This is a genomic window from Actinomadura keratinilytica, assembly GCF_039539665.1.
Taxonomy (GTDB): domain Bacteria; phylum Actinomycetota; class Actinomycetes; order Streptosporangiales; family Streptosporangiaceae; genus Spirillospora; species Spirillospora keratinilytica.
Genome location: NZ_BAABDO010000012.1, coordinates 1 through 102,457, shown reverse-complemented (window position 1 = coordinate 102,457; position 102,457 = coordinate 1). Strand labels below are relative to the sequence as shown.

Sequence of the window (102,457 nt, the reverse complement as noted above, 5' to 3'; positions counted from 1 at the left end):
GCCCCGTGCCGCCGTCGGCGCGAGACACAGCGCGAGGCACACCGGCGGCGCCGGCCACGCCGTCGCCTTGAGCGTCGCGGCCGCGCCCACGGCCAGGCCCGCCGTGCCGGGGCGGCCCCGTGCCGCCAGCGCCAGGCCCATGCACACCAGACCGATCACCGGGAGGTCGTCGCCGCCGACGGCCATCGGCAGCGCCACCAGCGGCGAGGCGGCCAGCACCAGCAGCGGCCGCGCCCGCACGTCCCCCAGCGGTCGGGCGGACGCGGTCAGCAGCACGGCGAACACGCCCGCGAACAGCAGCCGCGCGTCCACCCCCGCGAGCACGTGCGGGACGCCGAACAGCGCCATCCCCGGCAGGTACGGGTTTCAGACCTCGTAGCCGCCTGCGACCGGCTCGGGCGACGGGTACGGCGTGCCGTGCTCCAGCAGGTGCGCACCCGACCGGTGCACGACGCCCACCTCCGGCTGGGCGTGACCGGTGGCCACCAGGACGGCCAGCGGCACCAGCACCGCGCCGCACGCCACCACCGCCGGGACCGCAGGGCCGCCGCCGCGCCTGGCGGCGAGCACCGCGCCGAGCGCGTAGGCGGCGGCCGCGACCGTTCCCCAGCCCCGGTGCGGCCGAGCTGGGTCACCGCCGCCGTCACCGCCGCGAACACGGCGGACGCCCCGTACACCAGGGCCTCCGCCGGCGGCCGGAGACCGGCCGCGCGCATCACTTTCACCGCATCCCTCCACAGGCCGCCTGAGCTGCGCTTTCGTCGCAGACCAGGCAACCGGGAAGGAGAGCGGAGAGCACTACGTCTGGTTGCCCTTCCGAGGTAGACCTAGCCATACCCCGGTTGTCCACCGCACCGGAGGTGGGGCTGTCCCCACCGGAATTCTGCGGGGCGCGCCAGTGCGCCGGAGCCCGTCCGGCCGGTTGGCTTGGCGGCATGACATCCACCACCGCCGAGGCGGCGGCCGAGCATGTCCGCGACGACCGGGTCGCGATCGCCACGAACTTGGTCAAGACCTACGGGAAGGGCGACGGCGCGGTGGCCGCGCTGCGCGGCGTGTCCGCGGCGTTCACCAGGGGCCAGTTCACCGCGATCATGGGGCCGTCCGGGTCCGGCAAGTCGACGTTCCTGCACTGCCTGGCCGGGCTGGACACCGTCGACTCCGGCACGGTCGTGATCGGCGGCGTCGACATCACCGGGCTGTCGCGCACGCAGCTGACCCGGCTGCGCCGCGACCGGCTGGGGTTCGTCTTCCAGGCGTTCAACCTGCTGCCGATGCTGACCGCCGAGGAGAACATCCGGCTCACCGGGCGGCTGGCGGGCGCCCGGGCCGACCAGCGGTGGTTCGACACGCTCGTGGACGCGCTCGGCCTGCGCGGCCGCCTGCACCACCGGCCCGCCGAGATGTCCGGGGGGCAGCAGCAGCGGGTGGCCGTGGCGCGGGCGCTGCTGACCCGGCCGGAGGTGCTGTTCGCCGACGAGCCGACCGGCAACCTGGACTCCCGGTCCGGCGCCGAGGTGCTGGGGTTCCTGCGCTCGGCCGTCGACTCCTACCGGCAGACGGTGATCATGGTGACGCACGACCCGAAGGCCGCCGCGTACGCCGACCGGGTGCTGTTCCTGGCCGACGGGAACATCGTCGACGAACTGGCCGCCCCGACCATCGACGCCGTGCACGCCCGCATGCGCAGGCTGGAGGGCTGACGGCGTGGGCGACCCCATCTGGCTGATCGCGCGCCGCTCGTTCGCCGAGGGCTGGATGCGGCTGACCGCCACGCTGCTGGCCGCGCTCGGCTCCATCGCGCTGATCGCGGGCTCCCTGCAGTTCACGCTGCGCGCGCAGGAGGCGGTGGCGGGCAGCAACGCCAGCGAGTACGCCCGCACCGACGTGCTGGTGCAGGGCGGCACGGTCGACGCCGACGACATCTACGCGCTGCCGGACGGCCGGGTGCGGCTGGACCGGGTCGCGTCCCATCCCGGGGTCGCCGCCGCCGCCGGGGACGCCGTGGTGCCGGTGACGGCCGCCCGGCCCGGCGGGAAGGCGATCACCGCCGCGGTGGAGGGCGCCACGCTGCTGCGTCCGTGGATCGCCGACCGGCGGCTGAACCCCTATCACCTGGAGGCCGGGCGCGCCCCGGCCGCCGACGGGGAGGTGGCCGTCTCCCAGCACATCGCGCGGGCCGGGAAGGTGGGCGTCGGCGACACCCTGACGCTGCTGCTGCCCCGCGAGACCCGGCGGGTGCGGATCGCGGGGATCGTCACCGTCCAGGGCCGCGGCTCGGTCGCCGTCGGCGACCTGGTGCTGGCACCGCCGGACACCGTCGCGCGCGCCGCCGGGCTGCCCGCCGGGACGTGGCACAGCGTCTGGGTGAAGACCGCCCCGGGCGTGTCCGCGAAGCGGCTGCGCGGCGAACTCGCCCGCGCCCTGGGCGGCGAGGTGACCGTGCGGACGGGCGCAGCCGTGCGCGCCGCGATGCGCGCCGGCACGGAGGGGGCCGGGACGTCCATCGGCGGTGCGATCGGCATGCTCGCCTCCGTCGCGATCTTCGTGGGCCTGTTCGTGGTGGCCAACACGTTCGGCACGCTGGTGCGCCAGCGCACCCGGCGGCTGGCGCTGCTCGGCGCGATCGGCGCCACGCCGCGGCAGCTCAAACGGCTGATCCGGTTCGAGGCGCTCGCGGTCGGCGCGATCGCCTCGGCGGGCGGGGTGGCCGCGGGCTATCCGGTGTCGGCGCTGCTCACCCGGCTGTTCGCCAAGGACGGCTTCGACATCTCCGCCGCCGACGCCCAGTTCGGCTGGGCGGCGCTGCTGCTGCCCGCCGCGGCCGGCATCCTGGTCACCCAGCTCGCCGCGTGGCGGGCCGCGCGCCGCGCCGCCGGGATCTCGCCCATGCAGGCGCTGCGCACCACCGCCGCCGAGACGCCGGGCCGCCGCTGGCCCCGGCTGGCGGGCGCGGCCGCGGTGTTCGCCCTGGCGGCCGGCTGGTACGGGCTGTCGTTCGTGCTGAACATGGAGGAACCGCCCGGCCCCGAACGCACGGTCGGCAGCGCGTTGATGATCATGTTCGCGACGATGACGGGCGTGGCCGGGCTGGCGGTGCTGGCCCCGTTCTTCGTCGGCCCGCTGGGCGGCCTGGTCGGCCGGATCGGGATGCTGGTCAGCGGCGAGGCCGGGCGGCTGGCCCGCGCCACCATCACCCGCAGCCCGCGCCGGGTGTCGGCGGCCGCCTCGTCGCTGATGCTGGGCGTGGCGCTGGCCGCCTCCACGGCGCTGATCATGCTGTCGGTGCACGCGCGGTTCGACGAGGCCGGCCGGCAGGTGCTGGCCGCCGACCACGCGATCACCGCCACCGGGCTGGCGTCCGACGGCGCCGCCGCTCCCCTGCCGCGCGACGTGGCGGCCCGGGCGGCGGCCGTCCCCGGCGTGACCCGGGCGACGGCGCTCACCCAGACCGAGGTCAAGCTCGTCTCGCCGCCGCCGCGCCGCCCGTCCCCGGAGGAGCCGCCCGAGCCGTTCCACATCCTGGTCAGCGGCGCCGACCAGCGCGGCCTGCGCGACGTGCTGCGGCTCGGCGGCCGGCTGCCCGAGCTGCGTCCCGGCGAGATCGGCCTGACCTCGGCCGTCATGGAGGCCCAGGGCCTGCGCCGCGGCCAGCGCATCACCGTGCGGGGCGCGACGGGACGGGTCACGCTGACGGTGGCGGCCGCCTACCACGACCCGTCGCACCTGTTCGCCGACCAGGCCCTGGTGGCGCCCGCGACGATGGACAAGCTCGACCCGAACGCCGTCACGCAGGCGGTGCTGGTGCGCGGCGGCTCGGCCGACGCCCTGGCGCGGGCCGTGGCGGACGTGCCCGGCGCCGAGGTGCTCGACCGCGACGCCTACGTCGACATCGCCGCCGACAACCTCACCCGGGGCCTGAACGTGCTGTACGGGTTCCTCGGCATGGCGCTGGTGCTGGCCCTGTTCGGCATGGCCACCACCGTGTCGATGAGCGTCGCCGAACGCACCCGCGAGTTCGGGCTGCTCGGCGCGGTCGGCACGACGATGGCGCAGATCCGCTCGATCGTCCGCTGGGAGGCGGCCACCGTGGTCGTCCTCGGCACCCTGCTCGGCCTGGGCACCGCGCTCGGCACGGTCGTCCTCCTGTATGTGACGACCGGCAGCTCGTTCTTCCGGCCGCAGGCACCGTGGTGGCTGTTCCCGCTGGTGGCGGCCGGGGCCGCCGCGGCCGCCCTGGCGACCTCGGCGCTGCCCGCCCGCCGCGCGGCCGCCGTCCCCATCCTGGAGGCCACCAGGGCGGAGTGACCGGCTAGCGGTAGGCGCCGCGGCGGTGGCAGCCGGTGAGATGGTCGTCGACCAGCCCGCACGCCTGCATGAGGGCGTACACGGTGGTCGGGCCGACGAACCGGAACCCGTGCTTCTTCAGCTCCTTGGCCAGGGCCTTGGAGGCGGGGGTGGACGCGGGGACGTCGGCGGTGGACTCCGGGGCGGGCGCCTCGGGGTCGGCGTACCGCCAGACCGTCGCGGCCAGGCCGCCGGGCAGGTCCAGCGCGGCCCGGGCGTTGGCGATCGCCGCCTCGATCTTCGCCCGGTTGCGGACGATCGCCGGGTCGCCCATCAGGCGTTCGACGTCGGAGGCGTCGAACGCCGCGACCTTCTCGGGGTCGAACCCGGCGAACGCGGCCCGGAAGCCCTCGCGTTTGCGCAGGATCGTCAGCCAGGACAGGCCCGACTGGAACGCCTCCAGGCACAGCCGCTCGTACAGCCCCCGGTCGTCGCGGACCGGGCGCCCCCATTCGTCGTCGTGGTAGGCGACGTAGTCGGGCGTCGACACACCCCAGGGGCAGCGCGCCAGACCGTCCTCGCCGAGGATCGCCGTGCTCATCGCCCCGTTCTACCGCACGCCCCCGACAATCCCGACCTTCCGCCGCCCCCGGCCGACGCAGCGGGTTCGGTCAGGGCCGACAGGAGGCGGGCGCGGTGGGGCGGTTTACGGGCGGTCGTCCTCGTCATGCCGTTTGGCCAGGTCGACGGGGTTCCCGACGGTGGGGTCGGCGGGCTCGCCGCCGGGCCGGTCGGCCTGCTCGGAGTCGTCCCACGGGGCCCGCTCGCCCGAACCGTAAAGTTTCGGTTCGATCTCGCGGTCATACGGGGCGTACGGGTCGTCCGGGACATCCAACCCCGCGTCGCCGAGGCGGCGCCGCAGCGTGTCGACCTGCCGTTCCAGTTCGGCCACCCGCACGTCCCGCTCCGACAGCGCGTACGCCAGCCGGTTCAGCGTCTCGTCGGCGACCTCCACCTGGTAGCCCCACAGGCCGCGCGGCAGCCGCAGCATCGCCACGTCCGGTGCGGTGAGGGCGTGCCCCGCCGGCAGCCGGAACGGCGGATGGTCGGGACGGGCCGGAGCCAGCTCGCCCCCGCGCCCCATGGCGAGGACCACGACGGCGCCCAGCACGGCCAGGCCGGCCAGGACGAGCACCACAACCACGATCTCGCTCCGATCTGTCGACGCCTCCGCATGACGATCGTGCCACGATCCGGCCGCGAACATGCGTGAGCAGCGTGTCGCCCCGCGGCGGCCCCGCCCGAAGACGCGGCCCGGGGAAGACTGCGCTCTCAGGCGCGCAGGCGGTGCCAGGGACCGGTGATGGCGAAGGTGACGCCGGGCTCCTGCCGGTTGGCGAACAGCGTCCGGCCGTCCGGGGAGAACGTCACGCCCGTCATCTCGCTGTCGTTGAAGGCGTTGCGGGCGAAGGCGAACGGCTTGCCCTTGCGGGTGGTGCCGACGAGGTACTGCTCGCCGTCGCCGTCCTCGGCCAGGATCACGCCGCCGCCGTACGGGGAGACGGTGATGTTGTCGGGGCCGTCGAACCGGCCGCCCGGCGTGAACACCAGCTCCAGCTCGATCGTCCGGCGGTGCGGGTCGTACTTCCACACCTGCCCGGCGTGGTCGGCGGCGGCGCCGTCACCGGTGCGCGAGTAGCTGGCGACGAAGTAGGCCTTGCCGTGGCCCCACCAGGCGCCCTCCAGCTTCTGGCTGCGGGTGATCTTGTCGAACTGCTTGCGGGTGGAGGTGGCGGCGGCCGACGGGTCGGGCACCTTCACCCACGTGACGCGGAACGTGGCGCCCGGCTCCCGCACGACCGACAGGTCCGGCAGCTCGGGCACGTACATCGCCTCCAGCAGACCGCCCGCCATGTAGCTGTGGTAGCCGCCCCGGTGCACCTTCGGGGTGAACCGGTAGAACAGGCCGAACGGGTCGGCGGCGTCCTCGGTGAGGTAGGCGACGTTGGTGCGCGGGTCGATCGCGACCGCCTCGTGCGCGAACCGGCCCATGCCCTTGATCGGCTCGGGCCTGGTGAGCCGGCCGGCCGGGTCGACCTCGAACACCCAGCCGTGGGACTTGGTCTGCCCGCCGAAGCCCTCGGTCTCCTCGCAGGTCAGCCAGGTGCCCCAGGGGGTGCGGCCGCCGGCGCAGTTGGTGGACGTCCCGGCGAGGCTGATGTACTGCGAGACCAGCCTGCCGTCGCGGTCGACGTCCAGGGTGGTGGTGCCGCCGTAGGCGGCCGGGTCGTACACCAGGCGGGAGGGGGCGACGGGCTTGACGCCGCTCGCGGTCTGCTCGTGGTTGCGCACCAGGCGGGTGACCCCCGGACGGGGGCCCTTGAACGTGGCGGCGCCGTCGTGCTTGCCCGGGACCAGCACGCCGTCGGTGATGGTGTCGCCCTGGGCGGAGATGGTCGTGTACGAGAAGCCCTTGGGCAGGTCGAGCTGCCCCTTGGGGTCGGGCACCAGCGGGCCGTAGCCGTACGCCTCTCCGGCATCGGCTCCCGCGGCGGTCTGGAAGATCGTGTCGAGGCTGCCGGCCAGGGCGATGGACAGCGCGCCGGCGGCGCCGCCCTTCACCACCCCGCGACGGGACACGGACATGGGCTCTCCTTCGGGTCGTGCTCTGGCCACGCGGGAGCCTGGTCGGCGCCGGTGAACCGGTGGTGAACCGGTGCGGACGGACCCGGAAAAACCGCAGGACGCCGTCCGCCCGGCAGGCCGCGGCGGGCCCGCCGGGCGGGATCGGCTCACGGTTGCGGGGGGCTTGCGGGGCGGCCCGCAGGACCGCTGGTCACGGCTCGGCCTCGGCGTAGTCCTCCGGGGTCGCCTGGATGCGCGGCCAGGACCGCTCCAACAGGTCGAACGCCTCGGCGACCGACCCTGCCCAGCCGATCGCGTCGAAGACCTTCGGTCGGGCGAACCCCTGGTCGGCCAGGCCGCGCATGAGGTCGCGCAGCGGCTCGTACACGCCGAAGGGGTCGAGCACCACCAGCGGCTTGTCGTGCATGCCGAGCACCCGGGAGGTCCAGATCTCGAACAGCTCCTCCAGCGTGCCGATGCCGCCGGGCAGCACCAGGAACGCGTCGCTGCGCCGGTCCATCTCGCCCTTGCGGCTGCGCATGTCCGGCGTGACGACCAGCTCGTCGCTGTCGTGGTCGGCCAACTCCAGGCCGGCCAGCCCCTCGGGGATCACCCCGACGGTGCGGGCACCGCCCGCCCGTGCGGCGCGGGCCACCGCGCCCATGCACGACACCTGGCCGCCGCCGCTGACCAGGCTGTAGCCGCGGCGGGCCAGTTCGGCGCCGACCTCGGCGGCCAGGTCGACGAACTTGCGGTCGATCCGGCTGCTGGAGGCGCAGAACACGCACACCGCCTTGCCGGAGGCCGCGGGCTGGGCCTGGCTCATCAGGTGCCGTCCGCCCCCGCCTGGGCGGCCGCGCGGGCCGCCGCCTCCTCCCGGGCCTGCCGCTCCTGCTCGCGGTGCGCCTCGACGATGACGCGCACGACCTCGTCGGGGTCGTCGGTGAGGTGCACCAGGTCGAGGTCCTCGGGGGAGATCTTGCCGGACGGCAGCATGGTCGTCCTGATCCACTCCAGCAGGCCGCCCCAGAACTCGGTGCCGACCAGCACGATCGGGAACCGGGTGATCTTGCCGGTCTGGACCAGGGTGATGGCCTCGAACAGCTCGTCCAGCGTGCCGAACCCGCCGGGCAGCACCACGAACGCCTGGGCGTACTTGACGAACATCGTCTTGCGGACGAAGAAGTAGCGGAACTCCAGGCCGATGTCGAGGTAGTCGTTGAGCTTCTGCTCGAACGGCAGCTCGATGCCCAGCCCCACCGACAGGCCGCCGGCGTCGTCGCAGCCCTTGTTGGCCGCCTCCATGATCCCCGGCCCGCCGCCGGTGATGACCGCGTAGCCCGCCTCGTGCAGCCGGGCGCCGATCTCGACGGCCAGCTCGTACTCCTCCGAGCCGGGCTTGGTGCGGGCGCTGCCGAACACGCTGACCGCCTGCGGCAGCTCGGCCAGCAGCCCGAAGCCCTCCACGAACTCCGCCTGTATCCGCATCACCCGCCACGGGTCGGCGTGGACCCAGTCGGCCGACCCGCGGCCGTCCAGAAGCCTTTGGTCGGTGGTCGTCTGCGGCACGGCCCTGCCCCGCAGCACCGCGGGCCCCTGCCGCCGCTCCGGGGTACTCACATCCGATGTCATGCCCTCACCGTAGCCAAGGGCCCTGGGCGGATCCCTCCGATTAAAAGCGAGGTGTCACGGACAGGGCAGGCGAGACGCCCCGGGCGGACCGGCCCGGGACGGACGCGCTCAGGACGTGAGCCAGGCGCGCATGCGGCGCTCGCACTCGCGGATCAGCGGGATCTCGACGTACTCGTCCTTGGTGTGGGCCAGGGTGGGCTCGCCGGGGCCGTAGTTGACGGCCGGGACGCCGAGCTCGGCGAACTGGGCGACGTCGGTCCAGCCCAGCTTGGCGCGCACCGGGGCGCCGGTGGCCGCGACGAAGGCGGCGGCCGCCGGGTGGGTGAGGCCGGGGCGGGCGGCGGGGGCCCCGTCCGTGACCGCCACGTCGAACCCGGCGAACAGGTCCCGCAGGTACGCCACGGCCTTGTCGAGCGACTTGTCGGGGGCGAAGCGGTAGTTGACGGTCACGACGCACTCGTCGGGGATCACGTTGCCGGCGACGCCGCCCCTGATGAACACCGCGTTGAGGCCCTCGTGGTACTCCAGGCCGTCCACGACCGGACGCGCCGGCTCGTAGGCGCGCAGCACGTCCAGGATCGTGCCGGCGGCGTGGATGGCGTTGGACCCCATCCAGGCGCGCGCGCTGTGCGCCCGCGCGCCCGTCGCGGTGACGTCGACGCGCACCGTGCCCTGGCAGCCGCCCTCGATCTGCCCGGCGGTGGGCTCCATCAGCACCGCGAAGTCGCCCTCCAGCAGCTCCGGGCGCACCGAGGCCAGGCGGCGCAGGCCGTTGCGGTCGGCCTCGACCTCCTCGCACTCGTAGAACACGTAGGTGACGTCGCGGCTCGGCTCCGGCACGGTGGCGGCCAGCCGCAGCGCCACGGCCAGCCCGGACTTCATGTCCGTGGTGCCGCACCCGTACAGCCGGTCGCCCTCCATCCGGGACGGCAGGTTGCCGTTCAGCGGGACGGTGTCCAGATGGCCCGCTATCACGACGCGCTCGGCGCGCCCCAGGCCGGTGCGGGCGACGACGGCGTCGCCGTCGCGCTCCACCGTCAGGTGCGGCAGGGGCCGCAGGGCCGCCTCGACCGCGTCGGCGAGGGCGCGCTCGGCGCCGCTCACCGACTCGATGTCGACGACCGCCGCGGTCAGCTCCGCCACGTCCGCGTGCAGATCGAGCCGCATGCCGCCGTCCTCAGGTGTTGATGCCGTGGTCGCGGAGGATGTCGTTCAGCTCGGCCTTGTCGTGCCGCTGCCCCTCCTCCAGCCGCTTGAGCACCAGCACCGCGGGCATGCCGAACGTGCCGCCCTTGAACTCCTTGATCCGGGTGCCGCCGACCGCCACGCACCAGTCGGGGATGCGGCCCCGGCTGATCTCCTCGCCCGTCTCCACGTCGATGACCGGCATGGACGCCGACAGGTTCGTCCCGGAGCCGACCACCGCGCCGCGGCCGACCCGGGCCCCCTCGACGATCATCGACCGGCTGCCGATCATGGCGTCGTCCTCGATGACCACCGGCACCGCGTTCGGCGGCTCCAGCACGCCGCCGATGCCCACCCCGCCCGACAGGTGGACGTTCTTGCCGATCTGCGCGCACGACCCCACGGTCGCCCAGGTGTCGACCATGGTGCCGGAGTCGACGTAGGCGCCGATGTTGGTGAACGACGGCATCAGCACCACGCCGGGCGCCAGGTAGGAGCCCCACCGGGCGATCGCGCCGGGCACCACGCGCACGCCGTCCAGGCGGCTCTTGAGCGGAATGCGGTCGTGGTACTGGAAGTCGCCCACCTGCGACCGCACCATGCCGAGCACCTTGAAGCTGAGCAGGATCGCCCGCTTGGCCCGCTCGTCGACGACGACCTCGTCGGTCTCGGGGTCCACCTGGGCGACCCGGGCCCGGCCGGTGTCGATCTGGTCGACGGCCGCCACGATGGCCGCGCGGGCCTCGGAGTCGTCCGGAGAAAGATCGGCTCGCCGCTCCCACAGCTCGTCGATGACGCCGGAGATCGGGCTGGTGAACGTTTGGGTCATGGCTCCTGAGCTTACTGGTGGCCATTCCCCGGTACGGTCGTCGCGTGACCGCATGGGCGAGGAGGCTGACGACCACCCGGTGGCGCTGGGCCGCCGTCACGCTGGTCGTGGTGGTGGGGCTGGCCGCGGGCGGGTACGCGCTGTACCTGCGGGCCCGCCCCTACCTGCACGGCTCCAACTGCGAGGTGCGCACGACGCTGGGCAAGATGCCGCTCGACCTGGAGCAGGCCGCCAACGCCGCCACCATCGCCGCGGTGGCGTACCGCAAGGAGCTGCCCGAGCGGGCGGCGGTGATCGCCTACGCCACCGCGATCCAGGAGTCGCGCATCCGCAACCTGCCGGACGGCGACCGCGACTCGGTGGGCATGTTCCAGCAGCGCCCGTCGCAGGGCTGGGGCACCCCCGACAAGCTGCGCGACCCGGTGCAGTCCACCAGCAAGTTCTTCGACGCGCTGGTCAAGGTGAAGGACTACCTGGACCGCGACCTGCACGACGCGGCGCAGCGGGTGCAGCGCAGCGCCGACGGCACCGCCTACGCCCAGCACGAACCGGACGGCAAGCTGCTGGCGCGGGCGTTCACCGGCCGCGAGGCGGCGGCGGTGCGGTGCTGGTTCTCCCCCGACAAGCGCACCTCGCCGCGGCGCCCGGAGGCGATCCGGGAGATGCGGCGCGCGTTCGGCAGCCACCTGCAGGTGGAGACGGCGGCGCAGCGCGCGGCGGGCGGCGGGACCGGCGACGCCGCGGCGGCCGGGCGCGACTTCGAGGCGATCCGCGTCTCCAACCAGCGCACCGGGTGGGCGGTGGCCTCGTGGGCCGTCACCCACGCCCAGGTGTACGGGCTGACGGAGGTGCGGTACGCGGGCCGGCACTGGACCGTCGAGGAGGGCCACGACGGCTGGACCAAGGACGCCGAGGCCCCCACCACGAAGGTGATCATCCGCTGACATCCGGCCGGAATCACTTTGTGCGAACCTTTGCGATCTCCGTGTGATCTCATGTCGTGGGTTCGGAGGTGGCAATGGTGGACGACTGGCGGATCGACGGCTTCGACGAGGTACGGGAGCTGGGGCGCGGCGCCCAGGGGCGGGTGGTCCTGGCCAGGCACTCGGGCAGCGGCACTCCCGTGGCCATCAAGTACCTGTCCCGCAGCGCGGACGTGGAGCGCCTGCGCGAGGAGGCCGTCCTGTTGGGGCGGGTGTCCGACCCGCATGTGGCGCGCCTGTACCGCCTGGTGGAGAGCGTGCACGGCGCGGCGCTCGTCATGGAGGCCGTCAACGGGGTCTCCCTGAAGAGGGTGCTGGCGGAGCACGGCGCCCTCGGGCCGGAGGCGTCCTTGACCGTCCTCAAGGGGTCGCTGCTGGGTCTGGCCGCCGCCCACGCCGTGGGCGTGGTGCACCGCGACTACAAGCCCGCCAACGTGGTCGTCCAGGCCGACGGCCTGAGCAAGCTGATCGACTTCGGCATCGCCACGCTGGCGGGCGGGGGCGACCGTTCGGGGACGCCCGCGTACATGCCGCCGGAACAGTGGCTCGGCGAACCCGCGACCCCCGCCGCGGACGTGTACGCCGCCACGTGCGTCTTCTTCGAGTGCGTGACGGGCCGCCGCCCTTTCGAGGCCGCCGACCAGGCCGCGTTGCAGGCGATGCACCTGAACGCGGACGTCCCCGCGGAGGCCGTGCCCGAGCCGTTGCGGAACCTGGTCGCCCGGGGCATGGCCAAGGACCCCACGCAGCGTCCGTGGGGCGCGGCCGCCTTCGTGGCCGAACTCGAAGAAGCGGCGGTCGCCGCGTACGGCCCCGCCTGGGAGACGCGGGGCATCCGCGTCCTGGCCGGTACCGCGGTGGCTCTGGCCGCCCTCTTCCCCTTGGTGGCCGCCGGGCTCACGCCCGCCGCGTCCGTCACAGCGGGGGCCGCAGCCTCCGGCGCAGGCGCGGCCGGGGCCGCCGGGGCGTCGGGCGCAGGTGCGGCAGGGGCTTCGGGCGTGGCCGGCGCGTCGGGCGCCGCGGGAGCCTCGGGCGCCGCCGGGGCCGCGGGCGTGTCGGGCGCTTCGGGGACAGGAGGCGCCGGCCTCCTGGCGAGCACGGGCGCGAAGGTGGCGGCGGCCGTAGCGGGCACCGCCATCGCGGCGAGCGCGGGCGGCGTCGCCGTCTACGCGGGCATGGGCGACGATCCCGCCCCGCGTCCCACCCCGACCCGTGCGGTCGCGGCGACCGTCGCCGTCCAGAACCAGACGTTCACCGAGTCCGCGGTCACGGTGCGCAACGCCCGGTACGTCCAGATCTCCGGGCACCGCGACCCGGCGCTCCAGCAGAAGATCAACCAGGAGCTCCGCAAGCCGCTCGACCTGCTCATCAGCTATCTGCGCGCCCACTTCAACCCGTCCATGTGCGGCTCGCGGAAGACGTCGCTGAGCACCACCGTGGAGACGGGCATGCGCGGCCCCGCGCTGGTCTCCGTCGTCTATACGCCCACGATCGAGTACTGCCAGCCGGCCGACGGAACCCTGCCCGCCGGAGCCGTGACGGTCGATCTCAGGACGGGGCGCGTCCTCACCGCAAGGGACGTCTTCCTGCCCAGCACGCTGACGTCGTCCGGCCTGAAGACCCTGTGGTCCCGGCTGACCAGCAGCAACCCCACCAACTGGAAGCCCGGGGGCTGCCGCGGCTACGAACCCCCCAAGCCCGAGGAGTTCTACGCCAGGAAGCTCCCCGGCGAGGCCCCGGGAACCCTGCTCGCCGAGTACATCCCCTTCACCGCCTTCCCCACCCCCCAGCGTTTCGAGCTCAACTACTCCATCGGCGGCAGCGAATGCCCCCGCGACCGCCTCACCGCCCCCTACGCCAAGGTCCGCGACCTGCTGCAGCCCGAATTCCTCGCCCTGGTGGAAGGCACGACCCCCACCCCGAGCCGGACCTGATCGGGCCGGATCGACCAAGTGGTTCGCGGCATGACGCCAGGTGCGGCCCGTCGGCGACGTCGGCGTGACCGTCCAGACCCATGCGAGGTCCGACTCCATCCGGAAAGACTCGATCACGCAGCCCTCCGACGTCGCCGCGGCCGTCGCCCGCGGCGACGAAGAGGTCCAGGCCAAGCGGGCCTGCTGAAGCAGACTCACGAACAGCAGCGGAATCCGAGCGCAACATGTCACAATCTGCAAGTAAATGAATGCGATCTGTGGTGAATCTCGGAGGTCGGGTGTGCATCCGAGCTATCCCACTCGTCCGTTTGCCATATCCCCGCAGATAGTTGGATATGTCTTCCATGCCCGGCACACGTAAGAGAGAAGCAGCTCGCTCGCGCCAATAACCGGACACCCGCGGGTGTGCGCAATGCCGCCCCCTGGGCTCCGATCACGCGAGCACAACTCTGTGCATGCCGATGTCCGGCCGAGATCAGCCGCACTGCGAATACTCTCGCGACGCGATGGCCGGCTCGCGCCCGGACGGCCCCCCTTCTCGGACGCAGGCCGCTCCTTGGACTCTCCGGGACTTGGTGCCGTGGCAGCCGGGCCTCTCCGCGACGCCCTGAGCTGCGAAATCCCCCGGCTGCCTCCTGCCCTCGCGATGCGACGCCTGCTCAGATACACCCGGTTCTCGCTCAAACACCGACCGCTCGCCCGCAGCACCGGCAGCAGCCTTTCTCTCGGCGCCGTGGCGGTCGGGCCTCGCCGCGACGCCCTGAGCTGCGAAATCCCCCGGCTGCCTGCTGGTCTCGCGGCGCGACGGCCGCCCAGGCGCACCGGATCTCACGCAAGCGCCAATACTTGCCCACAGCGCCCGGCTTCTCCCGACGCGACCGCTTGACCCAGCACGCCCGAACGGCGACTCCTCCCCCTTCTCAGCGGTAGGCCGCCTTTCGCTTCTCCCGACCTTGATGCCGTGGCGATCGGCGCCCATCTCAGCGGCCCGAATGGCAAAAGCCCGAGTTGACTCCACTCGCGCAAGCGCCGACCGGTCGCCCGCAGCCCCGACGTCTCGCCTCTCTTCACCGAAATGTCCTGCTCGCTTACAACCGCATCAGGCCGACCGTCCGCAGCAACGCCGGGGTGAGTCTTTCTCGCGCGACGCGATTGCCGGCCCGTGCCGGGACGGTCCCCCTTCTCGGACGCAGGCCGCTCCTTGGACTCTCCGGGACTTGGTGCCGTGGCGGCCGGGCCTGGTGCGGCAGGACCCCCGGCCGCCCCACTGGTCCGCGATGCGACGGCCGGCCCAGGAGGCTCGTGAAGGCATGGTCGGGGCGTCGGCGGCGGGCTTGTCAGTGGGGTGGGTTCTGGGGCGGTCCCGCCAAGGTGTGCTCGCGTCCTGAAAGGTTGCGCTGTTCTCAATAAAGGCCAGGCGCTCTCTCGGCGGGGCAGGCGCATACTCTGGCGCACGGTGTGACCGGTCGGCTACATAGACTTCACCCGAATGCAGGTACGCACGGAATTTGCATGTTCACCGAAGAGAGCAGGGCACGGATCGTTGACGTGAGATAGGTGGATGCCGTCTCTTCAGCAGCAAGAATCGCGATCTTGTGATATTCGTGTGTGAGGCGTGGCGCGGTCGCGCTTTTCGCAAGGCTCGGCGCTCGTCGCGTCCCCGCAGACGCGCCGGCCGGTCGGAGGTGATGGCGCAGGGCCTTGGCGGTCCTCGGGTGCCGCCGCGCGTCCGGCGAGGCGAAATCGCGCCGAAGTCGGGTGGCCGGATCCGGTCAGAAGTATACGTTTCCGCGGTGTTCCTAATCTGTCGGGCGTAGAAGCTATGTCGGATATGGCGAGAGAAGTAACATCGCGCTGTTGAGCACCGAACAGCGGGAGTTGGGAGCGTCATGACGGAACGCGCGCAGGGGTCCGAGCTGCTGGCCACGTCCAAGATCGACACGAGCGTGCCGCATTCGGCGCGGATCTGGAACTACTGGCTCGGCGGCAAGGACAACTATCCCGTGGACCGGGAGGCCGGCGACCGGTACCGCGAGAAGGCGCCCGGCATCGTCGACATGGCCCGCGCGTCCCGGGTGTTCCTGACCCGCGCCGTCCGGTACGTGGCCGCGGAGGAGGGGGTGCGCCAGTTCCTCGACATCGGCACCGGGCTGCCGACCATGGACAACACCCACGAGGTGGCCCAGCGCGTCGCCCCCGACGCCAAGATCGTCTACGTGGACAACGACCCCCTGGTGCTGGTGCACGCCGAGGCGCTGCTCACCAACACCACCCCCGAGGGCGTCACCACCTACGTCGAGGCCGACCTGCACGACCCGGACACGATCATCGCCAAGGCCGGCAAGACGCTCGACTTCACCGAGCCGGTCGCGCTCATGCTCATGGGCATCCTCGGGCACATCCAGGACTGGGACGAGGCGAAGGCGATCACGCGGCGGCTGCTGGACGCCCTTCCATCGGGCAGTTTCTTCCTCCACTACGACAGCACCTACGTGGTCCAGGGGGAGGCGCTCCAGGAGGCGCAGCAGGAGTACGACGACACCGGCGCGGTGCCGTACGTGCTGCGCCACCCCGCCCAGCTCGCCGAGCTCTACGAGGGGCTCGAGCTCGTCGAGCCGGGCCAGGTGTCGTGCCTGAGGTGGCGGCCGGAGTCCACCGCGCTGGGCGAGCCGGAGGACGTCGACGTCTACGGGGCCGTGGCGCGGAAGCCCTGATCACAGCAGGCTGCGGCCGATGATCTCCTTCATGATCTCCGTGGTCCCGCCGAAGATCGTCTGAATGCGGACGTCCTGGTAGGCCTTGGCGATCGGGTATTCGGTCATGTAGCCGTAGCCGCCGTGCAGCTGGACGCACCGGTCGACGACGCGCTTGAGCAGTTCGGTGTTCCAGTACTTGAGCATCGCGGCCTCTTCGGCGCTCAGCTCGCCGCGCGACTCCTTGGCGATGCACTCGTCGGTGAACGCGCGGGTCACGGTCAGCTCGGTCTTCATCTCGGCGAGCGTGAAGCGGTTGTGCTGGAACCTGCCGATGGGCCGGCCGAACGCCTCGCGGGTGCGGCAGTAGTCGAGGGTCTGCTCGAACGCGGTCTCCGCCCCGGCCTGGGCGCTGACGCCGATGGACAGCCGCTCGCGGGCGAGGTTCTGCATGAGGTAGATGAAGCCCATGCCCTCCTCGCCGAGCAGGTTCTCCTTGGGCACGCGCACGTCGTTGAAGAACAGCTCGGCGGTGTCCTGGGCGTGCATGCCGACCTTCTCCAGGTTGCGGCCGCGTTCGAAGCCCTCCATGCCGCGCTCGACGACGAGCAGGCTGACGCCCTTGTGCCCGGCCGCCGGGTCGGTCTTGGCGACGACGATCACCAGGTCGGCGAGGATGCCGTTGGAGATGAAGGTCTTGGAGCCGTTCAGGACGTAGTGGTCGCCGTCGCGGACCGCGGTGGTGCGGATGCCCTGCAGGTCCGACCCGGCGGCGGGCTCGGTCATCGCGATCGCGGTGATGATCTCGCCGGAGCAGTAGCCGGGCAGCCAGCGCCGCTTCTGCTCCTCGTCGGCCAGGCGCAGCAGGTAGGCGCCGTTGATGTCGTTGTGCACGGCGAACCCGGGCCCGGACGCGCCGGCGCGGGCCAGCTCCTCGTTCAGCACGACGTAGTAGCGGTAGTCGGCGATGCCGCCGCCCCCGTACTCCTCGGGGACCTCGATGCCGAGCAGACCCTGCCGGCCGGCGGCCAGCCAGACCTCGCGGGAGACGATGCCGTCCCGCTCCCACTGCTCGTGGTGCGGGGTGATCTCCTTGGCGATGAAGGACCGCACCATGTCGCGGAACGCCTCGTGCTCCTCGGTGAAGATGTCACGCGCCATCCGTGTCCCCGGCTCCCTCGATAAGTATTTGCTGATACGACGTCAATGTAACACTAGGACTGTCACATAGGGGGAGGGGGTCCGGGCGGTGCACAACGAGGAGCTGACCGTCGACGAGCTGGCCGCGCGGGCCGGGCTCACGGTGCGGACCGTGCGGTTCTACGCCGGACGCGGGATGCTGCCGCCGCCCCGGCTGCGCGGGCGCACCGGCCTGTACGGGCCCGACCACCTGGCCCGGCTGGAGCTGATCCGGGAGCTGCAGTCGCTGGGGCTGACGCTGGCGGCGATCGAACGGCACCTGGCCCGCCTGCCCGACGACGCCTCCCCCGAGGATTTGGCGCTGCACCGGGCCCTGCTGTCGCCGTGGGCCCCGGAGGCCCCCGAGGAGATCGACCGGCACGAGCTCGACCGCCGCACCGGGCAGCGCCTGGACGACGCGGCGCTCGAACGGCTGCAGGCCCTCGGCATCGTCGAGCCCGCGGAGGACGGCCGCGTGCGCGTCGTCAGCCCGGCGCTGCTGGGCGTGGGCGCGGAGCTGGCCGGCCTCGCCATGCCCCTGGAGACGCTGCGGGCCACCCACGAGGCCGTCGAACGGCACACCCGGGCGCTGGCCGCGGAGCTGCAGCAGGTCTTCCAGGACACGCTCGTGCGCCCCTACCGCGAACGCGGCCGCCCGCCCGAAGAACGCCGGCGCCTGATCGAGCTGTCGGGCAGGCTCAAGCCCCTGGTGATCCAGTCGCTGGTCACCGCCTTCCGCCGCGCCGTCGACGACGCCATCCGGGGGAAGGTGACCGCGGCGGAGTGAGGAGCACCCGACCGGCCGGCCGGGGCCGTCAGGCGTCGCGCCACTCCTGGTTCTCGTAGTCGACGAGGCGGGGGTGGGCGAGGGTGTTGACGTCGACGTCGCGGTGGCGCAGGTCCTTGCCGAAGACGGCGGCGGCACGCAGCACGTCGGAGTCCAGGAACCGCAGCGGCGGGGCGGCGGAGGCGAGGGCCAGCGGCGGGCGGGCCGCGCCGGGGGCGGCCAGGACGAAGCCCCAGTCGCCGAAGCTGGGCACGTCCACGTGGTAGGGGACGGTGGCCAGCCCGGCGGCGCGGATGGACTTCTCGATGCACCAGAACGAGCGGGGCGCGAAGTACGGCGAGCCGGCCTGCACCACCATCCGCCCGCCCGGCGCCAGCACCCGTTCGACCAGCCCGTAGAACTCCACCGAGTACAGCTTGGCCGTGGACACGTCGTCGGGGTCCGGCATGTCCACGATCACCGCGTCGTACCGGCGGGACGCGCCGCGCAGCCAGGAGAAGGCGTCGGCCTCGACGGTGCGCACCCGCGGGTCGGCGAAGGCGTGCCCGTTGAGGTCGGCCAGGTCGCGGTAGGTGCGGGCCAGGCGGAGCATCTCCGGGTCCAGCTCGACGAGCGTCACCTCGCGCACGTCCCGGTAGCGCAGCACCTCGCGCAGCGCCAGGCCGTCGCCGCCGCCGAGCACCAGCACGCTGCCCCGGGCGCCCGCCAGCGCCGGATGCACCAGCGACTCGTGGTAGCGGTACTCGTCGACGGACGAGAACTGCAGGTCGCCGTTCAGGAACAGCCGCACGTCGCGGCGGCCCGACACCGCCGCCTTCCGGGTGATCACGATCTCCTGGTAGGGGGTGCGCTCGGCCAGCGCGATCGGGTCGCGGTACAGGGCCTGCCGCGCGGTCACCTCGAAGCCGTCCGCCAGGGCGTAGGTGGCGCCGAGGACGGCCAGCACGCCCGCCATGCCCGCCCACAGCCCGGCGCGCACGCCGCGTCCCAGCTGCCGCCGGAACAGCCACAGCACCACGGCGATGCCCGCGACCGCGTTGACCACGCCGACGACCAGGGCGCCCTTGATGTGCCCGAACACCGGCAGCAGCAGGAACGGGAAGGCCAGCCCGCCGACCAGCGCGCCCACGTAGTCCGCGGCGAACAGGTCGGCGACCGCGCTGCCCGCGTCCTGCCGGCGGATCCGCTGCAGCAGCGTCATCAGCAGCGGGATCTCCGCGCCGATCAGCGCGCCCACGACGAAGGCGACCACCACCAGCGCCGGGACGTACAGGTCCAGCCAGGCGAACGCGGCGTACAGCGCCAGCACCGACAGTCCGCCCGTCATCGCAAGGGCGGCCTCCACCAGCGCGAACGCGGTGACCGGGTGGCGCTGCAGGGGCTTGGCGGCCAGCGAGCCGACGCCCATCGCGAACACCATGACCGACAGCACGATCGACGCCTGGGTGACCGAGTTGCCCACCAGGTAGCTGCCGAGGGCGACGAGCGCCAGCTCGTACACCAGCCCGCACGCGGCGCAGGTGAACACGGCCGCCAGCACCAGGGCGCGCGCGGCCCGGGCGGGCAGCCGCAGCCCCCCGCCCTCGCCGGCGCCGTCGGCCCGGTCCGGTCGGCCGGCGGTCAGGAGACCGCCCCGGCCACGATCGCCGCGACGGCGAGGTCGGCGGCGGCCACCACCCAGCCCGCCGGGTGCACCCCCGCGCCGTCCACCAGCGTCGCGCCGAGCTTGCCGGGGGTGAGCAGGTCCAGCAGGTAGAACGCGACGACCATCAGCACGATGCCGAGCAGGCCGTAGACGGCGGTGTCGAGCAGGCCCTGGCCGAGGTCGTCGTCGCTGGTGACGATGGCGGTGGTGACGATCATGCCGACGCCGAGGAGCTTGACCGACAGCAGCAGCGCGGCGCCGCGGTTGCCCTCGGTCCAGATCTGGTGGCCGAGCCGCCCGGGGGTGGTGATCTCGACCACCAGGTAGCCCAGCGCCATCAGCGCGATGCCCAGCGCCCCGTAGGCGAGCGTGGCGCCGCCCTCGTGCAGGATGTCGTTCAACGGTTGCTCCTCACTTGCCCGACCCGGGGCCGCCGCCGCGGAAGGACGCTCTGCCACTGCTGGTCCAGCCGTTGCTGCCGGGGACGGACCAGTGGCTGCTGACGTGCCTGTAGTACCGGCCGTAGCCGGGCGTCGGGGCGTCGACGGTGATCCGGCTGCCCGTCCCGTCCGGCAGGACGCCGACGACGAGCTTGGGGTAGCGCAGGAAGACCCCGCCGTTCCGCCCCAGCGTGTCAAGGTCGTCCACCCGGTCGATGGCCTTGTACTTGGCGTTGATCTCGTGGGCGACGGTCCGCGGGGGCTTCGGCGAACGGTAGGTGTCGGTGGCCACCCGGGTGTACCGGTCGGCGATGAAGCCGCGCGGCCCGCCGTCCCCCACCAGTACCGCGATCAGCACGATGAGGGCGATGGCGGCCGCCGCCACCCCGCCGATCACCCAGTGCCTGCGGCTCACGATGTCCTCACCAGCCGACTGCGCGTCATGACGATCTCCCGGGTCTGCGGGTAGGCGTGCCAGGTGCGCCAGCCGATTCCGGCTCCGGGCGCACCGGTGTCGTCGAGCGCCAGCGCGGTGACCGCGTGGTCGGATCCCGGATAGGTTCCGGTCAGCGCGTCGGGGCGGCCGGCGAGCCGGTCGCGCAGCGCGTCCACGGCGCGGGCGAACGCGGCGGCGTCGCCGTGGGCGGCGGTGCGCGCGGCGAAGTCGTAGGACCATCCGGGCAGGGCGTCGCGGATCCGCGCGGGCAGCGGGCGGGCGCCGTCCGGCAGGTCGCAGGCCACGGTCTCGCTGAGCGGGCCCGCGATCACCTGGTGGGACGCGCCGAGCAGCCGCAGCTGCACGCGCAGGCCGGCGCGTTCCAGGGGCAGGACGGCCAGGGCGTCGCGCGGCGGCAGGCCGACCGCGAACATCAGCGCGTCGGCGCGGGTGTCGGCGTAGGGGGTGTGGAGCGTCGCGAGCACGGTCTCAGCTTCCCGGGTAGATGGTCAGCGCGCCGTTCGGCACCCGCTCGCCGGTGCCCATCTCCCACTCGGCGCCGCCGAAGCGCTCGAACGACAGGTAGCGGCCGCCGGGGGCGGTGTAGTCGGCGTACTCCACCCGGCCCCGGTCGCCGAGGCCCGTGGTGCCCTCGCCGGCGTACTCGGCGGTGCCGTGCTCCTCGCGGTGGTACTCCACGCCGTCGACGGTGAGCGTCCGGCGGTCGGGGCGCAGGCCGCCGGGGTCGCGGGCGGTCCACCAGACGACCTCCAGGTCCGGGTCCTCCTCGACGGAGATCCAGACTTTGGCGCCCTCGGCGGTGTCGGCGTCCAGCAGGTGCTCGCTCCAGGTGAACCCGCCCTCGCGCAGGCGCAGCGAGCCCCGCACGAAGTACCGGACGCCCAGGTACTCGACCATGTCGCCGGCCTTGAGGGCGCGCGGGTCGCCGCCCACCGCGTCGGCGGCGGCGAACGGGTCGCGCGGCGCGGCGGGCGCGGCGCCCGGTGCGGCGGGCCCCTGGCCGCGGCGGCGCAGCAGCAGGACCAGCAGCACGGCGATGACGACCAGGGCGGCGAGGATCAGGACGAGCAGGACCGCGACCGCTGCTCCGCCCATGCGGACCTCCACGCATTCGACTACGGCACCGGGATTGACCCGCGGATCCTATCGATAACGGTCACGCAGGAACATCGGCAGCATAGACGTCACCGCGGCCACATCGGTTTCAAGCGGAACGCAACACCTGTGTCGCGGCATGCGGCACCGGGCCACCCGTGCGGCGCAGGCGGGAGGCCGGGGCGGGCCGGAGGTCAGAGGCGGGAGACGGCGGCGGCGACGCGTTCGTCGGTCGCGGTGAAGGCGATGCGGACGTGCCGCGCCCCGCCCCGGCCGTAGAAGTCGCCGGGGCCGACGAGGATGCCGAGGTCGGCCAGGTAGCCGACGGTGTCCCAGCAGGGCTCGTCGCGGGTCGCCCACAGGTACAGCGACGCCTCGGAGTGGTCGATGCGGAAGCCGTGCCGCTCGAACGCCTCGCGCAGGGCGGCGCGGCGGCGGGCGTAGCGCTCGCGCTGGGCGTCCACGTGCGCGTCGTCGTCGAACGCGGCGGCCATCGCGGCCTGCACCGGCGCGGGGACGATCATCCCGGCGTGCTTGCGGACCTCCAGCAGCCGCTTGACCAGCACCGGGTCGCCGGTGACGATCCCGGCCCGGTAGCCGGCCATGTTGGAGCGCTTGGACAGCGAGTTGACCGCCAGCAGCCCCTCGTGCGAGCCCTCGCACACGTCCGGGTGCAGGATCGAGATCGGCCGCCGGTCGGGGTCGTCGTCCCAGCCGAACTCCAGGTAGCACTCGTCGCTGACCACGATCGCGCCGCGGCCGCGCGCCCAGGCCACCACCTTGCGCAGGTGCTCGGTGGGCAGCACCCGCCCGGTCGGGTTGGACGGGGAGTTCACCCAGACGATCTTCGGGTTGACCGGGCCGAGGGACAGCAGCCCGTCGGCGGGCACCGGTTCGGCCCGGGCCAGGCGGGCGCCCACGTCGTAGGTCGGGTAGGCCAGCTCGGGGAAGACGATCCGGTCGCCGGGGCCCGCGCCGAGCAGGGTCGGCAGCCACGCCACCAGCTCCTTGGTGCCGATGACCGGCAGCACCGCGTCGGGGTCGGCGCCGGTCACGCCGAGCCGCCGCCGCAGCCAGCCCGCGACGGCCTCGCGCAGCCGGGGCGTGCCGTAGGTCTGCGGGTAACCGGGGGCGTCGGCGGCCTCGGCCAGCGCCGCGCGCACGGGTTCGGGCGTGGGGTCCACGGGGGTGCCGACCGACAGGTCGACGAGCCCGCCGGGGTGCGCGGCGGCGCGCTCCCGGTAGGGCCGCAGTCGATCCCACGGGAAGTCCGGCAGCGTGAACACCACAGATGGCTCCGTTTCTGCGACTGGCGTTTGGGTCGGCCGGGTGTCGTCCCGGCGCGCCCCGGCGTCCGGGACGGCGGCGGGCGGGCGAGCGGTGTGCCCCGTCGACACGAAGGCCGTGGCCCCGAGGTCGGGGCCACGGCCTTGAGCGTACGCGACCGGTGCCGGTCCTGCGCGCAAGAGTCCTGCGCCCCCGGCCCCTGTCATCAGGGTTTCCGGGGGTTCGTCCCTGTACGGGTGCTCCGGGCCCCGGCGGCGGCGGACGGACGGCCGCCGTGCAGGGCGCCGTGCCCCGGTCGGCCGCACGGCGTCGGCAGGGGTCGTTACTCCTCGCCCTGCGGAGGCAGGGCGGCCACGATCGGGTGGTCCCTGTCGATCTTGCCCACCTTGGAGGCGCCGCCGGGCGAGCCGAGCTCGTCGAAGAACTCCACGTTGGCCTTGTAGAAGTCCTTCCACTGCTCGGGGGTGTCGTCCTCGTAGTAGATGGCCTCCACCGGGCAGACCGGCTCGCACGCACCGCAGTCGACGCACTCGTCGGGGTGAATGTAGAGCATTCGCTTCCCCTCGTAGATGCAGTCGACAGGGCACTCCTCGATGCAGGCCTTGTCGAGCACGTCCACGCAGGGCTGCGCGATGACGTAGGTCACGTCATTGACTCCTCTCGGATCCTTCGGCCCCGCCGTACGCCACGGCTCACCGCAAGCTCGCTGTGAATAGTATTGCCACCACGGCGTAGTCGATTCGACATGGGGGGCCTCACATGTCAGACCGTCGCGCCGCTCGGCCGCTGGTGTCGATCACACCGGCCGACGCGGGGCAGCGGATCTCGCTGCGCCGCCGGTTGCCCACCGGAGAGTACAGCGACGTGGTCGGCGTCCTGGAATCGTGGTCCGGTCGCCTGCTGCGGGTCCGCCGGCGGCACGGCGAGGTGGTCGAGGTCCCCGAGGACATCGTGGTGGCCGCCAAGGTCGTCCCGCCCGCGCCCCCGCCGCGCCGTCCCCGCGGCTGATCGTTTCCCCGCCGCGCGGGCCGCGACACGCCGGGGCGGGCCCGGGCCCGGCAAAACCTCGGTGAAGCGCCTTTGGGCTCAGCGCCCGGCGTACCGGTGGCCGGGCACAAGGGGGCGGCCGCCGAACAGCTCCGAGACGGTGACGAACGTGAAGCCGCGTTCCCGGAGCCCCTCCAGGACGCTCGGCACGGCGGCGACCGTGGGCCGGTGGATGTCGTGGAACAGCACGATGCCGCCCCGGCGGGGCTCGCGGACCCCGGCGGTGATGTTGCGCCGCACATCGCGGTGCAGCCAGTCGAGGGTGTCGACGCTCCACAGGATCAGGGGCATGTCCACGGCGTTCGCCACCCGCTCGTCGACGGCCCCGTACGGCGGGCGGAACAGCGCGGGAGCGACCCCCGTGACGTCCTGGACGGCCTGCTGCGTGCGCCGCACCTGGGCCCGCACCTCCCAGGTCGGCAGCGTCGTCAGGTCGGGGTGGGACCAGCTGTGGTTGCCCACCTCGTGCCCCTCCTCCACCATCCGCCGCACCAGGTCGCGGTGCCCGGCCACGTTCTGCCCGAGCAGGAAGAACGTGGCGTGCACGCGGGCGGCGCGCAGCCGGTCCAGCAGCAGGCCGGTGTAGGCGCCGGGCCCGTCGTCGAAGGTCAGCGCGACGCACTTGCGCACGGAGCAGTCGACGCGGGCGGGCGGCGGTGCGGGGGGCTCCTCATCCGGAGACGGCCCGGGCTCGTCCCGCTGCGGCACGAGGTGGTTTTCGTGCGCGGCGGGCGTCGTGGCCGGGTCGGGATCGGGCTCGGGCTCGGCGGAGGCGGAGGGCGACGGGTCGCCGGTGCGCTTGCCTGCGTCCCTCGCCCTGGTCGGTTCGGCGCGCTGCACCGCGGACTGGGCGCATCCGGCGGCGAGCACGAGCCCGAGCAGCGCGACGACCACACCGGCCCTGCCTCGCACCACGCCTCCCGGATCATCCCGCCCTGCCGCTGGGCGCTGCATACCCCCCGAGGGGCTCGGCACACCCCGACTTTCAGGCCCGAACCGGCCAGTCCGGGACCTCGGGCGGCAGATCGGTCGTGACCTTCATGGGGAACGCGGCGGCGCGCTTCTCCAGGAACGCCGTGACGCCCTCGCGGGCGTCGGCGGCGCCGCCCAGCGCGGCCATCAGCCGGGAGTCGGCGGCGTGCGCGTCCCAGGGGGACGGGGCCGACAGGCCCGACCACATCAGGCGGCGGATCGCGGCCACCGAGACGGCGGAGGTGTTGTCGCGGATCTCGGCGGCCAGCTCGTAGGCGGCGGGCAGCAGGTCCTCGGGGGCGACGACCCGCGACACCAGGCCGCCGCGCAGGGCCTCGTCGGCGTCGAACACCCGGCCCGTCACCGCCCACTCCATGGCCTGGGAGATGCCGACCAGGCGCGGCAGGAACCAGCTCGACGCGGCCTCGGTGACGATGCCGCGCCGGGCGAACACGAAGCCGAAGCGGGCGTTGCCGGCGGCCAGCCGCACGTCCATGGGCAGCGTCATGGTGACGCCGACGCCGACGGCCGCGCCGTTGAACGCGGCGATGACCGGCTTGAGGCAGCGCGCGACGCGCAGCGCGACCGTGCCGCCGCCGTCGCGGGGCGTGCCGTCCTCCAGCACGTCGTCCTCGCCCGCGAACATCTCCTGCGTCTTGCCGCGGTCGAAGGTGTCGCCGCCCGCCCCCAGGTCGGCTCCGGCGCAGAAGGCCCGGCCCGCCCCGGTCACCACGACCGCCCGCACCTCGTCGTCGGCGTCGACGCGGTCGAAGGCGTCGAGCATCTCGGTGCGCATGGTGTAGGTGTAGGCGTTCAGGCGTTCCGGCCGGTTGAGCGTGAGCGTGGCGATCCCGTCCCGCACCCGGTAGTCGATCTCGCTGTACGGCACCTTGCGACCCCTCTCCGGAGACGTTTTCGAACAGGATTCTAGAAAGCCGCCGGTGCGGCGCGGGCGCCGGGCGTCAGGAGCGGGCCGGGTCAGGAGCGGCCGGGTCAGGAGCGGCCGGGTCAGGAGCGGCCGGGTCAGGAGCGGGCCGAGGGGAACAGCCGCACGACGACCTCGCGCCGCCACTGGTCCACCGCGCCGGTGAAGCCGGCGGGCGGACCGGGCACCAGGTGGTCGCCGTCGGCCGTCAGGCGGAACGCCACATCCGGCGCAAGTTGCACGTCACCGGGAGGCGGCCCGCCGGCCGCGGCGACGCGTGCGGCCAGCGCCGCCAGGATGCGCGCCCACCCCCGCCCGAGATAGGGCGGCAGGCCGGCGGCGCGCAACTCGGGCAGCCCGCGCAAGGCCAGGCCTCGGGTGCGAAGCTCCAGGCCGTCGGGCTGTTCGGCGCCCACGACGCGCACCTCGCCCGACGTCACCGCGCGTTCGTCCATGCCCACGACCGTACGCCGCCCGGCGGTCGGCACGCGCCGTGGCCGGTCGCGTCGCGGTCCGTGAAGCAGGTCACTGTACGCCGTCCACGTGGTGGAACGCCACCCCGCAACTGGCGGTTTGTCGGATAAATTACGACGGTGCAATGGGCCGTCACGACGTACGACTCCGTCTTCGGGTACGTCTCCGCGCACGGCGCGCCTCTGGTCGATCTGCTCGACCCGCAGCCCGGTGAGCGGATCATCGACCTGGGCTGCGGCACGGGCGCGTTCACCGCGGAGATCGCCGAACGCGGAGCGGAGGTGCTGGGCATCGACGGCAACCCCGAGATGGTCGCCCAGGCCGCGGCGCTGAACCCGGGGCTGTCCTTCGTGGTCGGCGACGCCCACACCTTCACCGTCACCGAGCAGTACGACGCCGTCGCGTCCAACGCCGCCCTGCACTGGATGAACCGCGATCCGGACGCGGTGATCGCGCGGGTGCACGCGGCGCTGCGGCCCGGCGGCCGGTTCGTCGGCGAGCTGGGCGGGGCGGGCAACTGCGCCGAGCTGATCGCCGCGATGCAGACCGCCTGGCGGGTGTTCGGGCTCGGCGAGCCCGAGCTGCCCTGGTACTTCCCCAGCCCGGCCGAGTACGCCACCCGCCTGGAGGCGGGCGGCTTCACGCTGCGGCTGCTGGAGCACGCCGACCGCCCCACCCGCATGACCGAGGGGCCGGACGGCGCCGCCGACTGGGTCCGCACCTACGCCGCGGCCGCCCTCGCCGACGTACCGCCCGACCTGGTCGAACCGCTGCTGGCGCGGATCAACGAACTGGCCGCGCCCGCGCTGCGCCGCGAGTCCGGCTGGGTCGCCGACTACGTGCGGCTGCGCTTCGCCGCCGTCCGCAAGGCCTGACCCGGCGGCCGCCGCGTCCGGCTTCTAGCCTGGGGGCATGCTGCGGCTCTACGACCATCGCACCGGACGGTCCGGGGACCTGGCGCGCGGCCCGCTGCGGATCCACGTCACGGCCGGGGCCGACCGGGCGCTGATCATCGCCGATCTGCTGCGGCGGGTCGCCGAGCGCACCGGGCGCCGCCCGGCCGTGGTGACCCGCGCCGAGGGCGTCGAGCCGTCCGCGCACGCCTTCGCCGACCTGCGCCTGCCGGACTTTCCCGTGGCCGGCGCCCCGGCCGCGGACGGGGCGGTGTTCGTCGGCCCCTCCCCCGGGCCGGGGCTCTCCCTGCTCGTCCCGGACGCCGCGCCCGCGGGCGGGGACGCCCTGAGCCTCCGGCTGGCGGTGCTGCGCGTCCACTACCGCGAGCCGGCCGATCTGGAGGCCCTGAGCGAGCGGGCGGAGGCGGACCTGTCGCGCTGGCGGGCGCTGGTGGCCGAATGGGCCCGCTCCCCGGGCCGTCCCATGGACCGCGCGTACGCGACGCGGGCGCAGGAGGCCCTCGCCGACGACCTCGACAGCCCGACCGCCCTGGCGACGCTCGACCGGCTGGCCGAGGACCCGGACGTGGCCCCCGGCGCCAAACTGGAGACCTTCATCCATCTGGACCTGCTGCTCGGCCTGGACCTGGTCGCCCGGATCGGCTGGGCCTGACGCCGGCTCAGCCGGGCGGCGGCGGGGCGTCCCGCACCTCCGCCAGGACGCCCTCCGCGACCAGTTCCCCCAGCGGCCGCCGGAACACGTACGCCTTCCCTCCGCCGGGCTGGTCGAACCAGGGGATGGCGACACCCGACAACACCCGCACCGGCCGCTCGACCCGGTACAGGCGGTACGGGCGGTTGGCCCAGTCCGGCGGCAGCGACCGCTGCCCGAACGGAATCCGCGCCGTGTAGGCGACGTTGCCGTCGGCCTCTCCGAACCGGTCCACGGTGTCGCCCACCTGCAGCTCGATCTCCAGCATGTCGCGGAACAGGCTCAGCGGCGGCTCCCCCTCCAACGGTTCGTACGGCTGCTCCACCATGGTGGGCGGCGCCTCGGCAGCCGTCGGCGGCACCGCCTGCGGGGCAGGCACATCGACCTGCGTGGCAGGAACGTCAACAGACGGGGCAGGGACACCCCCCTGCGGGGCGGACACGTCGGCAGGCGGATTCGGGACACCGGCCTGTGAGGCCGGGACATTGGCAGGCGGAGCCGAGACATCAGCCTGCGCGGCGGGCACGTCAGTAGGCGGGGTCAAGGCGTCGGCAGGCGGGGCGGGCACACCAGCCTGCGGGGCAGAAGCACCAGCAGGCGGGGCCGAGACATCGGCCTCCGGGGCAGGCGCATCGGCAGACGGGGCAGGGACACCAGCCCGAGGGCCCGCCACATCGGCAGGCGGAACCGGAACACCAGCCTGCGGGGCCGGGGCGCCGGTGGGCGGGCGCGGAATATCGGTCTGCGGGGCTGACACGTCGATGGGCGAGGCAGGGGCATCAGCCGGCGGAGCCGGGGAACCAGTGGGCGGGGCCGCAACACCGGCCTGCGGGTCAGGCACATCGACGGGTCGAGCTGGAACACCGGCCTGCGGGGCGGGCACATCGGCGTGCGGGGGCGGGTCGGCGACACCGGCCTGCGGGCCAGACACGTCAACGGGCGAGGCAGGGACGCCGGCAGGTGGTGCCAGGGCATCGGCCTGCGGGCCGGACACGTCGGCGGGCGGAGCCGGGACGCCGGCCTGCGGGAGAGAGTCCTCAGCCTGCGGGGCAGACGTGTCGGCGGGCGGGGCAGAGGCGTTGCTGGGCCGGGGCATGGGGACCGTCCGCGAGTCGGGGGTGTCCTGCTGCTGGGGCACGAGCAGCAGGGCGCCCAGCAGGTGCGCGGCGGCCTGTCGGCCGGAGTCGAAGACGGCCTCGTCGCGGCGCTCGCCGTCCTCGTACCGGAACACCGCCCAGCGCAGCCCGTCCCGCACCAGGCACCAGGCGCCCTCGGCCGTCGCCTCCAGCCGGTAGGAACCGGGGTCCACGCCGAGCTCCTCAAGCCGCCGCCGCACCCGGGCGACCCACACCTCACCAGGGGGGCGGAGCTCGAACGTCCGCCACCGGTAGCCTCCGTCGGTCTCCTCCCCAGCGGCTTCTTCCGCCGCCTGGGCGGGCACGGCTTCGGGAGCGGGGTCCGGGGCGCTTGTCGCCTCTGGTGCCGGGGCCGCTCCAGGGGAAGCGGGGTCCGCAGCAGCGGGCGGCGGCGCGGCGGGCTCCGGGGCGGAGGGCGCGGGGGCGGGCTTGCCGGACAGGGCGGCGGTGGCGGCCTGCAGGGTGGGTTCGTCCACCTCGGGGACGCGGAAGCCCCGGGCGCGGATGTGGGCGACGAGGTCGGGTTCGGGCGGGAGACCGTGCTCGCGCAGGTAGTAGCCGACGGCACCGGCCCAGATCCAGGTGCCGTCGGTGTGGAAGGTCAGCGGTACGCGGTCACCGCGTTCGGGGGCGAGCTGGTCGGGGGCGTAGGAGCGGGCGGCCCGCACCAGCGGCGCGTTGTGCAGGTACTCGGCGAGGCGTTCGGCCTCGTCGGGGGCCACGGGGGGACGGGACACCGAGGGCCGGGCGCCGTCCGATCCGGCGTGGTCGAAGACTCGGGCCTTGCGGAACGTGCGCGTCGCGGCGCCGCCCAGGCGGCGGCTCATCCAGTCGGGCGCCTGCTCCATGGGGAAGCGCTGCAGTTCCCGGCGGACGTCGTCGGCGCTGGGCTCGGTGTTCCAGGCGGGTTCCGCGTCGCGCTGGTAGGTCCCGTCGACGATCACCCTGCCGTTGTCCAAGCGCACCTGGAACTCGAAACGCGACCAGACGCCGCCCTCGAACGCGTACATGCCCGCGCGCAGCCGGTCCAGCAGCGCCCCGGCGGCGGCGGGCGGCGTCCATGGGCGCGTGGTCCCGTCGTCGGAGAACACCGTCACCGGCGGGAACTCGACGTGGTCCCCCACCGCCTGGTAGTAGCCGTGCAGCCGACGCCACAGCGCCGGGGCGTGGTCGGCCAGCAGCATGGCCAGGTCGTGCGTCATCAACTGCATCTGCTGGACGGGGTTGAGCGGCTCGGGGTCGGGGTCGGGGCGGTACTCGGGTCCGCGTCCCTCCAGGCGCGCCGCCAGCCAGGCGGGCGTGTGCTCGGGGGCGCGCGGCATGACGACCTGGTCGCGCTGGTAGCACTCCGCGGGGATCGGCGGGGCCCACAGGGGGTCGAAGTCCCAGTTGTAGAGCCGTTCCACGACGCCGGGCTCGATCAGGAACAGCGCGGAGAACCAGGTGCCGCGTCCGGGTTCGTAGTGCGCGCGGCGCAGCTCCATCAGCAGGTCGGTGAGCTGGGACGGCACGCCCTCGGACGGGACGGCCGTGCCGTCGGCGGCGAGGACGGTGGCGGTGACCTCGCTGACCGCCACGGTGGCCGCGCAGCGAAGGTCGATGCGGCGCCATCCGGGCGGCGCCGTCCGCTGGACGAGCTCGACGATCCGGCCTTCCAGCTCGGCCACTCGGTCACCCGACACGGACATATCCCCTCATCGTCTACCGTTGCACGACTTCGGGCAGGGTATCGGGCCGCACCCACAGCGACGTCCGGGTAAAGGCGTTGCCCGGGGACGGTCATCTGCCGGATGCTCGGGGCCATGCGGATCGAGCAGTTGATCGAACTGGAGCGACGCGGCGAGCTTCCGGAGTTCGTGTTGTTCTGGGGCGGCACGAAGCCCAAGGGGTGTCTCAGCCAGTGGTATCCGTCGCCCTTCACGCTCGACGGCGTCACCTACGCCACGGCCGAGCACTACATGATGGCCGAGAAGGCGCGCCTGTTCGGTGACGGCGAGGCGGTCGAACGGATCCTCGCCGACCCCGACCCCGGGCGGGCCAAGGCGCTGGGGCGCCGCGTCAGGAACTTCGACGAGGACACCTGGGCCAAGCACCGGTACGACATCGTCGTGACGGGCAACAAGGCCAAGTTCGGCACCCACGAGCGGCTTCGCGACTTCCTGCTGGGGACGACGGGCAAGGTGCTGGTGGAGGCCAGCCCGGAGGACGCCATCTGGGGCATCGGGCTGAGCGAGCAGCAGCCCGAGGCGCGGCGGCCGTCCCAGTGGCGGGGGACCAACCTGCTTGGTTTCGCTTTGATGGAGGTACGCGAATATCTGCGAGAGCACCCGGCCTAAGGCAATACGGTCGGGTGCCGTGTCGAGCGAAGCCGTCTCCGCCCCCGAGCCCACCGTCGCCCCTCCCCCGCCGCGTCGCCGGCGCAGGGGGCGCGTCCTGCTGATCGCGCTGCTGGCCGTCGTCGTCGTGCTGGGCCTGGGGACGGGCGGGGTCGGCTGGTACTTCTCCGGTGTCGCCACCGAGGTGTCGCACGAGTGGGAGTACCCGCTGACGGTGCTGGACGTGGGGGACGGCACCGTGACGCTCCCCCGCGACGAGGCCACGGTGCGGCCGGGCACATGGGCGCTGGCGTGGAAGGGCGGGCGTGCCCTTCTGGGCCCGGTGGTAAAGCAGGACGAGCGCAGCGTCGTGCGCAACGTGGCGGAGGTTCCCCAGGGCACGCTCACCAAGGGCCTGGCCGTCCACCTCGACCATTGGGTGTACGCGGGGGATCCCCGGCGCGCCCTGGGCCTGGAGTTCCGCGACGTCACCTATCCCACGCAGGTGGGGGCGATGCCCGCGTGGTTCCTGCCCGGTACGACGAACCGGACGACGTGGGTCATCGCGGTGCACGGACGCAACGCCGACAGGGCCGAGACGTTCCGGGCCATGCCCGCGGTGCACCGCCTGGGCCTGCCCATGCTGTCCATCGCCTACCGCAACGACGTGGGGGCGCCCCGCTCACCGGACCACCGCAACCACCTGGGCGACACCGAGTGGCGCGACGTGGCCTCCGCCGTGGCGTACGCCCGGTCGCAGGGCGCCACGGGTGTGGTCCTGTACGGGTGGTCGATGGGCGGGGCGATGGTGATGACCGCCCTGCGCCACTCCGACGACCCGGGGTTCGTCCGCGGCGTGGTGCTCGACTCCCCGGTGATGGACTGGAACGCCACCCTCGACAAGCAGGGCGCCGCCCGCAACCTGCCCGGGTTCGTCACGGCCGCGGCCAAGCGCATCCTGCAGTGGCGTACCGGCATCGATTTGGAGGACTACGACCAACGCCGGTACGCCCCCGACCTGAAGACCCCGACACTGCTGTTCACCACGGACGCCGACGCCACGGTGGACAACGCGCCGTCACTGGCCTTCGCCGAGCGCGCGCCCCGGGGAATGGTCACGCACGTCCGAGCCCAGGGTGACCACACCGAGGCGTGGAACGTGGACCCGGCCGCCTACGAGCGCGCGCTGCACGCCTTCGTTACCGGCCTCAAGCCGTGAGCAGACGCGCCGCCTCCCCCAGCAGTTCGATCTGACGCAGCGGGTCCCCTGCGAACGGCAGGCCGATGATGCGGTGCGCCCCCGCTTCCGCCAGCGCGGCCAGGCGCTCGGCGGCCTGTTCGGGGCTTCCCACGGCCAGCGCGTTGCGCGCGGCCTCTTCCGGCATGCCGTACTGCATCAGCCCCTGCACCTGGGCGTCGACCACGGACGCGGGCAGGCCTCCCAGGCCGATGCTGATACTGGCGGTCAGCTTCGGTGCCGGGCGGCCCTGTTCGGCGGCCAGTTCCGCCAGCCGCGCCCCCGCGTCCTTGAGGGCGCTCGGCGTGGGGAACCCCGCGTACCACTCGCCGCCGAACCGCAGGATTCGGCGTATCGTCGCCTTGCCGAACCCGCCGCCGATGAGCAGCGGCGGCATGGGCGCGCCCGGCTCCAGCGTGACCTGTTCTCCGTTGACGGTCGCGGGCTTGCCCTCGACCAGGTCCGGCAGGACCTCCAGTGCCGCGTCGGTGCGCTTGCCGCGTTCGGCGTAGGGGACGCCGACGGCCTTCCATGCCGCGTCACCGTGCACGGCCCCGCCGGTGCCGACGCCCAGCAGCACCCGCCCGCCCGACAGGTGCTGCAGGCTCGCGACCTGCTTGGCCGCCCATGCGACGGGACGCAGCGCCAGCACCATCACGCCGAAGCCGAGCTTGATGCGCTCGGTGGCGGCCGCGGCCGCGGCCAGCCGCAGCGTGCTGTCGAGGAACGGCTTGGCCGCGATCAGGTGGTCCCCCGACCACAGCGACTCCAGTCCGACCTCCTCGGCGCGCCGGGCCTGCGGGACGACCGCCGCGGCGTCCCGCGGGTTCGCCGACGACAGTCCGACGCCCACCTTGAGCTGTTCCATCACCGCACCTCCAGCAGAGTCTTGCCGACGGTCGCGCGCGCCTCGATGGCCGCGTGCGCGTCGGCGGCACGTTCGAGCGGGAACCGCTGGCCGATCAACGGACGCAGCCGCCCGGCGGCGGCCTCGGCGAGCGCGCTCTCGGTGCTCTCGCGCAGCAGCTCGGGCGTCACCTCCGGCTTGACCAGCGTCACACCGCGCTCGGCCGCCTCCTCCTCGGACACGCCGGCCCACTCGCCGCTGGCCAGGCCGTAGCTGACCATGCGTCCCCCCGGGCGCAGCAGCCGGAACGCGGCGCGCCCCACGGCGCCGCCGACGCCGTCGAAGACGACGTCCACCCCGTCGACGCCCCCGGTCCAATCCGGCTCCAGGTAGTCGACGGTCTCGTCGGCGCCCAGCTCCCGTGCCACCTCCAACTTGCGCGGACCGCCCGCCGCCGCGACGACCGTCGCCCCGGCCGCCTTGGCGAGCTGCACCAGCAGCGACCCGACGCCTCCCGCGGCCGCCTCCACCAGCACGCGCTCCCCCGCACGCGGCGCGGCGGCCCGCAGCTGCAACGTGGCGGTACGCCCGTCGGCCAGCAGCGCGACCGCCGCGTCCAACTCCAGCGCGTCGGGCACCAGGTACAGGCCCGCCGCGTCCACGGCGGCCCGCTCGGCGTAGCCGCCCGAACCACCGGTGGCGGTCACCACCCGCTTGCCCACCAGCCCCGGGTCCACACCGTCGCCCACCGCCGACACGACACCGCCGACACCGTTGCCGGGGATCATCGGCAGCTGCGCCTTGAACGGCCCGTTGCCGGTCGCGCGGAACTGCGTCTCCACAAAGGTGATGTTGGCGAACGCCACGTCGACGACCGCCTGCCCCGGCCCCGCCGCGGGATCCGGCGCGTCACCGGCGACGAGCACCTCGGGCCCGCCGAACTCCTTCAACCACACCGCTCGCACAGTCGGCCCCTTCACTTCGGGAACATCGTCCCGACGAGGGTGCAACCTCAAGTGCGCTGCAGGTCAACTCAGGAGATGTCGCGGCGGACCGTGGTGACCATCGCGATCACCGCGAACACCAGCCCGTAGGCGACCAGCACCAGCGTGCCGCCCCAGGCGGGCAGCGTGTCCAACTCGCCCATGCCGCCGAAGCCGCCGGTCGTCCGCGTGATCGCGCGCACCGCCCCGGCGGGGAGCCACTGCCCCACCTGCGGCAGCGCGACCGTCAGGATCGCCTCCACGAGCTGCACCCAGCCGACCGCCACCAGGATCGCCGCGATCTGGTTGCGGATCAGCGCGCCCAGCCCCAGCCCGACGAGCGCGTACAGGCCCATGGCCAGCACCGTCCCGCCGAGGATCGTCGGCACGTCGTTGTCGAGCAGCGAGGTCGAGCCGCCCCGGATCGCCAGCGCGGGCAGCGCCACCGCCACCGTCGCCAGCACCGTCGCCAGCCCGAAGGCCAGCCCGAACAGGAAGTAGGACACCAGCTTGGCCGCCAGCACCCGGCCCCGCCGCGGCGTGACCAGGAACGCCTGGGTGATCGTCCCGTGCCGGTACTCGCCGGTGATGCCGATGATGCCGAGGATCATCATGAACAGCACGCCGCCGCTGGCGTTGGCGTAGAAGGCGCGCACGGTGTCGGGGTCGGTGACCGGCGGCAGCGCCTCGCGCCCGTCGATCTCGACGCCCGCCAGCGCGATGTAGAACGCCAGCCCCATCAACGCGAACCCCACGCTGAGGCCGAGCATGCCCAGCCACATCCGGGTGGACCGGATCTTCAGCAGCTCCGCCTGGATCAGCCGGATCATCCCGCCTCCCCCATCTCCGCCCGGGTCAGCTCCAGGAAGACGTGCTCCAGCCCGGACCGCTCCTCCACCAGCTCCGTCAGCACCGCCCCGGCGTCCAGCGCCGCGCGCCCGACCTGTTCGGCGTCCACCCCGCTCACCCAGAGCCGGTCGTCCTCGAACCGGACGGCGGCGCCCGCCTCCTCCAGCGCCCGCCGCAGCTGCTCCGGCTGCCGCGTGCCCACCTTCAGCTCGCCGCCGCGGACCAGCTCGGCCAGCGGCGCGTCGCGCAGCACCCGGCCCCGCGCGACGATCACCACGTGGTCGGCGACCTGCTCCACCTCGGCCAGCACATGGCTCGACACCAGGACGGTGCAGCCGATGTCGGCCAGGTGCCTGAGGAAGTCGCGCAGCCAGCGGATCCCGGCGGGGTCGAGACCGTTGGCGGGCTCGTCCAGAATCAGCACGCGCGGCTCGCCCAGGGTCGCCTCCGCCAGCGCCAGCCGCTGCCGCATGCCGAGTGAGAACCCCAGCACCCTGCGGTCGGCCGCCTCCTTGAGCCCGGTCGCCTCCAGGGCTTCGTCCGCCCGCCGCGTCGGCAGTCCCGCCGCCGTGCACGCGATCCTCAGATGGTCGCGTGCGCTGCGCCCCGGGTTGAACCCGGTGGCCTCCAGCGCCGCCCCCACCTCCACCACGGGACGTTCCAGGTCGACGTACCTGCGCCCGTTGATGAGCGCCTGCCCGGACGTGGGCGTCACCAGCCCGAGCATCATCCGGAGCGTCGTCGTCTTCCCCGCCCCGTTCGGTCCGAGAAAACCCGTCACCTCCCCCGGCCGGGCCGAAAAGCTCACCCCGTCCACGGCCCGGACCGTTCCGAACGTCTTGGTCAGTTCCTCTACCACGATCACGGACACATCGTGCCAGTCGCGTCAATCCCCCCGCATTCGGCGAATCGGCGCCCCTGACTCTGACCACGAGGCTCTTTTCTCGCCACAGGCACCTCTGTAAGCTTGCGGCCGTACTCGATCCCGTTGTCGGCTGTTGATCAGGGATGGCGATGAGCGCCCGGTTGATTGGCCTGCGTCCCGGCTCCGGGCCCGCCCGCCGCGCACGCCTCGCCGTCGCCCTCACCGCGATCGCCGCGACGGCCTCCTGCGGCGGCTCGTCCTCCGGCGGCGCGTTCAAACCGAGCGGAACCTTCGGCGGCGCCGCCGCACCCGCCACCACGGCCGCCACGCCGCCGTCGGCCCTCCCCACCGCCCAGGTCGACCAGGACGTCCTGCAGCGCTACCGCGAGTACCAGCGCGTCTACAAGCAGGTCTACGCGACCAACGACCCCACCCCGCTCGCCGCCGTCGCCACCGACCCCCTCCTCACCTCCATCACCCGGGACGTCGAGCAGACCAGGTCGAAGGGCGAGATCTGGCGCTTCACCAACGCCCTCAACCCGAAGATCCAGGGCCGTACGAAGGACGGCTCCCAGGTGGCCGTGCTGGACTGCGTGCGGACGCTCGCCGCCTACCGGTACTCCGCCAAGACCGGCAAACGGCTCAGCGGCTACGAAGGCGGGACCTTCCTCTACCAGGTCATCATGAAGTTCGAAGGGGGGACCTGGAAGGCTTCCAAGGCGACCCAGGGAAAAGAATGCTGAACACACCGGTGAGACTGGCGAGCACGCCCCTCTCCCTCGCACTGCTGTCGGCGGGCACCCTCCTGCTGTTCCCCGCGACCGCCGAAGCGGCCCCCTGCGTCGGCGGCAAGAAGGTCAAATGCACCGCGAACGGCGAGCGCACCATCCCCGGCCGCGGCGGCTCAGGAGGCGGCGGCAGCACCGACGACGAGCTTGTCGAACAACCCGACATCGCCTGCCCCGAGGACAGCAACGACTTTTTCTGCACGGAGCCCGAGGAAGAGGCCGCCCCAATTCCTCACATTCCAACGCAGACTGTGGTCGAATCGGCAACGGACGACCTGACACTTCCCTCACCGACGATCCACACGGCCCCCAGCCCAAAGACCTATGTGCGGGCTTTCACGTCCCTGTGGATCGATTCGGGGAGCTTCACCCCTCGGACGGCCAAGGCCGCAGTCCCCGATCAGGTGGTTACGGCCACGGCCACTCCCCAGTCGGTGACCTGGAACACGGGGGAGCGCACCATCACCTGCGGATCGGCGGGATCGCCGAACGGGACCGAATGCGGCTACACCTATAACCGCTCGTCGGCGAACCAACCCGGCGGCCGCTACCAGATCACCGCCACGATCAACTGGACTGTGTCCTGGACATGTGAAGGGGCGTGTGACCCCGGCCAGCAGGCCGGCACGCTGCCGAACATGACCAGCTCTTCCACCACCCCGCTCGTCGTCGAGGAAATCCAGACCAGCACCCGTCCGCGGTAGCGAGGATGAGAGAGCAGGGACGACTTCGGAAAGGCGCCATCATCGTGTCGGCACACGCGCAGGCAAGTCTGCTCGTAATGTCCGCTCTGCTCGCTGGAGCGACCGCTGGTTGCGGTGGCGACGGACCCGAGGCTGCGCCCAAAACGCCAGCACCGCCGTCCACGGCGTCCCCATCCGCCCCGACCTACACCAAGGCGCAATTGAAGTCTTCCCTGCTACCCCCTCAGGACATCGACAAAAACCTGCGCAGCAGGAGTATCAACTTCCAGGGGCTCTCCAAGCAAAGCGTGCCTACCTGCTCGGACTCTTCCGTAAGAGTGGCCGAACCTCAATGGTCGAGCGTTCGGCAGTTCGCGGACACCAGCAGCCTCTACGCGACCCGGTACGCGCAGTTCGCTGCCGTCTACGACGATGCCGCATCCGCCCAGCGGGAATTCGACAAAATCCGGACGGCGGCACACAAATGCCCAACAAAAGGACACGTCGATTCCGAAAGGGTTTCCGAGAACCGTATCCGCCTGGGCTACGATTACACTTGGTCGATGCGCGAGGACTCCATTACAGGATGGCGGCTGCTGCGGTCCTCCCTCGAGAAAACGGCGAAGGCCGCCGGCAAATCCAACACACTCAGCTCCGCCATAGACTACGGCATCCGAGGAAACGCATTGATCGCGTCGATCTACTGGAAGCGGCTACCTCCTGGCAAGTCCGGCGACTCCATCAGCAAGGAAGCCACCGAAATCCTGACCAAGCAGCTACAAAAGATCGGCTGACAGGCACACACGCCAGCCCGGTTTCCACCGCAGCCGTGATGGTTTCCCAGATGTTGTGGATCGGGCGGAACTTGGGGCCAGCGCACAGGGTACGTCATGCCGGCGCAGAACCAGGCGGCTGGCGAACGTGCCGTCAATACGATTCCATTTGACCGGTTGCTTGCGGCTGCCCTACACTCGGATCTTTCGGTTGAGCTCATCCAACGTGTGGCAGATGCGATCCATTGAGCAGCAACCAGAAGGAGGTACGGAAGTGACCGGATCCGACGTGTCCCGCGCTAGGTAGCGGAAGAGCTCCTACAGCGGCTAGAACGGCAACTGCGTCGAAATAGCGGCCGTCTACCCCGCGGTGGCCATACGGGACTCGAAGGACCCGGGCGCTCGACCACTGCTGTTCACCTCGGACGAGTGGACTGCCTTCATCACGGCCGCCAAGCGCGGCCGCCACGACCTGAGGTAACACAGCCGCAGCCGTGGCGTCCTGTATGGAGGGCGGCAGGTCACCAGGTGAGACAACCGATCAAGTCTTAGCCACGAGGCGACGCGAGACGACCGGTACCGACCTGTCCCGTGCCACATGGCGGAAGAGCTGCCGCAGCGGAGGAATGGCGACTGCGTCGAAGTCGCCGCTGCCGCCCCTGTGGCCGCTGCCCGTGGCGAGTGGCGGGATAGCTCCCGCAGTGGAGGAAACGGCGACTGCGTCGAGGTTGCGGCCGTTCACCCTCTGGGGGCCGTACGGGACCCGAAGAACCCGGGTGGTCGGCTGCTGCTGTTCGGCTCGGATGAGTGTGCCGCATTCATTAGGCGGCCAAGCGCGGTCCATAACCTGAGGTAGGCGCAACCCCGGCCGCGCGCCGTGCATGGCGCGTGGTGGGGCACCAGGTCGGGCAGCATGCGCTCGCGTGCGAGGCGCCACCCCGTTCTCCGTCTCAGAGAGCGGGCAGCCACTGGTCGCCGACGGGTTGGTCGATACAGGACGCCTCCACGACGCCGGTGCGCACCACGTCGGCCGCGTCCGTGCGGCGGCTCCGCCCCCGAGCCGTCTGCATGTGGCGACCAGCGGCGCGTGTTCGTGGTGTCGGTGTGCCGCGGGGTCAGGTGATGGGGTGGTTGTAGGTGGTGGCCAGCTCGGTCAGGTCGGGGTCGCCGTAGTGGGCGCGTAGCCGGGAGAACTTCTGGACCTTGTCGCCGCCGAAGCGGCGGATCTTCTCGGTGAAGGTGGCGGGGGTGACGAACGTCGGGGGCGTCGTCTTGCTGTGGAACTTGTCGGCGTACATGACGAGTTCCTCTTCGGCGGTCTCGGCCACGTAGTCGGCTTCCGGGATGGGCAGGGACTGAGCGCGGACGTCCTCGCGGGTCACGCCGACGCCGGTGTGGCAGGAGCAGAAGCGGCAGAGGGACTCGGGGAAGCCGAGGTCGCGCAGGAGGTCGTGGCCGAGGACGCCGTGGCGGATGTAGCCGGCGTGGTCGAGTTCCCCGGACGGGGTGTAGAGCAGGTAGACGCCGATGTCGTGCAGCAGGCAGCCGGCGCGCACAAGGTCGGCGTCGACGTCGAGGCGCCGCCGCGTGAGGAGCTGTTCCGCCAGTTCGCACACGATCCGGCAGTGCGTGTAGACGAGCTCGAACGCTTCGGGTGTCGGGGCGTACTTCTCGTGCAGGGCACGGATCTCCTGGTCCGAGGGGATGCGCGTGGAAGGCGTCATGGGATGACCGTGTCCGGGCGGGAGGTGTCCCGTGCGGGGACGACCGGCAGGCGCAGCTTCACGGTCCGAGTGTAAGGAGGCGCCCGAGGCGGCGGGGAACGCCCCGCCGCCTCGGGCGCATCTGGGCTCAGCGGATCCGGCAGGTGGCGGTGTCGGTCTTGGTGGTGTCGCTTTCGGACGTGGCGGTCACCTTCACGTCGCCCTTGCGGGCGCCGTTCGACGGCTTGGCCCAGACGTCCACGGTGGTGGTGCCGCCGACCTTGGCGGTGGCCAGGGCGTTCGGCAGCCAGGTCCGCCAGCCCTTGGCGTCGGCCTTCAGGCGGTAGACGTCGGCCGCGCTGTAGCCGGTGCCGCCCTTGCCGGTGTTGCGCAGCGTCAGCGTGCACTTGACCCAGCCGGAGCCGGCGGAGCGGGCCGCGGCGGGGTTCAGGCGGACGCCGCGGCGGGCCGGGCCGGCGCCGTCCAGGGAGCGGATCGCGACGGTGTAGGACAGCACGCCCTTGGCGTCGCGTTCGAGGTCGAGGACGTAGAAGTGCAGGCGGTTGGCCTCGTCGACGTACTCGTACTCGCTGCCGGAGTCGGTGCCGGCGTGGAACAGCGCGTCCGACAGCTGGCGGTAGTCGCCGATCGTCATCTTCTGCGGCTGCCCGTCGGGCAGGACGAAATCGACCTTGTCGATGTCCTGCGGGTTGGCGTCCTTCACCCAGATGAACGGGGCGCTGTCGCGGTCCTTGGTCTTGGCGAGCAGGACGCCGGAGTCGGGGGTGAAGGAGTCGAAGCCCATGCGGTCGACGACCTCGACGGTGTAGTTGTCGTAGCCGCCGCCGTCGCACAGCGGGTCGGTGGCGGTGTCGCAGGCGGGGCTCTTGTCACCGCCCGCGCCGAGCTTGAGGTTGATGCCCGCCAGCGCGTTCTTGCCGGGCTGGGCGGCGCGGGCCGTCACCTTGGCGACGACGACGCCGGACGCGGCGAGGGCCTCGCGGCTGGTCTGCAGCACCTTGGACTCGTCGACGATGCCGAGCTTGAGCTTGTTGCGCAGCATGTGCTGGGCGCCCATGGAGCCGCCGCTGGTGGCCGGGATGGTCCACCGGCTGTGCGGGCCGCCGGGGCCGTTGAACGAGCCGCGGCTGAGCATCTCCCACGGGCCCGAGTAGGAGCGGCGCGGCGGGTTGCCGTACGGGTTGTTGTAGTTGTCGCCGATGCCGAGGATGTGGCTGAACTCGTGGGCGAACACGCCCATGCCGGAGCTCTCCGCCTGCGTGGAGCTGCCGGTGACCGCGTTCGGCCAGATGGTGGAGCCGGCGGCCCAGGAGGTCCAGTCGACGTAGCGGGTCTTCACCCAGTTGGGCAGGTTCGCGTCCCGCGGGCCCCATTCGGGCGGGACCTCCTCCTTGGAGGCGAACTTCATCTGCCCGAACTCCTGCCAGGTGGACGACTCGTCCTGCCCGGCCGACAGGTAGAAGACGAAGTCGAACTCGGCGGCCTTGGCCTCGCCGACGTCGGCGACCCAGGCGGCGCGGGCGTCGCGGCGGATGTCGCGGCCGCAGGTGTCGCCGGTGGGGCAGCCGGTGCCGCCCTGGAAGGAGTCGATGCCGTATTCGTGGGACTTGCCGGGCATCCGGTAGGCGCCGAACGCGGTCAGGTCGACGCCGTACCGTCCGCCGGAGTCCTCCATCCAGTACTCGTGCAGGGTGTGCCCGCGGTTGAGGGCCTGCGGCTTGTTGAGGAAGTCCTGGTAGAACCGGGCGACCTGGTCGCGCGGGACGTTCCCGACGAGGGTCGGGTTGCCGAAGATGGTGGAGTTCTTCGGCTGGGTCACCGCGAACGGCTGGTCGGGGTAGTCGACCAGCACGACGGCGCCCTTGAAGTTCTTCACCGAGCCCTTGCGCGACGGGTCGGCCCAGTTCGTGCCGGGGACGGGTTTGTAGTCGTCCCAGGTCATGGTGTCGGGAAGCTCGTAGTCCTGCGGGTCGATCGGCCGCGGCTGCCCGGCCGCGAAGGTGCGGATGCGCTGGCTCTCCTGCCACGGCTGGGTCTTCGGCCAGTGGCGCATCTGCCAGGGGTTGGCGGTCGGCTCGGGTATGCGCGGCCGCGGTTGCGCCGCGGCGGGCGCCGCCGCCAGGACGGTCGCCAGCGCCAGCCCCGCCGCGGCGGACACCATGAGTCTGTTTCGGACGAGCATGTCTCCCCTGTCTCTCAAAGGTCGCTGAGACGGTAAAGACGTGTCGATCATGAGACAACGGCCGACTTAGACGATCTTGTCCGGGGCGGCCTGGCAGCTCACGCCAGCATCTCCGCCGAGCCGGGACGGAAACGGTCAGTGGATGATCATCCGGGCGCCGAGCAGGCGCTGGAACTGGGCGACCAGGTCCCGGCCCGCCGCGCCGTCCGCCGTGTACCGGACCCGCGCACCGTTGGTGAAGTACAGCGACACCGCCGCCCCGGTGCCGTCGCGGACGGCCTGCGCCTGCCCGACCCACCCGGCGTGCACGAACCCGGGCCGCTCCCGCACCGGCGGCTTCTTCCGGAACAGCCACCGCCGGTACGAAGGGATCAGCAGGAACGGCAGCGACACGAGGGCCAGCACGTAGGCGAGCGCCTCGACGGCGGTGTGCAGCAGGAGGCCGACGAGGAAGTACAGGAACAGCAGCAGGGGCACGGCGCCGGCGGCGAGGATGACGGCGTCCGATTCGCCCAGGATGCGTATGGCGGCCCCGGCGGGCAGGGACGTCAGGACCGCCAGTCCGAGTGCGATGAACAGCTTCTTGGTGCCGAACAGCCGGGCGCCCCAGCGCTCCAACCGGTCGCTCCAGGACTCGCCGTCGGCCGCGTAGCCGTCGGAGGTGAACGCAAGCACCACGCGCCCGCCGGGCTCGGCACGCACCGCCTTGATCACTGTCATGCCCGGTTAGAGGCGGGAACGGTCCATTCCGTTCCGGTCCGGCGGGACCCCGCCCCGGCCGGGAGCCGGGCCGGTCCTAGGACAGCAGGTCGCGGGTGGCCAGGACGATGCCGTCCTCGTCGCTGTAGAGCCAGTCGCCCGGGCGGAACTCCACGCCGCCGAACGCCACCGGGACGTCTACCTCGCCCGCCGCGTCCTTGGCGCTCTTGCGCGGGTTGGAGCCCAGGGCCTTGACGCCCAGGTCCAGCGTGCGCAGGGCGGCGACGTCGCGCACCGCGCCGTTGATCACCACGCCGGACCAGCCGTTGTGCACCGCCGCCCCGGCGATCATGTCGCCCATCAGGGCCGTCGCCAGCGAGCCGGCGCCGTCCACCACCAGCACGCGCCCCTCGCCGGGGCTGTTCAGCAGCTGCTTGACCAGGCCGTTGTCGCGCAGGCAGCGCACCGTCGCCACCGGGCCCGCGAACGCGGTGCGGCCCCCGTACTGGCGGAACTGCGTCTCGCAGCTGCGCAGCTCGTCCCCGAAGTCGTCGATCAGGTCGGCGGTCGCGAACTCCATGCCGGGGAGCCTATCGGTCAGTACCGCGACGCCGGACGCCCGGGTCGTTCGGGGGAGTCGGTGGGCCGGCCGATCAGCCGGGACAGCACGATCGCGGTCTTGGTGGCGGTGATGTTGTCCTCCCGGCGCAGCCGCTCCAGGGCCTGCTCCAGGTGCTGGATGTCGCGGGCGCGCACGTGCACCAGCGCGCTGGCGTCGCCGCTGACGGTGTAGGCGGCGACGACCTCCGGATGGTTGCGGATGCTGGCGTAGATCTCCTCCGGGGAGGTCGCCCCGGTGCAGAAGATCTCGATGAACGCCTCGGTGGTCCAGCCCAGCGCGGCCGGGTCCACCACCGCGGAGAACCCGGTGATCACGCCGTCCGCGCGCAGCCGGTCGACCCGCCGCTTCACCGCCGGCGCGGACAGGCCCACCGCGGTGCCGATCTGCGCGTACGAAGCGCGGCCGTTCTCCAGCAGCTGCGCAACGATTCGCCGGTCGATCTCGTCAAGACGCAACGAATATCTCCCTTGAAGTGCACTTTCTTCAATAGTCGGCGCCCTGCTCCCGAACATACGCTGTAAGGGGAACGCCGGCCACCGTCCGGCGCCCCGGCATGCCGCATCGTGTCCACACCGCTTCGTTTGAGGAGGCTGCGTGTCTCGTACCGAACGGCTGCGGGCCCTGTCCGAGGAGCACGGCGCGCACACCTACCACCCGCTGCCGGTCGTCATCGCCGAGGCCGAGGGGGCGTGGGTCACCGACGTGGAGGGCCGCCGCTATCTGGACATGCTGGCGGCGTACTCCGCGGTCAACTTCGGGCACCGCAATCCGCGGCTGGTGGCCGCGCTCACCCGGCAGCTGGAGCGGGTGACGCTGGTCAGCCGGGCCTTCGACCACGACCAGTTCGGGCCGTTCGCGGCGGAGCTGGCCGAGCTGTGCGGCAAGGACATGGTGCTGCCGATGAACAGCGGCGCCGAGGCGGTGGAGACCGCGCTCAAGACCGCCCGCAAATGGGGCTACGAGGTGCGCGGCGTGCCCGCCGACGAGGCCACGATCATCACGTTCGAGGGCAACTTCCACGGCCGGACGACCACGATCATCAGCTTCTCCACCGACCCGGAGGCGAAGAACTCCTACGGCCCGTACACGCCCGGCTTCCGCACCGTCCCGTACGGCGACGCGGCGGCGCTGCGCGCGGCCATGGACGACACCACGGTGGGCGTGCTGATCGAGCCGATCCAGGGCGAGGCCGGGGTGAACGTGCCGCCCAGCGGGTTCCTGACCGCGGTGCGCGAGCTGTGCACCGAGTTCGGCGCGCTGATGATCGCCGACGAGATCCAGTCGGGGCTGGGCCGCACCGGCACCACGTTCGCCGTCGAGCACGAGAACGTCGTCCCGGACATGTACCTGCTGGGCAAGGCGCTGGGCGGCGGCCTGCTGCCGGTGTCGGCGGTGGTGGCCGACGCCGACGTGCTCGGGGTGTTCCGGCCCGGCCAGCACGGCTCCACCTTCGGCGGCAACCCGCTGGCCTGCGCGGTCGCCCGGGAGGTGATCGCCATGCTGCGGACCGGCGAGTACCAGGAGCGCTCCCGCGAGCTGGGCGCCCACATGCACCGGCGGCTCGGCGAGCTGCCGTCCGACGTGGTGCGCCAGGTGCGCGGGCGCGGCCTGTGGGCGGGCGTGGAGCTGCGCGGCAAGGCGCGGCCCGTCACCGAGCGCCTGATGGAGCTGGGCGTGCTGGCCAAGGAGACCCACGACACCACGCTGCGGCTGGCGCCGCCGCTGGTGATCGAACGCGCGGACCTCGACCGGGCCCTGGACCGGGTGGCCGAGGCCCTGTCCGCCGCCTCCCCCGCTTCCGATGCGGCCCGCGAGGCGGTCGCGCAGGCGTGACGGCGTAGCCCGAGAGCTCGACGAGGGCTTCCCACAACGGCGTGGGGAGCCCTCGTCGCGTTGTGCGCCGCGTTCGCGATGCCCGGATGCGACAGGAGAACTCCTTATGGAATAGTCTATGTGGACTATTCCATAAGGAGCAGCATGCCGAGACCCATCACACCGCTGGCGCTCACCGTGCTGCGGATGCTGTGCGACGGGCCCATGCACCCGTACGAGATGCAGCAGCGCATCCGGAAACACGCCTACGACCACGCCGTCAAGGTCACCCACGGCGCGCTGTACAACTCGGTCGAGCGGCTGGCCCAGCAGGGGCTGATCGAGCCCGTGGAGACCAGCCGGGAGGGCCGCCGGCCGGAGCGCACCGTCTACCGCATCACCGACGCCGGCCGCGAGGCCGCGCACCGGCGGCTCGCCGACATCCTGGCCGAGCCCGTCGAGGAGTACCCCCTGTTCAGCGCCGGGCTGGCGTTCGTCAACCTGCTGCCGGCCGACGAGGTCGCCCTGCACCTGCAGAGGCGGATCACCGCGCTTGAGTTCCTGCTGGGCGGGCACCAGACCGCCTATGAGGCACTGCGCAAGCGCGGCCTGGAGCGGTACAAGCTCCTGGACATGGAGCTGAACATCGCCGCCGTCCGCACCGAGCTGGACTTCGTGCGGACGCTGGTGGACGACCTCGCCGAAGGGCGGATGACCTGGGCCGCCGACGACCGACTGACCACCCGTCACCAGCACGGTGACACGCCCGACGAGGAGGCCTCCGAATGACGCGCTGGCGCGGCAACCCCTGGGCGATCCTGCTCACCCTGTCGCTCGGGTTCTTCATGACGCTGCTGGACCTGACGATCGTGAACATCGCGATCCCCAGCATGATCGACAAGCTGGGGGCGTCGCTGGACCAGACGCTGTGGGTGCTGAACGCCTATGTGCTGGTGCTGGCCGTGCTGCTGATCACCGGCGGCCGGCTCGGCGACCTGCTGGGCAAGAAGAACCTGTTCATCGCCGGTGTCGCCGTGTTCACCGCGGCCAGCCTGGCCTGCGGGCTGGCCCCGGACCCGGCCTGGCTGATCGGTGCCCGCGCGGTGCAGGGCCTGGGCGCGGCGCTGCTGATGCCGCAGACCATGGCGATCATCATCGCCACCTTCCCGCCGGAGCGGCGCGGTGCCGCGCTCGGCGTGTGGGGCGCGGTGGCCGGGGTGTCCACCGTCGCCGGGCCCACCGTCGGCGGCCTGCTGGTCACCACGCTGGACTGGCGGTGGATCTTCTTCGTCAACCTGCCGATCGGCGTGCTGGTGCTGGCCATGGCGGTGCCGATCCTGCCCGCGTCCACCCGCACCGTGCGGCACCGCTTCGACCTGGCCGGGGTGCTGCTGGCCTCGGCCGCGCTGTTCTGCCTGACCTTCGCGCTCACCGAGGGCGAGAAGTACCAGTGGGCCGGGTGGATCTGGGCGCTGATCGGCGCGGCCGCGGTGCTGTTCGCCGTCTTCCTGGCGCACCAGCGCACCCGCCAGGACCGCGAGCCGCTGGTGCCGTTCACGCTGTTCCGCGACCGCAACTATGCCGTGCTGAACTTCGTCGGCGCCACCGTGTCGGTCGGCATGATCGGCATGTTCCTGCCGATCACCATCTACATGCAGTCGGTGCAGGGCCGCAGCGCCCTGGCCGCCGGGCTGATCGCGGCGCCGTCGGCGGTGATGTCGATGCTGCTGGCGCCGGTCGCCGGACGGCTGACCGACCGGATCGGCGGCAAGTTCATCCTGATGGGCGGGCTGCTGCTGTTCGCGGCGGGCACGGTGTGGCTGGTGGCCGTCGCGGACGTGGACACCTCCTGGCCGACGTTCCTGGCGCCGATGGCGGTGTCGGGCGTGGGCATGGCCGGGGTGTTCGCGCCCATGTCCACCGAGGCCTCGCGCAACGTGCCGCCCCGGCTGGCGGGCGCGGCCTCGGGCGTCAACAACACCATCCGGCAGATCGGGTCGGTGCTGGGCAGCGCGGTCGTCGGCGCGGTCCTGCAGAACCGGCTGGCCGCGGCGCTGCGGGACGAGGCCGTGGCGCGGTCCGGCGCGGTGCCGGCGCAGTTGCGCGACAGGTTCGTGGCCGGGTTCGCCAACGCGGCCAAGGGCGGCCTGGAGGTCGGGGCCGGCCAGACCGGCGCGCAGCAGCTCCCGTCGAACGTGCCGCCGGCCGTCGCGCACCGGGTGCAGGAGGTGGCCGCCCAGGTGTTCGGCCACGGGTTCGTGCACGCGCTCGCGCCCACGATCGCGGTGCCCGTCGTGGCCGTCCTGCTGGGCGCGGCCGCGTGCCTGGGCGTCCGCGGCTACCGGGCGCCCGCCCGCGCCGTGGACGCCGACACCACCCCCGCACCGCTCGCGGGCTGAACCCCCATGCCGGGCCGTCCCGGCGCTGCGGGACGCCGGGGTCAGGCGATGCCCCGGTACTCGCCCTCGTAGAAGATCAGCGGCTTTCCGGACGGGTCGGGCACGTCCAGGGCGAGGACCTCGCCCACCACGATGCTGTGGTCGCCGCCGTCGTGCACGGCGTGCGTCCGGCACTCCAGCGCGGCCACCGCGCCCGTGAAGATCGCGGCACCGGTGGCCGCGCCGCGCCGGTGCTCCCAGCCGCGCAGCGGGTCGTCCAGCGGCCGTCCCCGGGTGGCGAACCAGCGCGAGGCGTCCTGCATGTCCTCGGTCAGCACCGACACCGCCCACAACCCGGTGTCCAGCACCACGTCGTGGAACCGCGCCGCGCGGTTCACGCAGAACAGCACGCGCAGCGGGTCCAGGGACACCGAGGTGAAGGCGTTGACGGTCATGCCGTGGTCGACGCCGCCCGCGACCGTGGTGACGACGGCGACGCCGGTGGCGAACCTGCCCACCACCTGCCGGAACCGCAGGGGGTCGAGCCGCGGTGCGGCGGCGTCGGGGGCGGAGCGCGGCGCACGGGCGCCATCGGTGTCAGTGCTCACGAGGCGATCACCTTAGGGCCGCTACCGGTGCTCGCGGGCGTGCCCGCGGTCCATCTCACGCGGCGCGGCGTCCGGCCCCGGGCCCGTATCCCGCTTGACGTCCGCCTGCGGCGCGGAGAGCGGGCCCCGGACGAGCCACTCCCCCGGCGGGCGGCGGGTCGGCTGCAGCGCCGCCGCGATGACCGCGCCGATGACCCCGCCCAGGATGAAGACGTATCCGGCCGCGGTGCCCGGGACGACCAGGTCGCCCTCGGACCGCTTGATCGACATCAGCAGCACCACGAGCCCCCAGGGCACGGCGAACACCATGCCGCCCAGCGGCGACCGCATCGCCCAGGCCGCCAGCCGCACCGCGGCGAAGTTCACCGCGGTCAGCACGATCGCCGCCACCGGCACCGCGCCGACCAGCCATCCGTGGGCGAACGACCCGAGCACCCCGAACAGCAGCCCCAGCACGCCCAGCGCCGCGTAGGCGGCCCCGGCGGCGACCGCCTCGGCCGACGACTCGGCCGACGACTCGGCCGGAGCCTCGGCCGACGGCTCGGTCCGCGGCGCGGCCGGCGGCATGCTCTGCGGCTCGCCCGACGGCCCGTCCGCAGGTGCGGTGGGCCCGGCGTCCGCGTGCCGCACCGGGGGCGCCCCGGCCTCGGACGGCCGCCGGTCGTCGTCCCTGTCCACGCCCGCCAGCGTAGCCCCGCGCCACCGCCTCGGTGAAACGGCCACCCCCTTGGGGCCGGGGCGCCGGACGCCCGGGGAGCGGTCAGGCGGATCCGGTGCGTCCGGCCGGTTCGGCGAACAGGTCGGTTTCGCGGCCGTTGGGGCCGACCGGCCCCAGCTCGCCCGCCAGCAGGATGAAGTACTCGGTGCCGAAGGCCTGCTGCCCCAGGTTGTTCGACAGCGCGAAGAACGGGCCGACCTCGTCGGGCGCCACCGTGATCTGGGTGTGGTGCGCCCGCAGCGCCGCGATCTTGGCGGGCAGGTAGGCGCGGGCGTCCACCTGCGTGGTGACCAGGTGGTCGGGGACGCCGGAGCCGAGGTCGTCCAGGCTGGCCACGCGCGGGAACGGCAGCCGCGCCTCGCGCATCACCGCGACGGCGCGCGCCAGCACCGACCGGGGCATGGCGTAGGCGTAGAACTTGGCCACCTGCCAGGGCTCGCCGCCCTCGCGGTACTCCGGGTCGGCGGCCAGCTGGAACGCCCGCCAGGTCACCCGGTGCGCCTGGATGTGGTCGGGATGGCCGTAGTTGCCCCGCTCGTCATAGGTGACGATCACCTGCGGCCGCACCTCCCGGATGATCTTCACCATCTCGGCGGCGGCCTCGTCCACATCGGCCCGCCAGAAGCAGCGCGGGTCGTCGTTGGACGGCGTGCCCATCATGCCCGAGTCGCGCCAGCGGCCCGGTCCGCCCAGGTAGCGCTGGTCGCGCACGCCCAGCGCGGCGCACGCCTCGGCGAGCTCGCCGATGCGGTACTCGCCGAGCCGGTCCTCCTTGTCGGCGGCCAGATGGCGCAGCTCGCCCGGGATGACCTCGCCCTCCTCACCGAGCGTGCAGGTGACCAGGCAGACGTGGGCGCCCTCGGCCGCGTACTTTGCCATGGTCGCCCCGGTCCCGATGGACTCGTCGTCCGGGTGGGCGTGGACGAACAGGATGCGCGGCTCCTTCATAGGATCCGAGCCTACTCACGACGGAAGCGTTGGTCGCGATCGCTCCAGGGGTGATGCGGGGCACGCCCGGGGTGCGGAGCGTCACCGCCGGGCGCCCCGCCCCCTCGCGTCCGGGAGCCGCTCCGGGTGCTAGTCGCCGGTGCCCTGGTCGCCTCCGCCGCCGGTGCCGCCGTTGCCGTTGTTGCCGCCGGTACCGCCGTTGCCGCCGTTGCCGGTGCCCCCGTCGTTATCGTCGCCGGTGTCGCCGCCGTCGCCGGGGAAGCCGGTGGTGGGCGCGGACGGAGTGCGCGACGGCGTGAGCGTCGGCCGGGTGGGCCGGATCGGCGTGCTGGGCTCGACGCTCGGACGGGCCGGCTCGGTGTTGCGCGAACGCGTCGGCTCCTCGGGCGTGGGCTCGGGCTCGTCGGTCTCCTCCGGCTCGTTGGTCGCGCTGTCGGTGACCGCCTCCGACGCCGGCGGGGTGCTCGGCGAGCCGGGGTCCTCGTCGCCGTTGGACAGCAGCACGATGCCGACGATCAGCGCCAGCACCGCGATCGCCGCGACGGCGGCCACCACCGGCCACCGCGAGGACCGGTCGTCGTCCGGGTAGCCGCGGTGCCGGCCCGGCGGGCGGCCGGGCGGCGGGCCCATCGGCCGCACCGGCGGCAGCGCGTCGCGGATCGCCTGGGTCTCGCTCACCGGCTGCTGCATCGGGCTCGTGCCGCCCATCACCCGGGTGGCGTCCGGGACGCCGTGGCCCGCGGCCATCTGCGACCCCTCGGCCAGCAGCGAGGTGGCCTGCGCCGGGTCGTCCATCCGGGTCTGCGCGGCCGGGCCGCTGCCGATCAGCCGCATCATCAGGTGCTGCGCGGTGGGCCGCCGGGACGGCTCCTTGGCCAGGCACGCCGCCAGCAGCGGCCTGAGGTCGTCGGGCACGCCGTCCAGCGTGGGCGGCTCGTGCATCACCCGGTTGATCACCGCGACCACGGTGTCGTCGCCGAACGGCGGGTGGCCGGTGGCGGCGAACACCATGGTGGCCGCCCACGCCCAGATGTCCACCGCCTCGGTGAGGGTGGCGCCCGCCACCTGCTCGGGCGCCATGTAGGAGGGGGTGCCGATCGCCTTGGTCGCGGCGGTCTGCCCGGTGTCCAGGGCCCGCGCGATACCGAAGTCGATCACGCGCGGCCCGTCCGGCGCCATGATCACGTTGTGCGGCTTGAAGTCGCGGTGCACGATGCCGGCCTGGTGGATGGCCACCAGCGCGGTGGTGGTGCCGATCGCCAGCCGCTCCAGCGCCGCCCCGTTGAGCGGGCCGTCCTCGATGATCTGCCGGTGCAGCGACTTGCCCGGGACGTACTCGCTGGCGATGTACGGCTGGTCGCCCGCGACGTCGGCCTCCAGCACCTGGGCGGTGCAGAAGCGGGCGACCTGCTTGGCGGCCTGCGCCTCCCGGACGAACCGGTTGCGGGCCGAGGCGTCGGCGGCCAGGTCGGCGCGCAGCAGCTTGATCGCGGCCTGGGTGCCCGAGGACGGGTCGACACCGAGGTACACCACGCCCTGCCCGCCTTCTCCGAGCCGTTCGACCACGTCGAACGAACCCAGCCGCCGGGGATCTCCCGGCTGCAGCTCCGGCATGGACCACTCCTTACAGCCCGCGACGACATGTGCGATGGGGAAGCTTTGAGCTTACGCGAGCCCGGTGACGGGCACGGGCCGTTCCCCGCCCGCCGCGACCGCCGGCCGTCGGCCGGTGCCGTCGCGTCCGGGCGCGTGTCGGCAACCCCGGTCCTGTCTAGAGCACTGCCCGCCCCGGTTCAACCGGCATGCCGGAATCGACCCCGGATCCAGGTCACGTCTCCATCACGTCACCCGCCGCGCCGCGCCTGCGCGGGGCCCGTGCGGGGCACCCGTCACGCGGGATGTCCGCTCCGGCTGGCAGACTCATGACGCGTGAGCGGCGCCCGACGGCGACCGGGGCCGGACCAGGGCTAACGGTGGGGAGACACGGCAAGTGAGCATCAGCTTTCCGCGGCAGAGCGCGCGTACGCGGCGGTTCACCCTCGGCGTCCCGCGGGCCTTCCAGGTGGCGCCGGACGCTTCGCGGGTGGTGTTCCTGCGCACCCGGGCGGGCGACGACCCGGTGACGTGCCTGTGGACGCTCGACCCCGCGTCCGGCGAGGAGCGGCTGGTCGCCGACCCCGCGGCGCTCGACCTGCCCGGCGAGCAGGACCTGCCGCCCGAGGAGCGCGCCCGCCGCGAGCGGGCCCGCGAGCAGGCGGGCGGCATCGTCGGCTACGCCGTGGACCGCGACGTGCGCCAGGCCGTGTTCACCCTGAACGGGCAGCTGTTCCTCGCCGAGCTGGACACCGGGCGGGTGCGCGGCCTGCCCGCCGCCACCCCGGCGTTCGACCCGCGGCTGGACCCGGCCGGGCGGCGCGTGGCGTACGTGTCCGGCCGCACGCTGCGTGTGCTGGACCTGGCCAGCGGCGAGGACGCCGCGCTGGTGACGCCCAAGTCCGAGCAGGTGTCCTACGGGCTGGCGGAGTTCATCGCGGCCGAGGAGATGAACCGCATGCGGGGCCACTGGTGGGCGCCCGACGGCGAGACCCTGCTGGCCGCGCGGGTGGACGAGACGCCCGTGCTGCGCTGGCACATCGCCGACCCCGCCAACCCCGAACGGCCCCCGGTCGAGGTGGCCTACCCGGCGGCGGGCACGCCGAACGCCATCGTCTCGCTGGTGCTGCTGAAGCCGGACGGCCGCCGCACGGCGGTCGCCTGGGACCGCGGCCAGTTCCCCTACCTGGTCACCGCCGTCTGGGACGGGCACGGCCCGCTCATCGTGGTGCAGACGCGCGACCAGCGCGTCCAGCGGCTGCTCAAGGTCGATCCGTCGTCCGGCGAGACGGCGCTGCTGCACACCCTGCACGACCCGGTGTGGACCGAGATCGTGCCGGGCGTCCCGGCCCGGCTGGGCGGCGGCGAGGTCGTGTGGACCGTCGACGACCGCGACGGCGACACCCGCCGCCTGACCGTCGCCGGCGAGCCCGTCACCCCGGCGGGGCTGCAGGTGCGGTCCGTGCTGGGCGTGGAGGGCGAGACGGTGCTGTTCACCGCCTCGCAGGAGCCGACCGAGGTGCACGTGTGGTCCTACGGGCCGGACGGGCTCGTGCGGCTCACCGAAGGCCAGGGGGTGTTCTCGGGCGTCCGCTGCGGCGAGGTGACCGTGCTGACCGGCTCGCGGCTGGACCAGCACGGCGTGTCCACCGAGGTGCGCGGGCCCGGCGGCGCCGTCCACCCGATCGCCTCGCGCGCCGAGACCCCGGTGGTGACGCCGCGGGTGGAGCTGCTGCACGCCGGGGAGCGGGAGATCCGCACGGCCGTGGTGCTGCCGGCGGACTGGAAGCCCAGCGACGGCCGGCTGCCGGTGCTCATGGACCCCTACGGCGGCCCGCACGCACAGCGGGTGCTGGCCGTGCGGCGCGCCTACAACGAGGCCCAGTGGCTGGCCGACCAGGGCTTCGCCGTCGTGATCGCCGACGGCCGCGGCACCCCGGCACGCGGTCCGGCCTGGGAGCGCGCGGTGGACCGCGACTTCGCCGGGCCGGTGCTGGAGGACCAGATCACCGCGTTGGAGGAGGCCGCCCGCCGCCACCCGGGCGCGCTGGACCTGGGTCGGGTGGGCATCCGCGGCTGGTCGTTCGGCGGCTGGCTGGCCGCGCTGGCGGTGCTGCGCCGCCCCGACGTGTTCCACGCGGCGGTGGCGGGCGCCCCGCCCACCGACTGGCGGCTGTACGACACCCACTACACCGAGCGCTACCTCGGCCACCCCGACGAGGAGCCGGAGAGCTACGCCGCCAACTCGCTGATCGAGGACGCGCCGCGGCTGGAGCGCCCGCTGCTGCTGATCCACGGCCTGGCCGACGACAACGTGGTGGCCGCGCACACGCTGCGGCTGTCCAGCGCCCTGCTGGCGGCCGGACGGCCGCACACCGTGCTGCCCCTGTCGGGCGTCACCCACATGACGCCGCAGGAGGTCGTCGCGGAGAACCTGCTGAACCTGCAGGTGGACTTCCTGAAGAACGCGCTGGCCGAACGCAGGGCGTGACTCACCGCGAGGGTTCCCTGGCGTCCTGCCGGGAAGCGCCGCCGCGGCGGGCGGCGTCGCCGTGCCAGGAGGCCCAGAGCGCGGCGTAGGAGCCGCCCGCGGCGAGCAGCTCGTCGTGGGTGCCGAGCTCGGTGATGCGGCCGTCCTCCACGACGGCCACGCGGTCGGCGTCGTGCGCGGTGTGCAGGCGGTGCGCGATCGCCACGACCGTGCGGCCGTCCAGCACGGCGGCCAGGGTGCGTTCGAGGCGGCGGGCGGCGCGCGGGTCGAGCAGGGACGTCGCCTCGTCCAGCACCAGCGTGTGCGGGTCGGCCAGCACGAGCCGGGCCAGCGCGAGCTGCTGGGCCTGGGCGGGCGACAGCGCCTCGCCGCCGGCGCCCACCCGCGCGTCCAGGCCGGGGCCGTCCCAGTCCACGGCCCGCAGCGCCGCCTCGGCCTCGGCGTCGCCGACCGGCCGCGCCATGAGCAGGTTGTCGCGGACGGTGCCGTGGAACACGTGGTGGTCCTGGGTGACCAGGGCGACGTGGCCGCGCAGGTCGTCCAGCGGCAGCTCCACCAGCGGGACGGCGCCCGCGCCCTCGCCCACGGTGACGGTGCCGGCGCGCGGCCCGTCCACCCCGGCCAGCAGGCGTCCCAGCGTGGACTTGCCCGCGCCGCTCGGCCCCACCACGGCCAGCCGCTCGCCGGGGCGCAGCGTCAGGTCGATTCCGTGCAGGACGTCGCGGCCGTCGCGGTAGGCGTAGTGCACGCCGCGGGCGGCCAGGCGCTCCCCGTCGGGCCGGGCGGTGCCCGGGGAGCGGTCGGGCGGGACGTTGCCGACGCCCAGCAGCCGGGCCAGCGACGCGCCGCCGAGCTGCAGCTCGTCCAGCCAGGTCAGCAGCACGTCCACCGGGCCGATGAGCTGCTGCACGTACAGGGTCGCGGCGGTCACCTGGGCCAGCGACGCCATGCCGTGGATGTGGAGCAGGCCGCCGGCGAACACGGTGACCGCGACCGGCAGCACGTAGGAGAACTCGGCCACCGGGAACAGCACGGTGCGCAGCCGCAGCGAGTAGCGCTCGGCGCGGTAGGAGCGGTCGATGTCGTCGTCGCAGCGCCGCACCCGCCGCTCGGCCAGGCCCAGCGCGTCGACGGTGCGGGCGCCCTGCACGGTCTCGGTGAGCCCCTCGGTCAGCTGCGCCCAGGCGGCCATCTCGCGCTGGTAGGCGGCGCCGGCGCGGCGCAGGTACCAGCGCATCACGGCCCACAGCGGCGGGACGACGACCAGGCACGGCAGCGCCACCAGCGGCCCGGTCAGCACCAGCGCGCCCAGCGTGAACACGATCGACAGCAGGGAGATCAGGATCTCCGGCGCGGCGTGCCGGACGGCGCTGGACAGGGTGTCGACGTCCCGGGACGTGCGGCTGATCAGGTCGCCGGTCCCGGCGCGTTCGACGCGCGACAGCGGCAGCGCCAGCACCCGCCCGACGAAGTCCTCCCGCAGGTCGGCCAGGACCCGCTCGCCCAGCCGCGCGGACGCGTAGTAGGCGTAGCGGACCAGGACGCCCTGCGCGACCACGAACCCCGCGATGGCCAGGGCGACGGCGTCGATGTCGGCGTCGCCGCGTTCCACCCCCTCCACCAGGCCGCCGAGCAGCCGCGGGGTGACCAGCCCGGTCACCGCGGCCAGCGCGTGCAGGGCCAGCGCGCCGAGCAGGGCGCGGGGGTGGCGCAGCAGCAGGCGCCGGGCGTGCGCGCGCACCTGCGCCGACGTCGCCACGGGCAGGATCTGCGAGCTCACGGCCGGTGCTCCTCCTGGGTCGTCATGCCGGGTCGTCATGCCGGGTCGTCATGCTGGGACGTCGTGGGCAGGGCGGCCGCCCCGCCGGGCGCCGTCGGCGGGCCTGTCAGGGGATCTCCTCGCCGCGGGTGACGGCGGCGGCGTAGCGGGGCTCGGACGCCAGCAGGTCGCGGTGGTGCCCCTCGGCGACCACCACGCCGTCCACGACGAAGGCGACGTGGTCGGCGCGGTCGAGCATGAGCGGGCTCGTCGTGCACACCACGGTGGTGCGGCCCGCGCGGGCGGCGCCGAGCCGGTCGGCGATGCGCGCCTCGGTGTGCGCGTCGACGGCGCTGGTCGGGTCGACCAGCACCAGCACCTCGGGGTCGGCCGCCAGGGCGCGGGCCAGCCGCAGCCGCTGCCGCTGCCCGCCGGAGAACTCGCGCCCCGCCTCGGCGACGTGCGCGTCCAGGCCGACGGCCGCGACGATGTCCTCGGCGCCGGCGGTCCGCAGCGCCGCCTGCAGCGCCGCGTCGTCCACCGGGCCGCCGAAGCCCGGGGTGAGGGCGTCGCGCAGCGTTCCGGAGAACAGCGAGTCCTCGTTGACGGCGACGAGGATCCGCTCCCGCACGCCGGCGATGTCGCGCAGCGGGACGCCGCCGTAGGAGACCTCGCCGTCGGCGTGCCGGCCGAGGCGGTCGGCGATGGCCTGGGCGTCGCGCGGGTCGGCCGCGGCGAGCGCGGTGAGCCGCCCCGGCCGCACGACCAGGCCGGACGCCGCGTCCGCCAGCTCGGCGGGCCCGGCCGGGACGACGGCGCCGGCGTCCGGCAGGTCGGGTTCGGCGCGCAGCACCCGCACGACCCGTCCGGCCGCGACGTGCCCCCGGGTGAGTTTGCCCGCCGCCTCTCCGATCGTCTTCATCGGCGCGATCAGGAACATCGCGTACCCGTAGCCGGAGACCAGGTCGCCCACGGTGATGGCGCCGGAGGCGGCCAGCCGCGCGCCCACCCAGGTGACCGTGGCGAGCAGCAGCCCGAGCAGCAGGTTCTGGGCGCCCATGAGCCGCGAGTCGGCCCACGCCACGGCCACGCCCGCCCGGCGCACCCGCTGCGACTCGTCCCGGTAGCGGGCGGCGAACAGCGCCTCGCCGCCGATGCCGCGCAGCACCCGCAGGCCCGCCACCAGGTCGGTGGCGCGGGTGTTCAGCTCGCCGACCAGCTCGCGGTGGCGCTCTTCGCGCTCGCGCAGCGGCCGCAGCATCGGCCCGCCCACCGCCAGGATCACCGGGACGCCGACCAGCACGACCAGGCCGAGCGGCGGGGAGGTGGCCAGCATCAGGGCCGCGACCACGACGACCGCGGCGACGGCGCCGCTGCCGCGGGCCAGGATGTCCAGGCAGTCGCCGATGTCGTCCAGGTCCGACACGCCGATGCTGACGACCTCCCCGGCGCCGATCCGGCGCGGCAGGGTGCCCCCGAGCCGGGTCGCCTGCCGGGTGACGAGCTGGACGGTGCGGTAGGCGGCGGCCAGCCAGTTGTACACGGCCATCCGGTGCCGCAGCGTCGCGGACGCGGCGGTGCCGGCGCCGAGGGCCAGCAGGACGCCCGACCACAGGGTCAGGGCGGACGCGTCGCGGGCCGTCACGCCGTCGTCGACCGCCCGGCCGATCACGGCGGGCAGGAGCGCCATGCCGAGCATCCATGTGATGCCGAGGGCCGCCCCCGCCAGCACGGTGCGCCACTGCAGGCGGGCCAGCCACAGCAGGTAGCGGGCGGGCGAGCGCACGTCGGGGGTGCCGGGGTCGGCGACCGGTAAGCGCTTCACGGGCCGAAGGGTATGCGGCGCGTGTCGGGAGTTCGACTGGTTTTTGCGGCGCACATGGCCTGTTCCAGGGGCTATTGCGATGTTCCCAGGGTGCAGGCGGTCGGCCGGAGACGCTAAGGTCGGGGTGTACGGAGCGGCCCCGCACCGCTCCCCTGAGCCGCGACCCGCCGACCGGCGCGATCCGCCGACCGCGATCCGCGCGTCGCGGTCCGGCCCGTGGTCGCGGGACGGTCGTCGTCCGTGGGAGCACCGTCCGTGGGAGCAGCGGCCCCGGGAACAGCTTTCCGGGAGCAGTGTCCCCGGGAGCGGCAGGGTGCCCCGTGCCGTCAGACCGCCGACAGTCCGGAATCGGAGTGAGCACGACCAGTCAGCACAGCCGTCCCGCGGCGCCGCCGGGCACCGAGGACAGGATCGACCTGCTCCTCATCGACGACGACCCCGGCAACGTCCGCGTGGTCGAGAAGATGCTGACCGAGGCCGGGCTGGACATCGGCATGACCGTGGCCGACAGCCTGGAGGCGGCGCGCCGCCGGCTGACCCGCCGCGTCCAGTGCGTCCTGGTGGACCTGTCCACCCCGGGCATCGACCATCTGGAGGGGCTGCGGCAGGTGCTGGGCATGGCCGAGCACGCCGCGGTGGTGGTGCTGACCGGCCTGGCCGACGCGCACCTGGGGGTGCGGGCGGTCGCCGCGGGCGCCGAGGACTACCTGGTCAAGCAGGAGGTGGACGGGCCGCTGCTGGCGCGCGCCATCCGCTACGCCATCGAGCGCAAGCGCGCCGAGCGCAGCGAGCGGCGGCTGGTCGAGGCGCGCATCCTGGGCCGGGAGAACGCCCGGCTGGAGCGCGGCCTGCTGCCGGTGCCGCTGATCGACGACCCGTCCATGCGGCACGTCACCCGCTACCGTCCGGGCCGCCGCCGGGCCCTCTTGGGCGGCGACTTCTACGACACCGTGCAGACCGAGGGCGGCGCGGTGCACCTGATGATCGGGGACGTGTGCGGGCACGGCCCCGACGAGGCCGCGCTCGGCGTGCAGCTGCGCATGGCCTGGCGGACGCTGGTGCTGGCCGGGCACACCGGCCAGCAGCTGCTGGGCATCCTCGACACCGTCCTCGGCCATGAGCGGCGCAGCGAGGAGCTGTTCACGACGCTGTGCATGGTGACGGTGGCGCCGTCGCGCCGCACCGCGCGCATGCACCTGGCCGGGCATCCGCCGCCGCTGCTGTTCCGGCACGACCCCGGCGGGGACGCCGGGGTGGAGGTGGCGGCGCTGCCCGACTACGCGCACGGTCCGGCGCTGGGCCTGGTGCCGGGTGCCGAGTGGCCCACCACCGAGATCGACCTCGGCGAGTCGTGGGAGCTGATGCTCTACACCGACGGACTGATCGAGGGGCGGGTCGGCGCGGGGCCGGCCCGGCTGGGCACCGAGGGGCTGGTCGACCTGGCGCGCAGCGCCCGCCGCCGCGGCTGCACCGGCCGCGCGCTGATCGACGAGCTGGTCAACGAGGTCGAGGCGCTGAACGGGGACGCGCTCACCGACGACCTGGCCGTGCTGCTGCTGTCGCACACGCGGTCCGGTTGACGGCCGCGCGGCGGGGCCGGAAGGCACGGCGGCGAAACACAGAACGACCCCGCGCACTAGGGCCAAAGTTCCCTTACTGCGTGTGAAGTCCCTCACGTTCCGGCCTGTATCGAATGGGCGAAATGCCCGGTCCCGCATGGGCTATAGCCATCGGCTATGGAAACGAGACGCATGATGACTTGGAACTCTCGCCGCAGGCAGGCATAACTTCGCTGCGTGGCTGTTGCGATACCCGCGATCTACCGGACGACGGTCGGCAAGAAGGCCGTCATGGCCGTCACGGGCGCCGTGCTGGTGCTCTACCTGATCGCGCACATGATCGGGAACCTGAAGATCTTCTTCGGGGCGGAGGAGTTCAACCACTACGCGCACTGGCTGCGCACCATCGGTGAGCCCGCCGTCCCGCACCGTACCGTGCTGACGCTCATCGAGGTGGTGCTGGCCGCCTCGGTCGTCCTGCACATGTGGTCGGCGGTGTCGCTGGCCAGGCGCGCATCCGCCGCCCGGCCGGTCAAGTACCAGGCCAAGCGCAAGTCCCACGCGCACGGCTACGCCACCCACACCATGCGGTACGGCGGCGTCATCATCCTGCTGTTCGTCATCTGGCACCTGCTCGACCTGACGTTCCTGGTGGTCAACCCCAAGGGCTCCGACGCCACCCCCTACGAGCGGATGGTCGCCGACTTCGCCCCCGAGCGCTGGTACATCACGATCTGGTACGTGCTGGCCCTGATCATGGTCGGGCTGCACCTGCGGCACGGCATCTGGAGCGCCTTCCAGACCCTCGGCCTGCGCACCCCCCGCGGCGACGGGCCGCTGCGCGCCCTGGCCACCGCCGCCGCCGCGGTGGTCACCGCGGGCTTCCTGGCCGTGCCCCTCTCGATCACCTTCGGATGGGTGAGCTGACATGACCGACGACGGTTTCTACACCACCGGCGACCCCATCGCCGACACCAAGGCCCCGGCCGGGCCCATCGAGGAGCGCTGGACCAAGCGCCGCTTCGAGGTCAAGCTGGTCAACCCCGCCAACAAGCGCAAGAAGACGATCATCGTGGTGGGCACCGGGCTGGCCGGCGGCTCGGCCGGCGCCACCCTGGCCGAGGCGGGCTACCACGTCATCCAGTTCTGCTTCCAGGACAGCCCGCGCCGCGCCCACTCCATCGCCGCGCAGGGCGGCATCAACGCCGCCAAGAACTACCGCAACGACGGCGACAGCGTGCACCGGCTGTTCTACGACACGGTCAAGGGCGGCGACTTCCGCTCCCGCGAGTCCAACGTGCACCGGCTGGCCGAGATCTCCACGCAGATCATCGACCAGTGCGTGGCGCAGGGCGTGCCGTTCGCCCGCGAGTACGGCGGCCTGCTGGACAACCGCTCCTTCGGCGGCACCCAGGTCTCGCGCACCTTCTACGCCCGCGGCCAGACGGGCCAGCAGCTGCTGCTCGGCGCCTACCAGGCGATGATGCGGCAGGTCGACGCGGGCAACATCGAGCTGTACCCGCGGCACGAAATGCTCGACCTGATCATGGAGGACGGGCGGGCCCGCGGCGTCGTCGTCCGCAACCTGCTCAACGGGGAGATCAAGCACTTCACCGGCGACGCGGTCGTGCTGGCCACCGGCGGGTACGGCAACGTGTTCTTCCTGTCCACCAACGCGATGGGCTCCAACGTCACCGCGACGTGGCGGGCGCACAAGCACGGCGCGTACTTCGCCAACCCCTGCTACACGCAGATCCACCCGACCTGCATCCCCTACAGCGGCGAGCACCAGTCCAAGCTGACGCTGATGTCGGAGTCGCTGCGCAACGACGGCCGCGTCTGGGTGCCCAAGAAGGCCGGCGACAAGCGCAAGCCCGCCGACATCCCCGAGGACGAGCGCGACTACTACCTGGAGCGCATCTACCCCTCGTTCGGCAACCTGGTCCCCCGCGACATCGCCTCCCGCGCCGCCAAGAACGTCTGCGACGAGGGACGCGGCGTCGGCCCCGGCGGCCAGGGCGTCTACCTGGACTTCGCCGACGCCATCAGGCGCCTCGGCCGCAAGACCGTCGAGGCCAAGTACGGCAACCTCTTCGAGATGTACGAGCGCATCACCGGCGAGAACCCCTACGAGACGCCGATGCGCATCTACCCCGCCGTCCACTACACGATGGGCGGGCTGTGGGTGGACTACGACCTGCAGTCCAACCTGCCCGGGCTGTTCGTGATCGGCGAGGCCAACTTCTCCGACCACGGCGCCAACCGGCTCGGCGCCTCCGCGCTGATGCAGGGCCTGGCCGACGGCTACTTCGTCCTGCCGGTCACCATCGGCGACTACATCGCCCGCAACAGCGACCTGCCGCCGGTCGACCCCGCGGCGATCGACGAGGCCGAGACCCGGGTCCGCGAGCAGATCGACCGGCTGCTGTCGATCGACGGCGACCGCACCGTCGACTCCTTCCACCGCGAGCTCGGCCACATCATGTGGGAGTACTGCGGCATGGAGCGCACCGACGAGGGGCTGCGCAAGGCGCTGCGGCTCATCCCCGAGCTGCGCGAGGAGTTCTGGTCCCGCGTCAAGGTCACCGGCAAGGGCGAGGAGCTCAACAAGGAGCTGGAGAAGGCCGGCCGCGTCGCCGACTTCCTCGAGCTGGCCGAGCTGATGTGCATCGACGCGCTGCACCGCACCGAGTCGTGCGGCGGCCACTTCCGCGCCGAGAGCCAGGACGAGGACGGCGAGGCCAAGCGCGACGACGAGAACTTCTCCTACGTCGCCGCCTGGGAGTGGGCCGGCGCCGGCAAGCCGCCCGTGCTCCACAAGGAGCCCCTCGAGTTCGAATACGTCAAGCCCACTCAGAGGTCGTACAAGTAATCATGAAGGTCACACTGCGCATCTGGCGCCAGAAGGGCCCTGAGGACAAGGGCGGAATGGTCGAGTACCAGCTCGACGACATCTCTCCCGACGCCTCCTTCCTGGAGATGCTGGACGTGCTGAACGAGCAGCTCATCCAGAAGGGCGAGGAGCCGGTCGCCTTCGACCACGACTGCCGCGAGGGCATCTGCGGCATGTGCTCGCTGGTCATCAACGGGACCCCGCACGGCCCCGAGCGCAACACCACCACGTGCCAGCTGCACATGCGCAAGTTCAAGGACGGCGAGGTCATCGACGTCGAGCCGTGGCGCGCCAAGGCGTTCCCCGTCGTCAAGGACCTGGTCGTGGACCGCTCGGCGTTCGACCGCATCATCGCCGCCGGCGGCTACATCACCGCGCCGACCGGCACCGCCCCCGAGGCCCACTCGGTGCCGGTGCCCAAGCCGGACGCCGACAAGGCCTTCGAGGCCGCCGAGTGCATCGGCTGCGGCGCCTGCGTCGCCGCCTGCCCGAACGGCTCGGCGTCCCTGTTCCTCGGCGCCAAGATCACCCACCTGGGCCTGCTCCCCCAGGGCCAGCCCGAGCGGTGGGACCGCGTCGTCAACATGCTGGAGGCCCACGACGCCGAGGGCTTCGGCGGCTGCACCAACACCGGCGAGTGCACCGTCGCCTGCCCCAAGGGCATCCCGCTGGACGTCATCGGCCGCCTCAACCACGACTACCTCAAGGCCACCGCGGGCGGAAAGAAGAAGTGATCCCCGCGTCGGAGCGCGCGTCCCGGCCGCCGGGACGCGCGCTTCGCGCTGTTCGAGGTCAGCGGGTGACGAGCGCTTCCACGCCGGACGGCAGGCTGCCCGCCTTGGCCGCCTCCACCAGGAAGGTCTCCAGGGTCTCCCGGAAGGCGCGGGCGGCGTGGGTGGGATCGACGTCCTTGCGGTGCGCCAGCGCGACCGTCCGCTGCAGGCCCGGATGGGGGCCGCGGCGGGACGCGTCGGGGCCGCAGTCGTCCAGCACCAGGGGCGTGCCGCGCAGGCCGGGGCGTCCGGCCAGCACCATGCTCGGCACGACGGCCACGCCCAGCCCGGCCTCGACGAACCGCAGCACCGCGTCCATCTCGCCGCCCTCCACCGCGAAGCTCGGCTCGAACCCGGCCGCGCGGCAGGCGCCGATCGTCGCCTCGCGCAGGTCGTAGCCGGAGCGGAACATCACCAGCGGACGGTTGCGCAGGTCCTCGATCCGCAGGTAGGGGCGGCGCGGCAGCATCCCGCGCAACGTCCGGTCGGCGGCATCGGGGTCCGCGGGGGACGCGACGACCAGGTTCTCGCGCAGGATGGGGGTGGTGTCCAGCGGCGGGTCGCCGTGCAGGGGCAGGATCACCAGCGCCATGTCGAGGGAGCCGCGGGTGAGCTCCCGGACCAGGTCGCGGGAGCCGCCCTCCTCGACGATCAGCCGGATGCCGGGGTAGGTGTCGTGGAAGCGGCGCAGCACGTCGGCCAGCAGCCCGGCGCACAGCGACGGCGTGGCGCCCAGCCGCACCCGGCCGCGCCGCAGGCCCGCCAGCTCCTGCACCTCCAGCCGGGCGGTGTCGACGTCGGCGAGGATCCGCTTGGCCAGCGGCAGCAGCGCCTCGCCCGCCGGGGTCAGGGTGATGTTGCCGCGCGCCCGGCTGAACAGGGACGCGCCCAGCTCGGTCTCCAGCGCGCGGATCTGCTTGGACAACGACGGCTGCGCCACGTGCAGGATCTCCGCCGCGTGGGTGAAGTGCCGGACCTCGGCGACCGCGACGAAGTAGGCGAGCTGCTGCAACTGCACCCTGCACAGGGTACGGCCCGCCGGATCCGCGGTCGGCGACCACCCCGCGCGCATCGCCCGTGGGAGGGCCCGGACCGGCGCGGACCGCGCCGGCCGGGGCCGGCTGCACGCCGCTTCGCACGCGGCGCGGCGCCCGGAGCAGCGGGTGCGGCGCTCCCGATCAGCGGACAGGTCAGCGGACAGGTCAGCGGGCGTGGCGGCGCAGGGCCTGCAGGTCGTGGACGATGACGCGGCGGCGCCCCGTCTCGATCCAGCCGTGGCGGCGCAGCGTGCGCAGGGCCTTGCTGACCGCCTCGCGGGACGCGCCGACCCACCCGGCCAGCTCCTCCTGCGACAGGTTCAGCGTGATCCGCACGCTCTGCTTCCCGGCGCCGCGGCCGGACGCGGCACCGGCGGCGGGACGGCCCCGGCCGGTCGGCTCGTACGGGACGCCGAACCGCTCGGCCAGCTCCACCAGGCGCTGGGCGACCCGGCCGGTGGCGTCGAACATGCCGAACTCGACGCGCTTGCGGTCGGCGTCGCGCCACCGCTGGCACAGCATCCGCATCATCAGCAGCGACACCCTGCCGTTGTCCTGCAGGAACGCCATGAACTGCGGGGCGGTGAGGGTCAGCGCCCGCGCCGGTTCCAAGGTGGCGACGGTGGCCGACCGCGGCTGGCCGTCGATCGCGGCGACCTCGCCGAGCAGCGCGCCCGGCCCGCGCACCGCCAGCAGCGCCTCGCCGCCGTGCTCGCGGTGCGAGTACGCCTTGACCCGTCCGGCCAGCAGGACCGCCACCCAGGTGGACGGCTCCCCCTCGGCGAACAGCACCTCGCCGCGGGCGAACACGCGGACCCGGGCGCGCCGTTCCAGCTCGGCGCGTTCCGCGGACGTGAGCTCGGCGAGAAACGAACCGGGCTCCAGGGGGGCGTTCATATCTCCACGCTAGAGCGAACGACCCCGCCTTGTGAGCAGTCGCCAAATCACGAATGCGTCACGCGTTGTGTGTACTTCTTCCTATTACCGCGTCCGGCCCCGGGGCAGACTCGGACGCGGTGTGCGCGGCCAGGTTGCCGCTGCGCGAACGTTCACGGGGAACGGCGGGCACGGCGGGCGGCGGCGACGGGGGCACGCCGCCCGCCGACCTCGCCGGGCGGACCGCACCGGCGGGCGACGGCCGTCCCCGGCCCTCCCCGCGTCAGGCCGAGGGGGTGTCCTGCCCCTTCTTGACGATGCCGAGCTTGGTGCCGAGCCAGACCACCGGGTCGTACCGGCGGCCGACCACGCGCTCCTTCATCGGGATCAGCGCATTGTCAGTGATCTTGATGTGCTCGGGGCAGACCTCGGTGCAGCACTTGGTGATGTTGCAGAAGCCCAGCCCGTGGTCCTCCTGCGCGATCGCGCGCCGGTCGGCGGTGTCGGCCGGGTGCATCTCCAGCTCGGCGATGCGCATCAGGAACCGCGGCCCGGCGAACTGCGACTTGTTCTCCTCGTGGTCGCGGATGACGTGGCAGACGTTGTTGCACAGGAAGCACTCGATGCACTTGCGGAACTCCTGCGAGCGCTCCACGTCCTCCTGCTGCATCCGGAACTCGCCCGGCTTGGTGTCGCCCGGGTCGAACGCGGGGATCTGCCGCGCCTTCTCGTAGTTGAACGACACGTCGGTGACCAGGTCGCGGATCACCGGGAAGGTGCGGACCGGGGTGACGGTGATCGTCTCGTCCGGCGCGAACGTGGACATCCGCGTCATGCACATCAGCCGCGGCATGCCGTTGATCTCGGCCGAGCACGAACCGCACTTGCCCGCCTTGCAGTTCCACCGCACCGCGAGGTCGGGCGCCTGGGTCGCCTGCAGCCGGTGGATGATGTCGAGGACGACCTCGCCCTCGTTGACCTCGACGGTGTAGTCGCGAAGCTCGCCCTCCCCCGCGTCGCCGCGCCAGACCCGGAACTTGGCCTCGTAGCTCATCGGTCGCTCTCCTCGTCCTCGTCACCCGCGGCGGCCCCCGCCTCGGCCGGCAGCTCCTCTGCGGTGAGGTACTTCTTCAGCTCGTCGGTCTCGAACAGCCTGATCAGGTCGTCGCGCATCGGTTCCATGGGCTGCTTCTTGAGCTCGACGCGGGGATCGTCCGGGTCCCCGGCCAGGCGGGCGACCAGGTTGACCTTGCGCCACTCGGCCGACATCTGCGGGTAGTCGTCGCGGGTGTGCCCGCCGCGGCTCTCCTGCCGCTCCAGCGCGGCCTTGGCGATCGCCTCCGACACCAGCAGCATGTTGCGCAGGTCCAGGGCCAGGTGCCAGCCGGGGTGGTAGCCGCGCCCGTCGCTCGCCGCGACCGGCTCGACGCTGACGTTGCGGACGCGTTCGCGCAGCTTGTCCAGCGCCTCCAGGGCCCGCTTGAGCTCGTCCTCCCTGCGGATGATGCCGACCAGGTCGTTCATCGTCTGCTGCAGCTCGGCATGCACCGCGTACGGGCTCTCGCCGCCCTTGCGCTCGAGCGGCGCCAGCGCCTCGGCGGCCGCCGCCTCGACCGCCTCGTCGGTCACCGCCGGGCGGGCGGACAGCGAGTCGACGTACTCGGCGGCGCCGAGCCCGGCGCGGCGGCCGAACACCAGCAGGTCGGTCAGCGAGTTGCCGCCCAGCCGGTTGGAGCCGTGCATGCCGCCGGCCACCTCGCCCGCCGCGAACAGGCCGGGCACCAGCGCCGCGGCGGTGTCCGGGTCGACCTCCACCCCGCCCATCACGTAGTGGCAGGTCGGGCCGACCTCCATCGGCTCGGCGGTGATGTCGACGTCGGCCAGCTCCTTGAACTGGTGGTACATCGACGGCAGCCGCCGCTTGATCTCCTCGGCGCCGCCCGGCATCCGGTCCACCACGGTGAGGTACACCCCGCCGTGCGGTGAGCCGCGGCCCTCCTTCACCTCGGCGTTGATCGCGCGGGCCACCTCGTCGCGGGGCAGCAGCTCGGGCGGGCGCCGGTTGTTGTCGGGGTCGTCGTACCAGCGGTCCGCCTCCTCCGGGGTGGTGGCGTACTTGTCCTTGAAGACCTCCGGGATGTAGCGGAACATGAACCGCTCGCCCTCGGAGTTCTTCAGGATCCCCCGGTCGCCGCGCACCGACTCGGTGACCAGGATGCCCTTCACCGACGGCGGCCAGACCATCCCGGTCGGGTGGAACTGGACGAACTCCATGTTCAGCAGGGTCGCCCCGGCCAGCAGCGCCAGCGAGTGCCCGTCCCCGGTGTACTCCCAGGAGTTGGACGTCACCTTGAACGCCTTGCCGATGCCGCCGGTGGCCAGCACCACCGCGGGCGCCTCGAACACCACGAACTTCCCGGTCTCGCGGACGTAGGCGAACGCGCCGCAGATCCGGTCGCCGTCCTTCAGCAGCCGGGTGACGGTCGTCTCCGCCCACACCTTGATGCGGGCCTCGTAGTCGCCGAACTCGGCGTGGTCCTCCTGCTGCAGCGCCACGACCTTCTGCTGCAGCGTGCGGATCAGCTCCAGCCCGGTGCGGTCGCCGACGTGCGCCAGCCGCGGGTACTCGTGCCCGCCGAAGTTGCGCTGGCTGATCTTGCCGTCCTTGGTGCGGTCGAACAGCGCCCCCCACGCCTCCAGCTCCCACACCCGGTCGGGGGCCTCCTTGGCGTGCAGCTCGGCCATCCGCCAGTTGTTGAGGAACTTGCCCCCGCGCATGGTGTCGCGGAAGTGGACCTGCCAGTTGTCGTTGGGGTTGACGTTGCCCATCGCGGCCGCCGCGCCGCCCTCGGCCATCACCGTGTGGGCCTTGCCGAACAGCGACTTGGAGATGACCGCGGTCTTCTTGCCCTGCATGCGGGCCTCGATCGCGGCGCGCAGCCCGGCCCCGCCCGCGCCGATCACCACGACGTCGTAGGCGTGCCTTTCGATCTCACTCATGACCTGCTCCCCGGTCCCGTCCGGTCTCCTCGGCGGCGCGCCGCCGCACCCCCCTTCCTCCGCGCGCGCCGCCCGCTCGCCCGCCGCGCGCCGGCGCGGCGTCCCGCGGTCGTGCCCGTGTTCGTCTCCATGCCCGTCCTCAGTTGATGAACCGCAGGTCGGAGATGGTGCCGCTGGCCACGAGCATCACGTAGAAGTCGGCCACCACCAGCGACCCCAGCGTGATCAGCGCGTACTGGCCGTGCCGCTCGTTCATCCTGGAGACCTGCTGCCACATCCAGTACCGCACCGGGTGCTTGGAGAAGTGCTTGAGCCGTCCGCCGACGATGTGCCGGCAGGAGTGGCACGACAGCGTGTACCCCCACAGCAGGATCACGTTGACGAGCAGGATGATGCTGCCCAGCCCCACGCCGAACCCGCCGTCGGAGCCCCGGAAGGCGCGGATCACGTCGTAGGTGTTGATCAGCGAGATGACCACGGCGGCCATCCAGAAGTAGCGGTGCAGGTTCTGCCCGATCAGCGGGAACCGCCGCTCACCGGTGTACTTCTTGTGCGGCTCGGCCACCGCGCACGCGGGCGGCGAGGCCCAGTACGACCGGTAGTACGCCTTGCGGTAGTAGTAGCAGGTCAGCCGGAACAGCAGCAGGAACGGCAGGGAGACCGCCGCGAACGGGATCCAGCCCCTGGTCTCGGCGGGCAGGAACGTGCCGAACTCGGCCGCGTCCGCGGTGTGCCCGTTCAGCGTGACGTCGTTGCAGATCTCGTTCAGGCACGGCGAGTAGAACGGCGTCAGGTAGTGGTACTCGGGCACGAAGAACGCCGCGCCCCAGAAGGCGCGTATCGTCGCGTACACCACCCACGCCGTGAAGATCACCAGCGTGGTGATCGGGTAGACGCGCCAGTTGTCCCGCCGGAGAGTCCGTTCCTTGATCTTGGCGCGCGCTTTGGCGGGCGCCTCCACAGTGCTCATCGCTCGCGCTCCTGAGTTCGGGTCGTCCGGTCCCCGTACCGCGGGCCACGCGCACCCGTGCGACCGCCGCGCCTCGGCCACGACAGGCGGTGACGCCCCGTGCGCGCTTTCCGGTCAGGCGACCTTACGTCACCACACTGGCACTGTGACATACATAACAGCCACCACTTTGATGTGAGCTGGGCCACAGGTTTCGGAGCGCCGCAATCCCCGCAACCCATAACCAGGAGTTATGGCGCACGGGAATCAAGACGAGCGCAAGAAACCATCGCGTCACCGCCCCCTCACCCGCCGCCGTCCCGGTGCCGCGGCGGCGGGCGCCGCCCCCGGCCGAACCCGGGCGCGCGAATAACCGACCGTTTGGGGACGGGCGCAGTTTGCGACACGCTGGGATCCGCGGTACCTGCATAAACTGACAGACGTTGACAACCCAACGCCCAGGCAGGGCCTGCTGAAACGGGACCGATGAGCGACAACGACCCCGGACGCGAACACCTCGCGAAGGACCCCGCCACCAGCGAAGCCCCGGACGCCCCCGACGCCACAAGCTCCCCGGGTGACGCTCCAAAGGGCACCGGCAAGACCACGCCCGACACCAAGCCGGCCGACGCCGAGACGACCGGCAGCGACACGGCCGCCCCCGCCGAGACGGGCGAAGGCAGCGACGCCAAAAGCGACGCGGGGAAGGCCGCCGCCACGACAGCCGACACCTCGGCCGACGCTCCCCAAGGCACCGGCGAGACCACGCCCGGCAACAAGCCGACCGGCAGCAAGCCCCTCGGAAGCAGCGGCACAGCCGGTGACCGAGCGCCGGCCGACCAGGCGGCCCCCGACACCGGAGCGCCCGAGAACAGCGAGGCGGCCGACGACGCCGAGGGCGAGGCGGAGAAGACGGCCGACGACCCGGGCGACGATTCCCAGGGCACCGGCAAGACCGCGCTTGGCGGCGAGTCGGCCGAGAGCGGCGACGCATCCGGTGCCCCCGAGGGTGACGCGGAGAAGGCGGCCGACGACCCGGGCGAAGGCGATGGGCGGCGCAAGGGGCGCCGCCGGGTGTGGCGGCGGGTCGCCATCGGCGCGACGGCACTGGTGGCGGTCGCGGCGATCGGGGCGGGCTGGCTCTACGCCGACCTGATGGGCGGCATCGAGAAGCAGGACGTCACCGAGGAGCAGCTCGGCACCGACCGTCCCAAGAAGCTGAACAAGTCGCTGAACATCCTGCTGCTCGGGTCCGACAGCCGCGACGGGGAGAACGCCCGCTACGGGGCGGCCGCGGGCATGACGGGGGCGCGGTCGGACACCGCGATCCTGCTGCACCTGTCGCCCAACCGCGACAAGGCCGTGGGCATCAGCTTCCCCCGCGACTCGATGGTGCAGATCCCCGACTGCAAGAAGGACAAGGGCGGCACCGTCCCGGGCCGGTTCGGCATGCTGAACTCCGCGTTCGCGTTCGCCGGGCCGACCTGCACCTGGAAGACGCTGGAGAAGCTGACCGGCATCCACATCGACCACTTCGTGCAGGTGGACTTCGCCGGGTTCAAACGGGTGGTGGACGCGCTGGGCGGCGTGGAGATCTGCGTCGACCGGCCCGTCAACGACCCGCGCGCCGAACTGGTGCTGAAGGCCGGCAAGCAGACCGTCAAGGGCGAGGAGGCGCTCGGCTACGTGCGCGCCCGCTACAGCCTGGGCAACGGTTCGGATCTGGAACGTATCGAACGGCAGCAGCGGTTCATGGCGTCGGTGGTCAACAAGGCCACCAGCAGCGAGGTGCTGACCGACCCGGCCAAGACCTACAAGTTCCTCAAGGCCGTCACCGCGTCGGTCACCACCGACGACGGCCTGGACCTGTCGGCCATGCGGAGGCTTGCCGAGGGCGTGCGCGGGATGAGCGCGGGCCAGGTGCGGTTCGTCACGGTGCCGGTGGAGCGCTACGCCCCCGACCCCAACCGCGTGCAGTGGGACGAGGAGCGGGCCAAGCCGCTGTTCGAGGCGATCCGGCACGACAGCGAGCTGCCCGCCGAGCAGCCGGCGGCGCCGAAGCCCGCCACGCCCGAGCCCAAGGACGTGAAGGTGACGGTGGTGGACGCGGGCGGCAAGAACGTCGAGCGCGTCGCCCGGCAGCTGAAGAACCGCGGGTTCGACGTCGCCAAGGAGATCGACAAGCGCCCGGAGGCGGCGGAGAGCCGCATCGTCTACCACTCCTCCGCCGAGGCACAGGCGTCCGCGCTGGCCGCCGCCGTCCCCGACGGCATGCTGACCGCCGACGCCTCCGCCCCCGCCGACCGGGTCACGCTCGTCGTCGGCACGAACGGCGTCCGCCTCGCCCCGCCCGCCATCGACAGGATCACCGGCGGGGTCAAGGCCGGCAAGAACCTGTGCGCTTGACCGGCTCCGCCTGGACTCCGCCTGAACGGGGCGGGCGGCTCCGGCGGCGTCAGGCGTGCACGAGCACGGCGGCGAGCGTCCCGAGGAGCATGAACGGCCCGAACGGGATCGTGGCGCCGCGGGAGGCGCGCCGCAGCACGATGAGGGCGACCGAGTACAGGCCGCCGAAGACGAACATGGCCAGGACGCCGAACGTCCAGGCGTCGTACCCCAGCCATCCCAGGTACAGGCCCAGCACGCCGGACAGTTTCACGTCCCCGAGGCCGAGAGCGCGGGGCAGCACCACCCATTGGAGGACGAACAGTCCCCACAGGACGCCGAATCCGATGAGGGCGTCCACGAACCGGTCGCCGCCGTCGTCGGTGAACGCCGCCGCCGCGCCCAGCAGCGCCGCACCGATGGGGTAGGACGGCAGCGTCAGGGGGTCGGGGAGGCGCCGCAGGGCGATGTCGACGGCGCCGAGCACGGCGCCGACGCAGGCCAGGTAGGCGAACGCGGCGAGATCGGGCCGCAGGCCGATCCGCCAGACCAGCAGCGCCAGGGCGACGACCCCGGTGAGGAGCACCGGCACCGGCCGCCGCCGGACAGGTTCGGTCCAATCCGCGCGAAGGGACCAGGCGCTCCCGGTAGTGGATTCGCCGGTAGGGGATTCAACGGACGCGTCGCTGCTCACCCGCGCATCCTCCCACCTCTCCGTTCTCCCTCCCAAGCCCCGGCCGGCAGGCGCCGGGCGGCCGATGTGCCCGGCGCCGGGACGGGCACCGCGCATTCGGCCGGGAATGGCGTGGAGAATGCGCCGCGGCCGCCTGGGGCCGCCTTGTCCCGCACGGTCGGCCGCAGATAAGGTCGGCATTATGTCCGGAGAAAGTCGGGGGGAGGCGTCTACCGCGACGCGAAATGACGTCCCCGCGGAGGAAACCGCGCGGAATTCAGGGGACGCGGAGTCCGCCGGGGGCGCCCGGGAGAAACTCGCCCGCCGGTCGGCGTACGCGATCGCGCCGGCATTCTTCGTGCTCTACACGGGGTTCTCGCTGAGACGGCATTACCTGCTGCGGACCTCCGGCTACGATCTCGGCATCTTCGAGCAGGCGGTGCGCGCCTACTCCCGGTTCCAGGCGCCGATCATTCCCCTCAAGGGGCCGGACGTCCATGTGCTGGGCGACCACTTCCACCCGATTCTGGTGACGCTGGCGCCCTTCTACCGGATATGGCCGGGCGCGCAGACCCTGCTGGTGGCGCAGGCGCTGCTCATCGCCCTTTCCATCGTGCCCGTGGCCCGGCTGGCCGTGGCCCGGCTCGGTGTCGGCGTCGGGCTGTGGCTGGCGGCCTCCTACGCGCTTTCCTGGGGCATCCAGGGCGCGCTGGGATTCGACTTCCACGAGATCGCCTTCGCCGTTCCGCTGCTGGCGTTCGCGATGGCGGCGCTGGTGGAACGGCGCTGGCGCGCGGCGGTGGCGTGGACGCTGCCGTTGCTGCTGGTCAAGGAGGACATGGGGCTGATCGTCGCGGCGATCGGCGGCTATCTGCTGTGGCGCGGGCGGCGCCGGGCGGGCGCCGCGCTGATCGCCGCCGGGCCGGCCGCGGTGGTGCTGACGGTCAAGGTGATCCTGCCGTTCTTCAACGACGGCCGGTTCAGCTATTCGGTCTATCTCGATCCGGACAAGGATCTGTGGTCGCTGGCGCTGTCGTTCCCCGGAGGGCTCATCGAGCATCCGCGCAAGCTCGTCCTGCTGGCATTGCTGCTGTTGCTCACGGGAGGCGCCGCGGTGCGCACCCCGCTGGCTCTCATCGCCGTTCCCGTGCTGCTTTCCCGGCTGGTGTCGACCAATCCGGTGCACTGGGAGGTCGGCCGGGTCCATTACAACGCGGTGCTGATGCCGATTCTGTTCGTGGCGCTGATCGAAGTGCTTTCCGCGATGACGGCGGACGGACGGCTGCGCATGCGCCTGTGGCGGCGGACCGCCATCGTCTTCCCCGGCGTCTTCGCGCTCATGATGCATCTGACCCCGTGGGGGATCACCAATCCCGACAACTACGCCGACACCCCGCACTTCGCGGCGGGGCGGCGCCTGCTGGCGATGGTGCCCGACGGCGCGGCGGTGGCGGCCGGGAACTCCCTGGCACCGCACCTCACCGGCCGGTGCCGGGTGGTGATCTTCCCGCCCTCGCACGGCGAACGCGTCGACTGGGTGGTGACGGACACCCAGGTCAGGACGGTCGCGCCCAAGTCGGTGGACCAGGTGAGCGCGGCGCGGGCGGGGCTGTGGCCGCCGACGTCCGAACAGGTGCACGCCGCCCTGCGGGCACTGCCGTCACAGGGGTTCGCCAAGGTGGCCGAGGACGACGGCGTGGTGCTCTACCGGCGCACGGCGGCCGCGCCCTGACCGGGAGCGTCCTCCCGCGGCCGCCGCCATACGGCCCGCACCGCGAGCACTGCGGCCGCCACCAGCAGCGCATTGCGGAGGGCCAGCACGGCGATCGGCGGGAATCCGCCCTCCTTGAGCAGCGACACCCACAGAAGAGGGAAGTCCAGGTGGGTCAGCGCGGCCGCCACCAGCACCAGCACCGCCGCGGGCCGCTGCCGGGTGCCCGCCGTCGCCAGGCACGCCGCGGCGACGCCCAGCACCCAGATCAGGTACTGCGGCGACAGCACCCGGCCGCCCACCACCAGGACCAGGACGCCGGCCAGGACGGCGTCGGCGCCCGCGGCCGGGGTCCACTCCCGCGGGTCGCGGCGCAGCACCGCCACCGCGAGCAGCGCCAGGCCGGCAATGGTGATCACCAGGCTTGCCGCGACGGCGGCGCCCACCCCCGGTCCGACGAGTTCCCAGGACCCGTACCGGTAGCCGACCTCGCCTGCCCAGCCGAACCAGCGCGCCACGTTGATCGGGGTGGCGGCCACGGCCTCGATCTGCGCGCCGCGGTCGCGCTGGGACCGCAGGAAGCCCCACGCTCCGTCGCCCGCGATCGTGACCGCGATCGCGACCAGCGCCCCGGTCGCGGCGCACGCGACGGCCGCGCGGACCGCCGTGCGGTCGCGGCGCAGCGCGAACGCCAGCGCCACCGGCCACGCCTTCATCAGCGCGCCCACCGCCATCAAGGCGCCGAACAGGCGGTGGCGGCCGAGCCAGAGCAGCGCCGCCACGACCGGGAGGGTGACGAACAGATCGAAGCGGAACAGGCAGGTCGGGCCGAGCAGGAAGATGCCGGTGATCCAGCACCACGCCCCCGCCGTCGCCCGGCCCTTGCCCCGCAGCAGGCACAGGACCGCCAAGTCGACGGCCAGCGCGCACAGCATGAAGGTGATCCCGTACTGGCCGCCCAGCATCCTGGGCAGCAGGAGCGGCAGCACCGCCAGCGGCGGGTACTGCCAGCGCACGTCGTCGCCGGGGAATCGGCCGTCGGCGAGGGCGGGGCCCCACTCGTGGTAGAGCACCACATCGCTCATGGTGCTGCTGAGCGGGTAGCCGGGCGTGAAGCAGATGACCAGCATGAGCAGCCGGGTCAGCACCCAGGCCCAGATGAACCGGTCGCCGAGCCGGGCCCTCCGCCGAGGCGTCGTCGCCTGCGCGGCCCTGGGAGCGGCGGACGCGTCCTCAGGGAGGCGCACGGAGACCTCCGAGCCGGCGTCCGAGCCGACGTGGTCGCTCATCCTGTCGCGGCCTCCTGTCGTGTCGCCCCGCCGGACGGTTCGCGGGAGCGGCGTCGCCGCAGTCGGGCGAACAGCAGCATCGTCACCTTGTACGCGGCGGCCGCGTAGAGGGCCCCCAGGATGAGGTCGATGACGTAGTGCTCGGCGAAGTAGACGATGCCCACCCACACCGAGATCGGGTAGAAGCCCAGCCACCAGACGCGCCGCCAGCCGAAGCACCTGCCCATGAACAGCAGGAACAGCGTGGGGTAGGCGGCGTGCAGCGAGGGGATCGCCGCCACCGGGTTGGGCGAGATGCGGTCGTAGATCGAGCCGTAGCCGTGCACGCCCAGGGACGCCCAGACGTCCCCGGCGATCCTGGCGACGGGCGCGATGTCCCCCTGTTCGGACGCCATCCACGGCGGCGCCGCGGGGAAGGCCGCGTACGTGAGGAACGCCGAGAAGGACAGGACCACCAGGCCCGCCACGAACGGACGGTACAGCGCGGGGCGCCGTCGCCACAGGTAGAGCGCCAGCGCGGCGGGCATCGGGAAGTGCAGGATGTAGAGCAGGTAGAAGTAGTAGTCGAACCAGCTGACCTGCCCGTCCCACAGGTGCGACTGGAGCCAGACCGTCGGCAGCGTCCCGCCGAACAGCCACTCGTCCACCTTGATCATCTCGTGCACGTGCACGTTGCCGCTGAGGTCGTCGGCGATCGCGCGGAACGAGTCGTAGACGACCACCAGCCCGATGAACGGGCCGAAGTGGGCCAGGTAGGCGCGCGCCTCGCCGAGCAGCGTGAACACGGCCAGCAGGAGGAAGAACAGCACCTCGGGGTGCCAGAAGGGCAGCTGCGCGAGCACGGCGACGACGAGGAACGCCAGCGCGGTGAGCCGGGCCAGGGCGCGCAGCAGCGCGGTGACGGCCAGCTGTTCGGACAGGCGCGAAGACAGAGCGCGACCGGAGCGGCGGAGCTCGGGCCGGTCGTCCGTATCGGTGCCCGATTCGGCCATGCTCCCCATGGCGCGCAACGCTAACTTCGCCGAGGGGTGAAGCGGAGGGCCCTCGGTCCTGAAAGCACCGCCCGCGGGCTTTGGGTCCTCGGGCCCAACACGGGCGGCCCGGAGCTCGCGTGCCGTCCTGCGGGGTCAGCGGCGGACGAGGACGGTCGCCAGGCGGTCCCGGTACACCGTCCGCCACGACGGGCTCTCCGTGAGGAGCTCGGTGAGCGGGGCGCCCGTCTCCCAGACCACGACCTCCACCCGGTACCGGTCGAACGTCGTGCGCCAGCGCGCGTCGCCGTGCCGAACCTTCTGGTAGTTCACCGCGAAGTCGGTCGGATACATGTCGTAGCGGTCGTCCATGAAGACCCGCTGCCGCGGCCAGTACCGGTGGATGACGTAGCCGGCCCACCCGGTCGTGGTGAACAGGCGGCGTCCGAGCAGGCCCTGCTCTTCGACGGAGCGCATCGCGGCGACCGGGTATCTGCTCAGGTCGAACGGCGGCTCGGCCAGTTGCGACCGGGTCAGCGAGGCGGCGATCAGCACCGCCGTGGTGACCACCGCGACGTCCAGGCGGGGACGGCGGACCGGCGGCGGGGCCGCGGGCAGCAGCCGGGCGGCGATCGGCAGGCCGACCAGGGGGGCGACGGCCGCGTTGCGCAGGGCCCACAGGCCGAGCAGCAGGAAGGGCAGCGACACCAGGACGTCGCGCCTGGTCGGGCGGGTGCGGGCCAGCACCAGCACGGCGACGAAGACGGCGATCCAGACGGCGAACGCCGCGCCCACCAGCGAGCGCAGGTCGGGCGACTGCCACTCCGGGACGTACTGGAGCGCCTCGCCGTGCGTCAGCAGCTGCACGGGGAACAGCACCAGCCCGGCCCCGTACGGGTTGAGGAAGCAGGCCGCGAACGCCAGGACGGTCGCCTGCAGGAGCCGGCGTTCCCGGCCCTGCCAGGGCCGGTGGCCGTCGGCCCAGCGGCCGAGCAGGTGCAGGGCCAGGTAGGCGAACCCGAGCGCGAAGCTGCCGTGGCAGTTGGCCCACAGCCACATCAGGAGCGGCAGCGCGATCAGCGGGCGGCGGCCCGCCGCCGAGTCGGGGATCTCGACGATCCACAGCAGCGCCAGGAACGCCAGGATGCCGATGAACAGGGGCCGTTCCACCCAGTACAGCGCCGAGACGAACAGCGCCGGAAGCAGCACGACCACCGTCCGGGCGCGGCCTGCGGCGGCCCGGTCGGCCAGCCGGTAGGCCAGGTACGCGCAGGCCGCGCCGAGTATCCCGCCCAGCACCCGGATGCCGTTCGGCCCCACCGGTGATTCGTACAGGCCCGCGTACAGGACCTCCGCCAGCCAGGACTGCGCCACCCAGGGGGCGCCGGGGACGGTGTAGGAGTAGATGTCGGAGTGCGGCACACCGTGGTGTTCGAGGATCCAGCGCCCGGTGCGCAGGTGGGTGAGGAACGAGTTGTCGTCGAGCTGTTCCAGCGCCACCGTCCACCCCAGGACGATCCAGACCAGCGCGGTCCGGACGCGTGCGAACGCCGATCGGGTCTCGGCGGTGGCGGCGGGTGCGGTCTCCTCTGGCTGTGAACGCGGACTCTTCTCGTCGGTGTAGGAGGTGTTCACCTGACCGCGTTTCTCCCGTGTCGCCCGGCCGCCGCGTGGTGGGAAGGTCCCCTGACCCGTCGTTAGTCCCGGTGTAGGCCGGACCCTAGTGGGGCGGCCGTCGGGGCTCCAGGGTCCCGGGACCCAAGCCTTCTCCCCGGCTCAGCCGGCCGCACGCAGGCGGCGCACCGCGCGGAGCAGGCGGCGGGCCGCGTGCAGCAGGCCCCAGCCGCCTGCGGTCCCGGCGAAGGCCCCCGCGAAACCGCTCCACGCCGACACCGCGGGCCCGGTCAGCAGGCCGTACACCAGTGCCAGGGGCATGAGCGCGGTGGGCACCGCGAGCGTCGCCACCGCGTGGCGGCGCGGGTCGAACCGCCGCGACCGGGGACGCACCGCCCCGCTGAGCACGGTCATCGCGGCGAACGTGAGCAGCATGGGCACGGCGTTCCACACGATCCGCTCGACGGTGGTGTCATCCAGGTCCTCGGCGACGTCCGATCTGATGGCGGCGATCGTCGTCACCAGGCTCGCCAGGACGAAGACGGCCATGGCGGTCACCCATGCGCGCACGAAGTCCACCCGATTCCCCCCTGTTCCGTGTCGCTCGGCGTTCGGCCGCGCCCGTCGGCGCTCGGTGACGCCGGGCAGCGTTGGGCCGCGCCGGTTCGTGTTCAGCCGCGCTGGTTCGTGTTCAGCTCGCGCTGTTCAGCCACGCTGGTCGGCCGCGCAGGGCAGGGCACCGCCGGGACGGTGCCGACGGCCTGGGCGGTTTCCGTGAGCGGTGGCTAGCGGGCCGTGCGAGGCCGCGGACGGCGGCGCGCCGCGGTCGTCTCCGGCCGCCTTCTCAGAGATCCAGCAGGGCGGCGACGGCGATGGCGGCGCCGATCACCACCACCAGGGGGTAAACGGCCAGCATCAGGACCAGATGCACCCCGGCACGCTCCGCGCCCCGGTGCGGCCGGGCCGGGTCGTACACCACGGTGACGCGCTTGCCCGGCCGCGGCCCCGGGAAGGAGTACACCGAGCTGGTCACCTCGATCTCCCGCCCGTCCGAGGTGCGGAACCGGAACACCCCGGAGCGGCCGGCGATCCCGGGCCCCGCGCCCGCCGCGTCCGTCCGCCCGACGACCACGCCGGGGGCGCGGGCGCCGCGCAGCTGCAGCCGCACCCGCTCGGCCAGCGCCCACACGCCCGCACCGCAGACGAACAGGCCGAACAGCACGCCGACCACAGGCTTGATCATCGCCCCTCCGCATCGCCGGGCATCGGTTCACCGGCACGCCTCGAGGTTCTTGTACAGCCGCCTGCCGTCGGCGGTGGGGGCGCCGAGGTACTGCGCGTCCTGCGCGGCCCGGTCGGTGGTGGAGATGGCGAGGCTGGCGCCGATCTTGAGTCCGAGCTTGGCCGAGACCCCGTAGCCGGCGTCGTTGCGCTGGTGCGCGTACTCCATCCGGGAGGTCTTGCCGTTTTGGTAGATGTCGCGCAGGAACGGGTGCGCGTCCGGCCCGGGATCCTGGGTGGGCGCCATGTCGTTCCAGGTCAGCGACAGGTTCTGCCATGCGATCTTCGCGGTCGGCACGATGCCCGAGAAGAAGTCGGCGGCGTTGCGGCGCTGCTCGTCGGTGGTGATGGGCACGGCGGTGGTGATGACGGTGGCGCGGCCGTTGACGATGTGCGTCTGGGCGAAGGTGATCTGGCTGAGCCTGCCGTCCTTGTCGGTGGTCACCGATAGCGCGCCCATGGCGGTCAGCTGGCCCTGGTTGCCGTCGGCGACGTGCTGCTCGCCGTAGTTGGTCTCGCCGCGGAGCATCATCGTGGCGGTGCTCTCGCCGGTGCGCTCGTTGTCCTCGACGATGAGCTTCTCCTGGCCGTCGATCCCGACCCAGGCCCGCAGGTTCGGCGAGATGCTGTCGCTTCCGCGCGAGTCGGGCAGCCGGTCCTGGACGGCGGGCTTGCGGTGCCGCCCCTCGGACTCGGTGTGGCGGTCCGGGCTGCGGTGCCGGCCGGTCGGGTTCGACCAGCCGAGGCTGACGCCGGCGCTCAGCGTCCCGAAGGCGTCGAGTTCGGTCTCGCGGCGGCGGACGTCCGGTTCGGGGATGTCCGGGCCCGCGAAGACGTCGTAGATGGTGCCGCCCAGGCGGCCCAGCAGCCCGCCGTTCTGCTTGACCTCGTCGATGGAGTACTGCTCGACGAGGGCGGCGCGGAGCTCGTCGGCCTTCTTGTCGGCGTCCGGCCCCCTGAACTCCCAGGCGTCGCCGTTCCCTATCCGCAGGTTGGCGCCCACGCTGGCGTCGGCGCCGATGTTGACCAGGTTGCCGACGTTCACGCCGACGCCCAGGCCGGTCCCGACCCCCGCGACCGTGCCGCGGATCCCGGTGATCCGGACGACGCGTTCGCCGGTGCGCGGGTCGATCGAGGTGGTGCGCATGAACGCCCAGTCCCTGCCGACCGAGAAGATGAGCGCCTCGATGGTGCCGGCGTAGCCGTCGACGGCCAGTTCGACGGTGCAGGTCGGCTGCATCGCCAGGTCGGCGGGCGAGTGGCACTCGCGCTCGTCGCCGCCGTTGCCGGCGACGCAGACGGCGTAACCGATCCAGTCGCTGATGCGCGTGCCGAGCCCCGACAGCGCGATGGTTCCCACACACGCGGCCACCAGCAGGGCCACAACGATGTAGTTGAGGCTGCCCTCACCGGCATCGCGACACTTTACCGAGACATTCACCAACTCTTCACCCGGCGACCATCAAAGGGGTCAGACCGCCGGGTACGCGTGAGCCCACAGGCCCAAGATCGGACCCAAACCGGACAGCGGGCCGTCAACCACTCAGGTGGCCGCTCCACAGCAGGAAGCACATCACCACGCCCATAGCGAACATCAGCCCGGCGGCCGCGACCTCGGTCACGGGGTGGGCGTAGAGGCGCGCGTCGGAGGGATCGCGGGCGTCGTACATCACGCGCACGCGCCGACCCGGAGGCCGGCGCAGGTTGCTCTGGGCGGTGAACACCCGCTCGCGCGCGTCCAGGTCGGTGAAGCGGATCGTCAGGTCGTAGCCCGCCTCGCCGACGAGGGCGTCCGAGCACATCTCCACGACGCCCTCGGTGACCTCGGCGCGGCCGCGGAACCGGAAGGCGGCCACGAGCGAGACGGGTGCGGCCAGGACGAGCCCGGGACCGCCCACGACCAGCACCGCCGTCATAGGCCACCCGTCGGGCAGCAGCGACAGCGCATCCGACGACGCGTCGAACAGCACCAGCAGCACGGCGGCGAGGGCGGCCAGGAGCAGCAGGCGGCGCAGCCGCGCGCGGAACGTGCCGCCGGTCACGACAGCGTGCGGGATCGGCGGGCCGCCGACCGGCCGCCGACCAGGGCGCCGGCGCAGGCGGCGGCGAGCGCCGCCAGCGCGACCGGTGCGCGGCCGTCGCCCAGTGCGCCCGCCTGCGTCACGACGGTGGCCAGCACGGGCCCGGCGCACACCAGCAGGTGGAACCTCGCCGCTCCGTCGCCGGGGCCGCCCAGCCGGCGGGCAGCGATCCGCCCCCCGGCCAGCCCCAGGACGCCGTGCAGCGCCACCGCGACGACCGACGAGGTCCAGTAGAAGCGCGGGCCCACCACGGCACCGGGCGCCGCGACCGCGACGGCGGTGACGGCGACCGCGGCCGCCGCCGCGCCCGCCAGGGTGACGAGGCCGCCCAGCAGGACGGCCCGCGGACCGCTTGGAAAGCGCACCGAAAAACTCCGTTTCCGGTCGTGCCGGTCATACCGATCGGGCTAGTGGTCCAGCCGGAAGGAATCGAATATCACCGGCAGCCGGGAACGCGCGGCACCGTGCCGGGGTGAACGCAGCATGAATTCCAGCAGAACGCCGTCGTCGGTGAGCGCGTAAAGACCCAGCAGCGTGAACGGGACGCTCGCGCCGCTCTGGTCCTGCATTTCGTAGGCCGCCTCGAAGCGGTGGGCGCGCCGCGCGCCGTCGATCTCCACCCGCCGGTCGGCGGTCAGCCGGTAGCGGTGCATCGTCGCCAGCGCGCGGAACTGGCCGAGCTGGACCTCCAGGCCGCCGCGGTGGCGGGCGACGCGTCCCACGTGGATCTGGCCGTCGACGACGCCGGAGGGCAGCCGCGGCCCCGTGAACATCAGCGTGGGGCGGCCGTACTCGTCCTTGCCGTCCCGGCGCTGCCATCCGCTGGGGTAGGCGAACGAGTACTCGCCGGTGCGGTACTCGGTGAACCCCGCCGGGACGCGCGGCCGCTCCGCACCGCCGCATCCCGCGAGCGCGGCGCAGGCGAGCAGGGCCGCCGCCACCGCCGCGCACCTCACCGGCAGCGCTGCCAGGGCACCCATCCCTGTCCCTCCTTGTAGTAGTGCGCGCTCTGCAGCGAGTGCCGCTCGGTCTCGCGTCCGATCTCGATGAATCCCAGGCGGCGCCGGGGGGTGGAGCCGCGGCCCTCAAGCTTGGCGGTGTCGCCGGTGTTGTCGTAGGTCAGCCGGCTCATGGTCCCGGCGCCCTTCTCCCACGCCTGTTCGACGGCGTCGGTGTCGCCGTCCCGCAGGTACCGGTCGATGACGGCGCGGTCCTCGGCCGAGGAGTAGTCCAGGTTCTTCTGCGTCACGGTGCGCTGGGCGAACAGGATCCACTGGCCCCCCGCGGTGAGCTGGCCCTTGTCGCCGATGCCGTTCTGCCCCGCGAACTTGCCGTCGGCCCGGACGTAGACGATGTCCTGGCCGTTCTGCACCTGGCTGATCCCCACGATGTTGCCGTCGCGGTCGTAGGTGACGCCCCACTGCGTGCCGCCGCGGTGCTTGTAGTTGAACCCGACGCTCGGGTTGAGCTTGATCTGCGCCTTCATCTGCGCGCGCTGGTCGGGCAGCAGGACGAAGCCGTTGCCGTACTCGCGGCGCAGCTGCCGTTCGATCATGTCGAGGAGCACGTCGACGCCCTCGTCCAGCCCCTGCTGCACCTGCCGCCGGACCGACGCCGGCAGCGTCCGCAGCAGTCGGCTCACGTCGATCTGCACCGCGGCCTCGAACTCGCCGCGCTGGGTGAAGTAGTGCGTGGTCTGCCCGTTGGTGTTGTTGACGCGGGTCCCGCTCAGCAGCCAGCCGCGGCCCTTGAACGGCAGCTTCAGCTTGGCGGGGCCGAGGTTCAGGTCCAGGTCCGCGCGGAAGCCGCCGGTCAGGCCGCCGTCCAGGTACTCCTCGGTGGGCGCCCGGTCCGGCTCGCTGCCGCCCATGAACTCGTCGATGTCGTCGCCGATCCACGGCAGCCTGCTGCCGAGCCACACGAAGCCGCCGGTGATCGGGTTGGTCCGCAGGGTGAACTTGATGTCGTCGCCGATGCGGTGTCGGCGTAGGTCGTCGAAGAACCGGCGGGCCTCGCGCTCGTCGGTGAAGCCGCCGTACACCTTCCCGTTGGTGATGGACAGGCCGCCCCAGACCCCGCCGCCGACCGGGCCGGCGCGCAGCCCGTCGGGGGTGCCGACGCCGCCCTCGCCCCAGGTGAAGTCCACGATCTCCCACGTGCGCCTGCCGTCCGGTCCGACGCGTTCGACCAGCTGCAGGGTGCCGCGGCTGTTGGTGCGGACATCGACGTAGCGCACGGGGATGCCGACCGTCTCCTCCAGGTAGTGGCTCTCCATGGAGGGGACGCAGCCGGTGGTCGGCTCGTCGGGGTCGCGCCGGGCCTGCTCGCGGTCGTCCCGGTCCTGCGAGCGGCAGTCCGGGACGAGCCTCGCCATCTCGCCGATCCGGCAGACCGCGGCCGCGATGTCGGACACGACCCGGCCGCTGACACCCGACAGCGCCACCGCGACCGCCAGCAGCGCGCACAGCAGCGCCACCACCACATAGCCGAGCGGCCCCTCGCCCGCGTCGCGGCGCCCGGCCGTCCGCGCCGCCGCCCCCCGGATCCATTTGCGCACGGCCGTCAAAATGCCATCGCAAGACCGGATTCAATTGAGCCCGCAGACCCATTTCCGGACCCAAACAAAAAATGGCAACCAGGCCGTCACTTTTCATTTCCCGGGCGTTGTCCGGGAATTAACTGAGGCGGCCCGGGCGGGCCCGGAAGATTATGCCCCGCGATCACCGCCGGCAATATCCGGCGGGCCGGCGGGGCGCCGCGCGGGGCCGCGTCCGCCGGGGCGGCCGGACGCCGGACGCACCGCCGCGCCCGCGAACCCGGCGTTTTTGGGCCCCCGGGCCCTTTCTTCGCGGCGCCGGTGTCCTTAAAGTGCTCACCGGTCCTGGTGTGATCTCCATGTGGTCTCGACTCGACTGGGGGACACGGTGAGAGCTGGACGATGGCGTGCGCTCAGCCGAGACGAAGGCTCGACGCAGATCATCCTCCTTTTGGCGATGGTGTGCGCGTTCGGCCTGACTCTGATGGCCATCCAGGTCGCCCGTGCCAACGACCTGCGCTCGCAGGGGCAGACCGCCGCGGACGCCGCCGCCATCGCCGCGGTCACCCCGATGCGGGACGCCGTGCTCAACGCCGCCCGCAGCGGCCAGCTGCCCAGCGGCATCGGCCTGTGGACGATCGCCGACAACGTCGACGCCGACAACACCCCCTTCACCGAGGCGGCCCGCAAGTACGCCGGCCGCAACGCCGCCGAACTGGTCGGCAAGGTCAAGCCGTCCGGGATGCTCGGCCACACCATGAAGGTGTCGGTGCAGACCAAGGACTGCGTCATCAAGGAAGAGGACGAGCTGACCGCCAAGGACCGCGAGGACCTCCGCAACCGGCGCAACCTGTGCACCGACAACCGCGGCCGCACCGGCATCGTCAAGGGCCGCGGCACGGCCGAGGCGATCGCCGAGCTGCGCCTGCCCGAGTGCGAGTACCGCAACACCGGGGGCCGCGGCTCCGAGGAGGCGCCGTTCTTCGACGAGCTGTGGTGCGACAACGTCCGGGTGTGGAGCGCCACCCAGGGCGGCGCCCCGCGCGACCGGGTCGTCCGGCTGTTCAAGATCCGGCTGGTGGGCAAGGAGGACCCGGTCAAGTACACCGGGATGCCCGAGAACGGCCTGTACGACATGTCCGGCCCCTACGTCAAAGGCGAGTGCGCCAAGGACAAGCAGCCCGACCCCAGCATGCCGTTCGGGCACCGCGTCATCGCCTGGGCGCGCTGCTGGTTCGGCACCCCCTACTCCTGGGGCGGAGGCGGGCCGTCCGGTCCCACCCGGGGCATCTGCTGCTCCCCCGGCGGCTACAGCGGCGCCAACACCGTGGGCTTCGACTGCAGCGGCCTGACCCTGTACGCGGTCTACCAGGCGTCCGGAGGCCGTATCACGCTTCCGCACTACACGCTGTCGCAGCTCAACGACCCGCGCGGGCGCAGGGTCTCGCAGAGCGAGCTGCAGCCGGGCGACCTCGTCCTCCCCAATCCCGGCCATATCGGGATATATGCGGGCGGAGGAAAGTTCATCGAGGCACCGCGCACCGGTGACGTCGTCAAGGAATCGACCCTTGCCGGCCGAGGCTTCTACGGCGCGGTGCGGTTCGGCTGACGGCGCCCGCGAGCCGCGCCCGGGCGTGCGGCGTCCGGCCTCCTCATGACGGACGACGCGCGCCCCGGCCGACCGGAACCGGGCTCCGGGGCTCGGGCCTCGCGGCTCCGGCTCCGGGGCTCAAACCCGGCGGAGGTGCGAGCAGCTCACCCGCGAACCCGGAACGAGGACACGACCTTGGGCATCCCCGCCGCGTCGAAGTCCTCCCGCGCGGCGCGCACGGTGAGGTCGAGCATCGTCCCCCCGCTGGTCAGCGCGTAGACGTCGATGCTGCGCATCTGGACCGCGGCACCGGTGGAGGACTTCCCCTCGAACGCGGTCTCCAGGCGCCACGCCTGCTCGGCCCCGGGCACCTTCACGTCGGCCTGGCTGACGATCCGGCGGCCGCTCATCTGGTTCAGCCCGCGCGCCTGCGCCTTCATGGCGTCCATGCCCCCGCCGAAGCGGTCGGTGCGCGACACGATGACCTGCCCCCGGTACCCGCCGTTCGCCGTGGACGGCCCGTGGATCTCCACCAGCGGAACGCCGCGCTCGTCCTTGTCGTGGGTGACGCTCCAGCCCTGCGGATACGCGAAGCTGTAGACGTCTCCCTTGTAGGTGGTGAACCCGGCCGGGGGCTCGGGAGGCTCCTCCTCCCCGGAGCACCCCCCGAGCACCAGCAGCAGGGAGCACGCCAGCGCGGTCAGTCGTACCACCGGACCACCCTTCTGCGACTTCACTGCGACCACGGGGGCCACGCGTTCATGACCAGCAAGGTGAAGACGGCGCCCGCCACCGTCAGCATGGCGCACTTCACCCAGACACCGACGGCCGTGAACTCCACATGGGCGCGCTCGGGCCGGGACGGGTCGTACAGCACCCGCACGACGGCACCGACGGGGTGGCGGCGCTGGCCGCTCTCCCGGAACGTGAACTCCCGGCCGTCCGGGACACGGTAGCGGACCTCCAACTCGAAGATCCCGCCGCTGCCGTCGGTCGAGCGTTCCTCCCGGCTGCCGACCACCACCCCCTCCGTCGGCACGGCCGACCTGAGAAATCGCAACCGCCGCACCAGCATGACCGGAGCCGCCACCAAAGCCGCCGGGGCCACCATCATGGCCAGGAGCTTGCACAAGATCAGCAGCACGTCCGGCATCTACGGCCGTCCCCCGCGCGCGCCGTACCGGGCGGAACCGAACGCTCCCGCGAGGCTGCCCGCCAGGGTCAGCGCAAGGTAGAGGACTCCCGCGGCCCAGTCCTCGCCGAACAGCGCCGGGACGGCCACCAGCGACACCACCGCCAGCGGCCCGACCGGCGCCAGCAGGGGCCGTACCGGTCCGGACGGCAGCCGGCCGGCGGCCAGCGCGCCCGCGACGGCCGCGCCCAGAGCCAGCACCAGTCCCCCCGCCAGCGCGTACCCCCAGAAGAATCCCTCGCTCAGCAGCGTGCCGGCGGACATGAAACTGATCAACACGACGCCGAGCATGAGCACCACGAGGGTGGCGGCCATGACCAGCGCACCCAGGACGACGGCCCGCACCGGGGAGTTCATCGCACGCCGCCTATCAGCGATGGCAGTCGTCCCACGGCACCCACCCGATACCGTCCCGCCAGATCTCGGCCCTGGTCAGCGTCGTCTGGTTGTCCTCCCCGTCGAGACGTACGGCCCCGTTCCTCTTGCCGAGTTTCTCGAATCCCCCCGACAGGCCGGAGACGCTTTCGTCGTAGGTCATCCGGGTCATGGTGCCCCTGGTCCGCATGAGCTGGCTTACATACTCCCCGATCGGGGTGAACTGGGCGGAGTACGAGCCGATTCCGACTTTCTGCGTGAACATCCCGCTCGCGAGCAGAGCGAGGGCGGCGTTCCTGTGCACGGGGTCGGACAGATCCAGGGAGGAGCTGGTGAGCTGGCGTCCGCCGTCCAGCGGTATCTGGCGGGTCACGGGAATCTCCATCCGGCCGTCGCCGCCGCCGAGCGTCACGTTCCCCCGGCCGCGCAGCGTCCACGACGTCAACAAATTCCGGGTGAACTTGGTCGGGTTCCCGTTCTTGTCCAGCATGTACTGGTACTCGTTCTGGCCGATGAGCTCGATGGTGATCCCGGCCTTGACCCCGTTGGCCAGACTCCTGTTGATGTAGTCGCGCAGTTTCTCGGGAATCTCGAATTCAGGCCCGAACTTGGCCTTTCCGGCCATCTCCAGCTCCTTCAGCACGGCCTCGGCCCCCCGCTGCGTGACCTGCTTGGGCAGCTTGGTCAGATCGAAGGTGAGGGTCGGGTCGGTCAGGACCCGGTCACGCAGGTTGATGATCGTGTTCCCGTCCTTGTCGCGCTGCACACCGGCCAGCGACCAGAAGCGGGTGGCCGCCGAGAGGTCGAAGCCGCCGAACTTCAGCTTGGGGTTGAAGCCGCCCGCCGGTCCCACCTCCACCGAGTAGCCGTCGGGGTCCGGCAGATCCCTGGGGCTGAGCAGGTCCCTCAGCTTGTCCCCCAGGAACGGCACCGTCAGCAGGGGAGCCACCATGGGGTGGTGGCGCGCCACCCACTTGGCCTTTTCCTCGGCGTACCGCCGCGGGAACTCCCGAGCGTCCTTCTCGTTGTCGAAGTTGTAGAACTGCATGCCGGTGACGTTGCCGCCGATCCACGGGCTGCTGAGGAACCCGATGTCGGGGGCCTGCACCCCGCCCTCGCCGAACATCCCGATGGCCACTCTCCACCGGTCGGGCTTGCCGGGGGTGACGATCTTCGCCATCGCGTAGAAGACCCGGACGCTGCCGCGCACGTCGACGTAACGCACCGGCACCACGACCGTGAGATCCCGGTAGCCGGCGCTGCCGTCGGCCGTGCAGACCGGCTCCGGGCGCTTGACCGGGCGGACCGGGGTCGGAGACGGACTGGGGCTCGCCGAGGGGCTCGGGCTCGACGTCGGAACCGGCCCGCTGGTCGGATTGGGTTCGCCGGTGTCCGACGGGCTCGGACTGCCGGACGGCCCGGGGCTTGCGGACGGGGTCGGACTCCCCGTGTCCGACGGACTCGGATCACCCGATGGGCCAGGGGTGTCGGTACCTGACGGGCCGGGGCTGTCGGAGGGGGCGGGGGCCTCCGTGTCGGACGGGTCGGGCCCGGTGCCCGACGGCGAGGGGCCGTCGGTCGGCCCACCCGTCGGCGTGCCGCGGTCCGCGGGGTTTCCGTCGCCGTCCGCGCAGCTGTCGACCAGCCCGCCGGCCTCGCCGATCTTGCAGACGGCCCGGCGGATGTCGTACTCCACCGTGCCGCCGATGCCCGACAGCACGAGCGCCAGGACCACCGCCACGATCAGGAAGGTCACGGCGATATAGCTGAGCGGACCCTCACCGAGTTCGCCGGTTCTTCCGGCCCGATTCACCTGACGGCCACCTGGCAGCACATCGCGAACGTTATGATCTATTTGTCCTAATGCGCGTGAGTCCCCAGGCCCAATGGTGGGCCCAATAATGAGCCCTGATCCCTTGTCTCGTCGGCCATCGCACGCGGCGGCGCTCGATCTTGCCGTTTTTAGGCCCGTAGGCCCATGCGTCCCACCTGTTCATCTGCTTTACTACCCTTTTTGGGGGATTTGATCGACCAACGGGGACGTGCATGCTGCGACGGCTGGGTGACGCGGGCGAAGGCTCCCTCTCCTACATCGCGGTCGCACTCCTGGTCAGCGCAATCGCGGCGGCGGTGACGGTGGTGGCGCTTCCCGACTCGGTTCGGGGGGACATCCGCGCCGCCGTGTGCCGGGTCGGCGGCGGAGAACGGTGCGAACGGCACAGCGGCGGCGACGACCGATCGCAGCCGTCCGCTACGCCCACGGCCTCCCCTGCGGTGGCGGGAACGCCTCCCTCCCCCTCGCCCGGCGACGGCGCCCCTCTTCCGGACGACGACTCCCCCGAGGCCCAGGAATACCGCGCGGCACAGGAAGCGCTGAGCCGCGCCGAGCAGGACCTGGCGAACCTGGAACGCGAGTGGTCGAACTTCGACCTGCTCGCCGAGATCGGCAAGCTCGGCCTCGACTTCCTGGCCGGGGACATCATCAACTGCGTCAAGAAGCCCAACTTCAGCGACTGCGCCTGGGCCCTGATCGGCGTCATCCCGTGGGGCAAGATCGGCAAGGCGCTGAAGGCTATCCCTAAGGTCATCAAGCTCGTCGACCGGTTCCTGGACCTCAAGCGCCGCCTGGAGAAGGCGCGCAAGGCCCGCAAGGACGCAGCGAGCCGCCTGGACCGCGCACGGGAGGCGTGCGAGCGGCGTCTCGCGGACAACAACAGCTTCACTCCCGGAACGCCGGTGCTGATGGCCGACGGGACGCGAAAACCCATCGAACGCGTGCGGGTCGGCGACCTCGTCTGGGCGGCCGACCCGCAGACCGGCCGTATGGAACCCCGCCGGGTCACCGACCGCATCGTCGGGACCGGTGACAAGAGCCTGGTGGACCTGACGGTGGCCGCCGGCGGGTCGTTCGGCGGGCCGACCGCGCGGCTGACGGCGACCGCCAACCACCCGTTCTGGGTGGCGGACTCGCAGGACTGGATCGACGCCGGCCGGCTGGTCTTCGGCGACATGCTGGTCACCCCGGACGGTCGGCGGGCCATGGTGGTCGGCAAGCGCCTGCGCCGACAGCGGCAGCAGGTGTTCAACCTGACCGTCGACGGCCTGCACACCTTCTACGTCGCGGCGGGCGGCGACAACCTGCTCGTGCACAACTGCACGAACCTGGACCTGCACGAGGAGCCGCCGCGCGGGCAGCGCCCCGGCCCCCACCAGCTCGGCCACACGATCAAGCAGCACATCGACATCAGCGACGACGACCTCATCGCCCACGCCAGGGACCCGCGCAACACGAAGGGCGTGGCGGGCCGCTGGAAGGACAAGGCGACCGCGCAGGCGGCGATCGACGCCGCCATGGCCAACCCGAAGCTGCAGCCGATGATCCAGCGGTGGCTCAAGGAAGGCCCGAACGGACGGCAGACCCTGGAACTTCCGGTGCAGCAGTACGGAAACGGCTCGTTGGGCGACATCGCCAACAAGAACGGCGACATCAACCCGGCGGGGAACAAATTCAAGATCATTCTGCACCGCGCCCAGAATCCCAAGCACAAGCCGGGCTGGTACATTTACACGGCCTACCCGGTCCCCTGATCCGGGCGAGTGGTGAAGGTATGGAAGACAGGTCAGACGACTTCGGCATCACCGCGCTCGCGAGAGGCTACTTCCACCAGGCGTGGTGGGAGCGCCACCCGACGTCCGACGAACTCCTCGTGTTCGTACGGGACCTGAACCCCGTCCCGGTCATCGAGCAGTGCGTGCACGACGCGGCACTGCTGGTCGAGTCGCCCCTGACCGGCGAACAGCTCGCGGCGCTCTGGGCGTCCGCAACCGACGGCTACCACGGCGTCACCGCCGAGGGACGGGACGGCCGCCAATGGTTCCAGCGAATGATCGAAATCCTGACCCCGAAGCTGGACGCCGCAGGCGTGCGCGTCTCGACCGAAGGAGCACCGGACTTCCGCCCCGAGGTGACCGAACCGGTGGCACGGGTCGTGCGCCGTTTCTCGATATCCAGAAATTTCCTGGGCGAGCCGGCCGATGAGGGATTCCTGCGGCAAGCGCTCGGGGATCTGGTACGGGCAGGACTGCCGGAACTCGCCCTGCGACTGTTCATCAGCGTCGCGCAGGCGCACAGCACACCGATACCGAGGGACTTCTACGCCGAGATCAGGCAGGCGTCCGTTCCGTTCGGCTACGGCGTCTTCTTCCTTGAGCGCCTGGAACACCTGGTCACCGACTGACCGGCGGCCGCGGCGGTCGAGTGCCCCGGGGGGCCTCAGCGGACGAGGCCGCCCCCGGCGAACCGGTCAGAAGAGGTCGAACCAGCTCCGCGGGTCCCAGCCGTGCCTGGCGAACCAGTTCCGCCCGTTGATCTTCACGGTGTCGAGGACGCGCGGCAACTGCTCCTGCGTCCGCTCCTTTTCGGGGGCCTCCGCGGTGATGGTCAGCAGCACACCGTCCTCGGAGACGGCGAACGTCTCCGAGCCCCGCATGCTGACGGAGGCGCCGGACAGGGCCTTGATCTTCCGCACCACCTCGAAGCGGTGCGCCTCGACCGCTCCCTTCACCGTCACCGGACGGGAACGGACGATCCGGTAATGCTGGACGGTGGCGGCCGCCTGGAACTGCGTGAGCTTGTCCCGCAGGCGACGGTTCCAGCCGTCCTGGCGGATGACGCGCACCTGCCCGGAGTACGCCCCCTCGGGCGTCGCCGGCCCGTTGAACTCGACGTAGTCGTACCCTTCCCGGTTCGTACCGGCGCGGGTCTGCCAGTTCTCCGGGTAGGCGAGGCGGTAGTCATCGCCCCGGTACATCCGGTAGCCGTCGGCGACCCTCATGGCGTCCACGAGGCCCTGCCAGGGGGACCACCACGCCAGTCCCCCGATGACGGCGCCCAGCAGAACAAGGCGGGGAAAGTAACGCACTCACCACGTATATATCCGGGCCGGAGGCCCTGTATGGGGCCCGCAGACCCATTCCCGGCCCCAAGAGCGCACGAACAAGATCCGGGGCCGGGAGCGCCGTGACGCTCCCGGCCCCGGGCGTGCGGACCGGGGGCCGCCCGGATCAGCCGATCGCGAGGTTCTCGGCCTTCTCGTACCCGGGGATCTCCAGGGTGACCGTCGTGACGTCCGAGGGCACCTTGATCAGCGAGAACAGCCGCAGTTGCTCGCCCTTGCCGAGCCTGGTCACGTGGATGGGCCAGATGTTGAAGTCGGGAGCGACCGCGTATCCCTCACTGCTGCGCGCGGCGCGGAACCGCCGCTCACCCGACACCAGCGACACGCCATGCGTACTGCCGTGGACGTAGCCGTCAAAAGGACTGGCGTTGAACATGTTGGTGATGTTGGCTTCCTCGCCGCCGTCGTTGCGCACGGTGAAGGACACGGTGGTGAAGCCGTTGGAGTCGCGGTGCAGGCCGTCCACGTGGATGGACGTGCCCTTGGGGCCGCCCGTGGGGTTCAGCGTGCGGCCCGGCGCGGGCACGGCCGAACCGCTGGGAGTCTGCGCCGGAGTCGGCTTGGGCCGGGCGAACGAGATGACGACCCGGCGGTTCTTCTTGCGCCCCTCCTCGCTGCTGTTGGAGGCGATGGGGCGCTTGGACCCGAAGCCCTGGGACCGGTAGGTGACGCCCTGCCTGGTCACCATCTGCTTCAGCGCGTCCTCCACGCTCTTGGCGCGGCGCTCCGACAGCGGCTGGTTGATCGCGTCGTTGCCGGTGCTGTCGGCATGCCCCTCGATCGTCACCGTGTTCCCCGGGGAGTTCTGGATCTTCGCGGCGACCTCGCGCAGCCTGGCCTGGGCCTCGGCGTTGAGGTCGGCCTTGTTCACCGCGAACAGCACGTCGGTCGAGATGTTCACGCTCAGGTTGGTGCCGTCGTCCTCCTCGGACCCGGCGTTGTTCTGGGTGACGGTCCGCACCGGCAAAATCCGCGTCGGCCCCTTCTCCGCCGTGACGGGGTCGACGCCGCGGTTGTTCTCATCGATGTCGATCTTGACGCCGGTGCGGTTGCCGACCGGGATGTCGGTGAACGGCAGCACCCCCGGCACGATCAGCCCCAGTCGGGACACCTCGGCGGGCGGCGCGGGGAATGCCGCCTCAAGCGTCAGCGTCCCGTTCGCGGGAATGGTGACGAAGCCGGCGAGCGTCTTGGTGCACAGGCATTTGCGGCCGGGTTGGACGTAGGGGTAGTACAGGCGCGAGTTCACCCCGTCCAGCAGGGCGATGTCGCCGATCGAATTCGGGTCGAACTTGTCGAAGTTGGCGGCACTGCGGGTCCGCGGGGTCATGGTCCCTTCGAGGCGGACCTCCCCCTTGGCGGCGTTGCGCGCCCGCAGCTTGGCGACCACCACCTGGTCCGACACCCGGTCCAGAGCCAGCAGGTCGAACTTGACGTCACCGGTCGACAGGAGAGGCTGAGTCTGCAGCACCTTCCCCTCGCCCTGCGAACCGGACGCGGAAGGGGCGGCAGCGGAGGATGAGGATGGGGCGCCGCCACCGGACCCGCCGGAAGAACTGCAGGCGCTGAGCATCATGGCCGCGGCGACCGCACCCACCGCGTACCGCCTGCGCCCCGTCACGGCTGTCTTCACTCGCCGATCTCCCTTCGCGACCTCTGGCCGGAGAGAACTCTACTTGACATGGGAAATGCCTGCACGGGGGACAGGATTCCTGTCCCCCGTGCAGGCGGGATTCCGTCTTTTTGAAAAAGCGGCGTCAGCTGCTGATGGCGCTGTTGCCCCGGGTGAAGATGTTCGAGACGGCCGACTGGATCTGGCTGACGATCGTGCCGCCGACGCCGCTGCCGGCGACCGCAACGGCGATTGCGGCGATCAGCAGGGCCACCGCGATGTAGGAAAGCGGGCCCTCGCCGCGGTCCCGGTCGCCGCGGGTGGTGTAGGCGGTGACGAGCGCAGCGACTCGAATGCTTGCGTTCCGCAGAGACGTCATGGTTTTTCTCCCGCGTTTCCGACTCCCCATCTATTGAGAAAATGTACGGAGCCGGTGCCATTCGCCCCAGGGCCTGCAGGCCCAACCTGGACCCATTGTTGAGGCCCATGCCAGGGCCCATCGCGCGCCCGTCGCCCCGGCCGGTCAACGCTGCTCCACGGCGGTGCCGAGCCAGTGGGCGATCGCCGCCGCCCGGTTGGTCACGCCGAGCTTGGCGAAGATGCGGTTGACGTGGTTCTTGACGGTCTTCTCGGTGAGGAACAGCCGTTCGGCGATCTCCCGGTTGGTACGCCCCTGTGCGATCAAGTCCATCACCTCTGACTCGCGGGCCGACAGCCCGTGCCCGGGCCGCACGGCGGCCGTCCCTTTGCCGGAGCGATCCGGCGGCGGGGCGGGACTGCTCTCCGCCCCCTTGACGGCGGCCATCAGCGCGGCCACCGCGACCGGCGACAGGGGGTTGTTGGTGCCCGCCACGGTGTCGCGGACGGCAGCGGCCAGTTCGTCGGCGGTGAACGTACCGTGCACCAGGTAGCCGGCGGCCCCGTTGCGGATCGCCGTGCGGATCACCTCGTCGTTGTCGGTGTAGGTGAGCATGAGGACCTTGGTCATCTCGCTCAGCGTGCGCAGCGCGGTGATGCCGTCCATCAGCGGCATGCGCACATCCAGCAGGACCAGGTCGGGGGTGAACCGGCGGGTCAGCTCGATGGCCTCGCCGCCGTTGGACGCCTGCCCCAGCACCTGCACCTCGCCCGTCGCCTCCAGCAGGGCCACCAGGCCCGACCGGACGACCGGGTTGTCGTCGGCGACCACCACCGTGATCTGGCGGGCCCCGCCGCCTCCGCCGTCTCCGCCGTCCTCGTCCGGGCGCCACTGCGCGCCGACCGTCATTCAGGCCACCTCCAGATTCACCGACCCAGCCGACTCCACGCCCGGATCGGGCACCACGACGGTGATCGTCGTGCCCGCGCGCGGGGCGGAGTCGACGCTCAGGGACGCGCCGGCGTTGTGCGCCCGCTCGCGCATCCCGACCAGTCCGTAATGGCCGCCGCTCAGCAGGCGGCCCAAGTCCTGTCCGCCGTCGAAGCCGCGGCCGTCGTCGCGCACGCGCAGGACCGTGCGGTCGGTCTCCTGGGTCAGGCAGACCTCCACCGCCGTGGCCCGCGCGTGCCGATGCACGTTCTCCAACGCCTCCTTGAGGATGGCGATCACCTCGTACCGGGCCCGCAGCGGCAGGTCGATCCCGGTGTCGACCCGCTGGGTCACCGCCGTCCCGGTCTCCTCGGCCCAGGCCGCCGCGACGTCCGCGACCGCCCGGCCCAGGGGCTGCTGGAACGTCTCGTCCCGCAGGTCCTCGATGAGCTGCCGCGCCTCGCGGGAGGCGACCTCGGCCGCGGCGGCGATGCGGCGGGCCTCCTCGGCGGCGCGCGCCGGGGCCCGGTCCACCCACAGCGGCAGCGCCTGCGCCGACATGGCGATGCCGCGCAGCGTCTTGGCGAGCGAGTCGTGCATCTCGCGGGCCAGGCGGCTGCGCTCCTCGGCGGCGGCGGCCACCACCTCCGCGGCGCGGCGGGCCGCCTCCAGCTGGGACTGCCGGTCGTACAGGTGCCGCAGCCGCGCCCCGGCGAACCCCGCGACCAGGTAGAACGCGGGCATCGCCACCACCGTCTGGAAGTTGACCAGCTCGCGGGCGGCGCCGAACCCCGTCGCCGCCGCGAAGTACAGCAGCACCTGCATGGCGCAGACCGCCACCAGCCACCGACCGACCAGCAGCAGGCCAGCGAGCATCGAGGTCACCACGGTGAACAGGAAGAACGGCCCGGTCACCCCGCCGATCTCCAGCACCGCGTAGGCGACGAACACGTCGAAGCCGATGAGCACCGGGTGTCTGAGCAGGGACGGCACGATCTGCTGCCAGGAGAACAGCACGATCGCCGACAGCGATCCGACCCCGCTCAGCAGCAGCAGGGTCTCCAGCGTCATCAGCTCGCTCGGGACCAGCGCGAGCGTCAGCGCGGTGACCAGGATCCGCACCTGCATCAGCAGGCGGAAGGTCGCCCCCAACCGCGCGGCGCCGACCGGGTCGTCCCACTCCATCAGAACAGGGTCCCCTCGGCTATCGAGAAGTACAGCACCCCCACGATCAGCAGCAGCATCGCCGGGACCATCAGGAAGGTCACGATCAGCGTGATCTGCGGGTCGGCGCGCTGGGCGCGGCGCCGGGCCTGCTGGAAGGCGTCGCGCCGCATGTCGGTGCTGATCTCGGTGAGCGCGCGGGCCAGCGGCGCGCCCAGCTCCTCGGCCTGCAGGATGGCGGTGACGAAGCTGGCCAGCGCCGCACTGTCGTTGCGCTCGCGCAGCTGCTCGAACGCGTCGCGCAGCGGGGTGCCCAGCTCCATCTGGCGCAGCGCGTTGTTCATCTCGTCCGCCAGCGCCCCCGGCATGCTCTCGGCGACCCGCGCCAGCGCGTGCCGGAAGCCCAGCCCGGCCGAGACGGTGACGGTCAGCACGTCGAGGAAGTCCGGCAGCGACCGCTGGATCTCCTCCTGGCGCTCGCGGCTGATGTTCCACAGGACGATGTCGGTCTGCAGCAGCGCGACCAGCAGCAGGACGGCGCCGATGAACAGTCGGCCCGACAGCATCACCACCAGGCCGGACCCGCCGTAGAGCAGCACGCAGCCGGCCTTGTTGGCGGCGTATCCCTCCACGGTCAGCCCGGCGGGGCGGCCGGCGCGCTCGATGCGGCGGCGCAGCCGGGCCCGCGTGGCGCCGCTCATGGCGTTGACGATCAGCCCGGCGAACGGCCGTCCGAGCGGGTTGATGACGGAGCCGAGCGGGCCGAACTCCTTGGTCTTGGTCTTCTTGACCGGTACGTCCAGGTCGGCGGGTGCGGGGCGGCCGGCCACCCTGAGGTGGTAGCCCCAGACGAACAGCGGCACCATCAGCCCGGCCGCCAGGGCGAGCAGCACGGGCATCAGACGTCGATCCTTGTCATCCGGCGGACCAGCAGCAGCGCGACGGTGAACAGGACCAGCACCACCAGCAGGACCGCCTGCCCGATAAGCGAGGAGGTCATCTTGTCCATGGTCTCCGGCTGCATCACGCCGATCCCGATGAACAGCGCGGCCCCCATGCCGCCGATGGCCCATCCCGCGACCACCGACTGCCCGAGGATCGTCTTGACCTCCCGCCGGGTCTCCTTGCGCTCCTCCAGGGTGGTGGAGATCTTGCGCAGCGCGGTGATCAGGGAGCCGCCCGACTTGCCCGCCACCACCAGCGTGCTGATCAGCACCGCCAGCTCCCGGGACGGCAGGCGCTCGCGCAGGTCGTTCATCGCGTCGTCGAAGGACTGGCCCAGCCGCAGCGCCTCGGCGGTCCGGCCCAGCTCGGTGCGGGCCGGGTCGTCCAGCTCCTCGGCCGCCATCTCGATGGCGGTGCGGATCGCCAGGCCGGCCGACGCCGCGTTGCCCAGCACCCGGGCGATCTCGGGCAGCTGCCCGACGAACTCGTCGCGGCGCCGGTCCTCCTGGTGCCGCATGTAGGCGAAGACGGCGCCGCCGGCGCCGACCGCGACCACCAGCCCCAGGAACGGCGACAGCAGGCGGCTCATCACCACCACCACGGCCAGGCCGCCGGCCGCCATCGCGAAGACGAAGACCGACAGCCGGATCCGCAGCCCCGCCGCCATCAGGCGGCGGGAGATCTGGCGCCCCAGCGTGGTGCGGCGCAGCCGGGCGTCCCAGCGGTCCAGCACCGTGGCCATGCGGCGCTCGTCGTAGCCGCGTCCCCCGCGCATGACCAGTTCGCTGCGCTGGTCGAGGCCGCGGCCGAACTCCCAGGCCGCCCAGACCGCCAGGGCCAGGACCACGACCAGCATCAGCAGGATCAGAGGAAGGCTCATCCCGTCTCTCCGTTGTCGTCCCGGGCTCCGAACGCGGGCGGCGTCTGCCCGGCCGGCCTCCCCGTGTCCCCCGGCGGTTGCGCGGCCGCGCCCGGCGCGGCGGCCCCGTTCGCACCGGCCTGCGGTGCGGGTGCGGGCCGCGGTGCGGCCTGCTGTGTCGGCGGCATGTGGCCGCCCTGCGGTGCGGGCACCTGCCCGAAGGCGACCTCCGAACCGTGCCCCGCCACGGGCGGGGCTCCGGCTGTGGGCGGGTGCTGCCCGGCCGTGGGGGCGGGCGCCGCCCCGGGCGCGGTGCCGGGGGCCGCCGCGCCGAAGACCGCGGGGACCGCCTCCCCCGCGAACATCAGGCGGTTCACCAGGAGCTGCGGCAGCGGCCGGTGCGTGAAGCGGCCGCGGACCTGCCGGTCCAGGCCGACCGGCTCCTGGACGAAGCTCATCACCGTCTCCAGCCGCAGCGACTTGCTCCGCTCGGAGGAGGACACCCCGATCTCCCGGACGCGGCGCGATCCGTCCGGGCCGCGTTCCAGGAACACCACCACGTGCACGGCGTTGGCGATCTGCGACCGGATCGCCTCGTAGGGCATCTTCACGTCGCTCATCGACGCCAGGGTCTCCAGCCGGTAGATGGCGTCCTCGGCGGAGTTGGCGTGCACGGTCACCAGCGAACCGTCGTGACCGGTGTTCATGGCCTGCAGCATGTCGAGCGTCTCGGGGCCGCGGACCTCACCGACGATGATGCGGTCCGGGCGCATGCGCAGCGAGTTGCGCACCAGGTCGCGGATGGTCACCGCGCCCTCGCCCTCGATGTTGGGCGGGCGCGACTCCAGCCGGATCACGTGCTCCTGCTGCAGCTGCAGTTCGGCCGAGTCCTCGATGGTGACGATGCGCTCATGCTCGGGGACGAACGCCGACAGCGCGTTGAGGAAGGTCGTCTTGCCGGTGCCGGTACCGCCGGTGACGACGATGTTGAGCCGCGCCCGCACCAGCGCGGCCAGCAGCACGGCGGTCGGCTCGTCCAGCGACCCCATCTGCACCAGCTCCTGCATGGAGTAGGCGCGCGGGAACCGCCGGATCGTCATGACCGGGCCCACCAGCGACAGCGGCGGAATGATCACGTTGACCCGCTCGCCGGTGGGCAGCCGGGCGTCCACCATCGGGCTGGACTCGTCCACCCGCCGGTTGACCTGCGCCACGATCCGGTCGATGGTCTGGTAGAGCTGGGCCTCGCTGGCGAAGCCCAGGTCGATGCGGGTCAGCCGGCCGCCGCGCTCGACGTACACGTCGTTGGGGCCGTTCACCATGATCTCGGTGACCGTGGGGTCGGCCAGCAGCGGCTCCAGCACGCCCAGGCCCAGCGCCTCGTCGACGATGCGGCGGATGAGCACGGTCCGCTCGCGCGTCGACAGCACCGGGCCCTCGCGGGTCAGGATGTGCCCGACGACCTTCTCCAGCCGGGCCCGCCGCTGCGCCATGTCGAGCGCGGCGAGGTCGTCGAGGTTGACCTCCTCCAGCAGGCGCTTGCGCCAGTGCGCGAGGTTCTCCCCGGCCGCCTGGCGGTCGCCGCCGTTGTCGGCGTCGAGGCGGTTGCGCAGTCCCACGAGTTCACCCTCCGACCGGCATATGGACCTGGCGGGTCACCGCGATGTGCACCGGCACGCCCTTGGCCAGCACCGGCACCTTGGCCCATATGACGCACTCGACGTCGTCGCCGTTCTGCCGCACCTGGACCCGGTGCTCGTTCAGCCAGCCGGGCAGCGACCGGCGCGCCGCGGCGTCCCCGGCCGCGGCACCGCTCATGCTGCCCACCCGGGCGCCGGTGCGGGCCGCCTCCTCGACCTTCTCGATCGTGCTGAAGGCGACGTAGGCCTCGAAGCACGCCATGAGCACGAACAGGAAGAGCCCGATGGTGGCCGCGTACTCGGTGGCGGCCGTGCCGCGGTCCTTGCTCACCCTTCCCCCTCATAGATGACCCGGGCCCGGTGGCTGACCTCCATCGGCAGCAGCACACCGGGGAACAGCAGGGGAGGCTTGATGGTGACGCGCACCCAGCCGCAGTCGGGGTCCACCCGGGTCACCTGCTCGGGGTCGCACACCCTGCCCGTGGGGTAGTGGACGTCGATGTTCTCCTCGTCGGCCCACGCCCCCGACACGCGTTCAACCGCGGCCTTCTTGACCTCGTCGTAGCTCCCGTGGACCGCGGCCACGCGGGCGCCTTCGTTGGCGGAGTGGCCGGCGTAGGTGGCGGCCATCCCGATCAGGAACGCCTCCCACACCAGCATCACGGTGGCGAGGATCAGCGGCAGCATCGCGGTGAACTCGAGCATGCCGGCGTCGCGGCGCGAGGGTGTTCGGCGGGCGAGTCGCCGTGTCAGCCGTCTCATACTGCCTCCGCCTTGGCCTTCTTGGGGCCGCCGCGCGGTTCGGCCGCGGCGACGGGGAGGACGCCCAGCTCCTCTCCGAGCCGGCGCATCGCCGTGCGGAACCCGTCGTGCTCGACCCGGATCGGCGCGCCGTTGTTGATGGCCTTCTCCAGCGCGCGGAACGCCGGGGGCACGGTGGTGCGCAGCGGGGTCATGCCGAGGATCCGCGCGGCGAAGTCGGGTTGGATCTCGTTCTTGCGGGACTGCCGGGTCAGCACGATCGACACGTCCTCGGGCTTGCGCACGTCCAGCCGCCGCCACAGGTGGCTCATCCGCTTGGCCGCGCGCAGGCAGGGCAGGTCGGGGGTGACCGTGATGACCGCGCGGTCGGCGATCTCGATCGCGGTGACCGAGCCCTCGGTCATGAACGCGCCGCAGTCCACGATGATCACCTCGTAGCGGGAGCGGAGCACGCCGAGGATCTGCCGCGCCGCCGAGGAGGTGACGTCCTCGGCCTGCTCCCCCTCCTGCGGGGCCAGCAGCACGTGCGGCCCGGCCTCGTGGATGAACATCACGTCGGCCAGCACCGCGCCGGTGATCTCGTTGGCGACGCCGACCAGGTCGGCGATGCTGCGCCGGTGCACCATGTCCAGGTAGGTGGCCACGTCGCCGGTCTGCAGGTCCATGTCGACCAGGCACACCGACCGGCCGGCGCGCGCGGCGCCCAGCGCCAGCTGCACCGCGATGGTGGTGGCGCCCGTGCCGCCCTTGGCGCCCGCCAGGGCGATCACGCGGCCGCGGCGGCCGCCCAGGTCCGGTCCGGCGGCGCGGCCGCTGCCGAGCAGGGCGCGCATCCGCCGGGACCACTCGGCCACCGTGTCGAGCCGCGAGTTCAGCTCCTCCAGGCTGGGCGAGCGGCCGAGCACGCCGCGGGCGCCGACCTCCAGCGCGCGGGCCAGCACCTCCTCGCCGAGCTGCTCGCTCACCAGCACCACCGCGACGTGCGGGGTGCGCAGCGCGATGTCGCGGATCAGGTCGTGGCCGGGCTGCGGGCCGATGTTCTCGTCCAGCAGGACGACGTCGACCTCGTCGTGGGTGGTGACGATGCCCAGCACGTCGGTGGAGTTGGTCTCGACGCCGAGCAGCTGCACGTCCGCCAGCTCGGCGATCATGGTGCGGAGCTGGCCGGCGAGCTTCTGGTCGCCGGTGCCGACGAGGACCTGGATGCTCATCGGTTGCTCACCTGCGGGGTCTCGCACAGCCGGTTGAACGGCGGCTTGGCGTCCTCGGCGCCGCCGACGAGGGCCAGCCGCACCTTGCGGGCGAAGCTCTCGGCGTAGGTCAGGCGCAGCGTCTCCTCGGAGTTGAGCGCGAACGTCACCGGAAGCACCGACCCGGAGGTGTTGCTGGCCTGGGTGCCGCTGCCGGTGCCCTGGCGGCCGGAGTCGCCGGTGGCCGGCTGCACCCGTCCGACGTTGATGACCTGGACGCGGTTGAGGATGCGCACCGCGCAGGCCGCCGTCGTGCGGTTGCCGTTCTGGGTGGAGTCGAAGGTGGCGTAGACGTCGACGATCGAGCCGTTGACGACCTTGCCCGCCACCCCGGTCTCCGCGTCGATCATGATGGCGATCTCGCGCTGGCCCGTGCGCAGGGCGGGGGCCTCGACGAGCATGCCCTGCTGCAGGTAGGCGCCGCTGGGGATGGGCCCGGCGGCCACCTTGCCCTGCAGGTCGGCGATGTTGGTGATGAAGGCGCTGGTCGCCCACTTCTTCGGCACCTGCGCCTCGCGCACCGCCGCCGCGGTGACCGGCTGGTAGGCCTCCAGGTTGGACTGGACCTGCAGCACGGTGGTCATCTCGCCGACCGCGGCGTCCGCGTCGGCCTGGATCTTGCCGACGTATCCGATGACCGTGATGAACACGAACACCGCGCCGACGGCCGCGAGGATCATCAACAGGACGCCGCGTCGCTGTCGGGGGTTCATCTGACTCCGTTTCCTCGGATCGGGGAGGCGCCTGTCAGGTGCGCCGGGCAGGCCGGAACACCACGGTGTCGCTCCGGAGCGGGTCGGGGCTGTCGGCCGGTTCGGAGTCCGGCCCGTGGTTCTGGTCGGGTTGTTCGCGATGCCGTTCGGACGGCCGCCGCGGGGCCGCCCGGTCCGGTGGCCGGGCGGGGCCCGGGCCCGCCACCGGGGCGTCGGCCCCGTCCGGCGGAGCCGGGGCCTTGGTCGGCGACGGCGGTTTCGCGTCCCGAGGCACCGGAGGCAGGTCGGGAAGCGTCTGCTCGGCAAGCGCTTCCCGCCTTGCCGAGTGGTCGTAGTCGCCCGGCACGGGGGCCGACAGCACCGGCTCGGGCCGAGGGGACTCCTGCGGCTGCGCCGTCGGCTCGGCGGGGGGCGTCCCCTGCGCCAGGGCGGCGGACGGCGCGCCGCCCGCTCCGGGCTGCCCGGGGTGCGCGGGCTTCGACGGGGCGGACGGGGCGGTGCTCGCCGGCGCCGCGGGAGGTGCGGCGGGCGACGTCGCAGGCGGCGTCGCGGAAGGTGCCGCGG

General features: G+C 72.5%; 96 protein-coding genes and 3 pseudogenes. 30 read left to right on the top strand and 69 right to left on the bottom strand.

The window, feature by feature from the left end; genetic code table 11:
* A partial coding sequence (locus tag ABD879_RS06870; protein ID WP_345018554.1) for a hypothetical protein occupies positions 1-348 on the bottom strand: 348 nt, incomplete at its 3' end.
* 18 nt (positions 349-366) lie between these two features.
* Positions 367-570: a hypothetical protein gene (locus ABD879_RS06865; protein WP_345018551.1), complete on the bottom strand. Its 204-nt coding sequence runs from the start codon at positions 568-570 to the stop codon at positions 367-369.
* A gap of 365 nt (positions 571-935) precedes the next feature.
* On the opposite strand from ABD879_RS06865, the gene ABD879_RS06860 reads away from it, so the two are divergent.
* Together ABD879_RS06860 and ABD879_RS06855 are read left to right on the top strand one after the other, a co-directional pair.
* Positions 936-1,703: an ABC transporter ATP-binding protein gene (locus ABD879_RS06860; protein WP_345018549.1), complete on the top strand. Its 768-nt coding sequence runs from the start codon at positions 936-938 to the stop codon at positions 1,701-1,703.
* 4 nt (positions 1,704-1,707) lie between these two features.
* Positions 1,708-4,308, top strand: a complete 2,601-nt coding sequence (locus ABD879_RS06855) for an FtsX-like permease family protein (RefSeq protein WP_345018547.1) — start codon at positions 1,708-1,710, stop codon at positions 4,306-4,308.
* A gap of 4 nt (positions 4,309-4,312) precedes the next feature.
* Here the strand turns inward: ABD879_RS06855 and ABD879_RS06850 are convergent, their stop codons facing one another.
* The 7 genes from ABD879_RS06850 to ABD879_RS06820 all read right to left on the bottom strand — a co-directional run bounded on the left by ABD879_RS06850 (position 4,313) and on the right by ABD879_RS06820 (position 10,558).
* Positions 4,313-4,888: a DNA-3-methyladenine glycosylase I gene (locus tag ABD879_RS06850; protein WP_345018545.1), complete on the bottom strand. Its 576-nt coding sequence runs from the start codon at positions 4,886-4,888 to the stop codon at positions 4,313-4,315.
* Positions 4,889-4,993: 105 nt separating this feature from the next.
* The gene (locus ABD879_RS06845) at positions 4,994-5,491 is read right to left on the bottom strand and encodes a hypothetical protein (protein ID WP_345018543.1); all 498 of its coding nucleotides are present in this window, start codon (positions 5,489-5,491) and stop codon (positions 4,994-4,996) included.
* Between the two features lie 128 nt (positions 5,492-5,619).
* Positions 5,620-6,933 carry an alkaline phosphatase PhoX gene (locus tag ABD879_RS06840; protein WP_345018541.1) on the bottom strand — a complete coding sequence of 438 codons (1,314 nt, stop codon included), beginning with the start codon at positions 6,931-6,933 and terminating at the stop codon, positions 5,620-5,622.
* A gap of 190 nt (positions 6,934-7,123) precedes the next feature.
* Positions 7,124-7,738 (bottom strand): LOG family protein, encoded by a 615-nt coding sequence (locus tag ABD879_RS06835; RefSeq protein WP_345018539.1) that lies wholly within the window; start codon positions 7,736-7,738, stop codon positions 7,124-7,126.
* A complete protein-coding gene (locus ABD879_RS06830; RefSeq protein WP_345018537.1) occupies positions 7,738-8,544 on the bottom strand; it encodes an LOG family protein in 807 nt (268 codons plus the stop codon). Before ABD879_RS06830 ends, ABD879_RS06835 begins: the two co-directional genes overlap by 1 nt.
* A gap of 108 nt (positions 8,545-8,652) precedes the next feature.
* Positions 8,653-9,711: a succinyl-diaminopimelate desuccinylase gene (gene dapE, locus ABD879_RS06825; RefSeq protein WP_345018536.1), complete on the bottom strand. Its 1,059-nt coding sequence runs from the start codon at positions 9,709-9,711 to the stop codon at positions 8,653-8,655.
* 10 nt (positions 9,712-9,721) lie between these two features.
* Complete coding sequence (locus ABD879_RS06820; protein ID WP_345018534.1) at positions 9,722-10,558, bottom strand: 2,3,4,5-tetrahydropyridine-2,6-dicarboxylate N-succinyltransferase; 837 nt, start codon at positions 10,556-10,558, stop codon at positions 9,722-9,724.
* Between the two features lie 44 nt (positions 10,559-10,602).
* Between ABD879_RS06820 and ABD879_RS06815 the strand changes: the two genes are divergently transcribed.
* The 4 genes from ABD879_RS06815 to ABD879_RS06800 all read left to right on the top strand — a co-directional run bounded on the left by ABD879_RS06815 (position 10,603) and on the right by ABD879_RS06800 (position 16,189).
* On the top strand, positions 10,603-11,502 hold the full coding sequence (locus tag ABD879_RS06815) for a hypothetical protein (protein ID WP_345018533.1): 900 nt from the start codon (positions 10,603-10,605) through the stop codon (positions 11,500-11,502).
* A 74-nt stretch (positions 11,503-11,576) separates the two neighbouring features.
* On the top strand, positions 11,577-13,475 hold the full coding sequence (locus ABD879_RS06810) for a serine/threonine-protein kinase (protein WP_345018531.1): 1,899 nt from the start codon (positions 11,577-11,579) through the stop codon (positions 13,473-13,475).
* 40 nt (positions 13,476-13,515) lie between these two features.
* On the top strand, positions 13,516-13,662 hold the full coding sequence (locus ABD879_RS06805) for a hypothetical protein (protein ID WP_345018530.1): 147 nt from the start codon (positions 13,516-13,518) through the stop codon (positions 13,660-13,662).
* A 1,702-nt stretch (positions 13,663-15,364) separates the two neighbouring features.
* Complete coding sequence (locus ABD879_RS06800) at positions 15,365-16,189, top strand: SAM-dependent methyltransferase (protein ID WP_345018529.1); 825 nt, start codon at positions 15,365-15,367, stop codon at positions 16,187-16,189.
* Here the strand turns inward: ABD879_RS06800 and ABD879_RS06795 are convergent, their stop codons facing one another.
* Positions 16,190-17,329, bottom strand: a complete 1,140-nt coding sequence (locus ABD879_RS06795) for an acyl-CoA dehydrogenase family protein (RefSeq protein WP_345018527.1) — start codon at positions 17,327-17,329, stop codon at positions 16,190-16,192. It lies immediately after the preceding gene.
* Positions 17,330-17,417: 88 nt separating this feature from the next.
* Here ABD879_RS06795 and ABD879_RS06790 point away from each other — a divergent pair, with 88 nt between their 5' ends.
* A complete protein-coding gene (locus ABD879_RS06790) occupies positions 17,418-18,134 on the top strand; it encodes a MerR family transcriptional regulator (RefSeq protein WP_345018525.1) in 717 nt (238 codons plus the stop codon).
* A 28-nt stretch (positions 18,135-18,162) separates the two neighbouring features.
* Here the strand turns inward: ABD879_RS06790 and ABD879_RS06785 are convergent, their stop codons facing one another.
* The 7 genes from ABD879_RS06785 to fdxA form a co-directional block, all read right to left on the bottom strand.
* Positions 18,163-19,671, bottom strand: a complete 1,509-nt coding sequence (locus tag ABD879_RS06785; RefSeq protein ID WP_425549621.1) for a polyamine aminopropyltransferase — start codon at positions 19,669-19,671, stop codon at positions 18,163-18,165.
* An 83-nt stretch (positions 19,672-19,754) separates the two neighbouring features.
* Positions 19,755-20,180, bottom strand: coding sequence for a DUF350 domain-containing protein (locus ABD879_RS06780; protein WP_345018523.1), 426 nt, complete (start codon positions 20,178-20,180; stop codon positions 19,755-19,757).
* Positions 20,181-20,190: 10 nt separating this feature from the next.
* Positions 20,191-20,634: a DUF4247 domain-containing protein gene (locus ABD879_RS06775; protein ID WP_345018521.1), complete on the bottom strand. Its 444-nt coding sequence runs from the start codon at positions 20,632-20,634 to the stop codon at positions 20,191-20,193.
* Positions 20,631-21,140, bottom strand: a complete 510-nt coding sequence (locus tag ABD879_RS06770; RefSeq protein ID WP_345018519.1) for a DUF2617 family protein — start codon at positions 21,138-21,140, stop codon at positions 20,631-20,633. Before ABD879_RS06770 ends, ABD879_RS06775 begins: the two co-directional genes overlap by 4 nt.
* Before the next feature lie 4 nt (positions 21,141-21,144).
* A complete protein-coding gene (locus tag ABD879_RS06765) occupies positions 21,145-21,771 on the bottom strand; it encodes a DUF4178 domain-containing protein (protein WP_345018517.1) in 627 nt (208 codons plus the stop codon).
* A gap of 194 nt (positions 21,772-21,965) precedes the next feature.
* Positions 21,966-23,057 (bottom strand): succinyldiaminopimelate transaminase, encoded by a 1,092-nt coding sequence (gene dapC, locus ABD879_RS06760; RefSeq protein WP_345018556.1) that lies wholly within the window; start codon positions 23,055-23,057, stop codon positions 21,966-21,968.
* 323 nt (positions 23,058-23,380) lie between these two features.
* A complete protein-coding gene (fdxA, locus tag ABD879_RS06755; RefSeq protein WP_344944426.1) occupies positions 23,381-23,704 on the bottom strand; it encodes a ferredoxin in 324 nt (107 codons plus the stop codon).
* 113 nt (positions 23,705-23,817) lie between these two features.
* Here fdxA and ABD879_RS06750 point away from each other — a divergent pair, with 113 nt between their 5' ends.
* A complete protein-coding gene (locus ABD879_RS06750) occupies positions 23,818-24,066 on the top strand; it encodes a putative acetyltransferase (RefSeq protein WP_285491894.1) in 249 nt (82 codons plus the stop codon).
* Between the two features lie 78 nt (positions 24,067-24,144).
* On the opposite strand, the gene ABD879_RS06745 is transcribed toward ABD879_RS06750, so the two are convergent.
* The 3 genes from ABD879_RS06745 to ABD879_RS06735 all read right to left on the bottom strand — a co-directional run bounded on the left by ABD879_RS06745 (position 24,145) and on the right by ABD879_RS06735 (position 26,457).
* On the bottom strand, positions 24,145-25,020 hold the full coding sequence (locus tag ABD879_RS06745) for a polysaccharide deacetylase family protein (RefSeq protein WP_345018515.1): 876 nt from the start codon (positions 25,018-25,020) through the stop codon (positions 24,145-24,147).
* Between the two features lie 70 nt (positions 25,021-25,090).
* Entirely contained in the window at positions 25,091-25,966 is an 876-nt protein-coding gene (locus ABD879_RS06740) for a crotonase/enoyl-CoA hydratase family protein (RefSeq protein ID WP_345018513.1), read from the bottom strand.
* A gap of 134 nt (positions 25,967-26,100) precedes the next feature.
* Positions 26,101-26,457 (bottom strand): hypothetical protein, encoded by a 357-nt coding sequence (locus ABD879_RS06735; RefSeq protein ID WP_345018511.1) that lies wholly within the window; start codon positions 26,455-26,457, stop codon positions 26,101-26,103.
* 138 nt (positions 26,458-26,595) lie between these two features.
* Between ABD879_RS06735 and ABD879_RS06730 the strand changes: the two genes are divergently transcribed.
* Both ABD879_RS06730 and ABD879_RS06725 read left to right on the top strand, forming a co-directional pair.
* Positions 26,596-27,351 carry a class I SAM-dependent methyltransferase gene (locus ABD879_RS06730; protein WP_345018509.1) on the top strand — a complete coding sequence of 252 codons (756 nt, stop codon included), beginning with the start codon at positions 26,596-26,598 and terminating at the stop codon, positions 27,349-27,351.
* 37 nt (positions 27,352-27,388) lie between these two features.
* Positions 27,389-28,042 carry a hypothetical protein gene (locus ABD879_RS06725; RefSeq protein WP_345018507.1) on the top strand — a complete coding sequence of 218 codons (654 nt, stop codon included), beginning with the start codon at positions 27,389-27,391 and terminating at the stop codon, positions 28,040-28,042.
* Positions 28,043-28,049: 7 nt separating this feature from the next.
* Here ABD879_RS06725 and ABD879_RS06720 read toward each other — a convergent pair whose 3' ends face one another.
* Positions 28,050-30,899: a TNT domain-containing protein gene (locus ABD879_RS06720; protein ID WP_345018505.1), complete on the bottom strand. Its 2,850-nt coding sequence runs from the start codon at positions 30,897-30,899 to the stop codon at positions 28,050-28,052.
* Positions 30,900-31,019: 120 nt separating this feature from the next.
* Here ABD879_RS06720 and ybiA point away from each other — a divergent pair, with 120 nt between their 5' ends.
* Together ybiA and ABD879_RS06710 are read left to right on the top strand one after the other, a co-directional pair.
* Positions 31,020-31,553, top strand: coding sequence for a riboflavin biosynthesis intermediates N-glycosidase (gene ybiA, locus ABD879_RS06715; protein ID WP_345018503.1), 534 nt, complete (start codon positions 31,020-31,022; stop codon positions 31,551-31,553).
* Positions 31,554-31,572: 19 nt separating this feature from the next.
* Positions 31,573-32,751 (top strand): alpha/beta hydrolase family protein, encoded by a 1,179-nt coding sequence (locus tag ABD879_RS06710; protein ID WP_345018501.1) that lies wholly within the window; start codon positions 31,573-31,575, stop codon positions 32,749-32,751.
* On the opposite strand, the gene ABD879_RS06705 is transcribed toward ABD879_RS06710, so the two are convergent.
* The 4 genes from ABD879_RS06705 to ABD879_RS06690 form a co-directional block, all read right to left on the bottom strand.
* Complete coding sequence (locus ABD879_RS06705; protein WP_345018499.1) at positions 32,741-33,637, bottom strand: LLM class flavin-dependent oxidoreductase; 897 nt, start codon at positions 33,635-33,637, stop codon at positions 32,741-32,743. The two genes, ABD879_RS06710 and ABD879_RS06705, sit on opposite strands and share 11 nt — an antisense overlap.
* Entirely contained in the window at positions 33,637-34,581 is a 945-nt protein-coding gene (locus ABD879_RS06700) for a zinc-binding dehydrogenase (RefSeq protein WP_345018497.1), read from the bottom strand. The genes ABD879_RS06705 and ABD879_RS06700 overlap by 1 nt, the downstream gene beginning before the upstream one ends.
* Before the next feature lie 68 nt (positions 34,582-34,649).
* The gene (locus tag ABD879_RS06695) at positions 34,650-35,429 is read right to left on the bottom strand and encodes an ABC transporter permease (RefSeq protein WP_345018495.1); all 780 of its coding nucleotides are present in this window, start codon (positions 35,427-35,429) and stop codon (positions 34,650-34,652) included.
* Entirely contained in the window at positions 35,426-36,313 is an 888-nt protein-coding gene (locus tag ABD879_RS06690; protein WP_345018493.1) for an ABC transporter ATP-binding protein, read from the bottom strand. The genes ABD879_RS06695 and ABD879_RS06690 overlap by 4 nt, the downstream gene beginning before the upstream one ends.
* Positions 36,314-36,462: 149 nt before the next feature.
* Between ABD879_RS06690 and ABD879_RS06685 the strand changes: the two genes are divergently transcribed.
* The 5 genes and pseudogenes from ABD879_RS06685 (at position 36,463) to ABD879_RS06665 (ending at position 39,413) form a co-directional block, all read left to right on the top strand.
* Complete coding sequence (locus tag ABD879_RS06685; protein ID WP_345018491.1) at positions 36,463-37,056, top strand: hypothetical protein; 594 nt, start codon at positions 36,463-36,465, stop codon at positions 37,054-37,056.
* Positions 37,050-37,805, top strand: a complete 756-nt coding sequence (locus ABD879_RS06680; protein ID WP_345018489.1) for a hypothetical protein — start codon at positions 37,050-37,052, stop codon at positions 37,803-37,805. The genes ABD879_RS06685 and ABD879_RS06680 overlap by 7 nt, the downstream gene beginning before the upstream one ends.
* A gap of 5 nt (positions 37,806-37,810) precedes the next feature.
* Complete coding sequence (locus tag ABD879_RS06675; protein ID WP_345018488.1) at positions 37,811-38,578, top strand: hypothetical protein; 768 nt, start codon at positions 37,811-37,813, stop codon at positions 38,576-38,578.
* Between the two features lie 325 nt (positions 38,579-38,903).
* Positions 38,904-39,038: pseudogene (locus ABD879_RS06670) on the top strand (DUF397 domain-containing protein); the annotation flags it as partial.
* A gap of 117 nt (positions 39,039-39,155) precedes the next feature.
* Positions 39,156-39,413 (top strand): DUF397 domain-containing protein, encoded by a 258-nt coding sequence (locus ABD879_RS06665; protein ID WP_345018487.1) that lies wholly within the window; start codon positions 39,156-39,158, stop codon positions 39,411-39,413.
* Between the two features lie 259 nt (positions 39,414-39,672).
* On the opposite strand, the gene ABD879_RS06660 is transcribed toward ABD879_RS06665, so the two are convergent.
* From ABD879_RS06660 to ABD879_RS06640, 5 genes are all read right to left on the bottom strand, one after another.
* Positions 39,673-40,281, bottom strand: a complete 609-nt coding sequence (locus ABD879_RS06660; protein WP_345018486.1) for an HD domain-containing protein — start codon at positions 40,279-40,281, stop codon at positions 39,673-39,675.
* Between the two features lie 127 nt (positions 40,282-40,408).
* Positions 40,409-42,463, bottom strand: a complete 2,055-nt coding sequence (locus tag ABD879_RS06655; RefSeq protein ID WP_345018484.1) for a M6 family metalloprotease domain-containing protein — start codon at positions 42,461-42,463, stop codon at positions 40,409-40,411.
* 135 nt (positions 42,464-42,598) lie between these two features.
* Positions 42,599-43,183, bottom strand: a complete 585-nt coding sequence (locus ABD879_RS06650; RefSeq protein ID WP_345018481.1) for a hypothetical protein — start codon at positions 43,181-43,183, stop codon at positions 42,599-42,601.
* A 76-nt stretch (positions 43,184-43,259) separates the two neighbouring features.
* On the bottom strand, positions 43,260-43,742 hold the full coding sequence (gene rraA / locus ABD879_RS06645) for a ribonuclease E activity regulator RraA (RefSeq protein WP_345018479.1): 483 nt from the start codon (positions 43,740-43,742) through the stop codon (positions 43,260-43,262).
* A 17-nt stretch (positions 43,743-43,759) separates the two neighbouring features.
* A complete protein-coding gene (locus ABD879_RS06640) occupies positions 43,760-44,239 on the bottom strand; it encodes an Lrp/AsnC family transcriptional regulator (RefSeq protein ID WP_345018477.1) in 480 nt (159 codons plus the stop codon).
* A 139-nt stretch (positions 44,240-44,378) separates the two neighbouring features.
* Here ABD879_RS06640 and rocD point away from each other — a divergent pair, with 139 nt between their 5' ends.
* The 3 genes from rocD to ABD879_RS06625 all read left to right on the top strand — a co-directional run bounded on the left by rocD (position 44,379) and on the right by ABD879_RS06625 (position 47,995).
* Entirely contained in the window at positions 44,379-45,617 is a 1,239-nt protein-coding gene (gene rocD / locus ABD879_RS06635; protein ID WP_345018475.1) for an ornithine--oxo-acid transaminase, read from the top strand.
* Between the two features lie 144 nt (positions 45,618-45,761).
* Positions 45,762-46,385, top strand: a complete 624-nt coding sequence (locus ABD879_RS06630) for a PadR family transcriptional regulator (RefSeq protein ID WP_345018473.1) — start codon at positions 45,762-45,764, stop codon at positions 46,383-46,385.
* On the top strand, positions 46,382-47,995 hold the full coding sequence (locus tag ABD879_RS06625; RefSeq protein WP_345018471.1) for a DHA2 family efflux MFS transporter permease subunit: 1,614 nt from the start codon (positions 46,382-46,384) through the stop codon (positions 47,993-47,995). The genes ABD879_RS06630 and ABD879_RS06625 overlap by 4 nt, the downstream gene beginning before the upstream one ends.
* 41 nt (positions 47,996-48,036) lie before the next feature.
* On the opposite strand, the gene ABD879_RS06620 is transcribed toward ABD879_RS06625, so the two are convergent.
* From ABD879_RS06620 to ABD879_RS06605, 4 genes are all read right to left on the bottom strand, one after another.
* The gene (locus ABD879_RS06620) at positions 48,037-48,582 is read right to left on the bottom strand and encodes a flavin reductase family protein (protein ID WP_345018469.1); all 546 of its coding nucleotides are present in this window, start codon (positions 48,580-48,582) and stop codon (positions 48,037-48,039) included.
* A 21-nt stretch (positions 48,583-48,603) separates the two neighbouring features.
* Positions 48,604-49,260: a DUF6113 family protein gene (locus ABD879_RS06615; protein ID WP_345018467.1), complete on the bottom strand. Its 657-nt coding sequence runs from the start codon at positions 49,258-49,260 to the stop codon at positions 48,604-48,606.
* Positions 49,261-49,342: 82 nt separating this feature from the next.
* Positions 49,343-50,248 carry an N-acetyl-1-D-myo-inositol-2-amino-2-deoxy-alpha-D-glucopyranoside deacetylase gene (gene mshB, locus ABD879_RS06610; RefSeq protein WP_345018465.1) on the bottom strand — a complete coding sequence of 302 codons (906 nt, stop codon included), beginning with the start codon at positions 50,246-50,248 and terminating at the stop codon, positions 49,343-49,345.
* Positions 50,249-50,377: 129 nt separating this feature from the next.
* Positions 50,378-51,862, bottom strand: a complete 1,485-nt coding sequence (locus tag ABD879_RS06605) for a serine/threonine-protein kinase (protein WP_345018463.1) — start codon at positions 51,860-51,862, stop codon at positions 50,378-50,380.
* 376 nt (positions 51,863-52,238) lie between these two features.
* Between ABD879_RS06605 and ABD879_RS06600 the strand changes: the two genes are divergently transcribed.
* A complete protein-coding gene (locus tag ABD879_RS06600) occupies positions 52,239-54,332 on the top strand; it encodes a S9 family peptidase (protein ID WP_345018461.1) in 2,094 nt (697 codons plus the stop codon).
* A gap of 1 nt (position 54,333) precedes the next feature.
* Here the strand turns inward: ABD879_RS06600 and ABD879_RS06595 are convergent, their stop codons facing one another.
* Both ABD879_RS06595 and ABD879_RS06590 read right to left on the bottom strand, forming a co-directional pair.
* Entirely contained in the window at positions 54,334-56,112 is a 1,779-nt protein-coding gene (locus ABD879_RS06595) for an ABC transporter ATP-binding protein (protein WP_345018459.1), read from the bottom strand.
* Positions 56,113-56,218: 106 nt separating this feature from the next.
* The gene (locus ABD879_RS06590; RefSeq protein WP_345018458.1) at positions 56,219-57,916 is read right to left on the bottom strand and encodes an ABC transporter transmembrane domain-containing protein; all 1,698 of its coding nucleotides are present in this window, start codon (positions 57,914-57,916) and stop codon (positions 56,219-56,221) included.
* Between the two features lie 353 nt (positions 57,917-58,269).
* Here ABD879_RS06590 and ABD879_RS06585 point away from each other — a divergent pair, with 353 nt between their 5' ends.
* The 4 genes from ABD879_RS06585 to ABD879_RS06570 all read left to right on the top strand — a co-directional run bounded on the left by ABD879_RS06585 (position 58,270) and on the right by ABD879_RS06570 (position 63,102).
* Positions 58,270-59,496 (top strand): PP2C family protein-serine/threonine phosphatase, encoded by a 1,227-nt coding sequence (locus ABD879_RS06585; protein WP_345018457.1) that lies wholly within the window; start codon positions 58,270-58,272, stop codon positions 59,494-59,496.
* Between the two features lie 216 nt (positions 59,497-59,712).
* Positions 59,713-60,402 carry a succinate dehydrogenase cytochrome b subunit gene (locus tag ABD879_RS06580; RefSeq protein WP_345018456.1) on the top strand — a complete coding sequence of 230 codons (690 nt, stop codon included), beginning with the start codon at positions 59,713-59,715 and terminating at the stop codon, positions 60,400-60,402.
* 1 nt (position 60,403) lies between these two features.
* Positions 60,404-62,347 (top strand): fumarate reductase/succinate dehydrogenase flavoprotein subunit, encoded by a 1,944-nt coding sequence (locus ABD879_RS06575; RefSeq protein ID WP_345018454.1) that lies wholly within the window; start codon positions 60,404-60,406, stop codon positions 62,345-62,347.
* A 2-nt stretch (positions 62,348-62,349) separates the two neighbouring features.
* Positions 62,350-63,102, top strand: coding sequence for a succinate dehydrogenase/fumarate reductase iron-sulfur subunit (locus ABD879_RS06570; protein ID WP_285491931.1), 753 nt, complete (start codon positions 62,350-62,352; stop codon positions 63,100-63,102).
* Between the two features lie 58 nt (positions 63,103-63,160).
* Here the strand turns inward: ABD879_RS06570 and ABD879_RS06565 are convergent, their stop codons facing one another.
* From ABD879_RS06565 to ABD879_RS06545, 5 genes are all read right to left on the bottom strand, one after another.
* Entirely contained in the window at positions 63,161-64,159 is a 999-nt protein-coding gene (locus ABD879_RS06565; protein WP_345018451.1) for a LysR family transcriptional regulator, read from the bottom strand.
* Positions 64,160-64,343: 184 nt separating this feature from the next.
* Positions 64,344-65,075, bottom strand: coding sequence for a Crp/Fnr family transcriptional regulator (locus ABD879_RS06560; RefSeq protein WP_345018449.1), 732 nt, complete (start codon positions 65,073-65,075; stop codon positions 64,344-64,346).
* A 262-nt stretch (positions 65,076-65,337) separates the two neighbouring features.
* Positions 65,338-66,108 (bottom strand): succinate dehydrogenase/fumarate reductase iron-sulfur subunit, encoded by a 771-nt coding sequence (locus ABD879_RS06555; protein WP_345018447.1) that lies wholly within the window; start codon positions 66,106-66,108, stop codon positions 65,338-65,340.
* Positions 66,105-68,054 carry a fumarate reductase/succinate dehydrogenase flavoprotein subunit gene (locus ABD879_RS06550; protein WP_345018445.1) on the bottom strand — a complete coding sequence of 650 codons (1,950 nt, stop codon included), beginning with the start codon at positions 68,052-68,054 and terminating at the stop codon, positions 66,105-66,107. Before ABD879_RS06550 ends, ABD879_RS06555 begins: the two co-directional genes overlap by 4 nt.
* Before the next feature lie 139 nt (positions 68,055-68,193).
* The gene (locus ABD879_RS06545) at positions 68,194-69,024 is read right to left on the bottom strand and encodes a hypothetical protein (RefSeq protein WP_345018443.1); all 831 of its coding nucleotides are present in this window, start codon (positions 69,022-69,024) and stop codon (positions 68,194-68,196) included.
* A 465-nt stretch (positions 69,025-69,489) separates the two neighbouring features.
* Between ABD879_RS06545 and ABD879_RS06540 the strand changes: the two genes are divergently transcribed.
* A complete protein-coding gene (locus ABD879_RS06540) occupies positions 69,490-71,409 on the top strand; it encodes an LCP family glycopolymer transferase (RefSeq protein ID WP_345018441.1) in 1,920 nt (639 codons plus the stop codon).
* A 49-nt stretch (positions 71,410-71,458) separates the two neighbouring features.
* On the opposite strand, the gene ABD879_RS06535 is transcribed toward ABD879_RS06540, so the two are convergent.
* A complete protein-coding gene (locus ABD879_RS06535) occupies positions 71,459-71,980 on the bottom strand; it encodes a prepilin peptidase (RefSeq protein WP_345018439.1) in 522 nt (173 codons plus the stop codon).
* Between the two features lie 439 nt (positions 71,981-72,419).
* Here ABD879_RS06535 and ABD879_RS06530 point away from each other — a divergent pair, with 439 nt between their 5' ends.
* Positions 72,420-73,793 (top strand): DUF2079 domain-containing protein, encoded by a 1,374-nt coding sequence (locus tag ABD879_RS06530; protein WP_345018437.1) that lies wholly within the window; start codon positions 72,420-72,422, stop codon positions 73,791-73,793.
* Here the strand turns inward: ABD879_RS06530 and ABD879_RS06525 are convergent.
* The 10 genes from ABD879_RS06525 to ABD879_RS06480 all read right to left on the bottom strand — a co-directional run bounded on the left by ABD879_RS06525 (position 73,766) and on the right by ABD879_RS06480 (position 83,565).
* Positions 73,766-75,061 carry a glycosyltransferase 87 family protein gene (locus ABD879_RS06525; protein WP_345018435.1) on the bottom strand — a complete coding sequence of 432 codons (1,296 nt, stop codon included), beginning with the start codon at positions 75,059-75,061 and terminating at the stop codon, positions 73,766-73,768. The two genes, ABD879_RS06530 and ABD879_RS06525, sit on opposite strands and share 28 nt — an antisense overlap.
* A complete protein-coding gene (locus ABD879_RS06520; RefSeq protein WP_345018433.1) occupies positions 75,058-76,053 on the bottom strand; it encodes a phosphatase PAP2 family protein in 996 nt (331 codons plus the stop codon). Before ABD879_RS06520 ends, ABD879_RS06525 begins: the two co-directional genes overlap by 4 nt.
* Positions 76,054-76,188: 135 nt before the next feature.
* Complete coding sequence (locus ABD879_RS06515; RefSeq protein WP_345018431.1) at positions 76,189-77,667, bottom strand: hypothetical protein; 1,479 nt, start codon at positions 77,665-77,667, stop codon at positions 76,189-76,191.
* Between the two features lie 141 nt (positions 77,668-77,808).
* Positions 77,809-78,225, bottom strand: a complete 417-nt coding sequence (locus ABD879_RS06510; RefSeq protein ID WP_345018429.1) for a hypothetical protein — start codon at positions 78,223-78,225, stop codon at positions 77,809-77,811.
* Between the two features lie 265 nt (positions 78,226-78,490).
* On the bottom strand, positions 78,491-78,889 hold the full coding sequence (locus ABD879_RS06505; protein ID WP_345018427.1) for a DUF3592 domain-containing protein: 399 nt from the start codon (positions 78,887-78,889) through the stop codon (positions 78,491-78,493).
* A 27-nt stretch (positions 78,890-78,916) separates the two neighbouring features.
* Positions 78,917-80,287, bottom strand: coding sequence for a hypothetical protein (locus ABD879_RS06500; protein ID WP_345018425.1), 1,371 nt, complete (start codon positions 80,285-80,287; stop codon positions 78,917-78,919).
* A gap of 175 nt (positions 80,288-80,462) precedes the next feature.
* Complete coding sequence (locus tag ABD879_RS06495; protein ID WP_345018423.1) at positions 80,463-80,969, bottom strand: DUF3592 domain-containing protein; 507 nt, start codon at positions 80,967-80,969, stop codon at positions 80,463-80,465.
* Positions 80,966-81,373: a hypothetical protein gene (locus tag ABD879_RS06490; protein ID WP_345018421.1), complete on the bottom strand. Its 408-nt coding sequence runs from the start codon at positions 81,371-81,373 to the stop codon at positions 80,966-80,968. Before ABD879_RS06490 ends, ABD879_RS06495 begins: the two co-directional genes overlap by 4 nt.
* Positions 81,374-81,415: 42 nt before the next feature.
* Positions 81,416-81,988: a hypothetical protein gene (locus tag ABD879_RS06485; protein ID WP_345018419.1), complete on the bottom strand. Its 573-nt coding sequence runs from the start codon at positions 81,986-81,988 to the stop codon at positions 81,416-81,418.
* The gene (locus tag ABD879_RS06480) at positions 81,961-83,565 is read right to left on the bottom strand and encodes a hypothetical protein (RefSeq protein WP_345018417.1); all 1,605 of its coding nucleotides are present in this window, start codon (positions 83,563-83,565) and stop codon (positions 81,961-81,963) included. Before ABD879_RS06480 ends, ABD879_RS06485 begins: the two co-directional genes overlap by 28 nt.
* A gap of 367 nt (positions 83,566-83,932) precedes the next feature.
* Here ABD879_RS06480 and ABD879_RS06475 point away from each other — a divergent pair, with 367 nt between their 5' ends.
* Positions 83,933-85,153, top strand: a complete 1,221-nt coding sequence (locus ABD879_RS06475; RefSeq protein ID WP_345018415.1) for a C40 family peptidase — start codon at positions 83,933-83,935, stop codon at positions 85,151-85,153.
* 146 nt (positions 85,154-85,299) lie between these two features.
* Here ABD879_RS06475 and ABD879_RS06470 read toward each other — a convergent pair whose 3' ends face one another.
* Genes ABD879_RS06470 through ABD879_RS06455 form a run of 4 tightly spaced genes read right to left on the bottom strand, consistent with a single transcriptional unit; the run spans position 85,300 to position 88,458 of the window.
* Entirely contained in the window at positions 85,300-85,848 is a 549-nt protein-coding gene (locus ABD879_RS06470) for a hypothetical protein (RefSeq protein ID WP_345018413.1), read from the bottom strand.
* 20 nt (positions 85,849-85,868) lie between these two features.
* The gene (locus ABD879_RS06465) at positions 85,869-86,288 is read right to left on the bottom strand and encodes a DUF3592 domain-containing protein (protein WP_345018411.1); all 420 of its coding nucleotides are present in this window, start codon (positions 86,286-86,288) and stop codon (positions 85,869-85,871) included.
* Complete coding sequence (locus ABD879_RS06460; RefSeq protein ID WP_345018409.1) at positions 86,289-86,684, bottom strand: hypothetical protein; 396 nt, start codon at positions 86,682-86,684, stop codon at positions 86,289-86,291.
* 13 nt (positions 86,685-86,697) lie between these two features.
* Positions 86,698-88,458, bottom strand: coding sequence for a hypothetical protein (locus ABD879_RS06455; protein WP_345018407.1), 1,761 nt, complete (start codon positions 88,456-88,458; stop codon positions 86,698-86,700).
* Positions 88,459-88,748: 290 nt separating this feature from the next.
* Here ABD879_RS06455 and ABD879_RS06450 point away from each other — a divergent pair, with 290 nt between their 5' ends.
* Both ABD879_RS06450 and ABD879_RS06445 read left to right on the top strand, forming a co-directional pair.
* Positions 88,749-90,290 carry a polymorphic toxin-type HINT domain-containing protein gene (locus tag ABD879_RS06450; protein WP_345018405.1) on the top strand — a complete coding sequence of 514 codons (1,542 nt, stop codon included), beginning with the start codon at positions 88,749-88,751 and terminating at the stop codon, positions 90,288-90,290.
* 20 nt (positions 90,291-90,310) lie between these two features.
* Positions 90,311-90,940: a hypothetical protein gene (locus ABD879_RS06445; protein WP_345018404.1), complete on the top strand. Its 630-nt coding sequence runs from the start codon at positions 90,311-90,313 to the stop codon at positions 90,938-90,940.
* 66 nt (positions 90,941-91,006) lie between these two features.
* Here ABD879_RS06445 and ABD879_RS06440 read toward each other — a convergent pair whose 3' ends face one another.
* The 13 genes and pseudogenes from ABD879_RS06440 to ABD879_RS06380 form a co-directional block, all read right to left on the bottom strand.
* Positions 91,007-91,624: a hypothetical protein gene (locus ABD879_RS06440; RefSeq protein WP_345018402.1), complete on the bottom strand. Its 618-nt coding sequence runs from the start codon at positions 91,622-91,624 to the stop codon at positions 91,007-91,009.
* Positions 91,625-91,766: 142 nt separating this feature from the next.
* Positions 91,767-93,131: an OmpA family protein gene (locus ABD879_RS06435; RefSeq protein WP_345018400.1), complete on the bottom strand. Its 1,365-nt coding sequence runs from the start codon at positions 93,129-93,131 to the stop codon at positions 91,767-91,769.
* Positions 93,132-93,417: 286 nt separating this feature from the next.
* Positions 93,418-93,651 (bottom strand): hypothetical protein, encoded by a 234-nt coding sequence (locus tag ABD879_RS06430; protein WP_345018398.1) that lies wholly within the window; start codon positions 93,649-93,651, stop codon positions 93,418-93,420.
* A 144-nt stretch (positions 93,652-93,795) separates the two neighbouring features.
* Positions 93,796-94,539, bottom strand: a complete 744-nt coding sequence (locus ABD879_RS06425; protein WP_345018396.1) for a response regulator transcription factor — start codon at positions 94,537-94,539, stop codon at positions 93,796-93,798.
* Positions 94,540-95,745 carry a sensor histidine kinase gene (locus ABD879_RS06420; protein ID WP_345018394.1) on the bottom strand — a complete coding sequence of 402 codons (1,206 nt, stop codon included), beginning with the start codon at positions 95,743-95,745 and terminating at the stop codon, positions 94,540-94,542.
* The gene (locus ABD879_RS06415; protein WP_345018392.1) at positions 95,745-96,623 is read right to left on the bottom strand and encodes a type II secretion system F family protein; all 879 of its coding nucleotides are present in this window, start codon (positions 96,621-96,623) and stop codon (positions 95,745-95,747) included. Before ABD879_RS06415 ends, ABD879_RS06420 begins: the two co-directional genes overlap by 1 nt.
* Positions 96,623-97,549 (bottom strand): type II secretion system F family protein, encoded by a 927-nt coding sequence (locus ABD879_RS06410; RefSeq protein WP_345018390.1) that lies wholly within the window; start codon positions 97,547-97,549, stop codon positions 96,623-96,625. The genes ABD879_RS06415 and ABD879_RS06410 overlap by 1 nt, the downstream gene beginning before the upstream one ends.
* Before the next feature lie 281 nt (positions 97,550-97,830).
* A pseudogene (locus tag ABD879_RS06405) lies at positions 97,831-99,147 on the bottom strand (TadA family conjugal transfer-associated ATPase); the annotation flags it as partial.
* Between the two features lie 4 nt (positions 99,148-99,151).
* Complete coding sequence (locus ABD879_RS06400) at positions 99,152-99,499, bottom strand: TadE family protein (RefSeq protein ID WP_345018388.1); 348 nt, start codon at positions 99,497-99,499, stop codon at positions 99,152-99,154.
* On the bottom strand, positions 99,496-99,930 hold the full coding sequence (locus ABD879_RS06395; protein ID WP_345018386.1) for a TadE/TadG family type IV pilus assembly protein: 435 nt from the start codon (positions 99,928-99,930) through the stop codon (positions 99,496-99,498). Before ABD879_RS06395 ends, ABD879_RS06400 begins: the two co-directional genes overlap by 4 nt.
* Positions 99,927-101,141: a CpaE/TadZ family protein gene (locus tag ABD879_RS06390; protein WP_345018384.1), complete on the bottom strand. Its 1,215-nt coding sequence runs from the start codon at positions 101,139-101,141 to the stop codon at positions 99,927-99,929. The genes ABD879_RS06395 and ABD879_RS06390 overlap by 4 nt, the downstream gene beginning before the upstream one ends.
* Positions 101,138-101,893, bottom strand: a complete 756-nt coding sequence (cpaB, locus tag ABD879_RS06385; protein ID WP_345018382.1) for a Flp pilus assembly protein CpaB — start codon at positions 101,891-101,893, stop codon at positions 101,138-101,140. The genes ABD879_RS06390 and cpaB overlap by 4 nt, the downstream gene beginning before the upstream one ends.
* 34 nt (positions 101,894-101,927) lie before the next feature.
* Positions 101,928-102,457 (bottom strand): annotated as a pseudogene (locus ABD879_RS06380) (hypothetical protein); the annotation flags it as partial.

Bases quoted from the DNA above. Each gene is read 5' to 3' on its own strand.
- ABD879_RS06860 (WP_345018549.1), top strand. From the start codon at position 936: ATGACATCCACCACCGCCGAGGCGGCGGCCGAGCATGTCCGCGACGAC.
- ABD879_RS06850 (WP_345018545.1), bottom strand. From the start codon at position 4,888: ATGAGCACGGCGATCCTCGGCGAGGACGGTCTGGCGCGCTGCCCCTGG.
- ABD879_RS06840 (WP_345018541.1), bottom strand. From the start codon at position 6,933: ATGTCCGTGTCCCGTCGCGGGGTGGTGAAGGGCGGCGCCGCCGGCGCG.
- ABD879_RS06835 (WP_345018539.1), bottom strand. From the start codon at position 7,738: ATGAGCCAGGCCCAGCCCGCGGCCTCCGGCAAGGCGGTGTGCGTGTTC.
- ABD879_RS06830 (WP_345018537.1), bottom strand. From the start codon at position 8,544: ATGACATCGGATGTGAGTACCCCGGAGCGGCGGCAGGGGCCCGCGGTG.
- dapE (WP_345018536.1), bottom strand. From the start codon at position 9,711: ATGCGGCTCGATCTGCACGCGGACGTGGCGGAGCTGACCGCGGCGGTC.
- ABD879_RS06820 (WP_345018534.1), bottom strand. From the start codon at position 10,558: ATGACCCAAACGTTCACCAGCCCGATCTCCGGCGTCATCGACGAGCTG.
- ABD879_RS06810 (WP_345018531.1), top strand. From the start codon at position 11,577: ATGGTGGACGACTGGCGGATCGACGGCTTCGACGAGGTACGGGAGCTG.
- ABD879_RS06800 (WP_345018529.1), top strand. From the start codon at position 15,365: ATGACGGAACGCGCGCAGGGGTCCGAGCTGCTGGCCACGTCCAAGATC.
- ABD879_RS06795 (WP_345018527.1), bottom strand. From the start codon at position 17,329: ATGGCGCGTGACATCTTCACCGAGGAGCACGAGGCGTTCCGCGACATG.
- ABD879_RS06765 (WP_345018517.1), bottom strand. From the start codon at position 21,771: ATGGGCGGAGCAGCGGTCGCGGTCCTGCTCGTCCTGATCCTCGCCGCC.
- ABD879_RS06750 (WP_285491894.1), top strand. From the start codon at position 23,818: ATGTCAGACCGTCGCGCCGCTCGGCCGCTGGTGTCGATCACACCGGCC.
- ABD879_RS06735 (WP_345018511.1), bottom strand. From the start codon at position 26,457: ATGGACGAACGCGCGGTGACGTCGGGCGAGGTGCGCGTCGTGGGCGCC.
- ABD879_RS06725 (WP_345018507.1), top strand. From the start codon at position 27,389: ATGCTGCGGCTCTACGACCATCGCACCGGACGGTCCGGGGACCTGGCG.
- ybiA (WP_345018503.1), top strand. From the start codon at position 31,020: ATGCGGATCGAGCAGTTGATCGAACTGGAGCGACGCGGCGAGCTTCCG.
- ABD879_RS06705 (WP_345018499.1), bottom strand. From the start codon at position 33,637: ATGGAACAGCTCAAGGTGGGCGTCGGACTGTCGTCGGCGAACCCGCGG.
- ABD879_RS06695 (WP_345018495.1), bottom strand. From the start codon at position 35,429: ATGATCCGGCTGATCCAGGCGGAGCTGCTGAAGATCCGGTCCACCCGG.
- ABD879_RS06685 (WP_345018491.1), top strand. From the start codon at position 36,463: ATGAGCGCCCGGTTGATTGGCCTGCGTCCCGGCTCCGGGCCCGCCCGC.
- ABD879_RS06680 (WP_345018489.1), top strand. From the start codon at position 37,050: ATGCTGAACACACCGGTGAGACTGGCGAGCACGCCCCTCTCCCTCGCA.
- ABD879_RS06675 (WP_345018488.1), top strand. From the start codon at position 37,811: ATGAGAGAGCAGGGACGACTTCGGAAAGGCGCCATCATCGTGTCGGCA.
- ABD879_RS06665 (WP_345018487.1), top strand. From the start codon at position 39,156: ATGGCGGAAGAGCTGCCGCAGCGGAGGAATGGCGACTGCGTCGAAGTC.
- ABD879_RS06660 (WP_345018486.1), bottom strand. From the start codon at position 40,281: ATGACGCCTTCCACGCGCATCCCCTCGGACCAGGAGATCCGTGCCCTG.
- ABD879_RS06655 (WP_345018484.1), bottom strand. From the start codon at position 42,463: ATGCTCGTCCGAAACAGACTCATGGTGTCCGCCGCGGCGGGGCTGGCG.
- ABD879_RS06650 (WP_345018481.1), bottom strand. From the start codon at position 43,183: ATGACAGTGATCAAGGCGGTGCGTGCCGAGCCCGGCGGGCGCGTGGTG.
- rraA (WP_345018479.1), bottom strand. From the start codon at position 43,742: ATGGAGTTCGCGACCGCCGACCTGATCGACGACTTCGGGGACGAGCTG.
- ABD879_RS06630 (WP_345018473.1), top strand. From the start codon at position 45,762: ATGCCGAGACCCATCACACCGCTGGCGCTCACCGTGCTGCGGATGCTG.
- ABD879_RS06625 (WP_345018471.1), top strand. From the start codon at position 46,382: ATGACGCGCTGGCGCGGCAACCCCTGGGCGATCCTGCTCACCCTGTCG.
- mshB (WP_345018465.1), bottom strand. From the start codon at position 50,248: ATGAAGGAGCCGCGCATCCTGTTCGTCCACGCCCACCCGGACGACGAG.
- ABD879_RS06605 (WP_345018463.1), bottom strand. From the start codon at position 51,862: ATGCCGGAGCTGCAGCCGGGAGATCCCCGGCGGCTGGGTTCGTTCGAC.
- ABD879_RS06575 (WP_345018454.1), top strand. From the start codon at position 60,404: ATGACCGACGACGGTTTCTACACCACCGGCGACCCCATCGCCGACACC.
- ABD879_RS06570 (WP_285491931.1), top strand. From the start codon at position 62,350: ATGAAGGTCACACTGCGCATCTGGCGCCAGAAGGGCCCTGAGGACAAG.
- ABD879_RS06560 (WP_345018449.1), bottom strand. From the start codon at position 65,075: ATGAACGCCCCCCTGGAGCCCGGTTCGTTTCTCGCCGAGCTCACGTCC.
- ABD879_RS06555 (WP_345018447.1), bottom strand. From the start codon at position 66,108: ATGAGCTACGAGGCCAAGTTCCGGGTCTGGCGCGGCGACGCGGGGGAG.
- ABD879_RS06550 (WP_345018445.1), bottom strand. From the start codon at position 68,054: ATGAGTGAGATCGAAAGGCACGCCTACGACGTCGTGGTGATCGGCGCG.
- ABD879_RS06545 (WP_345018443.1), bottom strand. From the start codon at position 69,024: ATGAGCACTGTGGAGGCGCCCGCCAAAGCGCGCGCCAAGATCAAGGAA.
- ABD879_RS06540 (WP_345018441.1), top strand. From the start codon at position 69,490: ATGAGCGACAACGACCCCGGACGCGAACACCTCGCGAAGGACCCCGCC.
- ABD879_RS06525 (WP_345018435.1), bottom strand. From the start codon at position 75,061: ATGAGCGACCACGTCGGCTCGGACGCCGGCTCGGAGGTCTCCGTGCGC.
- ABD879_RS06520 (WP_345018433.1), bottom strand. From the start codon at position 76,053: ATGGCCGAATCGGGCACCGATACGGACGACCGGCCCGAGCTCCGCCGC.
- ABD879_RS06505 (WP_345018427.1), bottom strand. From the start codon at position 78,889: ATGATCAAGCCTGTGGTCGGCGTGCTGTTCGGCCTGTTCGTCTGCGGT.
- ABD879_RS06485 (WP_345018419.1), bottom strand. From the start codon at position 81,988: ATGGGTGCCCTGGCAGCGCTGCCGGTGAGGTGCGCGGCGGTGGCGGCG.
- ABD879_RS06465 (WP_345018411.1), bottom strand. From the start codon at position 86,288: ATGCCGGACGTGCTGCTGATCTTGTGCAAGCTCCTGGCCATGATGGTG.
- ABD879_RS06460 (WP_345018409.1), bottom strand. From the start codon at position 86,684: ATGAACTCCCCGGTGCGGGCCGTCGTCCTGGGTGCGCTGGTCATGGCC.
- ABD879_RS06450 (WP_345018405.1), top strand. From the start codon at position 88,749: ATGCTGCGACGGCTGGGTGACGCGGGCGAAGGCTCCCTCTCCTACATC.
- ABD879_RS06445 (WP_345018404.1), top strand. From the start codon at position 90,311: ATGGAAGACAGGTCAGACGACTTCGGCATCACCGCGCTCGCGAGAGGC.
- ABD879_RS06430 (WP_345018398.1), bottom strand. From the start codon at position 93,651: ATGACGTCTCTGCGGAACGCAAGCATTCGAGTCGCTGCGCTCGTCACC.
- ABD879_RS06425 (WP_345018396.1), bottom strand. From the start codon at position 94,539: ATGACGGTCGGCGCGCAGTGGCGCCCGGACGAGGACGGCGGAGACGGC.
- ABD879_RS06420 (WP_345018394.1), bottom strand. From the start codon at position 95,745: ATGGAGTGGGACGACCCGGTCGGCGCCGCGCGGTTGGGGGCGACCTTC.
- ABD879_RS06415 (WP_345018392.1), bottom strand. From the start codon at position 96,623: ATGCCCGTGCTGCTCGCCCTGGCGGCCGGGCTGATGGTGCCGCTGTTC.
- ABD879_RS06410 (WP_345018390.1), bottom strand. From the start codon at position 97,549: ATGAGCCTTCCTCTGATCCTGCTGATGCTGGTCGTGGTCCTGGCCCTG.
- ABD879_RS06395 (WP_345018386.1), bottom strand. From the start codon at position 99,930: ATGAGACGGCTGACACGGCGACTCGCCCGCCGAACACCCTCGCGCCGC.
- ABD879_RS06390 (WP_345018384.1), bottom strand. From the start codon at position 101,141: ATGAGCATCCAGGTCCTCGTCGGCACCGGCGACCAGAAGCTCGCCGGC.
- cpaB (WP_345018382.1), bottom strand. From the start codon at position 101,893: ATGAACCCCCGACAGCGACGCGGCGTCCTGTTGATGATCCTCGCGGCC.